Genomic DNA, 104,685 nt, shown 5'->3' with positions numbered 1-104,685 from the left:
GTCTGTTGAATGATTTAGTCATCCATTCAGATCAAGGATTTCATTACCAACACAGAGCATGGGTAAATATCCTCGACACCTATAATGTGACTCAGAGCATGTCTAGAAAAGGGAATTGCTTAGATAATGCACCCATGGAAAACTTTTTTGGCTTATTGAAACAAGAAATGTTTTATGGCGAACAGTTTGACACTTATGAATTGCTTGAATCCGCTATCCGAGAGTATATTGAATTTTATAACACCAAGAGAATTAAGACAAAATTAAAAGGCATGTCTCCTGTTCAATACAGGAAACATACCTTAAAATCAGCATAATACCAAATAGTCTAACTTTTGGGTATCACGTCATGAAGGGCGTTTTTTTTATGCGAAATATCCTTTAATTGATTTCACTTCTAAAAATTCTTCTATACCATAATCGCCCCACTCACGGCCGATACCTGACTGCTTGTATCCGCCGAAAGGCAATGTGCTCGGTCCGCTGCAATCGTTAATACTGATTGTGCCGGCTTCAATAGAACGTGCAACGTACTGAAGTTTTTCTTTATCTTTCCCAACAACATAGCCTGCAAGACCATAAATAGTATCGTTGGCAATACGGATAGCTTCGTCTAAATCATTGTAAGTGATAATGCTCATTACAGGGCCAAAAATTTCTTCTTGTGCAATAGTCATACTGTTATCGATATCTGTAAATACCGTAGGCTTAACAAAGTAGCCTGTTTCCAGACCTTCCGGTTTACCTGTTCCGCCGTAGTAAAGCGTCGCGCCTTCTTCCTGACCTTTTTCTATATAACTTTGAACTCTGTCGAACTGAGTTTTACTAATAAGCGGGCCAACTTCCATGCCATCTTCTCTCGGATCACCGACTTTTACAGCACTGATTTTTTCTGTCAGTTTCTCTAAAAATTGATCTTTTAGTTTTGCGGGAACAAGAGTGCGGGTCCCTGCTGTACATACCTGGCCGGTATTTCTAACGACTCTGTTTACTGCAGAAGATGCTGCTTCATCAAGATCTGCATCATCCAGAACGATTAAAGGAGATTTACCGCCAAGCTCCAGTGCTACTTTTTTGAAATCAGCCGCTGCTTTCTCCATAATGCTCTTACCTGCACGGCCCGAACCTGTAAATGACATCATACGAACATCAGGATGTTCACTGAGCGGTGTACCGACATTTTCACCATCGCCGTTAACGAGGTTAAAGACGCCCTTAGGTACGCCGGCGGCTTCAAAAATCTCTGCTAAAATACAAGCTGTTACCGGTGTTTCCTCACTCGGTTTTAAGACTACCGGAGAACCTGCAGCAAACGCCGCTGAAATTTTTAATGCTGTCTGATTGGTCGGGAAATTCCACGGTGTAATTAAACCGGCGACCCCGATACTTTCTTTAACAATCAGTGCATCATCACGCTGCTCTTCAAATTCAAATGTATCCAGTGTCTCGGCAGCAGTTCTAAAATGATTCAAACCTGCAGTATAGTGAGAATTTTCTGAGACAGAAAGCGGTGAGCCGAGCTCATTAGTAATTGTCTCAATTAAATCATTTTTTCGCTTCTCATATTCATCAGCAATACGTTCAAGCATAGCCTGACGTTCTTTGACTGGGGTATTGCGGAAATCCAAATATACGTTATGTGCTGCAGCAACGGCTTTATCGACATCTTCCGAGTTGCCGCTTGCGACAGTCGCAAATACTTCTTCTGTCGCAGGATTGATGACATCTATTGTTTTACTGCTTGCGCTGTTAACCCATTCTCCATTTATAAACTGTTTATTATAATTAACCAAACTGAGTCCCTCCAAATTTTGCATATATTTTTATTTATCCTGAAAACTGTTTTTCTAAACAAAAAAAGAATCAAAAAACCTGAAGAAAATATCTCCAGGTTCAAAAATTATTTACGGAATGTTTCAAAGAAACTAAGCGTGTTTAAACCGAATAACTGTAATGCATTTTTACTGCCCTCGTATCCATGTCCCGCTCTCAGGTGTTTTAAAATTGCTACACCAAGTACGCCATTAATCATTAATACTCCGAGACGAGTGAAAGTTTTACCGAGAAATGACAGGAACAGGAAAATTGAGCCAATTGCTTCAAAATAGCCTGCGATTTTCATCTGGTCATTATTGACATTGAATTCTGACTCGAATTCTTCACCCATATTTCCGTCTGCTTTAATCTTGTCGAGACCGCCTTCGATTACTTTCGATCCCACATATAAATTAACTAGATATTTTAACATTTACGGTACCTCCTGCTAATAATTTGAGAAACTTCACAATATCACTAATGTATCCCCATTTTAGCATAGAATTAAACATAAAATTCCAACAATTAAAATTGACTAAAAAAAATTCATATGGTAACTTAACTTCATTGTGTTTTTCATGAAAGGCTTTTCATATAACCATTATATATAGATAAACATTTGGGGGTTTTGACAATTGACGAGCTGATAAGTATTGGTCTGCTGCTGGTTATTTTAGTATTTTTCACTTTGTTTACGCACTTTGCACCTTATGGTTCAAAAGTAATGGGGGCATTTGCAGGTGCCGCAATTGCTACATATTTAGTAGAAGCATTAAACACTTTTGTCATTGGAGATTTATTAAATCTGGAGTTCTTCCAGACGGCCGGATCAGTGGCCGGAGGGCTGGATGGAACAATCGTCGTTATGCTTGTATGTCTCGCGATGAAAGTTAACCCTGTAAACGCAGCAATTTTAGCTGCAGGGTTTGGAGATATGGGACTTATTCCGGGACTGTTCTCGGCTTACATCGTATCGTTTGGAGTGTTGTGGCTGCAGCGTGTTATTCCGAAAGGTCTCGACTTTATCATTGTTATCTTAATTGCATTGCCAATTATCAGACTGATGGGTCTGGTTATCACACCAATGATTGATAACTCACTGCTTGAAATTGGAACGATTATTCAAACTGCTACAGACACTAGTCCGCTTCTGATGGGCTTAATGCTTGGGGGAATAGTAACAGTCGTTGGTATTTCGCCGCTGAGCTCAATGGCGTTAACAGCATTGCTAGGTTTAACAGGTGTGCCGATGGCAGTTGCTGCACTATCAGCATTTGCATCTTCGCCTGCCAGTGCGTGGCTGTTTTATAAACTTAAAATCGGAGATTTAAAATCTATTATTTCAGTAGCGATTGAGCCGTTGTCAAAAGCCGATCTGATTACAGCAAATCCGCTGCCGATGTACGTCACCAACTTTATCGGAGGCGGATTATCCGGAATGGTAATCGCTATGTCAGGTATGATAAACGATGCGCCGGGAACAGCAGCACCGGTTCCAGGGCTCTTAGTGATGTTCGGTTACAACCCGGCTGGACAAGTAGTAATGTACGCTGTGATTTGTGCAGCGATTTCATTTGGCGCTGCAATGGTCGGTTCATATGTATTCAGAAATACTAAAATTTATAACAGTGAAGTTCTTAAAGATTAATTATATTAATGAAGCGCCGGACATTTGTCCGGCGCTTCTTCTTTTTTTAAATATAATAGTCTTACGATATTTTAATTTGTATTTACTCATTGCAAAGTTATATACAGAAGAAAATAAAAAACATGCAGAATTTGAAAGTATTGTGACATATTTGGTTTAATAAAGTATTAAAGGGTAAATGGTGTTATATTGAGAATGTATATACAGAGCTTATAAGGGAGTGACTGTCAAAATGGCAAACAAGAAAGAAACAGAGAAAAAAGGGTATAAACCTCTCTGGATTATTGTCGCTTTTCTAGTATTAATTATTATTAACTTCTTACCAGCACCTGATGCGCTTAGTGTAGTTGGTTTAAGAGCATTATCCGTACTGGCTTTTGCAGTAATTATGTGGGTGACGGAAGCTGTTAAGTATCCGGTATCTGCGGTAATGATTGTCGGACTACTTATTATATTACTCGGACTCTCACCAGTTCCTGGAAATGAAATCGGAGCTTCACTTGGTGTTCCGGAAGGTGCTGATCAGTTTGGGACTAAGAATGCTTTATCACTTGCTTTCGCAGGTTTCTCAAGTTCAGCACTGGCATTAGTAGCTGCTGCACTGTTCCTTGCAAGTGCCATGCAGATTACCAATCTGCATAAACGTCTTGCACTTTATGTGCTCCGTATCGTTGGCAACAAAACGAATGCGATAGTAATGGGTACGATTCTAGTATCTATTTTACTGGCGTTCTTCGTGCCATCAGCTACTGCAAGAGCGGGAGCTGTCATCCCGATTTTGATTGGGATGGTCGCGGCATTTGGAATGTCGAAAGACAGCAGACTTGCAACACTGCTGATCATTACAGCAGTTCAGGCAGTTTCCATATGGAACGTCGGAATTAAAACTGCAGCGGCACAAAACCTTGTTGCCGTAGGGTTTATAAACGAAGCAATGGGCGAAGACGTATCATGGATTCAGTGGTTCATCTATGCAGCGCCGTTCTCAATTATTATGAGTATTCTGCTGTATTTCGTTATGACACGCTTCTTTAAATCTGAAACAGATGAAATCAGCGGAGGACGCGAATTGATTGATAAAGAACTCGCGGAGCTTGGGCCGATTAAAGGCGTAGAGTGGCGCTTAATCACTATCGCTTCACTGCTGCTTATATTCTGGGCAACAGAAGGAATTCTGCACCCATTTGACTCATCATCAATTACATTAATTGCCCTTGCACTTATGCTGTCACCTAAGATTGGTGTATTTACATGGAAAGAAGTCGAGGGAACGATTAACTGGGGAACAATTATCGTCTTCGCAATCGGTATCTCCCTTGGTACGGTACTGCTCAGAACAGGTGCCGCACAGTGGTTATCAGATGTAACGTTCGGTGCCATGGGTCTCGACGCATTGCCGCTCGTCGGAGTCATTGCACTGGTGGCAATCTTTAATATTATTATTCACCTTGGATTTGCGAGTGCGACATCGCTTGCATCAGCATTAATACCGGTGTTTATCGCGTTGACAACGACACTGAATATGGGTGATTCATCACTCGGCTTTGTTCTGGTTCAGCAGTTTGTAATCTGTTTTGGATTCCTGCTGCCTGTAAGTGCGCCGCAAAATATGCTCGCATACGGTACAGGAACATTCACAGTAAACGATCTGCTGAAATCAGGTATCTTCCTGACAGTCGGCGGTTATATTCTGATTATTATTATGTCAGCAACATACTGGCAGTGGATTGGTTTACTGTAAAACGCTAATACTTCGGCTGCTCTCTTCGGAGAGCAGCTTTTTTGTGCAATTTCACACAGCAAAGCGATTTGTTTTCATTTAAACAGGTATATAGAATTGAGGAGGGGAAATAATGAAACATGATTTGTTAAATTATTTAAACCACAGGAACGCACCGCTTCCCGCTGGGAAATGGACAATGTATCAAAAGTGGGAAAACCTGCTGTGCATGCATGTACCGTTAGAAGCTGCAGAGTTATTACCGTATGTTCCAAAAGAATTGGAACTTGATATGTATGATGGTAAAGCATGGATTTCAATCTTTCCCTTTAAGGTGAAAAATCTTCAATTTAGAGGTTTACCAAAATGGCCGTATATTCATAAATTTTAGAGCTGAACGTAAGGACATATGTAAAATATAAAAACATCCCGGGTATTTACTTTTTCAGTCTCGATGCTGCTAAAATACTGTCGGTTCTCGGGGCTCGACTCGGTACCTTGCCATATTATAAAGCGAAAATGAAAGAATCAGATATCAATGGATGGACTGAATATTACAGCCGGCGCCAGATAAAAACTGATGAAGAAACTTATTTTAAAGGCCGGTATAAACAGATTTCCAAACCGGAATTTCCAGCATCGGGTACATTGGATTACTGGCTCTTCGAAAGATATTATTTATTTAATACTGTGAACGGAAATATTATCAGAGTTGGAATTCATCATCTTCCATGGAAACCTGCAAAAGCAGCAGTCACCTATGAAAAAGATGCATTAAATTCGCTGCTGCCGGGCACTCTTCAGGGAGAGACTGTGAAAGCTCATTACGTGGAAGTTCTTGATGTAATATTCTGGCTGCCTGAATTAATAAAGGTACACAAAAAAGACAGCTGATTTCAGCTGTTTTTTTGTGTATTAAATTACAGATGCAACGTAAAAAGTAATTATTGATAGTAAAACCGATGTAATAACCAGAGCATACAGCGGTTTTAAAGCTTTTTCCCTAATTGATTTGAGCGGGACACTGAGTCCAAGACCCACCATTGCCATAACCATTAACAGCGTAGTGAGCTGATCGATGGCTGCACTTAGATTGTGAGGTATTGCAATAAATGAATTCACTACCGCAACAAAAACGAAGAAAAACAGAAAATAGGGAATATCCACTTTACCGCCGGTTTTCTGATGCTTTCTACGCGAAATAAAATACATGATGAGAAAGCTGACAGGAATTAAAAGAAACACTCTGCTTAACTTCGACAACAGAGCCATCGCCATGCCCTCATCATTTGCACTGCCGCCTGCGAGTACAACCTGGGCGATTTCATGAAGACTGAGACCGCTCCATATACCGTATGTAATATCATTCATATCGAATAACGGGCCGATAAATGTATAGCTTAATGCGAACACTGTACCGACAACTGAAATTAAACCGATACTGATTGCAGTATCTTCTTCTTTTGCTTTAATAATCGAACTGACTGCAGATATTGCAGCCGCACCGCAAATACCGGTTCCCGCTGCAAGTAAAAACATAATTGATGAGTTTGTTTTAAAATACTTATTTAATAAATGCATCATTGCAAAACTGAACAGGATTACGCCGATGCCGAGCAGAATCATCACCCAGCCGTCGTTTAAAATGAGCTGAAGATTCAGCTTGAAACCATAAAGAACAATAGCAAAACGCAGCAGTTTTTTTGCAGAAAAGGTAATACCCGGACGCAACGGTTCCGGGTAACCGAGAGACTGCCTGTAAATGACTCCGATAAGGAGTGCTACCGCCAGTGCGCCTACACTCGATAAAATCGGAAGCTGTGTGAGCAGTATACTCAGTATTGCAATAACCAGTGTAAATAATATACCGGAAATAAATAATCTGTTGAAATATTTATTGATCATTGTGTGCACCTCGTTAAATTAATATTAGCATTTAATGAGGTTAGTGGGAATCAGAGAAAACAAATTAATATGCATTCATTTAAATATAAGAAGAATTTTCTAATTATTGAAAGCGATATTATGGTAAGATAATTGGTAAGAAAGTAAAAATTTTGAAAGGGGAATAATTTTTATGAAAAAGAATTATTGGTTTTTACTGATGCTTTCTGCAGTTATGCTGGTTTTAGCAGCATGCGGCGGAGACTCTGCGAATGAAGAAGAAAGCGAAGAAGGTTCAGGAGATTCAGCGGGAGGAGACGACTGGATTGAAAATATTACATTGCTTACAGGCGGTGAAGCAGGGGTCTACTTCCCTCTGGGTGTAGCAATGGCTGATATTATCGATACTTCTTTTGATAATGTAAGTGCAACGGGTGTATCTTCCGGTGCCTCTGTATCTAACGCGGAACAGTTAAATAACGGCGAAGCCCAGCTCGCGCTCGTGCAGAATGATATCGCATTCTATGGTGCTGAAGGAAACAACATGTTCAGTGAACCATTAGACAACTACAGTGGTGTATTCACAATCTACCCTGAAACAATTCAGCTGGTTACTTTAGCGGACTCAGGAATTGAATCGGTATCAGATCTTGAAGGGAAACGTGTTGCTATTGGGGACATGGGTTCAGGTACTGAAGCCAATGCTACTCAGATTATTGAAGCACACGGCATGACAGTCGACGATGTTGACGCGCAATACTTAGATTTCTCGGATGCTTCAACTAACCTGCAGGATGGAAACGTTGATGCTGCTTTCGTAACCGCGGGTACTCCAACTGGTGCTATCCAGGAGTTGAGTGCAAGTGCTGACGTTAAAATTGTAAGTTTTGATGAAGATGCAATGAATGACCTGATGGAAGAGTACACTTACTATACTCAGGTTGATATTCCGGAAGATGCTTACGATAACTTTGACAGTACAGCTTCTACAGTTGCCGTACAGGCAATGCTGATTGCTTCAAATGATATCCCGGAAGATCAGATGTATGAAATGACAAAAGCAATTTTTGAAAATCTGGATTCAATGGCAAATGCTCATGTCCGCGGGGAAGAGCTGACACTTGATACTGCAGAAGACGGTATGTCGATTGATCTGCACCCTGGGGTACAGCGCTATTACGATGAGCAGTGATTAAATGAGTAAAGATAATTATAAAAAGGCATTGCTTATACGCAATGCCTTTTTATCCCTTACAAGTCTCTTTATCGTGCTTGAACTGGTTATAATGTTTCAGCTGAATCAGCCGGTAAAGATTATTATTGAGGATATGAGTACTGAAGAAGAGCTGTTTGTACAGGAAGTGGAATATGGCGAACGTTTTGAAGTGAATTACATTCATTCGGTTGAACGCTCTCCGGTTAGTGAAGTTTTTGAAGTGCGCGGTGACGGTATTTATACGATGGAAAGTCATACAGAATCTTTTGGGGCAGGTATGCCTTATGCAGGTGAAGATGTCGAACTGAAAGATGGAAAATTTACCATCAAAAATATTAACCGTAAAGTTCACGGAGGGACGCTGCGTATCAGACCATCATCGGTTTTCCCGCATCATATTATTATCGGGGATACAGATATAGTTATTTCGAATGCGCCATATAAAGGAAAAAATTTAGAAGTAAAATTAATTAAAAGTTATTTTAGAGGTGATTAACCAATGGATGCTAAAGAACAACAGAAAATGATTCAGGAATTAGAGGGCAGCGACAGAGATCTTGGAAAAAAACTCACCATACTGGTCAGTTCTATTTCAATTCTGCTGGCCGTTTTTCACCTTTACGTTGCAGGCTTCGGTTTGCCGGGCATCGGTTCAAGAACATTTCTGATTATTCACCTGACACTTGCAATAGTACTGGTGTTTTTAATATTCCCAATTAGAAAAGGGACGTCACAAAAAACAATTCCCATATACGATTTTATCCTTTCAGGATTATCACTGGGATTAGGGATTTATTTAATACAGAGGCAGGATGCACCTGAAATAATGTCTGCACGCCCGACAGAACTGGATTTAATTATCGGTGCACTGTTTATTGTTATTGTTATAGAAGCAACGAGACGTGTTGTTGGTCTGCCGCTTGTAATCATTGCATTGATTGCTATCGGTTATTTCTTTGCCGGAGAATTTTTGCCCGGTCAGTTTTACCACAATAGAGGCGACTTCTCGAGATTCGTCTATGAGATTACATACAGAAGTAACGGTATTTTCGGAACACCGATCTACGCTTCCGCACAGTTCGTATTTATATTTATACTGTTTGGGGCAATTCTGGAATCGACAGGTGCCGGAAAAATGTTTATCGATCTTGCCATACGCGGATTCGGCAAATATAAAGGCGGTCCGGCCAAAGCAAGTGTAGTTGCAAGTGGAATGATGGGAAGTATTTCAGGGAGTTCAACTGCCAATGCGGTAACGACCGGAACGTTTACAATCCCCTTAATGAAAAAAGTAGGATTCCCGCCTCATGTTGCAGGCGGTGTTGAAGTTGCTGCTTCATCCAGCGGGCAGTTTCTGCCTCCGGTTATGGGTGCAGCTGCGTTTATCATGGTTGAGTTTACAGGGATTCCATATTTTGAAATTATTAAAAGTGCACTGATACCTGCACTGCTTGCTTATGTAGGTATACTGTTTATGGTACATTTCGAAGCCAATAAACATAATATTTCCGGAATGGACAGAAGCGAAATGACGTCGGCAAGAAAACTGCTGCTCAGTCAGGGTTACTTGATAGTGCCAATATTAATATTACTCTACTTCCTAGTAGTGGAAAGAGCGTCAGTTAACGCTTCGGCATTCTATTCGATTATCGCGATGATTGTTATCGCATTCTTTGCATACCGTTTTAAAACGAGTATGGGACGGACGATAATATTTGCTGCAATTCTTCTGGCAATCACTTTCTCGATGCAGTACTTAATCGTATTTGTGAACCAGGGGCTCGTAATATTTAATGATGCGCTCGGCTTAAGTCTATTCAATACAGAAACTATCCGCTGGCGCAGTCCAATATTTACAATGGTGCTTGGCGGAATTATTGTTGCGCTGCTCTTTGCAATGTTTATGAAGATGACAAAAAGAGATGTGACACCACAAAAATACGGATTTACACAGCTTCTTGAAGGTTTTGACAAAGCTTCAAGAAATGCCCTGAGTATTATCGTTGCCTGTGCGACAGCAGGTATCCTGATTGGGGTAATTACAACGAGCGGATTATCGACAAAATTTACAAGAATAGTAATCAGTTTTTCAGATACAATTGAAGGCTGGCTGCCGAACTTTATGATTACCGATAATACCCAGCTGTACATCGCACTGGTACTGACAGTGTTCGCATGTCTGCTCTTAGGTATGGGACTGCCGACTACAGCGACATATGTAGTACTTGCCGCTGTTATTGCACCGGTACTGACAAATATGGGGCTGCCTGTAATTGTAGCGCATCTGTTTGTATTGTATTACGGAGTTCTTGCAGATGATACACCGCCAATCAACCTGCCGGCGTACGCTACCGCAGGTATAGCGAAAGCAGGGCCGATAAGGACCGGCGTACAGGGCTTTAAGTATGACTCAGCTGCCTTGCTGCTGCCGTTCATGTTTGCTATAAACCCTACGATACTGCTGATTACAGATGCCAGTGCACTTGAAATGGCCTGGGCAGTTCTGACAGCGGCGGTCGGTATGGCGACATTCGCATCATTTATACAAAACTTTATGTTTGTGAAGTACAGTATTTTTGAAAGAATAGTTGCTGTCATTACGGCACTGCTGTTTATCCAGAGTGATTTAGTTACAGATGCAATCGGTTTTAGTCTCTTCATTCTGCTGGTTGCTTACCAGCTTTATAAGAAGAAAAAACAGGAACCTGTAACAGCTTAATAGAACAAAGAAAAAAGCGCGAACCGGGATTTTCCGGTTCGCGCTTTTTATCTGCTTACTACTTATCTTCTCTTAAAATTCTTTCAGTTTCTTCGAACTCTGTAGCCATTTCAGGTTTAAGTTCGTTCTGAGTCATCTTACTTACGATAATACCAGCAAGTGTTGCAACAATAACACCAGGAACAATTTCATAGAGTCCCGTACCGAATGTACCCGCTGCGATCCATATAATAACCGTTCCGGCACCACCGATGATAGATGCGATTGCGCCTGAACGTGTCATACCTTTCCAGTGGAGAGCCATGACCATTAGAGGACCAAACGCGGCACCAAAACCTGCCCATGCGTTAGCAACGATGTTAAGGATAACTGATTCATCATCCCATGCAATAAGAATTGCAACTACAGCGACAAGAATTACAGAAATTCTACCTACAAGAACGAACAGTTTGTCCTGTTCTTTTTCTGTTTTAGTTTCTTTACCGCCAATCATTTTAAGACGGATCATCTTGTAGAAATCCTGCACAAGTGAACTTGATGTAACTAAAAGCTGTGAAGAAATTGTACTCATAATTGCTGCTAAAATAGCTGCAAGGAAAAATCCGCCGACTAACGGGTGGAAGAGTACCTGACTCATAAGTACCAGGATTGTTTCCGGATCTCCTACATTATGGCGAGTCGCATCAGTAAATGCGATACCAAGCAAACCAGTCAGACATGCACCGATAAGTGCAATAGCCATCCAGATAATACCGATACGGCGGGCTTTTGGTATCAGCTTATGAGATTTAATAGACATAAAGCGGACGATAATATGAGGCTGTCCAAAATACCCAAAGCCCCATGCGAGGTTACTGATGATAGTAATTATCGAGACACCGCTGATTAGTGACAGATAGTTAATATCAGCTAAAGCACCAAGCTCTTCAATTCTGACAAATGGTTCGATACCGTCTCCTGTCAGTGTCATCCATGTTGCGATTGGAATCATGACAATCGCGATAAACATTATTGTTCCCTGGAAGAAGTCTGTAAGACTTACAGCCAGATAACCGCCGAAGAATGTGTAGATTACAACTACGCCGGCTGTAACAAATAAGCCCCAGTGGTACGGTAAGTTAAACGCACTTTCGAACAATTTACCGCCTGATACCATTCCGCTGGCTGTGTAGACAGCGAAGAATATTACAATAACAAGGCCTGCGATAATACGCAGCATATGCTTGCGGTCTTTAAAGCGATTTTCAAAAAAGTCCGGGAGCGTAATTGAGTCGTTGGAAACTTCCGAGTAAACACGAAGTTTCGGAGCGACAACTATGTAGTTCACGTATGCCCCGATTGTTAAACCGACAGCAATCCAAATACTTGAGAGCCCCACACTGTACATGCTTCCTGGAAGCCCCATCAGCATCCAGCCCGACATATCAGAAGCTCCGGCAGATAAAGCAGTAACCCATGCGCCGATATTACGGCCGCCGAGCATATACTCGTTCAGGTTTGATGTGGATTTATTGTATGCATAAACCCCAATCGCAATTAAGACGATGAAATAAACCGCCATCATTACGTACTGTTCCCACCCAGCTGTGAAGGTGAAAGCAGATCCTGCTGTTGTATTAAGAATCATTCAAAAAACCTCTCCCCTTGAGTAATATAGTAAAACTGTTTATGTAAATTACATAAACCATGAAGTAACCTGTTCTTTCAAAGCAAAAGAATAGAATTACACATGCGCCAATTATAACGATAGTTGTGTGCTATTACAACGTGATTCGGGGAATTGTCTGTTAATTCACGACGAAAACCGCCCGGTAATCCTATTACTGAGCGGTTTTGAATGATTCTATTTTATTTATAAATATATTCTAAAACTTCAATTGCTTGTTCTACTGTGCTTGTAACGACGTTGGCTTTCTCGGAAATTTCTTTTAATGGATGAATTAATTTTTCAGGACGCACTAAAATTAACGGCTTGCCGGTAGTAATTGCTGTTGTTGCATCCATTGCAGTATTCCATTGTTTGTATTCTTCGCCGAAAAGAGCGATTACGACGTCAGCTTTGTTCATTAAAACCTGCGTACGCAGATTGTTAATGCTTGATGCTGCATCGTCGCGGTAATACTTGCCTGGCTGTTCGCCTAAAATATTTTCACCAATGTTATCCGATAAATCATGATTCGTCTGAGGTGAAACAAAAGTTAACGGTAAATCCTTCTCTGTTGCCAGAGACTGAATTTTGTCTCTCCAGTCGCTGTGAATCTCGCCTGCTAAATATACTGTTAAATCCATGAAACAACCTCCTAATAGTCATTGCATATTAGTATATACCCTAATCTATTTATGGTAAAATATTTAAAGTAGATTAATTATCCATGGAGAGGAATAGACCGACATGAAAGTGGCATTATTTGATTTTGACGGCACATTATATCCGCATGAAACGTTTGAAACGCTTCGTGCACATTTAAAAAATCACCCGAAATTTAAAAAGAATTATAAGCATTTTGTCCGTTATTTTGCGCCGACCTATTTTGGATATAAAATGAAAATGGTGCCAAAAATTAAAATGCAGCACAGAGCATTGGAATCTTATATACTTTCATTCAAAGGTTATTCCAAAAATGAAATAGATGGATTTTTTGAAGATGTCGCGAATTCAATGAGCACCGAGCTCAGAGTCTCACTGCTTGAAAAGATTCAGCAGCTGAAACAGGACAACTATTATATAGTGCTGATTTCAGGGGCATTTATTCCTTTATTGGAAGCATTGTTTAAAGGTGTCGGTTTCGATTATATCGTCGGTTCAAAAATTCATTATAATGGTGATGTTCTGGATTATAAAACACGATTTGAACGCGTGTTTGCCGAACGCAAGATTGACATCATTAAAGATCACTTTAAAAACAAAGAAGTTGACTGGCCGAACAGCCAGGCATACAGTGACAGCATAACGGATATAAAAATGCTGGAACTTGTCGGCAAGCCGGTAGCAGTATCACCGGATAATGATTTATTATCAATAGCACAGGATAAAAACTGGAAAATATTAAATGATTTTTAGGAGGATAAACTGTGAACTTAATTAATTTAACTGAAGCGGATCTTTATCCGACAGAGAAGTTTGGGCCATCACTTGAAGGTACATTATTATATAAAGTAAGAGATCAGGCTCATTTCCCGGGAGCATACATGACCACAAATGAACGCCTGTTTATGAATGTCGATATGAACGGCGAAGCATACACGAGAGTGTTTGCTTATGCTGATATCGTCCGTGCTTTCGTAGAGGATAATGTGCTGTTTATCGAATTCCCGGAAGGTATGGGGAAAATTGCAATGGTCGATATAACCGCTGGAAACATTGAAGAATTTGCGGAATATGTTAACGAAAAAAGTGAAAAATAGAACGATTAAGGATGTGCTGAGACAGTGCATCTTTTTTGAGTTTAATTAGTATGACACTGTTGGTGATTAGTATGACACATTTCATGATATAGCTTTCAGAAAACAATAAAAAAGAGTATACTGTTACTGAATATTAATATAATAAACATGGATAAGGGGCATCAATTAAAGTATGACTACTTCTATTAGCAAAACGGATGTGGTTCTGATTGGTGGCGGGATTATGAGTGCCACGCTTGGAACACTATTAAAAGAATTAAAACCCGACTGGAACATTAAAGTTTTTGAAAAACTTGATGATGTTGCAATCGAAAGCTCAAACGCATGGAATAACGCCGGCACGGGGCATTCGGCGCTGTGTGAGCTGAACTATACACCAGAGCTTGCAGACGGCTCAATAGAAACTTCAAAAGCAATTAAAATTAACGAACAGTTCCAGATTTCAAAACAGCTTTGGGCGTATTTGATTGAAAAGGGAGATTTAGATACTCCGGAGGACTTCATTCGAACAGTGCCGCACATGAGTTATGTGGAAGGTGAAAAGAATGTTGAGTTCCTTAAGAAGCGTGTGGAAAAACTGACTGAAAGTCCGCTGTTTGAAGGTATGGAATATACCGACGATCACAGTATTTTAAAAGAATGGCTGCCGCTGATGATGCAGGGGCGTGACCCGAATGAAGAAATCGGTGTAACCCGTATTGATTCAGGAACGGATATTAACTTCGGCAGTCTGACTAAAAAGTTATTTAAGAGACTTGAAGAGCAGGGTGTGGAAGTGCACTTCAAACATGCTGTTCAGGACATTCGCCGCACTCAAAAAGATAAATGGCAGATAAAAGTTAAAAACTTAAACAACAGCAAGTTGGAATATCATACAGCAGACTTTGTCTTTATCGGTGCCGGCGGCGCAAGCCTGCCGCTTCTGCAGAAGACAAACATTCCTGAATCTAAAAATATCGGCGGATTCCCGGTAAGCGGACTATTCCTCGTTTGTGATGATGAAGAAGTCGTGAACCAGCATGAGGCTAAAGTGTATGGTAAAGCTAAAGTCGGTGCACCGCCGATGTCTGTACCGCATCTTGATACACGTTATATTGACGGGAAAAGATCGTTGCTGTTCGGACCATTTGCAGGGTTCTCTCCTAAGTTTCTGAAAACAGGGTCGTATCTGGATTTATTCGGATCGGTTAAACCATACAATGTATTGACTATGCTGTCTGCCGGAGCAAAAGAGCTTGGCCTGACTAAGTACTTAGTACAGCAAGTACTGCTGAAAGAAGAACAGCGTATGGATGAACTTCGTGAATTTGTTCCTGAAGCCCGTTCAGAAGACTGGAAAACAATCACTGCAGGCCAGCGTGTGCAGATGATTAAAGATACGGATAAAGGTAAAGGAACATTAATGTTCGGTACTGAGACGGTTGTATCGGAAGACGGTTCAATGGCCTCACTTTTAGGTGCATCACCAGGTGCTTCTGTAGGTGTGGATGCAATGCTTGAACTTTTAAGCCGTGCATTCCCCGAGGAATTCGGTTCATGGCAGGATAAAATTAAAGAAATGATTCCAACATATGGTGTTTCTTTATCTGATAATCCTGAGATTTTCAAGGAAATGAATGAGCGCACAACTGATACTTTAAGACTGAAAAGTCATGAAGAAGGCGCGTTACTAAGCTAAATAATGAAAGCAGGCATCCGAATCCCGTGAGGGAAGCGATGCCTGCTTTTATTTTAATGACTTGTTCAATGCCTGTTCAATATCTTCGATTATGTCATTCACATTTTCAATGCCGATTGACAGACGGATTAATGAATCATCGATACCGCGTTTCATGCGTTCATCATCCGGCATTTCAGCGTGTGTCTGTGTAAATGGGAATGTGATGAATGTTTCTGTGCCGCCGAGACTCTCGGCGAAAGTACAGACTTCAATATTCTCTAGAAACGTATTCACACTGTGAGTATTTTTAAAGCGTAGGCTCAGCATACCAGTCGTTCCGGCGTAGAGCACTTTATCGACGGCATCATGATTTTCAAAGTGAGCGGACACTTTTTTTGCATTTTCGATTGCACGGTCCATGCGTACGTGCAGTGTTTTTAAACCGCGAAGCAGTAAGAACCCGTCAAAAGGAGACAATGTTGCGCCGATCATGTTGTGATATAAGCTGAGGGATTCAGCGAGTGTCTCATCTTTAACAGTAACGACACCTGCCAGTACATCGTTATGACCGCCGATATATTTAGTAGCAGAATGAAGAACAATATCAGCACCTTCAGTGAGCGGACGTGATAAATACGGTGTTAAAAATGTATTGTCGATAATAGTTAAAATGTTTTTATCCTGCGCGATTTTGAACAACGGAGCTAATTCAGTTGTTTCCATCGAAGGGTTGGTGATAGGTTCTATAAAAAATGCACGGGTATTTTCATTGATTAGAGAAGTTATTTCATCATGATTATTAAAATTTACATAGTGGAACTTCACGTTATACTTCGTTTCATAAAAATCGAAAATACGGAACGTCCCGCCGTATAAATCGAAACTTACAAGTACTTCGTCGCCGCTGTTAAATAAATTACAGCACAGCTGCACAGCTGCCATTCCGCTCGATGTTGCAAATGAATGAGTGCCGCCTTCAAGTTCGGCGAACGCTTCTTCAAAATGAGAACGAGTTGGATTTTTAGTACGGGTGTAATCAAATCCGGTCGATTTCCCGACGCCTTCATGCTCGAATGCAGTTGATAAATATATAGGGCTTGTTGTTGCTCCTGTATGATCAGGATTTAATGAGATTTGAGATAATTTAGTGTCCAATATTTACCGTCCTTTTCATCCATGTATTTTTGAAAGATATGTTAAATATATAAATTAAGCGGGTACAAGTCAATGGTTTAGAAAGAATATTGTGATAACTTAGTGCGGGTAACGGCATTGCGCTGTACTAGAAAGTGGTAGATTAAAGTAACGATAAGCGTTATAATAAGGTTAATTAAATTACAGGAGTGATACGAGTGAGTCAGTCACAGAACGTTATATACTATACAACAGCTCAAGTAACGGACATGGTTGAACTGTCTGATCAGAACGTTAGAAAATACGTTAGATTACTTGAAGACAGAAATTATGAAGTTGCTAAAGATGAACACAATAGAAGATTGTTTTCTAAAAAAGATGTGAGTGCTTTACAGGAAATGATTAAAATTGCCAAGTCCCCAGGGAACACGCTGGACTCTGCGGCAGATGAAATCATTGAAAATCAGGATGACTTTGAAGAAACGCCAAGTGAGAATCAGGTTTCTAAAATGTCGGATAATGACGTTTCAAGATTGCTTGCTTTAGTTCTTGAAAAACTGGATGAAATCCAAAATGAAAACAAAGAATTAAAATCAAATATAAGTACACTCGTACACAGACTTGAAGAATATGATCTTAAAGCACTGGAATATAATCCAGATGAAAAAGTTGAAACTTCTTTAGCTGAGGAAGCATACGAAACTGAAGAATCATTTCAGGTTACAGAAGAAGAGTCACGGGAAGCTGACACTGCTGTATTTGAAACAGGAACAGTGGAAGAAGAAATCACAGAAACTGAAGAAGAAGCTATAACACCAGAAACATCAGTGGAAGAAATTACAGTAGAAGCACCGGCTGAAGAACCTGCAATAGAAGAAACAATTGAAGAAAGTGCTGAGGAAGTTCCTGAAGAGTCAACATTAGAAGAACCTGCAACAGCAGAAACTATTGAAAATCAGGATGAAGCAGTTGAACAAAAAGAGGAAAATACAGGAACAATCGACTTGAGTACACAGGAAGAAACAGTTGAAGAGACTGTATCGGTATCTTCAGAAGAACTAAATAATGACGAAACTGCACAACAGCAGATTGAAGAACCGAAAAAAGGTTTCTTTGGGAAACTGGCAAGCATGTTCAAAGGTTAGAATCGAAATTTATTTCGATTCTTTTTTTATTTTCAACAGATTTATTGACATGTGAAAATAAAACCACTATAATCCCTATTGGCGAACGAGATTGAAACATCAGTTAAATAATATACGGATTAGAGGAGTTTTTATCATGGATAGCGTATTTGATTATGAAGATATACAATTAATTCCGAACAAATGTATTGTGGATAGTCGTTCAGAATGTGATACTTCAATAGAATTTGGTAAGCACACATTCAAACTGCCTGTAGTGCCTGCAAACATGCAGACAATTATTGACGAGAAGATTGCTACGTATTTAGCGGAAAACGGATATTTCTATATAATGCACCGTTTCAACCCTGAAACACGCAGTGAATTTATTAATAAAATGAGAGGCAGAAAACTTATCTCTTCTATAAGTGTTGGAATTAAACAGGAAGAATATGATTTTGTACTCAGCTTAAAAGAACAGAACTTGATACCTGACTATATAACAATCGATATTGCTCACGGTCATTCAGACAGAGTAATGGATATGATTAAACATATTAAAAAGCATATACCTGAAACATTTTTAATTGCAGGTAACGTTGGAACTCCTGAAGCAGTGAGAGAATTAGAACACGCTGGAGCAGATGCAACTAAAGTTGGCATCGGACCTGGTAAAGTTTGTATCACTAAAATTAAAACAGGATTTGGTACAGGCGGGTGGCAGCTTGCTGCACTGCGGTTATGTGCAAAAGCAGCATCTAAGCCAATTATCGCAGACGGCGGAATCCGGACACACGGAGATATCGCTAAATCTGTAAGATTCGGTGCATCCATGGTTATGATTGGATCACTATTTGCAGGCCACGAAGAATCACCTGGTACTGTTTATGAAGAAGACGGCAAGAAGTATAAAGAATACTTCGGTTCAGCTTCTGAATACCAAAAAGGTGAACACAAGAACGTAGAAGGCAAGAAAATGTATGTAGAATACAAAGGACCTTTAGCTGCAACATTAACTGAAATGCAGCAGGACCTGCAGTCATCTATCTCATATGCCGGCGGCAATGAATTAGATGCAATCCGTACAGTAGATTATGTAGTTGTTAAAAACTCAATCTTTAACGGCGATAAAGTATATTAATAGTTTTACTTGAAAGGCCGCAGATGCGGTCTTTTTTATTTAACAGAGTTTATCTCTGACATGAGCGGGTTTCATTGGTGAGGTAATGGTTTATCTCTGACATGAGCGGGTTTCATTGGTGAGGTAATGGTTTATCTCTGACATGAGCGGGTTTCATTGGTGAGAATCTCCCTATCCAATTAACAAAAAACACCGAATCCATTAACAGATCCGGTGTACTATATCAATCTATTCAATATCGTGCAAGTCTTTATAACGTTTCGTACTTTCGAGCATCATTTCTTCCATCGTTTCAACGTCATCGCTTTGTATTGCAGTGTTGAGTTTATCGAGCTGTATCTGGAAGTTTTCAATGTGTTTGACGAGGTGATCTTTGTTCATCATAAACAGTTCCGGCCATAATTTTTCGTTAATATTCGTAATGCGGGTTAAGTCGCGGTAACTGTCACCGGTGAATTTTTTAGTGTTACGCTCGGCATCATCGCTGTTGATTAATGAAATTGCGATGACATGGGCGAGCTGACTCGTGAAGCCGATGACTTCATCGTGAAAGTCCGGAGTAATTACAGAAATACTGCCGAATTCCAATTTCTTAACGAAATTTTTCAGGAACTCAATATTCTCTTTTTTGTTACGCGGTGTGGGTGTAATCAAATAGTTGGCACCGATAAATACTTCTCTGCTGCTGAACTCGAGGCCGCGATTTTCACGCCCTGCCATCGGATGGCCAAAAACGAAATCGGCATGTTCCGGTAGCAGCGGTTCAACTTCATCTATTATAGATGTCTTCACGCCGGTGACATCGGTAATGATGCAGCCTTCTTTTAGATGAGGGACATAATCTCTTAGCAGGTGCACAAGCAGTTTTGGATAAACTGCAAAAATAATTAAATCTGCATGTGGAATGATGTTTTTAAAATCATCTGAACCGTCTTTAATAATATGCTGAGTTTTTGCTTTTTGAATGACCGCAGTATCAATGTCTATTGCATATATATTAGCGTCAGGGATATTCTCTTTAATAGAAAGGGCAAACGATCCCCCAATGTTTCCTAAACCGATAATTGCTATATTCATATATTTAATGCCTCCGTATTTTTACGATTATACTATAAGAATGAATATACATTAATTAATTAAATTATGTAAAGATTTAATTAATTCTAACGAATAGATTGACAAACTAATATGACCCGACATATAATTACAATCAAACACATTATAAAGGAGCGGTTATTTATGTTAACCCATACAACTTCACAACTGAATAACCGACTTTACTTTAGCTATTTTTGATACCGTTTGTACACATCATTCGTACAAACGTAAAACAAACTGTTTGTATCAATGATGGCTGAAGATTTTGTAATGTCTAGCCATTTACTTTAAATAAGTGGCTAGGAGTCGGGACTTCTACATATTTTTCTATACTCACTGCCACTTACTTTTTAAAGTTAAGTGGCAGTTTTATTTTTAAAAATTTTAGGAGGCTGTTAAATATGATTATTCATGTAAAGCGCGACGCAACAGAAGGTAATATTAAGACACTCGTTTCAAACATCGAGGAAGCAGGTTTCAGAGTTCATCGTTCTGATGGTGAAAGACGTACAATAATCGGCCTGATCGGCGATACATCGAAAGTCTCCGAAAATGATTTCAAAAAATACAGTATCGTAGACGGGGTGTACAGAATTCAAAAGCCATATAAGAAAGCGAACAGAAGTTTCCAGGAAGATGACAGTATTATTGACGTTGGCAACGGTGTTAAAGTCGGTGCTGAAAACTTCATGGTCTGCGCAGGACCTTGTTCTGTTGAAGACTTAGACAGCACAGTAGAATTAGCAATTAAATTAAAAGATGCGGGTGCCAACTCATTACGAGGCGGAGCGTTCAAACCGCGTACATCACCGTACAGCTTCCAGGGGCTTGGCGTTGAAGGGCTTAAAATTTTAAATGAAGCTAAAAAAGAAACAGGACTGCCTATCGTTTCCGAACTGATGGGAACAGATCATTTAGATACATTTGTCGACATGGTTGACGTTATTCAAATTGGAGCACGTAATATGCAGAACTTCGATTTGCTTAAAGCTTTAGGCCAGACAAACAAACCAATTTACTTAAAACGCGGAATGTCTGCAACAATTCAGGAATGGTTAATGTCGGCGGAGTACATCATGGCCGGCGGCAACAGCAACGTTGTTCTTGTAGAGCGCGGTATCCGTACTTTCGAAACAGCAACGCGTAATACATTAGATATACAGGCAGTTCCCGTGGCACAAAAAGAATCTCATTTGCCGATCATCGTTGACCCGTCACATGCAGCAGGTGTAAGATACCTGATTCCTTCAATGGCTAAAGCTGCAGTTATGGCAGGAGCAAACGGTTTACAGATTGAAGTTCACGAAGATCCTGAGAACGCATGGAGTGATGGTCAGCAGTGTCTGACACCTGCAGAGTTCAAAGAACTAATGGATACGATTAAAGTACTTCTTGAAATCGAAGGTAAACAAATTAACGATATCGTTATAGCATAAAAAATATAGGAGGCTAACCATGGGGAGACATGAAGAGTTACGTAAAGAAATAGATCAGATAGACCGTCAGCTCGTTCAGCTTTTCGAAAAGAGAATGAAAGTATCGACGGAAATCGCTGAGTATAAACTCAGAAATAATGTTCCGGTTTTAGACGCACAGCGCGAGAAAATGGTTATTAATAAAAATATATCCTATTTAAATGATCGTACGCTGGATACTTACATCTCGGAGTTTAGTAAACACCTCATGGAGCTCTCCAGAAGAAGACAGCAGGAATGTCTTCATACACAGCATACAAAAACATGCTAAATAAAAAGGGCGCCCGGCGGGCGTCCTTTTTATTTCTGTTCATGTAATTTAGTTAAATCGTATAATGTATTCTGGTAAGTTTCATTCAGCCAGTTGTTAAACAGCAGGTGCCCGTGGCTGCGCCATTGAAATTTCGGTTTTTCTGCCGGATTATCGTCTGGATAATAATTGAATGGAACTGTACTATCCATACCGCGTCCTGCATCACGGTCATATTCTGCTTTCAATGTTTCTCTGTCGTATTCGAGGTGGCCGAAAATGAATAAGTCACGCTGATTTTTAGATGTAATGATATCCGGGCCGTATTCTTTATTGGAGGTCAGTACTTCCAAGTCCGGGATATCGTTTAATGCATCGTAATCAATTTTAGTATGTCTGGACTGGGGAACCTGATATATATCATCAAAACCGCGAATATACGGATGTTCGGGTTTTATATTTTGATAATCGAACACACCGAACAATTTTTCTGATAAAGTATACTTTTCGATATTATAATAATGATTTAATGCAAACTGTGCTCCCCAGCAAATATAAAAGCGGGAAAAGACATGTGTCTGTGCCCAATCTGTAACTTTTTTAAGTTCGTCGATATATCCAACCTGTTCAAAATTAAATTTTTCAACCGGAGCACCGGTAACAATCATGCCGTCAAAATAATCATCTTTAACTTCGTCATGTGTTTTATAAAATTTCTGCAAGTGACTGGTCGGCGTATTTTTACTTTGATGGGAAGACATATGTAAGAATTCGACATCGATTTGAAGAGGTGAGTTGCCCAGCAGTCTTAAGAGCTGCAGTTCGGTCGTTTCTTTTAGCGGCATAAGGTTTAAAATAAGAATTTTTAATGGACGAATGTCCTGTGTTATCGCGCGGGAAGCTTCTATGGTATATACTTGTTCTTGCTGCAGTTTCGTTCGAACAGGCAGACCTTCGATGATTTTAATTGGCATGCGTTCACGTCCTTAAATAAAAAATAGTAGTACTATATAATGTAACAGTGAAAACGAATTACAGTCAATATCAAAATTATCTAAAAAGTCGAAAAGATTATAATTACTTAAAATTTTGGAGGAAAGATAATGAATTCAGTTTTAATAGCGATTCTCGTTATGGTCGTTTTAAGTTTGTGCCGGCTTAACGTTATATTAGCATTATTTATCGGAGCGCTGACCGGCGGCCTGATTTCAGGCATGGGCATCGATGAAGTAATCGGTGTATTTACTGGGGGAATCGTCAATGGTGCAGAAATTGCACTCAGCTATGCACTGCTCGGAGGGTTTGCTGCATTAATCGCATACAGCGGTATAACCGACGTTATAGTAGATAAGATTCTGGGCTTGCTGAATGCAAGTAAAACAACGAAAGCACGTGTGATTGCGAAGGTTTCATTAATAGTAACGCTGCTCGTTATTTCTATGATCAGTCAAAATTTAATTCCTGTGCATATTGCATTTATTCCTATACTTATTCCGCCGCTGATCAGTCTGTTTAACGAGCTGCAGCTGGACCGCAGACTCCTTGCGATAGTCATGACTTTTGGTCTTACATTTACTTATGCAATACTGCCGTTCGGCTACGGGCAAATATTCCAAAATACAATCGTGACAAGCTTTGCCAATGCCGGGGCAACGATTGAATTTAATGATGTCGCACCAAGCATGATAATTCCGGCTCTCGGGTTTGTCGCCGGGCTTATAATCGCATTTTTCTACTTCAGAAAACCGAGGAAATACCTTAATAAAGAAAGTGAAATGTCCGCTGAACGGGTAACTGTCAGTGCTAAAACACTAATTACAGCGACGCTTGCGATTATCGTTACTTTCACTGTCCAGTTCTTTACGGACTCGATGATCTTCGGTGCACTCGGCGGGATTATGGTTTTCTTCTTGTCACTGCAGTTTAAATGGGCTGATCTTGACCGTGAACTGGTTAATGGTATTAAAATTATGGCCTATATTGGTATGGTAATGCTGGCAGCGAACGGCTTTGCCGGAGTGATTACAGCGACGGAAGATGTCCTGCCACTCGTAAATAGTATTTCAGATACTCTCGGTAATAATAAAGCATTTATCGTGATGGGAATGCTGGTTGTCGGTTTGGTTGTAACGATGGGAATCGGCTCATCATTCGCGACGCTGCCGATTATCGGGGCAATCTTCGTTCCAATGGGCGCAGAACTCGGTTTATCGATGGCAGCAATTATTGCGATTGTCGGTACTGCAGGCGTGCTTGGTGATGCAGGCTCTCCAGCATCAGATTCCACACTAGGGCCGACAGCGGGACTCAACGTGGACGGGCAGCACGATCATATATGGGATACATGTGTGCCGACATTTATCTTTTTAAATATTCCTGTAATCATTACAGGTTTCATTGCAGGCATGGTATTATAGAAATGTATAATGTAACTAAATGATAAAAACAAAACTGCCAGCTTGAAATTTTCCGGATAATGTAGTTTAATTAATCTACTAAGTAAAAAAATTCACTAATTAAGCAGCGAATTTGTCCTGAGCTTCGTATTTAATCATTTAACGAATTTATCTGCGTAAGATGAATTGTATAAGCTCTCGATAATCTATTACTTTCGAACAGGTGATTTTATGGAGACAGATTTAAACATTTTAAAAGGCAATTTAACTGCATATCAAATCAGTGAAGCGATTGGTATTTCTTTTGAAGAAGCTACGGATTTGCTTGAACAGCGAATAACTGTGGAATCACTGGACGAAAAAAGCCAGGAAATGTTGAAAGAATTAGAAGCAGTTCTATTTGACTAGCGGAGAAACCGCGTTAAATATATTAAACATAAATATGAGACTGACATTGTCAGTCTCATTTATTTTTTCGGAGGATGCCTATGGATAAGATAAAAGAAAATATTCCGTTTATATTGCTGATTGTCGTAATGGCATTATTTATGCTGGCATTCTTTGTTTCAGAAACATCATTTTTTAAGACGGAGGGGATTTCCACGTATACTTTTGAAGAAGCCGTCAGCATGCAGGTTAATAATAATACGGGGGACGTCAAACTGACTGACAGTGCAACAGAATATGCAGACGAAAATGATATTAAAGAAGCAATGACAATTAACAGCAGTAATGATTTTCAATTTCTGCCCCTTGATTCGATGACAGAAGCGAGCGAAGATCAATTGAATGAGCTGCTTGAAGGCAAAGGGATATTGGAAGGTAAGGGTGCTGCTTTTATCGAAGCAGAACAGACACATAACGTAAATGCGCTGTATCTGATTAGCCACGCACTTCTTGAAACGGGACATGGACAATCGGAACTTGCTTCCGGTATCGAAGTTGACGGGACAACATACTATAACTTTTTCGGGATTGGAGCATTTGATCATGCTGCGGTTGCTGAAGGTTCGAGTTATGCACAGAAAGCAGGCTGGTCATCGCCGGAAGCTGCGATTATCGGCGGTGCTGAATTTGTCAGAGCAAACTATCTGGATAATAGCCAGAATACTTTATACCGCATGCGCTGGAATCCGGAGAATCCGGGCACCCATCTCTATGCAACCGATATAGAATGGGCAGAAAAAATTGCGAGCATAATGAGTGGTTATTACAATTCTCTGGGTTTGGAATATGACGAACTGCAGACAGAAAATTATAATGAAGAGTAAAAAAATACAATCAGTTACGGAAATATTTACGAAACTGGTTGTATTTTTCTTATTTACTTTCAAGATCATCTGCGCCGATAATGCGCCACGGATGGCTGTATATATTAAACGAGCTGCCGCGAATAAAACCTGCAGCTGTAATATTTAAATCATGAGCCAGCTTAATCGCAAGGTCGGTTGGGGCAGATTTACTGAGGACGATGCCGACACCGATTTTTGAAGCTTTTGTCAGTACTTCAGACGAGATACGTCCGCTGAACACGATAACTTTATCTTTAACGGAAATATTATTCTGCAAACAGTGTCCGTAAAGTTTGTCGAGTGCGTTATGACGGCCGATGTCACCTTTATGGACAATAGTACCATCGGGTGATGCGATACTCGCATTGTGGATACCGCCTGTATCTTTAAAAATTGTACTTTCTTCCTGCATTTCTTTCATCAGGCTGATGCACTGTTCAGGTGTAAGTTTCGTGTCCGACAGCGAAAATTTCGCTGTATCAACATCTGACTGAAAATAGAACTGACGACTCTTACCGCAGCATGAACCGAGTACGCGTTTTGAAAATGTACCGTAGTCTTTAGGCAGTTCGCGTGAAACGGTAACGTGGCAGAACCCGCCTCTTTCATCGATGTTCATAGATATGATTTCTTTAAATGAACGCAGAGCACCTTCGGATGCTAAAAAGCCGATAACGAGTTCTTCCAAGTCGTCCGGCGAGCAGACTAAAGTTGCAAATTCTACATCATTTAAATATATAGTCAGTGGAAATTCCTCAGCAATTATATCATCAGTTTCAATGAATTTTCCGTCGGTGTACCGGCGAATAGTATTTTTAGTAACAATTTCCATAATTTATACCTCTCCTACTCCGAATCTTATTGTAAAGGTTCTTTTTTCTTTATATAATCACATTTAAGACGAAATTACAATTTTAGGAATTCCGTCAAAACAACTAGGGGGATTTACATGCAAACGAAAAAAAATCGCTGGCTGATTGCTCTTGCAGGGGTTGGTATACATATATCAATCGGTTCAGTATACGCATGGAGTGTATTTACGACACCGCTTCAGGAATCAATTGGATGGTCACTGAGTCAGGTGTCAATTACGTTTAGTATTGCTATTTTATTTTTAGGGTTGTCTGCAGCATTTATGGGGCATTTTGTAGAAGCTAAAGGACCGAGAAAGTCGGGATTGGTTTCAACGATATTTTTTGCAGCGGGTATGATTACCGCAGGATTCGGTATACAGCTTGAAATGCTGTGGTTATTATATGTAGGTTACGGAGTGCTCGGAGGAATCGGTCTTGGAATAGGATATATCACACCGGTTTCTACATTGGTTAAATGGTTCCCGGACAGACGCGGAATGGCGACAGGACTTGCAATTATGGGGTTCGGTTTTGCCGCGATGATCGCGAGTCCGTTAATGCGTACGCTGATTGAGTCAGTAGGAATTCCTAACACATTCTTTATTCTTGGTGCGATTTACTTTACAGTAATGCTCGTATCGAGTTTATATCTTGAAAGACCGCCTGAAGGGTATCATCCAAAAGGTGTGGTTATCGATGAAAGTGCTGCAACTGTGTCGAAAGATCTTGCACAGCTGACAGCTAATGAAGCAATTAAGACGAAACGTTTTTACTTCATGTGGCTGATGCTCTTTATCAATGTAACATGCGGTATTGCGATTCTTGCAGTAGCAAGTCCGATGGGTGTTGAAATTGCAGGATTATCTGCAGGTGCAGCAGCATTTATGGTAGGGATTATGGGAGTATTTAACGGTGCAGGACGATTAATTTGGGCATCTATTTCAGACTACATCGGCAGAACAAATCTTTATACGCTGTTCTTTATATTACAGATAGGGATCTTTGCAGTACTGCCGTTCACGACAAACGCATTGCTGTTCCAATTACTGCTGTTCGTTATGATTTCATGTTACGGCGGCGGATTCTCTGCAATTCCAGCGTACATTGGAGACATCTTTGGAACGAAGCAGCTTGGTGCTATTCATGGCTATATTTTAACAGCATGGGCAGCAGCCGGGCTTGCAGGTCCGTTCATTGTTGCGAGGATTTACGAATCGACTCAAAGTTACGCCTGGTCACTTTATATTTTTGCAGGGCTGTTCTTTGTCGCACTGGTAATCTCGATATTTATCAGAGCAGATATTAAAAAACTTAAAGAAAAAAATGAGCTGGATGCTGTCAGCGCTTCCGCAAAATAGTGTACAATAGAATTATTATAATATAGAGGGAGTGTCTACATGGGTAAAACTCTGCATCCGGGTCCAATTAATAAGACGAAAAAGTGGGATCCGAAATTATGGGTAAGTCCTGTGCCATTCGGTTTAACTAAAGTAAAACCGCATCATATGAGAGATACGGCTAAAATCGTTTGGAAAAACAGAGACAATTTAAATTACGCGAAAAATATTATATTAAAAGGTGTATGTGACGGCTGTGCGCTCGGCGTATCAGGCCTTCAGGATCAGACTTTAAATGGTCCCCACATGTGTACAACACGTTTTAACGTGCTGAGATTAAACACAGCACCACCGATCAAACCTGAGATTTTACATCAGGATATTGATGAATTACGTAAAATGGACAGTACTGAGCTGCGCGAACTTGGACGTATTCCATATCCGATGATCCGTCGCAAAGATGATCGTAAATTCATTAGAGTATCGTGGGATGAAGCGATGAATACTATTGCGGACAAGATGAAAGTTCTCGATCCAAAGCAGTACGCATTTTACTTAACAAGCCGCGGTATTACGAACGAATCGTATTACGTTGCAGCAAAAGTTGCACGCTACTTAGAAACAAACCATATCGATAACGCATCACGTATCTGTCACTCGCCGAGTAAATCAGCGATGAAACGCTCAGTAGGTGTCGGAGCTTCAACTTGTAACTACCAGGACTGGTTAGGCACAGACGTATTAGTATTCTGGGGAAGTGTTGCATCAAACGCATCACCGGTGTCTACTAAATATATGATGGAAGCTAAAAAACGCGGTACGAAAATTATCGTTATTAACCCTTACAGAGAACCTTCAATGGAAAATTACTGGGTACCTTCAGTAGTAGAATCTGCACTATTCGGTACAGAAATTGCAGACGAATTCTATGAAGTAAACATCGGCGGAGACATTGCATTAATGCACGGTGTTATGAAACACTGGTTCGATCTTGAAGAGCAAAATGAAGGATCTGCAGTTAACCACGAGTTCGTCAACGAACACGTTAACAACTACGAAGATCTTAAAGAGAACGTACAGTCACAGACTTGGGACGAAATTGTTCAGTCTTCAGGAGTGGAGAAAGAAAGTATTATCGAACTATCAAACAGCCTTGCTAAAGCGAAAACAGGCGTTATGGTCTGGGCTCTCGGTTTAACAATGCATAAACACGCAACAGATAATATTTCACAAGTATCTAACCTCGCGTTATTACGCGGCTGGTTAGGCGGTAAAAATAAAGGTCTTATGCCATTACGCGGACACTCTTCAGTACAGGGTTCAGGAGAAATGGGAGCAGATCCGTTTTCACTGCCTGGTGGGGATTACAACGATGAAAACCGTCCCCGCGTTGAAGATCTGTGGAACTTTAAACTTCCGCAGTGGCCGGGTGATACAGTTGGTGTAACTATTGAGAACGCAATGCTGCCGGAAGACAATGAAAGAAAGCTTAAGCTTTACTACATGTCGGGCGGTAACTTCCTTGAAACGATGCCGGATCCGAACTTCGTAAGAGATGCACTGCAAAATCTCGATATCCGTGTTCATCAGGATATTATTTTAAATACGTCAACATTGCTTGATGCCAAAGAAACAGTTGTTGTACTTCCTGCGAAAACTCGTTACGAGCAGGACGGCGGCGGACTTTCAACATCTACTGAAAGAATGGTTTACTTCTCACCTGAGATCGAAGGAAACCGTAACCGTATTGCTGAAGCGCGCAGTGAGTGGCAGATTTACGTTGATCTTGCAAAACGCGTAAAACCTGAAGAGTCTCATTTAATAGACTTCCAGTCAGGTCAGGAAATCCGTGACGAAATTGCTAAAGCGAATCCTCAGTATGACGGTGTTCAGCATCTGAAAAAAGCAGGAGACGTTTATCAGTACGGCGGAGCATGGTTATGTGAAGGCGGCGTTTGTCCGACACCGGACGGCCGTGGAAACCTGATTACGATGGATATTCCGGATAACAATAAGAAAGCCGGAGAATTTAAACTTCTGATGAGACGCGGTAAGCAGTTTAACGCGATGATATACGGAGATCGCGATGCGTTTAACAACATGGGCCGTTACGACGTGCTCGTGAGTGAAAATGATGCTAGAAAAGAAGGTCTTGAAGACGGGGAAGCGGTTGTTCTTTATAACAAGAACGGCGTGTTCCAGGGCTTCGTTAAATATGCAGCAATTAAAGACGGCAACATCGGCGTTCAGTTCCCTGAAGGAAACTTCCTTGTAGAGAAAGGTATTTATGAAAACTTCGTAGAAATGCCTGACTATGTTACTGACGTTAAGATGGAAAAAGCTGATCACTTTAATGCGAATAAAGACCGTCAGTATTTAGAAAAATCAATACCTGAATTAGAAGATAACCCTAACTAGTTTGTAGAGGGTAATATAGCAGAAAGCCGGGAGAGATGGTTCTCCCGGCTTTTTGTATATAAAAACTCTCTTTAGTGTGGTAAACTACCAACATTGATAATTGAAAAGAGGTAATATTTTGTCCGAAAATAATTGGAACTCAAAATTAGGTTTTATATTGGCTGCAGCAGGTTCTGCAATTGGCCTCGGTGCAGTATGGCGTTTCCCTTATATGACTGCTGAACATGGCGGCGGTGCGTTTTTATTCGTTTTCCTGCTATTTACTATTCTTATTGGTCTGCCTCTTTTAATTAGTGAATTTGTCATCGGCCGTGCGTCGGGAAGAAATCCGATTGACGGTTTCGAATATTTAAGTGGTAAAAAGAGCTTGAGGATTTTCGGGTGGATCGGGCACTTCGGAACGATGCTGCTCTTGTCGTTCTATAGTGTAATCGGTGGCTGGATATTAATTTATCTGCTGATTGCTCTCTTAGACCTGTTTAATCTTTATACTGTTAACGACTATACGGCAATGCTCGGGGATATTATTACGAACCCGGTATATGTAATTGCCGCTCAGGGTATATTCATTTTTATTACAGCAGTTGTTGTTGCCCAGGGTATTCAAAAAGGATTGGAAAGGGCATCTAAAATTATGATGCCGGTGCTGTTCATTCTGTTTTTAGTTATTATTATCCGTTCACTTACGCTGCCTAATGCATTTGAAGGAGTTAAGTATTTCCTGACACCTGACTTCAGCGAGCTCAGTGCAAATGGGATAATGTTCGCGCTTGGCCAGTCGTTCTTTGCGCTCAGTGTCGGAATTACTCAGATGATGACGTACGCGTCATACTTAAAAGCGGATCAGAATCTGACGAGATCTGCATCGTATATCGTTCTTTTGAATATCGCGGTTTCCGTTATGGTCGGACTTGCGATTTTCCCTGCAATTGCTTCATTCGGCATGCAAAGTGTTGAAGGCCCGGGACTTGTCTTTATCGTTCTGCCTGAAATATTTAATGCGATTCCGTTCGGAATTATTTTTTATCTGATGTTCCTCACTGCATTCTTATTTGCGACATTGACATCCGCGTTCTCGATGATTGAAATTAACGTTGCCAACACTGTTAAAGGCGACCAGTCGAAACGTAAAAAGGTAACTTACATTTATGCAATTATCGTTTTCGCTATCGGTATTCCGTCTGCTTTATCAGAAGGTGTACTGAATGATGTTCAGTTCTTCGCAGGTACGATATTCGATAATGTGGATTTCCTCGTATCAAATATACTTTTACCTGCAGGAGCCTTGTTCTCCTCAATCTTTGTCGGTTATATTTTAGACAAGCGCATTACGATGGAACAACTGAATGTAACGAAAGACAGCAAATCTTTTATTGTATTTAAAGGCTGGTTATTCCTGCTCAGATTTATTTTACCTGCAATAATAATCTTTGTCTTTATTATGAATATAATCAGCTTCATTTAAGTAACTGAAAGGTGCAGATCCAAGTGGGGGATCTGCATTTTTTAAATTTTATAAAAATTCACGATTGCGCATGAAATATGAGTATGGTAATATTTTCTCATGAGTTTTCAGCATGATTGACATCAAAATCAGATTAAGGGCGTGAGGTATGGAAAGTTTAACCAGAGAAAAAATCATCACTATTGCACAAGAAGAAAATGTAAGATTTATCCGTCTGCAATTTTCCGATATTCTCGGAACGATAAAAAATGTGGAAGTGCCGTTCAGCCAGCTGGATAAAGCGCTCGAAGGACAAATGATGTTTGACGGTTCTTCAATTGAAGGGTTTACCCGTATCGAAGAATCGGATATGTATCTGGTTCCGGATTTAAATACGTGGACAGTATTTCCGTGGACAACATCACGCGGTGAAAAAGTTGCGCGTCTGATCTGTGACGTTCATAAGGTTGACGGCACGCCTTTTGAAGGTGACCCCCGTACTAACTTAAAAAATGTTCTGAAGGAAATGGAAGCGCTCGGCTATACATCATTCAACTTAGGACCGGAACCGGAATTTTTCCTCTTTAAACTGGATGATCGCGGTAAACCGACGACCGAGTTAAATGATCATGGCGGGTATTTTGATTTAGCGCCTACGGACTCAGGTGAAAATTGCCGTCGTGATATCGTTATTGAACTTGAGGATATGGGCTTTGATATTGAAGCTTCACACCATGAAGTTGCTGAAGGACAGCATGAAATTGACTTTAAGTATGCAGATGCCGTTACAGCGTGTGACAGTATTCAGACATTTAAACTCGTTGTTAAGACCGTCGCGAGAAAACATAATCTGCATGCGACATTTATGCCGAAACCGCTGATTGGTATTAACGGCAATGGTATGCACTTTAACGTGTCACTCTTTAAAGGAAAAGAAAATGCATTCTTTGATGAGTCTGCAGAAGATGGCTTAAGCGAAGATATGAAATACTTTATGGCAGGTGTACTGAAACACGTACGCGGCTTCACGGCGGTAACGAACCCGCTTGTTAACTCGTACAAACGTCTGGTGCCCGGTTACGAAGCGCCGAGTTACATCGCATGGAGTAAGAAGAATCGCTCGCCATTGATGAGAATCCCTTCTTCACGCGGATTATCTACGCGTGTGGAAGTACGTTCTGTCGATCCATCAGCGAATCCGTATTTGGCACTGGCAGTCATTTTAAAAGCCGGTCTGGATGGCATTAAAAATAAAATGGAACTTCGTGAATCCATAGATTTAAATCTTTACGAGCTGACAAGAGAAGAGCGACGTGAGAAAGGTGTCGAAGATTTACCGTCGACACTGTACAATGCATTAAAAGTGATGCGTGACAGTGAACTTTCAAAAGAAGCGCTCGGCAGTCATATTTACAAGGCGTTTTATGAACACAAGATGCTGGAATGGGAAGATTACCGTGCAACTGTATCGGAATGGGAACTTAAATCTTACCTAGAAAAATACTAAAACAAAAAAAGGAACCGGGAATTAATCTCCGGTTCCTTTTTTAATATCAATCGTAAACAGTAAAGTCATCGTTCATGAATTCTTCTGTTACGTTATTTAAGTTTGTCTCTGTAATGTTTCTTGCGTTATAACCGATACGCTCAAGATTGCTGATTAATTCAACATAAAGTGTACCGCTATCCGTTGAACATTCGCCTCTTGAAAGACGCTTGATATGTTCTTTACGAAGTTTGTTTTCAATTCTGTGTGATTTCTGGCTTAATCTGATAACCTGTTCGAGCGCTTGAGGATTATAAACGTCAAGTGACTCGAGCGACATTGTAAACGATTCGTATACGTGGCTGTACAGATCTTCCAGACCTTCTTTAGCTTCGTCAGACAGATTAATATTATTTTCATACTTATGATGGTACTGATCAGCCATATTTTTAGCCTGTGAGCTTACTTTAAGCAGAATCCGTGATACTTCCAGCAGTGTGCTGACACGTTCAGTATCATCCTGGGAAATTTCGTATTTCGACGCATCAAGCAGGTAACCGCGTATAGCATCCTGCAGCGTTGAGACAACGTTAACTTTATCTTCAATCTGCTTGAAGAGTTTGTCGTCCTGCTTATCGCTGTACTGACGTGCATCCTGTAAAGTACTGAGAACTAATTCACCCAGATTTTTAACTTCACTCTGTGCGCCCTGAATTGCAATACTCGGTGACTGTTTTAATAAGAGCGGGTCTAAATGTTTAGGCGTGAAATCTTCAGAAAAATCACGTCCCGGAACTATTTTAACGACTAGCCACGCAAGAGCACCGACAAATGGCAGATGTATCAATGTATTGATAATATTGTATGAACCATGAGCGAACGCGATAGTCATTGGTTTATTCAGACTGAGAATATCTTCAAGATAGCCGACGTATATTACAAACAGCGGCATCAGTATCATAAATATTGTTGCCCCAATGATGTTAAATGTAACGTGTACCAAGGCTGCACGTTTAGCGGCAATTGAACCGGCAAGCGCTGCTAATATCGCAGTGATCGTTGTACCGATATTGTCGCCGAGCAGAATCGGCAATGCTGCCTGCAGATCAATCATGCCGTTGTCATAGAAATTCTGCAGGATGGCAATGGTCGCACTTGAACTTTGAACAATAACTGTCAGGATTACACCGACAGCAAGACCAAGGAATGAATTATCACTCATTGCCAGCATCAGATTTTGGAAGTATTCGAGATCAGCCAGCGGACCGACACCGTCTCCCATTAATTCGAGACCGTAAAATAATGCCCCGAAACCGAAGAGAACTCTACCTACATTAGTAATCTGATTTGATTTAAAGAAGAATAGCATAAATGAACCTATAGCGAGAATCGGCAAAGAATATGCACCAATATCAAGCCCAATAATAAATGCTGTAACCGTCGTACCAATATTGGCACCTAAAATAACACCAATAGCTTGTCTAAGTGTTAGAAAACCTGCACTCACTAAGCCAATAGTAATTGCCGTGGCACCGGAGCTGCTCTGGATTAAAACTGTAACTAGAATACCGGCAATAACACCTCTGACAGGATTGGATGTCATGCGGTTTAAAATATCTCGCAAACGGTCACCGGCAGCTGCCTGCAGGCCGTCACCCATCTGTTTAATACCGTACAGGAAGATACCAAGTCCTCCGACGAACATGAAGATAACTTCCATTGGACTAAGAGACATAAAGAGTCCTCCATATAATATTTAATTTACAAACTTTACCTATGCTTAAAGAACTATGCGATAAATTTACAATCTACTGTTTATCATATTACAAATCAGCATATTTTAAAACATAAAATTAATTTATGGCGTAAAAGCTCAAGTTGCCTGAAAATTTGTATAAATAGTCGACAAGACTAAAGTGGTGTGAGAAACTGGCAATATATAAAAAATACTGGGGTGTTTTCATGACGACGATACTGTTTGATGTTGACGGTGTGTTTTTAAGCGAAGAAAGATGTTTTGATGTATCTGCGCTGACAGTAGAGGAATTACTGTACAGCCCGCGCTATTTAAACCTGGATGGCAGTAAGTTCAGAACAGATTATACAAATGAAGAAATCAGCGGCATCCGCAGTACAATTTTTGCCGATGACCGTGTACTTAAACGCTTTAAAGAAGCGGGGCTGAATTCAAACTGGGACATGCTGTTTATTACGTTTGCACTGATGTATATAGATATACTAAAACAGGAAAATTTAAATCTGGCTGGTGTCGACGTGACAGATTTAAACGCGGTCGGGGATATGCTTGGTGAAGTGACTGTGGATCCGGAAGCGGTAGTAGAATTTATTTCCCGGGAAAACTTCACTAAAGATGAAATATACAGAGCATTAATCGAATATGCCGGAACACTTCAGAATTTAGAGGATCCGGATGTCTTCAAAATGTACGGACCGATTTGGAATCAGGGTCACTTTAAATATCAGGAATGGTATTTAGGCAGTGAACTTGTTGAAGCAGATACCGGTAAGCCGGCTGAAGAACTTCAGAAGACAGGTTTTATTTACGATGAAGAATGGATTGTAGAACCTGAAGCAATTAAAGAAATGCTTCAGGGACTGAAAGCACAAGGATACATCGTAGGTGTGGCAACAGGAAGGCCGAGACAGGAAACGCTGCTGCCGTTTTACGAAGTTGGACTCATGGATGTATTTGAAGAACGCCGTGTTTCAACTGCGAGCGAGGTAATGGATGCAGAGGATAGAAGTACTGCAGCTTATGCCCTCACTAAGCCGCATCCGTTCAGTTATTTATGGAGCCTGTATGTACAGAATGAAGCATTGTTTGAAGCGGCTGTTGACGGCAGAAACGAAAGTGATGAACAAATCTTTATCGTCGGTGACTCTGTTGCGGACTTTTACTGTGCAGATAAAATCGGCGCAGTATTTATTGCGACGCTGACAGGGCTGACAGGTGATGATATTATCAGCACATTCGATGAGCTGAATGTACCAAAAGAACAGATGCTGAAAAATGTACTTGGAGTACCTGAACTTGTTGAGACGCTTGTTAAATAAAATAGATACTTAAAAGAACACCGCCTTGAATCTTAAGATTCAAGGCGGTGTTCTTTTATATTTAAGGAAGATATATGCGGAAATAATCCTGTGGAATATTTTAATTTTTATCCCAGTTTAATCGTGTGCACTTTATGAATGTTTGAGACATTTTTTATTTTTTCATATGTTTCTTCGTTGACCTGATTATCCAGTGTGAAGAGAACCATTGCGTCACCTTCTTTAGACAGGCGTGCAAGCTGCATTGAAGCGATGTTTACTTCATCTTCACCGAGCAGGACACCGAGCTCGCCAATAATGCCAGGGCGGTCTGTATGCTCGATTATGAGTATATTTTCTTCCGGCTTGAAGTCGATAGGGTACTCGTTAATTTTTACGAGACGCTCTCCATATCCTGGAATAGTTGAAGCACCGAGGGTAACGTGCTCATTATCATTAATCAGTTCAACTTCCAGATAGTTGGTATAGCCGTCAGCTTTAGCTTTCTTTTCAACTTTGTAAGTCACGTCGCGTTCATTTAAGTAGTACAGTGCGTTAATAATATTCACTTCATCACCGAAGTGGGGTTTCAGCATATTACTAACGAACGTGCGCGTTAAAATACTCGTGTCATCGACAGCGATATCTCCGTGATATTTAATTTTCACTTCCTCGGGCGGTTTATCGAGCAGCTGAATGCCGAACTGTCCTAAATGTTTCACGATAGACATATACGGTTTTAATTCTTCTGCGACAGAATGACTGACACGCGGCGCGTTAACCGCATGAGTAATCTGCTTGTCTTCAAAATACTCGATAATTTCTTTAGATACACTCACTGCAACTTTTTCCTGTGCTTCTGCTGTTGAAGCGCCGAGGTGCGGTGTCACAACAGTGCGGCGATGTGTCAGGAGTGCAGTGTTTTCCGGAGGCTCTGTCACGAATACATCGAGTGCGGCACCTTTTACGATACCTGAATCGAGTGCTGTGAGTAACTCGTCTTCGTCGATAATGCCGCCGCGTGCGACGTTGATCAGGTAAACACCCTCTTTTTTACATTTACTAAAGAAGTCAGCACCGATTATTCCTTTTGTCTGGGGAGTCAGAGGAGTATGGACGGTAATAAAATCTGCTGCAGCTGCCACTTCATCAACTTCCATTTTAACAATCTCATTGTCGCGGGCTTTGTCGTCGGATAAGTACGGGTCAAATGCGACAATCTTCATGCCGAAACTTTTAGCGCGTCTGGCTACACCGAAACCGATTTTCCCTGCACCGATAATACCAAGCGTTTTGCCGTAAAGCTCCACACCTTTATGAGCGCCGCGGTTCCATTCGCCTTCAGTAAGTTCCTTATATGCTTCAGGTATATCGCGAGCCATTGACAGCATCATTGCCATTGTATGCTCCGTAGCGGAAATGGTATTTCCTTCAGGAGCGTTGACGACGATAACACCATGTTTTGTTGCTGCATCGATGTCGATGTTGTCGACGCCTACACCGGCACGTGCAATCATCTTAAGTTTTTTAGCGTGCTGAATAATGCGTTCTGTAATTTTCGTCTGGCTGCGGACAATTACAGCATCGAAATCATGAATGATATCGACAATCTGCGATTCCGATAAACCTTCCTGGCGTGTAACGTTAAAATTATCATTATCAATAAGTGCCTGTATACCGTCCTGGCTCACGGGGTCCAATACAATTACGTTATGCTTCGTCATATAAACTCTCCTGAGCGGCAGTTAATGCTTTGCCGTAGTAATTTTTCTTGCGCAGCTTGCTTAAAATATCTTCCAGAGCACTTAATATAGCCAGCATATCTTTCGGGAACATAAAGCCCATGTGGCCGATTCGGATAATTTTTCCAGCGAGATCTTTCTGTCCGCCGGCTACAGAAATATTATAATTTTTATCCAGTTCATCTTTAATGTGTGCAATTTCTTCAGGCGTCGAAGTGACTGCTGTCACTGTAGGTGAAGCGGACGCTTCTTTTACAAAAAGCTCAAGTTCCAGTGCTTCAATACCGCGGCGCAGCATTTTCTGCATTTTTTTATGACGAAGAAATACTTCTTCGATTGTTTCTTCATGGATCATATCTAGCACGTCATCCAGTCCCTGATACAAAGTTACAGCTGGTGTCTGAGGAGTATAATCTACTTCCAGAGACTTAAAGTACATTTTTAAATCGAGATAATAGCGTCCGTGGCGTGAGCTGTTCACTTTGCTGAGCGCTCTATCATTAAGAGCAACGAATGCAAGACCCGGGGGCAGCATCATTGCTTTTTGACTGCCTGAAACTATACAGTCAATGTTATCGCGCTGCATGTGCATATCAGCGCCGCCAAGTGCACTAACTGCATCGACGATAAACAGCGTTTCTTCATTATAATTATGCACGACTGCAGCAAGCTCAGTGAGCGGGTGAAGTACAGATGTTGAGGTCTCGCATGCCTGACTAAATACTGCAGTTACATTATCGAGCCCGTTCAGGTACTCTTCAAAAGCCTGTGGATCAGCAGCTTCTGCCCATGTCACATCGTAAATATGTACATTGAAGTTGTAGCGTCCGGCGATATCTGCGAACTTTCCGCCGAATACGCCGCTGACGATTAAGACAACCGTATCTCCCTCATCAACAAGGTTGACCATTGCTGCTTCAAGAGCGCTGGTGCCTGATGAAGTCAGTACAGCGACTGGATTATCGGTGCCGAATATAGGCTGTAGTCTGGCTTGGATATCAGCAGACATTTCTTTGAATCGGCTAGTTCTGTGACCGAAAATACCTTGGGACATTGCTTGATATGTACGTCGGGCAACGGGTGTTGGTCCAGGTGTAAGCAATAACTCTTCTTGCATAGCGATTCCTCCTGTATAAATAAATTGTAAATTTCATTATAACAGAAATATCATTAAATTCAGTTATTTTTCCGTTCTTCCAGTATTTTATCGATTAAAGCATGGGCGCGCAGATAATTATTCAGATATGTATCATCTAAAATAACTGTATTATTCATTAAATTATAATGGTCCAGCTGTTCTAAAAGCAGTGTATAAAATTTTTGGTCGTAATCAGAAGAATCTTCCGCCGGAGGCATGATTAAAATCAGACTCCATGTCTGAAGCTTAATATAATGGTCGAAAATTTGATTTACGTATTCCTGCTGATCGTGATCAGCGAGCATATTATGCACTTTTGAGTACAGTACATCTGTGTCTGCGAAAAAGATTTTACGTGTTGCATTGGAATGAATATGACGCCTGTTCAGTTCAAACTGGCCGATGCCGATTGCATGAAAATCTTTTGCATCAAGATCAGGCGATTTCAGCTGATGCTCGTCGAAATAACTTGCTGCGTATTCAATGGAATAGCTCGTCGAATATCTTCGTGCCAGATCTTCAATAATCATCGATTTCCCGCTGTTTGGTGCACCGGTGACTAAAACGTTCTGAACAAAGAAGCGTCGAAACGGGCGTGTGACGTAATCCCAGTTTAAAATGGGTGTCTCCCTGATCTCAGTTCCGCTGATACCGAGAATCTTTCTGTCCACCATAGTCATATGAATATCAATGTGCTGCCACTTTTTAGAGAAATAACTTTCAAGTGGTTCTTTATAGTCGCTTTCGCCCATATAAAACGTTGGACTCTGTACATCGAAATCCAGGGCATCTTTGCTCTGGCGGATTAAACTCTCAAGCATCTCGAGCCACGGCTCCCAGCCTGCAGGATAGCGTGGGATTTCTGATTCATCGAGCTGCAGAATGGAAACGTTGCTGTCGTTCTTTAAAAGCTGACGCATCGCCCGGGCGCGGTGTTCAAGATTCATGCCGATATTGTCTCCCCGGTCGCCTGTGTATCCGCTAATAATAACCACAGCATGCCTGTTCTCTCTTTTGGCCCTGACGATTTGTTCAAAATGGCCAACGTGACACGGGGCGAAAGTACCAAAATAAATTCCGAGATCTCTCATGTTTATCTACTCCTAAGACAAATGATTTCAAAAGAACTGTATATTAAAATGTGCTACAATATTGAAGAAATTAAATGTAAGTTAACAGGATAGAAATGAAATGCAGCAATCCTGTCAGAATTGTTACCGCAGTTAAGATTTTAATGCTTTTAGACGCACCGGCGATTAAGAACAAGACCGACAGTATTATGGAAATTGCCATGAGAATAATTCTCGTACTGAGCAGAGCAATAAGCTCGTCATGCTGGTATGATATTGAAATATTAATAAAGCTGTAAATGTTAAATGCGGCTAATAAAATTAAAATAATCTGTTTCATTTTTGCACGCTCCCTTTGGGGGTATATTATATCAGAAATAATAGAGAAATGATTGGTGAGAAATTATGGTTGAACTATTAAATATTACAGATGAAATGCACGATGAATTTGTTATGTCACATCCTGCAGGTGATCTGCTTCAGCTGACATCATGGGCCGGCTCAAAAGAACTGACGGGATGGTACTCGAGACGCATTGCTGTTGGACGTAATGGTGAAGTAGAAGGCGTCGCATTGTTACTGTTTAAAAAAGTGCCGAAAACATTCTTTACGATGTGTTATGCGTCACGCGGTTTTGTCTGTAATTACGAAGACAGGGAAGTCGTGAACACACTGCTCGGAGCAGCGAAGAAAATCGCAGCAGATGAAAAATCTTATACGATTAAAATAGACCCGGACATTCCGGCTTCAGGCAACGAAGATACAATCGAATATTTAAAACAGCTCGGTTTTAAGCATCACGGTCTGACGGACGGCATGAGTAAAGATGTTATTCAGCCGCGTACAACGATGGTGACAAATATTAGCGTTGACGACAAAGCGCTGCTGCAGAGCTTTGAACGGAACAACCGAACAAAAGTAAGAAATTCACTGCGTGCCGGTACAACGGTTTATAAAGCAGACAGGGAAGAACTTTCGGACTTCGTTAAATTGATGAAAGAAACAGGCGAGCGCGACGGCTTCTTAACGAGAGACATTACATATTTTGAGTCGCTGTACGATAACTTGAATCCCGAAGGGCATATGGACCTGTTTATGGTTAAACTATTACCGGATAGCGCTGTGCAGTCGCTTCAGAACGATATCGAAAAAGTAACGAAAGATATCCGTAAAGCAGAGAAAATTAAAGATGAGCTGAAAAAACAAAATCAGCTGAAGAATTTAAATAATCGTATGACGAAAGTTCAGTCGCAGCTAGACGACATGAATGAACTTAAACGGAAACAACCACAAGGAGTACTCTTGTCAGGCGCACTGTACGCGCAGTCAGGACATAAGTCCTATTACCTGTACGGCGCATCTTCAAACGACTTTAGAGAATTCCTCCCGAATCATCACATGCAGTGGCATATGATGCAGTATGCACGTGAACACGGTGCAAAGACATATGACTTCGGTGGTGTATCAGTAGAACCTGATAGGGATGACGAACACTTCGGGCTATGGCAGTTTAAAAAAGTGTGGGGTACAGAGGTATCGGATAAAATCGGAGAATTCGATTATGTAACGAATCGCCCGCTTTATATGGCGGCGGAAGTAATGTTCCCGCTGTTTCAGAAGAGTAAAATGAAGCTGAATAAAATAATTAAAAGAAGATAACTGAGAAAACCTGCCGAATCATTGGCGGGTTTTTGCTGTTTTTTTGGGGGGAGGGTTCACGCCCAGTGCGATGATTACATGTGATTGAATATCGTTTTTCGACCTGATGAGAGTACTGTAATCAACCCTCATGATCACGCAGTCTACTTTTCATAGACATGAATCCGGAACCCGAACGCCAAAACTCAGCATAAAAAAACCATACGTCATTTCACAAGGAATTTGACGTATGGTTTTTATATGTTTTATAAATAATACGGCTGCATAATTGCGATATATAATATAAACAGCACAGATGAACAAGAGACGATAATCAGTGCAAGTGAAAAATAAGAATGCATATGACGGCTCTCATTTAAATGCGGCTCGGAGCGGAATGCCCGGATGCCGGTAATAATAGCGAGCGCTGCGAGAGTGAACCATATATAGATGTTATAAAAAATAATGCCGTCGTTAATCGAGTAATTTATAAAGAACAGTATTTGAATTAACATCAGCAGTATTAAAATGACACGTCTCATATACACATCTCCTTACAGAGTGATCAGAATTATAATAAGTACAAGTGCCATCGTCAGCGTAAACGCGTGCACTAAAAATAAGTTTGCACGGTCGCCTTTGTATTCTTTAAATGATGTAATTTCAACTGACATAACAATGCACAGTGAAAGCAGCAGCACGATAAAAATATCCGTACCGCCGAGCGACAGACTGAAGGTAATCATCATCAGTAAAAATGCAGCGCCGGAAATGTAGCGTGCGATGTCAAAAGCGCGCGACCTGAAATTCAAAATGGTAGCGGCACTAATGACGATATAAATTAAAAGCATGAGGAGTGTTAATAATGTCATGCGACTCTCCCTCGTTTTCTATAGTATTGGAAAATAAAATGTGTCGATAAGATAGTCATCAGTGCGCCAAAATAAAACGGCAGTCCCGCAGTGATCAGGAACAGTGCGTTAAATATGAGCGGTCCGCATATTCTTCCGAGACTGTCGAGTGAATATGTCGTTGCAGTAACACGTCCCATATCTTGAGCGGATGCTTCTTTCGTAATTTGTGATGTCATTAAAGTTTTTGCCAGAGCATTCCCCGTCATCAGGAGAACAATACAGATTCCGGCATAAACGAGACCTGTCATGAACGGCAGCATAATAAATGCAATCACGGCCATAATCTGACCAATGACCATTGCTTTTTTCTCCTGACCGTCTTTCAGCTTCCTTATATATACACCTTGAGTCAGTGCGTTAAATATTCCTCCGATGAAAAACAATACTCCCATTTCAGTCGGGGTAATATTAATACGGTCCTGACCGAGCAGCTGGAAAGTACTTTCCATTCCGCTCATGAAAAACATTACAAAAAATGTACCGACCATCAGAATACCGACGGGCTGAGTAAAGTAATCGACAGCCAGTGTAATTTTCTTTGGTGTCTGCTGTGTTTTTTGACTGTACGTTTCCGGAACTTTCAAGAAGCTGAAGATCAATGCACCGGTAATAACGATTGTCGTCATATAGTAGGCGAAGCTCAATGAGATGCCTGCCAATATACCGCCGACACCCGGTCCAAAAATAAAACCGAGACCGACACACATGCCGACAAGACCCATGTATTTCGTACGTTCTTCCCGCGTTGTAATATCTGCAACCATACTCGTCGTTGCAGTGTAAAGAGCGCCTGAAGCGGCCCCCCCGATAACTCTGCTTAGATAAAGTATAGTCAGGTTATCTATGAACACACCAAATATTAAAAAACTGAATGCAAATGCTGCTAACCCGCCGAGAAGAAGCGGACGTCTGCCGATTTTGTCGGATAACCGTCCGAAGAACGGAGCGGAAAGAAAGCTCGCGAGTGAATAGACCGCGAGCAGTAAGCCCATATGTATCGTATTGACACCGAGCTGATTAATGAGTTCGGGAATGACTGGAATAATCATACTGAACCCGAAATATATTAAAAATTGAATGATCATAATCAGGGTAATCATTCGTTTCATTATATCCACGTCCTGAAATTATTTATTTTTTAGTGCCTGGCGTACTTCTTTAATCTGAGTTTCAAGTTCGTGAAGACGATCCGTCATTTTTGATGTCGGATGACCAGTGGACTCGATTTTTTCCAAATCACCTTGAAGGTGCACATATTCGTATTTTAATTCCTGTAATTGGCTTTCCAAATCCATTTTAACCACCACCTAAACTTAACTAATATCATATCATAAATGAGCAATTTTAAATGTGAAGAGAAAGCAATAATTTTTAGACAAACATTTACGTTAAAAAAAAGAGAAATGTACGGATTTAGCATGTATTTATGTCGAATTAGGTGTATAATATACTTGTATTTGAGATTAAAACCAACTGGTAAAGCTTTATACATATTATATAGGAGTGATAGGGTGCCTAGTAGCTTTGTTAAACGCTGCCTGTTTTACTTTGTAGGTTTAATCATATTATCAATCGGCGTTGCGATGCAGGTTAAAGGCTTTGTTATGGGTCTGTCACCTTGGGATGTACTGCATTTCGGCCTGTGGCAGTCTGTCGGACTGACATTCGGAAGCTGGGCAGTCATTATCGGCATCGGTATTGTAATAGCAACCTCGCTCATCTTAAAAGCTCTGCCTAAAGGCGGAGTGTACGTCAACTTGTTAACGATCGGCGCATTTATCGACTTCTTTGTCTGGGTGCTGCCGGATGTGGAGAGCTGGCCTGCACAAGCGGTCTACTTTACAGCGGGTGTGTTTATCGCAGCATTCGGTTCTGCATTTTATATGACACCGAACCTTGGCGCTGGACCGAGAGACTCTTTAATGATGGTATTGGTAATGAAGTTCAATTTAAGAATGGCGAGAGCTCGGTTTTTAATGGAACTAATTGTTACAGTGTTTGGAATTATACTCGGGGGACCGGTATTTATCGGGACGATATTAATTGTTCTGTTTTACGGCAAGATAATAGAAATGTTCTTTCCTTATACGAGAGAGCTGCTGATTCGCTTTATAGGATACGATGACCCGAGGATTATACAATTTAAATAATCATATAATGATTGGAGTTTACTATGAAAAAGTTTTTTGGTTTTGAGGAACTTGATACTAATTTTAGAAAAGAAATAGTAGGGGGTCTGACAACATTCCTGTCGATGGCTTATATTCTCGCTGTTAACCCTTCGATTTTATCACTGCAGGGAATAGAGGGTGTTCCGGATGAAATGAAGATGGATATTAACGCTGTCTTCGTTGCAACGTGTTTAGCGGCATTTGTCGGCTGTCTGTTTATGGGAATTATTGCGAAATATCCAATCGCACTCGCGCCCGGTATGGGACTGAACGCGTTTTTCGCTTTTACAGTAGTTCTGACGATGGGAATTCCCTGGCAGACTGCACTAACAGGCGTACTGTTCTCCGGTGTGATTTTTGTAATCCTTACATTAACAGGTTTACGTGAATACATAATTAATGCCATACCGATGGAGATGAAAATGGCGGTCAGCGCCGGTATCGGATTCTTCATCACTTTCGTAGGACTTCAGTCTTCGGGAATTATCGCCGGGGATGACGCGACATTAATCAGTCTCGGCGACGTACACAGCGGCGGCGTGCTGCTGACTTTTGCAGGACTTGTGATTACCGTTATATTAATGACTAAAAAAGTTCCGGCAGCAATATTTTTCGGAATGATTATTACTGCACTACTGGGTATAGTCACTGGAATCGTTCCGATGCCGTCGGCAATCGTCGGTTCAGTGCCGAGCGTTGCACCTACATTCGGCGCAGCATTTGAAGGGCTGATGGACTTTGATACAATTTTTAACGTGCAGTTCTTGATTGTTGTGCTGACTTTCCTGTTCGTAGACTTTTTTGATACTGCAGGTACACTCGTAGGCGTAGCGTCACAAGCTAACCTTATTAAAGATAACAAGCTCCCGCGTGCAAGCAAGGCGCTCCTTGCAGATGCATTTGCGACGATTACAGGCGCAATCTTCGGAACATCTACAACAACATCATATGTAGAATCTACAGCCGGTGTCGCAGCCGGGGCACGGAGCGGATTTGCTTCAGTTGTTACCGGTGTGTTATTCTTAGCTGCGATATTCTTCTCGCCGCTGATTGTGACATTTACATCGGAAGTCACAGCACCTGCACTTATTATAGTGGGGATTTTAATGGCATCTAATTTATCGAAGATAAGCTGGGGCAGATTTGAAGTTGCAGTACCTGCATTCCTGACAGTATTTATGATGCCGCTCACGTACAGTATCGCGACCGGTATTGCTATTGGATTTATCTTCTATCCAATTACAATGATCATGGCAGGCAAGAGAAAAGAAATTAATCCAATAATGTATGGACTATTCGTAGTGTTCATTTTATACTTCGTATTCATTAATTAATATTCAAAGTGATGTATATATAATAAAAACCCGAAGAAAATTAAAAAAGAGTGAAGAAATCTCTAGATACCTATTGATTTCCTCACTCTTTTACTGTATCATATCTAACGTTGGACTTAAGCGGACACAGTTGTGTCCTGAATACGTGAAGTGCTGTTCCTATGCACATCACACATCGATGAAGCGAGAGGTTACTGACACACCCGGCCGCATTGCCATGGCAGATGTGACAAGAAAATTTTCGCTGAGATAGTCTACCATTAATAGGATGACGACCATAAGGAGGTATAAATAATGGCAAAGCAAAAAATTCGTATTCGTTTAAAAGCGTACGACCACAGAGTGCTGGATCAATCAGCAGAAAAAATCGTTGAGACGGCAAAACGTTCAGGTGCAGATGTATCAGGACCGATTCCGTTACCGACTGAGAAAACTATTTACACAGTTATTCGTGCGGTGCACAAATACAAAGATTCACGTGAACAGTTTGAACAGCGTACACACAAACGTCTTATCGACATTTTAAACCCTACACCTAAAACAGTTGACGCTCTAATGGGCTTAAACTTACCATCAGGCGTAGACATCGAAATCAAGTTATAAATTATAGGAGGTGCGACTTTCGATGACCAAAGGAATCTTAGGTAGAAAAATTGGGATGACTCAAGTTTTCGGTGAAAACGGAGAATTAATCCCTGTAACAGTAGTTGAAGCTGCAGGAAACGTAGTAGTTCAAAAGAAAACTGACGAAACAGACGGATATAACGCGATTCAAATCGGATTTGATGACAAACGCGATTATAACGCAAAAGGCAGAAGCAACAAATATGCCAACAAAGCAGAGGCAGGCCATGCTAAAGCATCTGGCACTGCTCCTAAGCGCTTCATACGCGAATTCAAGAACTTGAACGCAGAGGAATTTGACGTAGGTCAAGAAGTCCCTGTAGATACATTTGCTGCAGGTGATTTTGTAGACGTAACAGGAACTTCAAAAGGTAAAGGTTTCCAGGGTTCTATCAAACGTCACAATTTCAGCCGCGGACCAATGAGTCACGGTTCACGTTACCACAGAGGATCAGGTGCCATGGCTATGGCTGCCAGCCCGTCAAAAGTTTTTAAAGGTAAAAAATTACCTGGACAAATGGGTGGTAAAACGATTACTATGCAAAACTTAGAAATCGTACGTGTAGATGCAGAGAAAAATGTTGTTCTTATTAAAGGCAACGTGCCAGGACCTAGAAAAGGTTTTGTAAAAATTTCATCATCAATTAAAAAAGGTAACAAGTAATAAGGAAGGGAGGATAAACACATGGCAATCGATGTTTTATCAAAAGAAGGAACTAAAGTAAGTTCTATCGAATTAAACCAGGCTGTATTCGGAATCGAACCAAACCAGCACGTACTATTTGAAGCAGTTCACTTACAACGTGCATCTCTTAGACAAGGGACACACGCAGTGAAAAACCGCTCAGCTGTACGCGGCGGCGGAAGAAAGCCGTTTAAACAAAAAGGAACAGGTAACGCACGTCAAGGTACAATCCGTGCACCGCAATTCCGTGGAGGCGGCGTCGTATTCGGACCGACTCAAAGATCATACAGCTACAGCATGCCGAAGAAAATGAGAAAGCTTGCACTTCGTTCAGCACTTTCAGCGAAAGTAAATGAAGAAGTATTACAAGTGATTGACCACCTTGAAATGGAAGCGCCAAAAACTAAAGAGTTCTTAACAGTACTTGAAAATCTTGGTGCAGCTAAGAAAGTACTTCTCGTACTTGAAAATAAAGACGAAGTTGTTGAGAAATCAGCACGTAACATCCCAGGTGTTACAGTGTTAACTCCAGCTGGTCTTAACGTACTAGATATCCTTTCTGCTAACCATGTGATCTTCACTGAGGGAGCAATCAAAATAGCAGAGGAGGTACTTGTATAATGGATGCACGCGACATTATCAAGCGCCCAGTAGTTACTGAGCGTTCTGCTGACTTAATGTCAGAAGACAAATACACATTTGATGTAGATGTAAGAGCGAACAAAACACAAGTCAAACACGCAGTTGAAGAAATCTTCGACGTTAAAGTTGAAAAAGTAAACATTATGAATGTTAAGCCTAAGAAAAAACGCATGGGTCGTTACGAAGGCTATACAAACAGAAGAAGAAAAGCGATTGTAAAACTTAAAGAAGGTTCAATCGAAATCTTCTAAATTATATAAAGATACCAATAAGGAGGTATAACGAGGATGGCAATTAAGAAATATAAGCCTACCACGAATGGTCGTCGTAATATGACTGGTTCGGATTTTGCTGAAATCACTTCAACAACTCCGGAACGTTCATTACTAGCGCCGCTGCCGAAAAAAGCGGGACGTAATAACCAAGGTAAAATTACTGTACGTCACCAAGCAGGTGGACATAAACGTCAATATAGAATTATTGACTTCAAACGTAATAAAGATGGAATTCCTGCAACAGTTAAAACTATTGAGTACGATCCAAACCGTTCAGCTAACATCGCGTTAGTATCATATGCAGATGGTGAAAAGAAATATATCTTAGCACCTAAAGGCATGACAGTTGGAACAGTAATCATGAGTGGACCTGAAGCAGATATCAAACCAGGTAACGCATTAACATTAGCAGACATCCCGGTTGGTACTACAATCCACAACATCGAATTAAAACCAGGTGCCGGCGGACAGATGTCACGTTCAGCAGGTACAAGCGCACAGCTGTTAGGTAAAGAAGGTAAATACGCACTGGTAAGATTAGCTTCCGGTGAAGTACGTATGGTACTTCTTACATGTAGAGCGACAATCGGACAAGTTGGTAACGAACAGCACGAACTTATCAACATTGGTAAAGCCGGACGTTCTAGATGGAAAGGTAAACGCCCTACAGTACGTGGTTCAGTAATGAACCCTAACGACCACCCGCACGGTGGTGGTGAAGGTAAAGCTCCTATCGGACGTCCATCACCAGTTTCTCCTTGGGGTAAACCAACTCTTGGTAAGAAAACTCGTAGAGGTAAAAACCGTTCAACTAAGTTCATAGTAAGAGGACGTAAGAAATAAGTAATGTGAGTGTGCGGATAAAATCCGCACGCATTATTGGAAGGAGGCGCCTACATGGCACGCAGTCTTAAAAAAGGACCTTTCGTCGACGATCACCTCATGAAAAAAGTAGAGGCTCAGAACGAAGGTAGTAAAAAAAGTGTAATTAAAACATGGTCACGCCGTTCAACGGTTTTCCCGAATTTCATCGGACATACAATCGCTGTATACGACGGACGTAAACATGTACCTGTGTACATCACAGAAGATATGGTTGGACACAAACTAGGTGAATTTGCACCTACAAGAACTTTCAAAGGTCACGGAAACGATCAAAAAACAAAAAGATAAATAACTAACCATATGCGATAAAGGAGGAAAAACTCATGCAATCGAAAGCTATTGCTAAAACTGTGAGAATCGCTCCGCGTAAAGTACGCCTTATTCTTGACCTTGTGAGAGGTAAAGAAGTTGGAGAAGCGATATCAATTCTAAAACTTACAAACAAGAGATCTTCACCAGTAGTGGAGAAACTAGTTAAATCTGCAGTTGCTAACGCAGAACACAACTACGATATGGATATCGATAACCTGTATATTTCTGAAATATTTGCAGATGAAGGTCCTACGATGAAAAGATTCCGTCCACGTGCTCAAGGCCGTGCTACGAAAATCAACAAACGTACTAGCCATATCACTGTAGTTGTTAAAGAGTACGCAAACGAAGCAGAAGTTGAAACTGAAGAAAATAAAGAGACAGAAAACGCTTAATTATATAAGGAGGGAATTAACTTGGGCCAAAAGATAAATCCAATTGGGTTTCGTGTAGGTGTCATTCGTGACTGGGAAGCAAAATGGTATGCAGACAAAAACTTTGCAAGCCTGTTACACGAAGACTTAAAAGTTCGTAAATATATCGAGACTAATCTTAAAGATGCATCAATTTCCAAAGTGGAAATCGAACGTGCAGCAAACCGAGTGAATATTGCTTTGCACACAGGTAAACCAGGTATGGTAATCGGTAAAGGCGGTAGTGAAATTAACAAACTACGTACTGCACTGACTAACTTAACTGGCAAGAAGGTTCATATCAACGTTATTGAAATTAAGAAAGTAGATATGGATGCTAAACTTGTAGCAGAAAATATTGCGCGTCAATTAGAAAACCGTGTATCTTTCCGTAGAGCACAAAAACAAGCGCTTCAAAGAGCTATTAAATCAGGCGCTAAAGGTATTAAAACACAAGTTTCAGGACGTTTAGGCGGCGCCGACATCGCTCGTGCTGAAGGTTACAGTGAAGGAACAGTTCCACTTCATACACTTCGTGCAGACATCGATTATGCTCATGAAGAAGCAGACACAACTTACGGTAAGTTAGGTGTCAAGGTATGGATCTACCGTGGAGAAGTTCTTCCTACAAAGAATAATAAATAAGTAAGGAGGAAATTTGGAATGTTATTACCAAAAAGAGTAAAATACCGTCGTCAGCACCGTCCGAATACAAAAGGACGTTCTAAAGGCGGAAATCAAGTAAGCTTTGGTGAATACGGGCTACAAGCTATGACAACATCTTGGATTACTGCAAGACAAATCGAAGCAGCGCGTATTGCAATGACACGTTACATGAAACGTGGCGGTAAAGTATGGATCAACATCTTCCCGCACACGCCATATACAAAGAAACCATTAGAAGTACGTATGGGTTCTGGTAAAGGTGCAATTGAAGGTTGGATTGCAGTAGTTAAACCAGGCCGCGTTATGTTTGAAGTTGCGGGTGTAGAAGAGGAAGTAGCTAAAGAGGCACTTCGTCTTGCAAGTCATAAACTTCCATTAAAAACGAAAATAGTAAAACGTGAAGAATTAGGTGGTGATACGAATGAAAGCTAAAGAAATCCGTGATTTAACGAATTCCGAAATTGAATCTAATGTTAAAGAATTGAAAGAAGAACTTTTCAATCTGCGCTTTCAGCTAGCTACAGGTCAGCTAGAAAACACTGCTCGTATCAAAGAAGTTAGAAAGACTATCGCTAGAATGAAAACGACGGTTCGCCAAAGAGAGATTGAAGAAGCACAAGCGAATCAATAATTAGAGGAGGTTCAAATCGTGGAAAGAAAAAACGAACGCAAAGTTTACCAGGGCCGCGTCGTATCCGACAAGATGGATAAGACTGTAACGGTACTTGTTGAAACTTACACAAAGCACCCGATCATCGGAAAACGTGTTAAATATTCTAAAAAATATAAAGCACATGATGAAAACAATACTGCGAAAATGGGCGATATCGTTAGAATCCAAGAAACACGTCCATTATCTGCGACTAAACGATTCCGTCTAGTTGAAATCGTTAAAGAATCTGTAATAGTATAAAAATATTTGAAACAGAAGGAGGGAATCGCGCATGATTCAGTCAGAGAGCCGCTTGAAGGTAGCTGACAACTCAGGAGCACGTGAAGTGCTAACTATTAAAGTTTTGGGCGGAACAGGCCGTAAAACTGCAAATATCGGAGATGTAATCGTTGCAAGTGTTAAGAATGCAACACCCGGTGGGGTTGTCAAAAAAGGTGAGGTTGTTAGAGCCGTCATCGTTAGAACAAAAACAGGTGTCCGTCGTGAAGATGGTTCATATATTAAATTCGATGAGAACGCATGCGTAATCATCCGTGATGATAAAGGTCCAAGAGGTACTCGTATTTTCGGACCAGTTGCTCGTGAACTTCGCGAAGGCAACTTCATGAAGATTATCTCATTAGCACCAGAAGTACTATAATCCAAATCCGAAGGAGGTGCGACAACTATGCACGTAAAAACAGGTGACCAGGTCGTTGTAATCAGCGGTAAGGACAAAGGTAAGAAAGGAACTGTACTAAAAGCAATTCCTGCAGACAACCGTGTCGTTATTGAAAATGTCAACGTAATCAAGAAACATCAGAAGCCATCTCAAATGAACCCAGAAGGCGGGATTCTAGAGGTAGAAGCTCCGATTCATGTTTCCAACGTCATGCATGTAGACCCTGAATCAGGTGAACGCACTCGTATCCGTCATGAAATTAAAGATGGTAAAAAAGTGAAAATCGCTGTTAAATCAGGTAAAGAGATCAAATAAGATTCAAACGGAAGGAGGTCCCATTAATGGCTCGCTTAAAAGAAAAATACAATGAAACAATCAAACAAGAACTAGTAAACAAATTTAACTACTCTTCAGTAATGCAGGCACCACAGATTGATAAAATCGTAGTAAACATGGGTATTGGTGACGCTGTACAAAACGCAAAAGTACTCGACACAGCAGTTGAGGAATTAAGTGCAATTACAGGTCAAAAACCAGTTATCACTAAAGCTAAGAAATCAATCGCTACATTCCGTTTACGTGAAGGTATGCCAATTGGTGCTAAAGTTACACTTCGTGGAGAAAGAATGTATGAATTCCTAGACAAACTTATCTCAGTGTCATTACCACGTGTAAGAGACTTCAGAGGTATTTCTAAGAAAGCATTCGATGGACGCGGTAACTACACATTAGGTGTTAAAGAACAATTAATCTTCCCGGAAATTGATTACGATAAAGTATCAAAAGTTCGCGGTATGGATATCGTTATTGTTACAACAGCAAACACGGACGAAGAAGCTCGTGAATTGCTTACACAATTCGGTATGCCGTTCCAAAAGTAAGTAATAAGGAGGCAATATAGTGGCTAAAAAATCAATGATTGCTAAACAGCAAAAAGAACAAAAATTCAAAGTTAGAGAATATACACGCTGCGAAAGATGTGGTAGACCACATTCAGTACTACGTAAATTCAAGCTTTGCCGTATCTGTTTCCGTGAACTTGCTTACAAAGGGCAAATTCCTGGTGTAAGAAAAGCAAGCTGGTAAGATTTATTATTCGAAAGGAGGCAACTTAAATGACAGTGTCAGATCCAATTGCAGATATGCTAACACGCATTAGAAATGCGAACATTGTTAGACATGAAACTTTAGAGATTCCTGGTTCAAACATGAAAAAGGAAATCGCTGCTATTTTGAAAACAGAAGGTTTTGTTAAAAATGTAGAATACATCGAGGACGATAAACAAGGTATGATTCGTGTATTCATGAAATACAGCAACGAAAACGAACGCGTTATTACTGGTTTGAAACGTATTTCTAAACCTGGACTACGTGTTTATGCTAAAAGAGAAGAATTACCAAGAGTACTTAACGGTCTTGGAATTGCTCTTATTTCAACATCAGAAGGCGTGCTTACAGATAAAGAAGCTCGTAAAAGAAATCTTGGCGGGGAAGTTCTCGCATACGTTTGGTAATTTAATAAAACAGGAGGTGCAAAGTAATGAGTCGTGTAGGTAAACGTCTTATTGACATTCCAAGTGACGTAACAATTGACATTAAGGACAATACTATTACAGTAAAAGGTCCTAAAGGTGAATTAGTTAACTCATTTAATGAAGCAATGACATACAATCTTGAAGATACTACTCTAGAAGTAGTTCGCCCAAGTGAATCTAAAGAACACCGTACAGTTCACGGAACAACTCGTGCACTTATCAACAACATGGTTGAAGGTGTATCAAAAGGTTTTGTTAAAGAACTTGAACTTATCGGAGTTGGTTACCGTGCTCAAATGCAAGGTAAAAAATTAGCGCTAAGCGTTGGTTTATCACACCCGGTAGAATTCGAAGCAACTGATGATCTTGCGATTACAGTTGACGGCAATACTAACATTAAAATTGAAGGTATTAATAAAGAGGCTGTTGGTGCTCTTGCATCTAACATCCGTAAAGTACGCCCACCAGAACCATACAAAGGTAAAGGTATTCGCTATAAAGGTGAAAACGTTCGCCGTAAAGAAGGTAAAACTGGTAAATAATAATAAGTGAGGAGTGAACATCAATGATCGCGAAAATTGACAAGAACAAAGTACGTCAAAAAAGACATGGTCGCGTGCGTAACTTACTTTCAGGTACGTCTGAAAGACCACGTTTAAATGTTTACCGTTCAAACAAGCATATCTATGCTCAATTAATTGATGACACTGCGCAAATTACACTTGCAAGCGCGTCTACTAAAGACACTGAATTCAAAGGCGAATCAGGATCTAACGTAGAAGCAGCTAAAGAAGTCGGAGCTCTAATTGCCAACCGTGCAAAAGACAAAGACATCGTTAAAGTAGTATTTGACCGTGGTGGATATTTATATCATGGACGTGTTAAAGCGTTAGCTGATGCAGCACGTGAAAACGGACTGGATTTCTAAAAAAAAGGAGGGACATATTTCATGGCTCAAAGAAGAGAAAGAGAAGTACAAGAATTTGAAGAGCGCGTTGTAACGATCAACCGTATCGCTAAAGTAGTTAAAGGTGGTCGTCGTTTCCGTTTCTCAGCTTTAGTAGTAGTTGGGGATAGAAAAGGACGTGTAGGTTTCGGTACTGGTAAAGCTCAGGAAGTTCCTGAAGCAATTAAAAAAGCAATCGAAGCTGCTAAGAAAAATCTAGTTGAAGTACCTATCGTTAATGGTACTGTACCTCATGAAGTAATCGGACGATTCTCATCAGGTAACGTACTCATGAAACCTGCTGCTCCTGGTACAGGGGTTATCGCGGGCGGACCGGTTCGTGCCGTATTAGAATTAGCTGGTGTTACTGATATCTTAAGTAAGTCACTTGGTGCTAACACACCAATTAACGTAGTTCGCGCTACTGTTAAAGGCTTAACTGAACTTAAAGATGTTAAAGAAGTTGCAAAACTTAGAGATAAAACTGTAGAAGAGATTCTAAACTAAGGAGGGAATAGTCAATGGCAAAAGTGAAAGTTACCCTCACTAAGAGTGTTATCGGTAAACCGCAGACACAAAGAGAAACAGTTACAGCATTAGGACTTAGAAAAATGCACCAGACTGTTGAGCATGAAGATACTCCTCAGTTAAGAGGACAGATTGCTAAAGTCGGTCATTTAGTTACAGTAGAAGAGAAATAATGATAAAATAAAGTAGGAGGTGCGAAGATGAAATTACACGAACTTAAACCAGTTGAAGGCGCGCGTAACAAACGTAACAGAGTTGGACGCGGTATGTCATCAGGTAACGGTAAAACATCCGGTCGCGGTCATAACGGGCAGAAATCTCGTTCTGGCGGTAAAGTTGGTCTTACTTTCGAAGGTGGACAATTACCACTTTTCCGTAGTATTCCAAAACGCGGATTCACAAACATCAACCGTAAAGATTACGCAATTGTAAATATTACTGCGTTAAACCGTTTTGACAATGGTACAGAAGTAACTCCTGAACTTTTAATCGAATCAGGAATTGTTAAAAACGAAAAATCTGGAATTAAGATTTTAGGCAACGGTAACTTAGAGAAGAAGTTGACGATTAAAGCGCACAAATTTTCTAGTTCAGCTGTAGAAGCGATTGAGCAACAGGGCGGAACTCATGAGGTGATCTAATGATCGGAACGATATCGAATTTCTTTAAAATTAAAGAAATACGTAATAAGATACTGTTTACTTTGGTAATGCTAGTTATTTTCAAAATCGGTACTTACATTCCAGTTCCCGGCGTAGATCCAAGTGTTTTTGACACTGGCGCATCCGGGAGCGGAGTTTTAGATTTAATGAATACATTTGGCGGTGGAGCGCTCATGAACTTCTCTATCTTAGCGATGGGGATAATGCCGTACATTACGGCTTCAATCGTGACGCAGCTGCTTCAAATGGACGTAGTTCCAAAGTTTGCTGAATGGGCAAGACAAGGTGAAGTCGGAAGACGGAAACTGGCTCAATTCACTAGGTATTTCACGATCGTTTTAGCCTTTATCCAGGCTATCGGTATGTCATTTGCATTTAACCAAATGTTCGGCGGTAACCTGATTGATGACAATAATGTTGGATCTTATCTGCTTATCGCTTTAATTTTAACTACAGGTACTGCTTTCCTTATGTGGCTTGGTGAGCAAATCACTACACATGGTGTCGGTAATGGTATTTCAATCATTATCTTTGCAGGTATCTTAGGTGCACTTCCAAGTGCATTAATTCAGCTTTATCAGTCAAGATTCACAGGTTCGGCGGATGTAACAATGGCAGTACTGCAAATTGCTGGTATTGTAATATTCCTTATTCTTCTTACTGCGTTTGCAGTGTTTATCTTACAGGCGATTCGTAAGATTCCAGTGCAATATGCAAAAGGACAGAGTACACCCGGGTCACAATTGGCACCGCAATCAACATTCTTACCGTTAAAAGTTAACCCGGCAGGGGTTATCCCGGTAATCTTTGCAATGGCATTTCTGATGATGCCTCAAACACTGACATTATTTTTCCCGGATGCAAACTGGGCACAAACGGTAGCCCGTTTTGCTGACCCGTCTGACTGGATTGGAATGATTGTCTATGTTGTCCTGATTATCGCATTTGCTTACTTCTATTCATTTGTACAGGTGAATCCTGAGAAGATGGCTGACAACCTGAAAAAACAGGGCAGTTATATTCCGGGTATCCGCCCAGGTAAAAACACACAGGATTATATTACTTCTGTTTTATACAGACTAGTATTTGTAGGCTCTGTGTTCCTTGCAGGTATTGCAATTTTACCACTCTTAATTACGAAGTTTATGGACTTGCCGCAGGCAATTCAAATTGGGGGGACGAGCTTGCTGATTGTTATCGGGGTTGCTCTTGAAACGATGAAACAATTGGAAGCTCAGGCTAACCAAAGAGAATACCGCGGATTTAGAAAGCGTAGATAAGTAGGAGGAAACAGAATAATGAACATTATTATTATGGGCTTGCCTGGTGCAGGTAAAGGTACTCAAGCTGCGAAAATAATCAAAAAATACTCGATTCCTCATATCTCTACAGGAGATATGTTCCGTCTCGCGATTAAAAACGAGACGGATTTAGGAAGACAGGCCAAGGCATTTATGGACCAGGGAGAACTTGTTCCTGACGAAGTAACGGTTGGTATCGTGAAAGAGCGTCTTTCTCAAAGTGATGTAAAAAATGGATTTTTACTGGATGGTTTCCCTAGAACTGTCGAACAGGCAGAAGCATTGAATAACATCATGACAGAGCTTGACTCTAAGATCGATCAGACTATATATGTTGAAGTGCCTGAAGAGGAACTGATGAACAGACTGACTGGCCGACGCATGTGTGAAACTTGCGGTGCGACTTATCATCTAGTGTTTAACCCGCCTAAGACAGAGGGTATTTGTGACTTAGACGGCGGTAAATTATACCAGCGCGAAGATGACAATCCGGAAACAGTACAAAACCGTCTGGAAGTCAATATTAAACAGACAGCACCACTTCTAGATTTCTATAAAGGTCTTGGAGTTCTAGCTACAGTAGATGGCTCAAAAGATATAGAAGAAGTTTTCGAAGAAGTCGATGAAATTCTTAATGGCTTATAGAAATGTTCACCTTGCAGCAATTTAGGTGAATGTTGCTATGTCTATATGTATACGAGAGAGTCGTTATTAGACGAAGTGAATCGTCACCTAGAGCAAATTTCTATAATAGGAATTGAAATGCTGTATAAGGAGGAAAAGAAGTGAGTAAACAAGATGTAATTGAACTGGAAGGTACAGTGCTTGATACTTTACCAAATGCAATGTTCAAAGTAGAATTAGAAAATGGTCATGAGATATTAGCTCATGTATCAGGTAAAATTCGTATGAACTATATACGCATACTTCCTGGTGATAAAGTAACAGTTGAGATGTCACCATATGACTTAACACGTGGCAGAATCACTTATCGTTTTAAATAAGAGACTCCATATTCTAAGGAGGTAAAAAACATGAAAGTAAGACCATCAGTAAAACCTATCTGTGAAAAATGTAAAGTTATCCGCAGAAAAGGAAAAGTAATGGTAATTTGTGAAAACCCTAAACACAAACAAAAACAAGGTTAATATTTAATTTGGAGGTGCAAAGATATGGCTCGTATTGCAGGAGTTGACGTACCACGTGACAAACGTGTTGTAATTTCTTTAACATATGTTTTCGGTATTGGACCAACACGCGCTAGCGAAATTTTAGCTAAAGCATCAGTTGATCAAAATACTAGAGTTAAAGATCTTACAGAAGATGAGTTAAACAAAATTCGTGAAGTAGTAGACGCGTATAAAGTCGAAGGTGACTTACGCCGTGAAACTAACTTAAACGTTAAACGTCTTATGGAAATCGGTTCTTACAAGGGAATGCGTCACCGTCGTGGTTTACCAGTTAATGGTCAACACACTAAGAACAACGCAAGAACTCGTAAAGGTCCAATTAAAACAGTAGCGAACAAGAAGAAATAAATAGTTACTAAAGTAAAGGAGGATAAAAAATGGCTCGCAAACAACAATCACGTAAACGTAAAGTGAAAAAGAATATAGAAGCAGGTGTAGCACACATCCGCTCAACTTTTAACAATACAATTGTTACAATTACTGACGAGTTCGGTAATGCTCTTTCATGGTCATCTGCCGGTGCATTAGGGTTTAGAGGTTCTAAGAAATCTACTCCTTTCGCAGCACAAATGGCTTCTGAAACTGCTTCTAAAGCAGCGATGGAACACGGTCTTAAAACTGTAGAAGTTACAGTTAAAGGTCCTGGTGCCGGTCGTGAAGCAGCTATCCGTGCACTTCAGTCAGCCGGACTTGAAATTACAGCTATCAGAGATGTAACTCCAGTTCCACACAATGGCTGTCGTCCACCTAAACGTCGTCGTGTATAAGAAATATAAAATCGCTTAAGTAGTTGGGAACAATATTATTTTCTAATATTTTCGGCGTTTAAAGGGAGGATATGTTACACATGATCGAAATCGAGAAACCTAGAATTGAGACAGTAGAGGTATCGGAAGATTCTAAGTTTGGTAAGTTTGTCGTAGAACCTTTAGAAAGAGGTTATGGGACAACACTTGGGAACTCCTTGCGTCGCATTCTTTTATCATCATTACCAGGTGCGGCAGTTAAGACGATTGAAATAGAAAATGTACTTCATGAGTTTTCGACAATAGACAATGTTGTTGAAGACGTGACTACAATTATTACTAACCTCAAGAGCCTTGCTTTAAAAATCTATTCTGAAGAAGAAAAAACTTTGGAAATTGATTTTAGCGGTGAAGGTGTAGTGACTGCAGCTGATATTACTCACGACAGTGATGTGGAAATTTTAAACAGAGACCTTAAGATTGCAACAGTATCTAAAGGCGGAAGCTTGAAATTACGCATGACAGCAGATCGTGGTCGAGGATATACTCTTGCAGACGGTAATAATAAAGCTGATATGCCAATTGGTGTAATTCCAATCGACTCTATCTATACACCGATAGAACGTGCGAATTATACTGTTGAAAATACACGTGTAGGACAAAGTACAAACTTCGATAAGCTTACTCTTGATGTATGGACTGATGGTTCACTTACTCCTCAGGAAGCAGTATCATTGGGTGCTAAAATTCTCACTGAACACTTAAACATTTTTGTCGGTCTTACTGATGAAGCACAAAATGCGGAAATCATGATCGAGAAAGAAGAAGATCAGAAAGAGAAAGTACTTGAAATGTCTATTGAAGAACTTGACTTATCAGTACGTTCTTATAACTGTCTGAAACGCGCTGGTATTAACTCTGTTCAGGAACTTACTGATAAATCAGAAGCTGATATGATGAAAGTGCGTAATCTGGGACGCAAGTCACTGGAAGAAGTTAAATTTAAACTTGAAGACCTTGATTTAGGTCTACGTAAAGAAGACTAGTCATAAAGGAGGAGAAATAATGGGTTACAGAAAACTTGGACGTACATCAGACCAAAGAAAAGCGATGTTACGCGACTTAGCAACTTCATTAATCGTAAGTGAGCGCATCACTACTACTGAAGACCGTGCTAAAGAATTACGTAAACTTGCAGACCGTTTAGTTACACTAGGTAAACGCGGTGACTTAGCAGCGAAAAGACGTGCTGGTCAAACTGTACGTAACGTAGAAATCATCAATGAAGATGGTTCAACAAGTTATGCACTTCAAAAATTATTTGAAGACATCGCTCCACGTTTCGCAGATCGTCAAGGCGGTTACACAAGCATCAAGAAGCTTGGAACTCGTCGTGGTGACGGAGCTGAACTTGTAATTATCGAATTCGTAGAAGGCGCTTCAGTTACAACTGAAGAAGCGTAAACTTTTAAAAGCAGAGTGAGTGTTATGATGGTGAGCCCGTAAGGGCTCATTCGTCTAGCTCGACGTATCCTGCAATATAACAATCAGTGCGCGACTCTTATTGCAGGGTACGCGCTTTTTTTACATAAAATTTTAAAGGGGTGGAAATATGATTTCATTAAAAGATATTGCATTTAAATACCGGGCGGAAGAATCATATGCCCTGGATCATATCTCCATCCCTTTCAATGCGGGGGAATGGACTTCGATAATCGGGCATAACGGCTCAGGGAAAAGTACATTGGTAAAAATTATCATGGGTATTATTGAAGAATACGAAGGTGAAATTTACGTTGGCGGTGAACTTTTAACCGATGAGAACAAGCAGCTGCTAAGACGTAAGTTTGCGATTGTCTTCCAGAATCCGGATAACCAGTTTGTCGGAGCAACTGTTGAAGATGATGTTGCATTCGGCCTTGAGAATCTGGGTCTCGAACGGGAAGAAATGATCGAACGTACAGAGTATGCTCTCAGTCTCGTTAATATGCTCGAATTCCGTACACATGAACCCCACCGTCTGTCAGGCGGGCAGAAACAGAGAGTCGCAATCGCAGGTGCACTTGCGATGCAGCCGGAAGTACTTATTCTCGATGAAGCGACATCAATGCTGGATCCTAAAGGACGAACAGAAGTGCTGTCTATCTTATGCAGACTGCATGAACAACTGGATACAACGATTCTTTATATTACTCATGACTTAACTGAAATTGAACGGAGCGACAGAGTCATCGTGATGAACGGCGGGGCAATTGTCGGTCAGGGTTCAGTGGAAGAAGTGTACAGGGATAAGAAACTGCTGCAGGAGAGTAATTTAAAAGTACCGTATACGGTAGAAATTTCAGATGCACTGCTCGACGGCTCTTATATGACACATGAAGAACTGGTGGTGCGATTATGACGATAAAGTTTGCGGATGTAAATGTGTTTTATAACCGTAAGTCTCCATTCGAATATCTGGCGTTAAAAAATATAAATACGACATTTGAATCGGGGAAGTTTTATGGATTAATCGGTCATACAGGGAGCGGTAAGTCTACGCTGATTCAGACGATGAACGGCTTGATTCTGCCGAGCTCGGGTACAGTTGAAACAGACGGTGTTGTACTGCAGAAGAAAACAAAGCAAAAGGTTATCCATCAGGCAAAAGCTAAAGTCGGCATGGTGTTTCAGTTTCCGGAGCACCAGCTGTTTGAAAGTACAGTATTGAAAGATGTAATGTTCGGACCGATGAATATGGGAGTCAGTGAAGAAGCTGCCAAAGAAAAAGCGTGCTACTATCTGGACCTTCTTAATGTTCATGAATCACTACTTGAGAAAAGTCCTTTTGAACTTTCGGGCGGGCAGATGAGAAAAGTTGCAATCGCAGGAATTTTAGCGATGGAGCCGAGTATTTTAATACTGGACGAACCGACAGCGGGTCTTGACCCGCTAAGTCATGATGAAACAATGCAGCTGTTTTACGATGTGTATAAAAAAATGGGTATTACAGTAATTTTAATTACACATGATATGAATGATGTTTTAGAGTTTACAGATGAAGTGAAAGTCATGGCTGAAGGACAGCTTGCAGGAGAAGGCGGGACTGCTGATATATTAACCGACAGTCATTTTATGAAACATTATAACCTGGAAGTTCCCCGCGTGATTCAGCTTGTTCAGGATTTATACGAAAAAGGCATAGTATTAAACGGCACTCCAAAAAATACAGCTGAATTTATTGAGCTGTATAAGGAATGGAGGCAGAATAATGCTTAGTTCGATGCTGCTCGGGAGATATATCCCGGGAAATAGTATGATTCACAGCCTGGACCCGAGAGCGAAAATCCTAACTGTTATTCTATTTATGATTATTGTGTTCTTTGCAAATCACTGGCTCGGCTATGGTTTGTTAATACTGTTTGTCCTGGCGATGACTAAACTGGCAGGCTTATCAATCAGATTTCTGTTTAACGGTTTAAAGCTTATTTTTATCCTGTTAATATTTACATTTCTGATGCATCTGTTCTTAACTAAAGGCGGAACGGTACTAATTGACGGCGGGTTCTTCACAATCGAATCAGAAGGACTTGTTACCGGTATTTATATTACAATCCGGCTGATTCTTCTCGTTGTGATTACGACGCTGATGACGCTGACAACAAGTCCGATTGAACTGACGGATGCGATTGAAAAACTGTGCAGACCGCTTAAAGCTTTAAAAGTTCCTGTGCATGAAATTGCGATGATGATGTCGATCTCATTGAGATTTATTCCAACGCTGATGGACGAAACGGAGAAAATAATTAAAGCACAGAGTGCACGCGGCTCGACATTTATGACAGGGAATTTAAAACAGCGCATTAATGCACTGGTGCCGATATTCATTCCGCTCTTTATGTCTGCGTTTAAGCGTGCTGAAGAAATGGCGATTGCTATGGAAGTCAGAGGCTATCAGGGTGAAGAAGGCAGAACGCACTACCGTCTTCTGTCCTGGGAAACACGGGATACAATTGCGCTCCTCGTGCTTGTGTTATTCGGCGCATTATTAATATTTGTAAGGCAGTGAACTAAATGAGAGTGGCAGTAAACATTTCATATAACGGACGGAACTTCAGCGGATTTCAGTATCAGCATGACTTCCGGACTGTGCAGGGCACGATAGAAAAACAGCTGAAACGGATGCACAAAGAATTTACACGTATTATTGCATCATCACGAACAGACGCAGGCGTACATGCTGTGGAGCAATATTTTCATTTCGACACTCCCCTAGACATACCGCCTGAAAAATGGAAATTTATTTTAAACAGAGCGATGCCGGATGATATAATGATTAATGACGTGCAAATTGCCGCTGACGACTTTCATTCCCGGTTTGATGCAGCTGGGAAGACCTACCGCTATAAGGTCTACACGGGTACTAAAAACCCGTTTTACGACGGATTGAAGACGCATTACCCATATGCGCTGGATATCGCAGCGATGAAAGAGGCAATGCACCCGTTTATCGGCACACATGACTTTACGACGTTCTCCAGTGCCAAGGGAGAAATTAAAAATAAAGTGCGGACAATTAAAGAATTTAAAGTGCTTGAAACAAACGACGGCTTTGAATTTGTTATTACCGGTACGGGCTTTCTGTATAACATGGTGCGCGTCATTGCAGCATACGTTCTGGAATGCGGGAGAGGTATCAGAACGCCGGACACGCTGAATATGATTGCAGCTAAAGACAGAACAGTTATTCCTAAAACAGCACCGGCCGAAGGTCTTTATCTGGAAAAAGTATGGTATAAAAAGATGTAAAAGTTGTCATGAAAACATTGACTTTATGACGGTTCGATTATATAATAATTAACGGTACATTTTTATATCCATCCATGATTAATAGGCCCCGGAAACTTATTAGGATAATGAATATAAAAAGACAAAAACGACTAATTTAAAACGACAATATAGAACGAGATTTAGGAGGAAATTACTATGGATCAAACGTTTATGGCTAATGAGTCAACTATCGAACGTAAATGGTTTGTTGTAGATGCAGCGGGTAAAACATTAGGTCGCTTATCTACAGAAGTAGCAACAATATTACGCGGGAAACACAAACCAACTTTTACACCTCACGTAGATTCAGGTGATTACGTTATCGTAATCAACGCTAGTGAGATCGTATTAACAGGTAAAAAAGATTCACAAAAAATCTACTACAGACACACAGGTCATGTTGGTGGAATCAAATCAGTATCAGCTGGTGAATTAAGAGAGAAAAACCCAATGAGATTATTAGAAACTTCTATCAAAGGAATGTTACCTAAGAATCCATTAGGACGTAAACAAGGCAAAAAATTATTTGTATACGGTGGAGAAAATCATCCACACGTTGCACAACAACCTGTAAACTACGAGTTACGTGGTTAAGGACTAGGAGGGAAAACATTTGGCTAAAGTAGAATATCAAGGAACTGGACGTCGTAAGCACTCAGTTGCACGTGTACGTTTAGTACCAGGTGAAGGTAAAGTAACAGTTAACGGACGCGATATGAGAGACTATCTTCCATTTGAAAGCTTAATTTTAGATTTAAACCAGCCATTCTCAGTTACAGAAACAGAAGGTAACTACGATGTATTGGTAAATGTTCACGGTGGTGGCTTCACAGGTCAGGCACAAGCAATCCGTCACGGTATTGCAAGAGCTTTACTTGAAGCAGATCCGGAACACCGCGGCGCGCTGAAAAGAGCTGGACTCTTAACACGTGACCCACGTATGAAAGAACGTTACAAATACGGACTTAAAAAAGCCCGTCGTTCTCCACAATTCTCAAAACGTTAATATATATTTATATATTGAAAAAGCACTCCCCAGCAATGGGGAGTGCTTTTTTTGTCTAGAGCGGTTTCATCCTCTATACTTTAAATGTGTTAAATATTATAGGAAGGATGATGAAATATGACAAAAGTTGGTATTATAGTTGGAAGTCTTAGAAAAGAATCTGTTACTAGAAAGATTGCCGAAAACGTCGCTGAATTATTCCCGTCCGAATATGAAACAGAGTTTATCGATATTGGAAATCTACCTTTATATAACGAAGATATTGATACAGAAGCAGGTGCACCACAAGAATACGATGAGTTCCGCAGTAAATTAAATGAAGTGGATGCGGTATTATTCGCAACACCTGAGTATAACCGATCGATGTCAGGTGCAATGAAGAACGCATTAGATGTAGGTTCCCGCCCATACGGCCAGAGTAAGTGGGATAGCAAACCTGCATTGGTCATGAGTCAGTCCCCATCCAATTTAAGCGGATTTGGTGCGAATCATCACTTACGCCAGTCATTGGTATTTTTAAATATGCACCCGTTGCAGCAGCCAGAGGTGTATATCGCCAATTCCTTTGATTTAATTGATGATGACGGAAAAATTAATAACGAAGGCACTGTAGAGTTCTTACAGTCAGCAGTAGATGCATTTGTTGATTTAATCAAACAGTTAAGTAAATAGATTTAGAGCACTTCCCAGCAATGGGGAGTGCTTTTTGCTTATATACGAATATTTCAAAGTAGAGTTACGTATGATAACATGTATATTAATTGTTCAGATACATATAAAAAACATTGGGGGAGAATTTTATTTTTAAATTTATGAAGAATATATACTTTCGTACAGGGGCAGTAATCGTCGGGGGAGGTGCCATCGGGGTATTGGCATTTGGACTAATTGAGTCATATTTTAATTGGCAGGAAATTGATAATCTGACAACACAGGCGCTGGATAATGGTCATAGTTATTCACTGGTCATTCATAATGACTTTACTAATGCATACACTTTCGAAGTTACAGATGATAAATAATAATGTTGCAAAGCACTTCCCAGCAATGGGGAGTGCTTTTTGTTTTGATCTAAACTTTTATAAGTTAACAAGTTGGGTATTATAAATTATAAGAGGAGGCAGTTATTATGGCGTTTGATTATGATTTGGATTTTGATAATATAAATTTTCGTGAGCAGCCTGAACTGTACAGGGTAGGCAGAGGAGAGCAGGGTGTGCTGCTTGTAGAACCTTATAAAGGTGAAATACTTCAGTACTGGCGCTTTAAAACACCTGATATTGCCAAAGAATCTTCTGATAAAATTTATCAGATGTATTTGGATTATAAAGACAAAAACGATTTTATCGGTATGGATATGGCAAGGAAATTTCTGCAGATGGGTTATACAAGAGCACGGCGTTATGCGAATTATAAAGGCGGCAGGAAATACAACAAAGATGGTGAAGTGAACGAAAGAGATATTGATCCTGAAAAAGCAGAATCAGCTGCTATTTTTGAAAAGAAATGGGTTAAAGTACGTGAAGATGAGGAGTATTTGAAATTGAAGAAAGCACATCAAAAGAAATATGGCTGACTGGAGGAAGTCTTATGGACAGTAATATTGAATTTGAATATATTGAAACGAACGGTATAACGCTTCACGTTGCAGTCACAGGTCCCAAAGACGGTGAACTGGTTATTCTTCTTCACGGTTTTCCGGACTTCTGGTACGGCTGGAGAAAGCAGATTGAGATGCTCACTGAAGCAGGTTACAGAGTCGCTGTGCCCGATCAGCGCGGCTATAATAAGAGTGATAAACCGAAAGGGAAAAAAGCGTATGTCATTAACGAGCTTAAACAGGATGTTATCGGTCTGATTAAACATTTCAAAAGAAAAGATGCAGTAATTATCGGTCACGACTGGGGCGGTGCTGTCGGATGGCATTTGGTGAGTACGCATCCGGAGTTCGTACAGAAGTTTATCGCGATTAATATACCTCATATGGGTGTCTTCCCAAAAGCTTTGCTTAAAACACCATCACAGTTAATTAGAAGTCTGTACATGGTATTTTTTCAAATCCCGATACTGCCTGAAAAAGTACTGAGCGGAAGAGATTTTAAAAATGCAGCACAGGTATTAAAAGGGAGCAGCCGTGATGGTACTTTTACAGAGAATGATATTAAGGAGTATAAGCAGGCATGGAGTAAACTTGGTGCTTTGTCCAGCATGCTGAACTGGTACCGTGCTATCTCTTCCAGCATGAAGCATATCAGTAAAGAGAAAATTGAAGTTCCTGTAAAAATTATATGGGGAGAGCAAGACCGCTTTCTGTCAAAGCGCTTGGCAGAGGAAAGTCTTAAGTTTATAAATGCGGCATCGGTAACCTGGATTAAGGATGCGACTCACTGGGTGAATCAGGAAGAAGTGGATATGGTCAATAAAGAGATTCTAAAGTTTTTAAATAAATCATCTTAGTCTGAAAGTTGAAGAACACCTCCCATAGCGGAAAGTGTTCTTTTTTTACTGTTCTATAAGCTGAATCAAATTACCGCACGTATCGTTAAACACTGCGAGTTTCATATCGCCGGCTGCCGTCGGTTCCATCGTAAATTCAACGCCGAGTGTTTCTAGCCGTTCATATTCTTTGTCTATATCATTAACACCGAACATTGTTGCAGGGATGCCCTGCTGCATCAAGCTGTTCTGATAATCCTGGGCAGCGATATTGTCATTAGGTTCAAGGACAAGTTCCGTACCGTTTTCATCGTCCTTCGAGACAACAGTAATCCATCTGAAATTACCTGCAGGGACGTCATGTTTTTTTACAAAACCGAGAACATCCGTATAGAATTTTAATGCTTTATCCTGATCATCCACGAATAGGCTGGTAACGATAATATTCATCATTGCACCTCATTTATTTAGATTCTGACTTAAGAATATAATAAATCAATGTGAAAATGAAACTGTTGAGTATCATTATTTTTATTGATATAGTCTCATTAAGGTTATAATGACATAAATGTTGGGAGAACAGCTATGTATAAAGTAATTTTTCTGGATATTGATGATACAGTATTTAACTTTAAAAAATGCAGTGAGAGTGCATTGAAAGAAACTTTTTCAACGCTCAATCTCGAATATAACAAAAATGTATTTGAATCGTTTTCTGCGATTGATCAACGTTTATGGAAACAGCAGAAAGAAGAACTGCTGACTGTGGCAGAAGTACTGGATATAAGATTCGCTGAGCTGTCGGAAACACTTGGCTTGAATTATGACAGCAATCTTGCTAAAGAACATTTTGGGAAATTACTCGGCGAACAGTACATTATGGAACCTGGTATTGAAGAAGTGTTAAAAGAGCTCTCAGCAGATTATAAAATATACGCGGCTTCGAACGGTGTTTTAACAATGCAGGAGAATAGACTGCAGCTGTCAGAACTGAAGAAATATTTTACTGACTTATATGTCTCTGATGACATCGGATATGCAAAACCAAATATAAACTTCTTCATAGAGAGTATGGACAGGGCAAAGTTAAAAGCGTCTGAAATACTGATGGTTGGTGACAGTTTAGTTTCTGACATTGCCGGAGCCCGCGCGGCGGGTATCGATGCAGTCTTGTACAATCCTTACAGCTTGGAGAATTTATCTAAAATAAGTGCTGATTATGAGATTAAAGATCTCCATGAATTGCCCGGTATTTTAAACTCATAAGTTATGAAAAAAGTAAGGAACATGCTAAAATTACTAATGAAAGTAAAGAGTTAAAGGAGATTTCAACATGCAAAATATAAGCGGTAAAACAGCACTAATTACAGGTGCAGGACGCGGCATCGGCCGTGCGACAGCACTTGCTCTTGCAGCAGAGGGTGTAAATATCGGACTGGTTGGCCGTTCGATTGAAAACCTGAAACAAGTACAGGAAGAGCTTAAAAACTACGATGTTAAAACAGCAGTAGCAGCAGCCGATGTATCTGATATAGATGCAATTACTTCAGCGGTGGAAGCAATCCGCGGAGAACTTGGTCCAATTGATATTCTGTTAAACAACGCAGGTATTTCGAAATTCGGCAGCTTTATGGAGCTGACTCCAAAAGAATGGACAAACATTCTTAATGTTAACGTGAACGGCGTATACTACACAACTCGTGCTGTACTTCCTGAAATGATTGAACGCAATACAGGGGATATTATTAATATTTCATCAACTGCAGGTCAAAAAGGCGGAGCAATCACAAGTGCATACTCTGCGTCGAAAGCAGCAGTAATCGGCTTAAGTGAATCACTGATGATGGAAGTTCGTAAGCATAACATCCGCGTGACAACATTAACTCCAAGTACAGTCGCAACTGATATGGCTGTTGAACTTAACTTAACTGACGGCAATCCTGAGAAAGTAATGCAGCCGGAAGATCTGGCAGAACTGATTGTCGCACAGCTTAAATTAAACAAACGTGTTGTACTGAAACACGCTGGGCTATGGTCAAATAATCCATAAGTAAATAAATTTCTAAAGCGCTGTCTGATAAAAATCAGGCAGTGTTTTATTATTTTCTAGAAAATATGGGTATAGGTTAGTAATGTTACATACAGTTGTAGTAGATCAAAAGGGGAACACAAACAGGGGGAGAGGCTATGAGGTTGTTAATACTTATGCTGGCAGGGGCATTTATATTGGCGGGGTGCGGAGATACTGACGAAGTGCCGATTGATGAGCCTGAAAGCACTGAGACAGAGACAGAAGCGACAAAAGCAGTAGAGGAAGAGGAAAGTACTGAATCCGAGGAAATATCTAATGATGACGGCGGTGAAAATAGAGAGACCGAATCAGTTGAAGAGCCTGCAGAACCCGTTAATGTAATGGACGGTATTGAAGTTTTAGCAGGCTACTGGATTAATTACAGAGGTGAAGACGATGCACGTGGTCATATGACACGTACAAACCCGATAGAGTATAATTCGGGACAGGATTATACTGTAACAACGGCTTCTTATGTTTCGTATTTTTACGGCGATGAATTTATAAAAACAAATAACTATGGACATGACGGCCCGCACATTATAGAAAGTGTGCCTGAAGCGGATCGTTTAATAGTGAGCTTTAGTGAACCGGAAAAAGATACGGTCCAGCTGATTAATGAAGCATTGGAAGATGCGTCAGCAGGTAATGAAGTAAATACGACACCTGATGAGCTCATTGGACGGGGGCAGCCGGTTGAAGAGGGAATGACAGGCACGATTATGTTCGGTCAGGATTTCCTGACAGGTGATGATGTGTTTACCGGCGAACGGATTGATGATGAAGGTCATTTTGTTGATGATGAAAGCTATTACGTAACAGGTGCTCTGGCATATACACCTTCCGAGGACTATATCATTACAGCACCTGCTTATATTAGTTATTACTCTGGGCGCAGATTTATAGAAACTGTTGAGATTACAGCAGTGCCAGCATATCTCCCTGAAGTTAAAGGTGCGAACTATATTAACATCAGTTTCCATGAGGATCATCTGCTCGATTTAAATATTATTGAGCTCGAATAAAAAATCTCCCTTTGAAATGTTTTCAGAGGGAGATTTTAGTATTTATTTTGATAATGCGATTTTAATATGTGCTAAATGATGTTCTTCATGCCATGATAATTTCGCAACTTTTGTTCCGACAGAGATTTCACCATTAACCTCATGTGTGAACACGCGCTTTAACTGATCTTCAGTTAAGCTGCTGCCAAGCGCGACCACACGCTCATTTATACCTTCAAGCATTTTAATAGAACTCTCTACCGGGAGATTACTGTCCGGTAAGACTGCCCATTCATTCTGAATGAATTCCGGCACTTTAGGATTATTATCAGTTAAGGCGAGTTTCAGACGCTGATACATATTCAGCTGTGAATCAGCGATATGATGTACAAGTTGACGAACGTTCCAGCTGCCTTCGCGGTATGTTTTGTTCAGCTCTTCGTCAGACAAAGAATCAACCTCCACACGTAAGCGCTCTGTGTAAGTAGCGGTGTCTTCCAACCATTTTTCGATATCCGATAAAGCTATGTTTTCAGGTACTTGCAATTGACCAATAGGAAATTTTACGTCCATGTTCAAACCCCTCACTTTATTCATTTTATGATTCTACTTTACCATAATGATAAAAATATACATTGTGACAGGGGCATAAAGAAAAGCCCTGTCCGTTTGGACAGAGCTTTTTTACGTTACTTATAATTTATTAACAGGTTCTTCTTTTTCAATATTCTTACCAATGTTGTTGGAGATTGTCGCACCGACTTTATCCCAGTTCATGAAGTTTTCCATTGCGATGGAAATTATCGTACCCATTAACAGGCCGCTTGATAATAACGGCTGCACGTAGCCTGGCAGGCTTGCGAATGCTGAAGCGGGTACTGCCATAAGGACAAGTCCTAAGAACATAGGAATCGCTGCACGGTAAATATTGAGGCTGTTGAATTCCACAAGTTTGAACCAGTCCCACGCTGAACCGAAAAGTTGTACGTATGATACGAATAAGACCGCACACCCGACACTTAACGGAATCATCGTAAAGAATGAACCGATTTGAGGAATAGCACCCATAACGAAGAACATTGCCGCACCGAAGATAAACGGCATACGTTCGTAAATTTTAGTCTGCTGAATAAAACCGATTGATGATACGAAAGGTGAGTATGGTACCAGTCCTAAGAATCCTGGAATAATTGTCATAACACCAGTAATCGTAAATGAGTTTCTGTAATCTTTGCTCGTTGAAGGTGAATCCGGATAGATTGGATCTGTTCCTTTAATTGAGCCGTACTGTTTAGATAAGTTAAGCATACCTGTAATCACTACTGTAAGTATAATTCCGATATTCCACGCAGGTGAACCCAGCGGGAACCAGAAAATTTCCAGGGAGCTTGCTGCACCGCCTGCAAGCTGAGTGTCCTGACCGAATAGTAATAAGTACGCCGGCCAGCCGATAATAATACCGATAAGCATTGCATACTGCGATAATTTATTTGAACCGCGAATTGTTAAAATCAGTACAAGGGTAACAATTACGAATGACAGAATTGCCGGTCCAACTTGAATTTCAGTCGGGCCTTCTCCGCCGCCAAATGGCAGGCCGACCATGCCTTTAAAGAAACTGATACAAAGAGATACACCGAATAAAAGCATGAATACACCCATAACACTCGGGTTAAATAATTTCTCCAGGTAGTAACCAACACCTGTTAAACCGATAATTACAGTAAGAATTCCTGTAATAATTAATCCTGTTGCGATGCTGCCGCCAACTTCTGCAATGGGCATACCCTGTGCTGCAGCAAGTGAAGATAATGCGAGCAGCACTCCCCACCAAAGGCCGGAAGGTCCGTCCATAATCGGTCTTCTGTGTCCGATAAATACCTGCATCAAACAAGCGATTCCGCCGAGAATAAATGAAAACTGCATTGTACTGACGATTTCTGCCTGTGACAGATTAAAAGCTGCCCCCATCGTAATCGGTACAACGACTGTATTAATAAATATATACATTAACCATTGAAGTCCGCCAAGCCAGTTATCGACATTTTTAAAATGTTTCATCATGTCTTATATCACACCGTTTCCTATTTAATTATAATTTATAATAACCTACCCTATAATATAGAAAGATATGTTAAAAATCATTGTCTATAATAGCTAAAATTAAAATATTTTTTATCATAAGTTATCAAAATATGCCTGTGATTTTTTAATGAATGCCTGTGATATTTTCGTCGGATACATATACTTATGTTTCAGTAAGCCGATAGTGCGTGTGAAATCTTTATTTTCAATCTTTAAATGTTTGACCTGATGATCATAAATATTCATCGATGTCTCGGGTGTGAAGGCGACACCATGACCTTTTTTAACAAGCTGGAGTATAGCTGTTGCTTCTTCAACTTCCACCTGATAATACGGAGAAAACCCAGTGGCTTGTAAAATGTTGTCTGTCAGCTGGCGGAAACTGTATTGATTAGTCAGCCCGATAAAAGGGATGTTTTCATCCAGTTCTGTCAGGTTCACAGAATCCTTTTTGGCTTCGCTAAAATATTTTGGTACGGTTAGATATATATCTTCAGTATAGAGTGGCAGCCACTCTATATTATTATGTTCAATACGTTCTGTCGTAATACATAAATCATACTTTCCATTTTCAATAAACTGATGAAGATTTTCCTGAGACAGGGGCACCTGCTGGAATTTCAAAAGAAGCGGTACCGACACGCAACTTCGTTCAGGTAGATCAGGTTACTGACTTAGCAGTATTCTTAGCATCTGATGAAGCTAAATTTATGAACGGCGCAATTGTACCAATCGACGGTGGATTTACAATCCAATAATAATTATTTTAAAAAAGATTATTAGGGAAGCAAGTTTAATTGCTTCTCTATTTTCATGGGAGGACATATGAAAAAACAAGGTGAATTTCATTACGCATGGTGGATAATGATAGCGAGTGCTGCGATTTACGCAGCAAGTGTTGGTATTATTGTCAGCTGTGCACCGATTTTATATCGCGCTGTCGCACAGGATTTAAATGTTGGGGTATCTGAAATCAGTTTATATACCTCTATTATGTATATAGTCGTTACAATTTTACTGCCTTTTGCAGGAAGAATATTAATCGATTCGATATACGTTATATTTTAACAATCGCAGGGATTATTAATGCGGTGGCATTTGGTTTAATGGGTACTTATAACTCGGTTATACCTTTTTATATTTCAGGTGTGGCTTTAGGGATAGGGAGTACATTTTTAATTTACGGTTCAATTCCTTTAATTATGAACAACTGGTTTAAAGCAAAAGCAGGTACGTCTTTAGGCTTCGCTATGGCATTTATGGGAGTCGGCGGTGCAATTTTCGCTCAGGTGACAGGTATTTTAATCGAATCAATCGGCTGGCGCCAGACATATATGGCACTTGGTGTAATTGTGGCACTGTTAATTCTGCCATTTACTATTTTTGTTATTCGTTCTAAACCGGAACAGCTGAATATGAAAGCTTACGGTGAAGATGAAGTGGATGTTGAAAATACTAAAGTCGATAAAACACCGGCAACAGGTGTTGAGAAACGAACTGCATTAAAATCACCGGCGTTTTATCTGGTGTTATTATTTACCGGTCTGTTTGGACTCGCTTCAACGGTCAGTTTCCATGTGCCGAACTTTGTTGAATCGATCGGCTTTACAGCTGCAATGGCGGCAACAGGTGTGACATGTGTAACAATCGGTCAGACGGGGGGGGGGGGGGAATTTATGCTCGGAGCAATCAATGATAAATTCGGAGTTAAATCTGCGCTGTTTGTCGGTATCGGCGGCGGAATGATTGGTGTTGTTGCATTAATGATTTCTGATTCATTCGGCATAGGTATGCTGTACCTTGGTGCACTGCTGTTCGGCATAGGGTTCTCAGGGTCTACATTATTACCGCCTGTAGTTATTCGTGAAGTATTTGGCGGACGGGATTATGCGTCAATTTATACGACGATTATGTCGGCATCAACACTGGGTGTCGCAGTCGGAACGACATTGTTCAGTTATTTATACGATGCGAGCGGTTCATACTATATAGTGTTTATTATCGTAATTATACTCTTTGTTGGGACGATTTCATCAAGTCTGTTCTCGCTGAATTGGAAACGAAAATTAAATTATTAATATTCAGGCTCATAATATCTTTTAGGAGATATTGTGAGCTTTTTCTATTTATAAAACTGCTATACTGAACTTAAGAGGTGTGGGATATGAAAGTAATTATCGATGCGGACGCCTGTCCGGTGAAGGATATCGTAACGAAAGAAACTAGAGAAAAAAATATAGACGTCGTACTTGTATCAAGCCTGTCGCATTTCAGTTCAAGAGAACTGGATTCGCATGTCAAAGCTGTTTACGTCGACGCAGGACCGGATGCAGCGGATTATAAAATTGTCCAGCTGGCTGAAGCGGGGGACATTATCGTCACGCAGGATTACGGCCTGGCATCACTGCTCTTGCCAAAGGGCTGTACAGTACTGCATCACACAGGATTTGAGTATAATAAAATGAATATGGATCATATGCTTGAAACACGTCATATGAGCAGTGTAATCAGAAGAGGCGGCGGACGGACAAAAGGACCGAAAGCACTGTCTCAGGATGATAAACAAAAGTTTACTGATTTATTTATAGATGCACTTAACAAATAAATTCGTACAGAATGAATATCAATTATAAATATAGGAGGATACTATGGATAAATATATTATTGATACACTGAATTCTCAAGTGAGCTTTGAAGTTACATATATGATGATGACCAAAATTACAGGAACATTTAATGATTTTAAGATTTCGATTGAGGCGAATGATCTGATTAATCTGACCGGTGCAAAAATATACGGAGAAGCGGATGTTATGTCGATTGATACCAACGTAAAGGAAAGAGATGAACATTTACGTTCAGAGGAATTTTTCAATGCCGAAAAATATTCTAAAGTTACATTCGAATCAACAGAAGTGAGAAAAGCCGGGCAGACTGTAAAAGTATTTGGGGATTTAACGATAATGAACCACACTGAAAATATTATGATAATTCTTTATAACAAAGGTGTCCGGACAAATCCGTGGGGAACTGAAGTATATGGATTTGAAGGGGAATTTGAACTGAAACGCAGTGATTATGGATTAACATGGAACAAATCATTAACAAATGGCGGTATGCTAGTCAGTAATAAAGTTAAAGTGATGGCTTCACTTCAGTTCAGCAAATTATAAAAAGGATAATGACAGCTCTTATTTATTAAATATTTTTAAGCTTTTATAATTTTTAGGAAAGAGGCATTATATGACGGAATTCCTTTTTATCTTAAGCAACGTTATGCTGCCTATAGCGATAATCGTCTTTATCGGTTACTTTTCGCAGCTGAAATTAAACTTAGACAGACCGACACTCGGCAAGCTGATGGTGAATTATATTATCCCGGGATTCATATTTATGAACCTGTACAGCTCGGACATAGACTTTAGCCTGCTGTTATACATAATGATGTTTTTATTTATATTTGCGCTTATTTCTTACCTTGTATCGAGAGTTATAGCAGCAATATCAGGAGTGAAAGGGCAGCACACCGTGCTATTTACAAACTCAAGTCTTTTTTATAACGCTGGAAATTATGGTGTGCCGGTCAATGACCTTGTATTTAAAAGTGACCCGTTTGCCATGAGTGTTCAGGTTATGATGGTCGTGTTCCAAAATATTATCGCGTACTCATACGGTATATTTGTGTTGAGTGCAGAAAATGTGGGGAAATTTAAAGCACTTCTCGGTTACTTTAAAATGCCGATTTTTTACGGATTATTTTTAGGGCTGTTATTTAATTACTTTAATATCAGTCTGCCTACACCTGTTCTGTCATCACTAGATTACATAAGAGATGCGATGATTGGTATGGTGCTATTTATACTTGGTACGCAAATTGCGGGAATCAGGTTCAGACATCTGCGATTCAGCGCTTTTATTGCCACAGCGGTAAAATTGTTAATCATCCCGGCGATGGCACTGCCGTTACTGTTCTTATTTAACGTGGACGGCGTCGTTGCGCAGGCGATATTGATTACAACTGCAATGCCCGCTTCAGTAAACAGTTCTGTCATTGCCCAGCAATACAGCGATGATCCGGAATATGCAGCAGAAATCGTGATGATGAGTACATTATTGAGTGCAATTACGCTGCCGCTTGTAATATATACGGCACTGAATATTTTTTAGATAAGAATAACTGTGAGTGCGCCGCCGTGAACTGACGGTGGCACAGAAACAGTAATTGCGCGCCACCGTGAAACGACGGTGGCACGCTTATTTTTTTACTTCGCTGAATAGTGGAGAATCCAAGTCTATATTCTCCTCGCCTGATTTTTTATTGATAATAGAAAGACTGCCATCTGTTTCGATTATGACAGCCTTTACGTCAGACATATCGCCGCTGCCGTTTGAACGAATAGCCTGTTTTATCTCGGTTTCCACAATGCGTTCTTTCTTCATGTTTTTATAATGGAATTCTCCATTGTGAAAGAGCAGGGAAGGAGAAGCTTTTATATATTTACTTACCAGACTGCTGTGAACTGAGAGTTTGGTAATAATATACTGCATAATCATCAGGACTAAAAAAGCTGTAATACCTTGAGTGATAGTTACATTACGGTTGATAAGAATACTTGCGAGTATTGAACCAATCGCTACTGCTACAACAAAATCAAAGGCGTTCAGCTGCGAAAGTGATCTTTTTCCGCTGGCCGGATGATAACGATAACAGAAGTATATGCCATTAAACCAATCAGCACGGTTCTTAATATGACATCCGGTCCATCAAATATTAGTTTGTCGAATTCAAGCAATGATAAAACCTCCTGTAAATTTAAATAGTTAGTATTATTTACCCTGTATACACCGGGATAATTATTGAACCGACTGGTATGTTTTTCTATAAAAAAGAAGCTGCTGCACATCAATGATGTGCAGCAGCTATTTTAAATACATATCAAGAAACTTTTGATTCGGACGTTCACATACATTTTTTACAGGTATATTTTTGCGGTATTTCGCGATGAGTTTATAAATCGTATCTCTTATAAACTTAGGAACAAGTTTAAGCAGTATAACGGGTTTAAATAATCGATTAGCATCTGCAAGCATGTGCAGTACTGCATCCGAGTGTATATAAGTTCTGCCTTCAGCAATATAAATAACGCTGTCTATATCGTTGTCAGGCGTATAGTTTTCTTTTGTCCATTCAGTATTAAAATCGGTAATACGGAGTTCGGGATTTTCGTTAATGTCTACAGTGAAACGCACGAAGAAACTGCAAAAGTTGCATTCGCCGTCAAAAATCAACACTTTCATAGTAACGCCTCCTCAATTGTATTTTATCATATCAGTTCTGGGACTGGCATGACAGAGGCTCATGTGTATCCGGGACTCTCAGAGTTGGCATGATCGGGTCTCATATGTATCCGGAACTCCCGGGACTGGCATGATTAAGACTCATGTGTATCCGGAACTCTCAGGACTGGCATGGTCGAGTCTCATGTGTATCCCAGACTTCCAGGACTGGCATGATCGGGTCTCATATGTATCCGGAACTCCCGGGACTGGCATGATTAAGACTCATGTGTATCCCAGCTATCAGAAAGCACAAATAAAGCAAAAAAGCAGAACCCGGCAATCGGATTCTGCTTTTTTCTCAATTATTATTTCTTAACGATCATTTCAATTTCAACTTCTGCACCAAGCGGAAGTTCCAATACTGCGACACATGTGCGTGACGGGTATGGTGCGCTGAATTTCTCTTTATACACTTCGTTCATCGCATCGAAGTTCTTCATCGTTGTCAGGTATACGTTAACTTTAACAACCTGTTCTTCTGTAACACCCATATCTTCCATTACATCGAATAGATTATTGAATGCAACTTCAGTCTGTTTCGCAATATCTCCAGTTAAATCTTCTGTAACATCCAGTCTGTTTTTTGCTGTCTGTCCCGAGAAGTAGAGAAAGTCTCCGGCGTCTGTAACGTGTGAATACGGTCCGGAGCTGCTCACTGTTTTTGTGTTGAATGCTTTTCTGCTCATAAAACAACCTCCTAATAGTAATAATTTAATCATAGCATTTTAAATTGAATAGAATAGTATTAGTGAGAATCTATTAGTGTAAAAAGGTCTATCCAACATCGATAAGAATAAGTGAGTTTCCGATGAGCAAATTATAGGGTATATAGGGTACAAATGCTGTTATAGTATATGGTAGAAGATATTAAAGTGTTTATCGACTTACGATAAAACGATTTTAAAAATGAGGTTTGGCTTATGCAATATACAGTTAAAGAGTTACTGACGCTTGAAGAATTGCAGGATGCAGAATATATCGGCACAAAACAAAGTCTCTCGAAGAATATAAAAGGCATTACAGTAATAGATTCACCAGATATTTCATTATGGCTAAAGGGAGGAGAGACGATACTCACAAGTTTCTTCCCGGTAAAAGATCTAAACGACGAAGAGATGAAGGATTGGATGCACAAGCTTGCTGATAAAAAAATCAGCGCTCTGATTGTAAAGCTCCGAGAAGAGTTTGACAGCATCCCGGCTCCTGTAATGGAAGTGTGCAAAGAGAGAAATATTCCGATTATATCGCTGCCGACAGCTGTTCCGTTTATCGATATTATTTATAAAGTGACGCGCAAAATTTTTAATCAGGATGTTGAAAAGCTCGAGTACTTCAGAGAGATTCATCTCCGTTTTACCGAGCTGTCGATTCAAAATGTCAGCGATGAAGTGATTATCGAAACGCTGGAGTCGCTGATCGGCAATCCCGTGACCATTTATAACGAGCTTTTTAAAGTAATCGCGACAACGGACAGTGAAGTAGAACTGTTTTACGAATCGGATAAGTTTCAGGTGGAAGAAAACATTAAGAACACGATCTTCCCGATTTACCGCAGATTCGTTATCTATCCGAAACTGCAGGACCGCGAGTGTGAACAGATTATGATTCCGATAACGACAGTGAACCAGACGAAAGTTATGCTCGTTATCAGTGCAATACATTCAGGTTTCAATGATTTTGATTTTATCGCTATTGAAAATGCAGCGACAGCGTTATCTTTAAATCTCGCTAAGAAAATTGCGATTTCTGAAGTGGAAAAGAAATATAAAAATGAAATTATCGATGACCTCCTGTCAGGTGACATTAAGGACGAAGATGATATTGCCGAGCGTGCGGATAATATTAAGTTTGATTTAAACAGCCGGTCTGCAGTGGTTGTATTTACGCTGAAGTTTAACGATAAAAAAGTAACGAGTGTCGCGAGGGAACGGTATTACAATATTTTAATTAGTAATATCGACTATTATTTAAAAAATGCGATTGTGCGTGAACGGTTTAATCAGGTGATTGTTATCTGGCCGATACATTCCGGTCAGAGCAATAAGAAAAAAGAAATGAACAGCATCAAACGGTCCCTCGGCTTTGTAATTAATAAATTTGAAAGTGCCGTCAGCGATGCGAGAGTATATACGGGTATCGGTACGATAGCAGATACCGTACACGACCTCCCAAAAAGTCACAAAGAAGCCCAGGAAGTGCTCGACGTAAATGAAATGTCCTATCAGCATGAACCTGTGCTCAGTTTTGAAGAGCTTGGTATTTATCGTCTCTTGTATCAATTCAGGAACGATAATAACAGATTGAAAGAATTCATTCCTCAAAGTCTGCAGAGGCTGATTGATTACAATAAGTCAAACAGGGAACAATTAATTGAAACATTGGAAATGTTCCTCATGTGCCAGCAAAATGTATCGCGTTCGGCCGACAGATTGTATGTACATTATAAAACTGTCTCATATCGTCTTGATAAGATTAAGGAAATTACGCAGATGGATTACGAAGATGCGAATGAAATGCTGTCAGTCCAGGTCGGTCTGAAGATACTGGAAATAATGAGAAAGGAGTAACTATGTAATATATAGATAATTAAAGAGATAAATCTTAGAAAAATTATCTACATTGGATAAAGACAACGGACGGTTAGGCATATATAATAAATAATGGTGCAAGACACTGATAACAAAGTATATGAAATACAAAATATAATAAGAGGTGTAAATATGTCAGAAGAACACACTAATCTTTCCGGAGAGAACTTAGACGCAGCAGCTCAGACGGATTCTCTTAAGCCAAACGGTCCAAAAGACAGAACGCTCGGTGCAGCCGGATACATGTCCCTGTGGGTCGGTGACGGTGTAAACATGGGTAATATGACACTCGGTGCGAGTGTTGTAGTTGCGGGTATGGCCATCTTAAACATTTGGCAGACAATTGCAGCGGCATTAATCGCAATCGGGATTATTTCTATCCTTTTCGCATTAAACGACAGAGCCGGTTATAAATACGGTATTCCGTATGTGGCACATCTAAAAGCATCGTTTGGTGAGAAAGGGACACTTATTTCTTCACTGCTCCGTGCAGTGCCGGCAGTCATCTGGTACGGTATTCAAAGCTGGATCGGTGGTACCGCGTTAAATGAAGTGTTCAAAATACTATCAGGCGGAGCGCTTGATAATGTATTCCTTGGATTTATTATTCTATTAGTTATACAGATTCTCCTTTCTATGAAAGGTTTCAAGAGTATTAAAGCGGTTGAGTCAGTAGCATCTGTCGTTCTGATGGGTATCGTTATTACAGTTTTTGTAATTCTTATTAAAGACCACAGCGCAGCAATTACTGATACATGGATTAACACAGAAGGTACGTGGGGAGTTCCGTTCTTTGCATACATCATGGTATTCCTTGGCAACTACGCAGCAATTTTCTTAAGTGCAGCAGATTACTCACGTGAACTTAAAACAGGTTACAGCGATGGCAAAAGAGGTATGCTTTACTTCTTGCCGATTATCGTTGCTTACGGTTCGGTAATCGTTGTTGGTGCAATGCTTGCAAGTGCAACAGGCTTCACAAACCCGGCACTTGGACTTCCGGCATTATTCGATAATGTTTACATGCAGTTATTCATCTCTGTATTTATCGTGTTTGGTGCAATCGCAGTAAACATGGTAGCGAATATTGTAACGCCGACTTATGTTATTCAGCTGTTTACTAAACTGAACTACAAAGTTGCAGTAACAATTACAGGACTTCTTGCGATGGGCTCATTCCCATGGTTATTAGTACAGGATGACAATGCAAAAGGACTTGATACTTTTGTTCATGTTTACTCAGCATTCTTAGGACCATTAATTGCGATTCTCATTGTGGAATTCTACATTATGAGAAAACAGAAAATAGATATTAAAGAATTGTATAAAAAAGGCGGTCACTTTGACGGCATGAACTACGCAGCTTTACTGGCACTTGCTATCGGTGCAGCAGCAGCATTCACATTCGTTGATCTGGCATGGATAATCGGATTTATTGTTGCAGGTATTGTGTATCCAATTATCAGTAAGATAATGTTCAAAGGCTCGAGATTCAAGAAAGATACAATTTTTGAAGAAGAGGCAAAATAATATAAGATTAAAAGAGCAGTGAAATCAGAGGATTTCACTGCTCTTTTGCGTTATTCATCAGCCAATCGGGTATTAGAATTTAGGGAGGGTGAGCGCATGAGTCTTGAAATTCAGTACATATCGAAAAATAATAAAATAGAAACAGCAGCGGATGGACGGGATTCAGTGCCGTACGATGTGACTTTTACATGGTACGACTACAATAATTTTGATGACAAAGAGGAACTGCTGTCAGATTTTAATTTCAGCGATGATAATTTTGAAGATGAAAACACAAAAAAATACCGCCCGCAGTATTATAACTTTAATGATTACCAGCTGTTAATCTGCCATGTTATCGACAGAGAAACACTGGAAGCCCATGCAATTAACATTTGCGTAATGAAAGACGTAATTATTACGTATCATAACGGCGTGCTGAATGATTTTATCGATATTGCAGAAATTATTAAAAATAAGCACGAAGATTTAGAAATTGATATCGCACTTCACATTCTGCATGCGACGGTCGATCAGTATTTTGATATTGTGCATGAAATTGAAGATGATGTTATATCGTTTGAAGAAAAACACGGAAATGAGCGCAAAGATGAGAACATCACTGTTAAAATGTTCGATGTCAGAAAAGAAATATTCCGTGTGAAGCGTGTGATTATTCCGATGGAAGAATTAGTCGAGAAGTTTAAAGAACAGGATGATATATTTAACAGCAGCCAGAGCGAGAAAATACTAAGCAAAATTGATTCGAAAATCGACAGACAGAAGCTGATTATTCAATTCTCGGAAGAGATGATTGATGAAATGAAAGAGAACTACATTTCATACAATACGTATCGCATGAATAAAATAATTAATGTCCTCACAATAATTTCAGCCATCTTTTTACCACTGACTTTGATTACCGGTATATATGGCATGAACTTTGAAAATATGCCTGAACTCAGCTGGGGTCCGGCGTACTTTGTAACCTTGGGTGTTATGGTTCTTATCAGCATCGGCATGCTTATGTTTTTCAAATATAAAGGGTGGATGTAAATGAAGACTGACTTATTTCAGCCTTATCTTGAAAAAATTGAAGGCGAAAAAAACAGCACAAAAGTTCGTAGGGTATATGAATGGATTGAAGAGGAATTTCCAAAACTGGAGCCTGAGGTAAAATGGAGCACACCTTTATATTCTCATCACGGGACCTTTATCATCGGTGTCAAACCTGCTAAAAACCATTTTTCAATTAATCCTGAAGCTAAAGGAATTGATGTTTTCAGCGATAAAATTAAAAATGCAGGATATACACATGAAAAGATGACGTATAAGATTGAATACAGCGACGAAGTAGATTACAGTCTGCTGAAAGAAATTATAGAATTTAATATTAAAGATAAAAAAGAGCATACAAAATTTTGGCGCTGAATAAAGATAAGAAGAGGTGTTAAGTTGGCTGACGACCGCGTAATTTATTTAGAAAGAAAAGATGTGCCTAAAAACTATGATCCGAAAGGATTTAATACAAAGCTTTTCGGACTCACAGTGATGGGCGCGTACTTATTATTTATTATTTTTGACATGTCCTATATGACTTTTAATAATACTGAAGAAAGTGCATTTAACCGTGCATATATAGTCGCATTAATAATTATAGTTGGGATTGTACTCGGTTTTATTTTTAAATCCGATAAAGGTGATAAATACTATGAGCTGCATATTGCACCGTCGGGCATGATTATTAAATTTCGCCGCGGGCAGACAGTACTGCCTAAAAAAGATATTACCAATATTACAATTGAACGTGATATTCAGACGGTCATCCGTTTTTATAACGGGGAAGAAATACTAAAAGAACTGAATCATATTTATCTGAACCATGAGCAGTTTGTTAATAGATTAAGAGAGCTCGATTATCCGGTGGAAGACCGGACAGAGGAAGATGAGGACGACAGTCTATTATAAAAAGATGAGAAAAAAGCACTGTACCGCCGGGGTACAGTGCTTTTTAAATTAATACTGAATTCTGCTCAGTTTTCTGATCAGGTTTTCGAATGAAGTAAATTTGAACTTCAGGAAGTTTATCAGCTGCAGTATTATTATGCTGCCGGCCGTAATCGCAATGGTGTAAATAAGTGCATCACCATACGATAAACTGCCTTCAAAACTGAATATCGATTCACGCATTGCCGCGATAACATAACTCATCGGCAGAATAGGGTGAACGGCCTGGTATATCGTCCCGGCAGTTTCAATCGGGAATGTTCCTGCACTCGCCGAGAGCTGAATAATTAAGAAAACTATCGTGATGAATTTACCGATATTTCCTAACAGCGACACCAGCAGCGAGACGAGCAGCAGTGAAGCGAATGCCCACAGAATCATTATGCCGTAAAATTTAAGCGGCTGTTCTATCGGGAAGTCAAACATAAATTGTATAACTGCCGCAACCACAGCAGTTGATATTATTGCCTGTGCTGAGATAATAACCAGTTTGCTTACTGACATTAAAAGTGCGCTCGAATAGTTTTTAGAGCTCCGGTTAATAGGGAATATCACACTGAATGCGACGGCTCCGACAAATAAGCTGACAGCGATAATAAACGGAGCAAAGCTCTGCCCGTAGTTACTCATATTAGTAATTTCACTTTCTGTAACTTCGACAGGGCTGATGATTGATTCAGCATTGTGTTCAGTAAATGAGTAGTCATCCATCGGTGCTGAGCCCTCTGCAACTTCCTGTTCTAGTGCCGCAAGGTTTTCTTCCAGTGACTCTAAACCAGCTGTAATTTCAGCATTGCCCTGTGTCAGCTGGCTGCCTGCCGCACCAAGTGCCGGTGCAGCCTGATCAAGTCCGGCCTGCAGTTCTTCGTTGCTTACACGAAGTTGACCTGCGCCGTCCTCCATATCTGATAAGGCAGTCTCAATATCGTCCGTAGATGCTGCGACTTCAGCGAGGGAGTCCATTAAAGTTGCAGTGTACGTTTCACCAACGGTTTTAGCGATAGCATATGCAACACCTGAACCGCCCTGTGTGCCCATCATACTGCCGACAAAGTTAAAGCCGGGGTTAGTAGTAACGTCGATTGAAATTAACTCAGGGTCTTTATCGAGCAGCGTTGTAGCCTGTTCGGATACATTACCTGCGATATGTATAATTGCGTAAGACGAACCGTTTTCCAAGTTGTCTGTCGCAGTCTCTTGGTCTGTGAACTGCCAGTCAAACTCATTGTTTTCAGCGAGCTCGTTTTCAATTCTTTCACCTACGTTAAGCGGTTCGCCGTTCAGCTCTGAACCTTCGTCTTCATTGACGACGCTTATTTGTATTTCATCGAGCTGATTATAGGGGTCCCACATGGATCCGAGAAAAATTGCAGTGTAGAGTGCCGGAATCGTTGCAATTGCCAGCAGAGAAATAATTAAAAATGGATTTTTGAGTAACTGTTTAATATCACTGAACATTTTTTAAGTCTCCAATCAATTTGTATTTCTATAATGTACGTAATAAAACTGCCCATGTCTAATCATATGTGAAAAAAGCAGCATGTTTAATATTATCGGAAACGCCAAAATCTTTCTCCCCCTAAGGTTACAAAAATTAAAAAAGGGTAATCAAGTTATTAGCAATAGAATATTACGAGTGTTAATATTCTCATTAGCGAATTGAAAGGGATGAAAAGTAATGACGAATGACATTATAGTTTTAGACGATATAACTCTGGATGTAAAAGAGTTAAAAAGAGATGAAGAAGAGGGAACAGTGCGCATTGCATTTGATGTGGCGAGTGAAGATTACCACAACTTATCCGAGCATCTGTACAAGGAAGAATTTCTTGTACGACTCCCCGGTAATAACAATGAAGAATTCAGAGCGAGAATTATAAATTATTCAACATCATTAGATAACTTATATGAAGAAGATAATGTAGGAGAATACCGTATTACTCTGAAAGAGGAAAAATAAGATTATGAAATTAAGCATTCTTGATCAGGCACCTGTTTCTGCAAATATGTCTGTTAGTGAAGCGCTTCATAACAGTGTAAAACTGGCTGTACTTGGTGATGAACTGGGATATACGAGGTTTTGGCTGGCAGAACATCACGGCATGGCCGGCTTATCTTCCAGTGCACCTGAGGTGACACTTGGCGGTATTGGTATGCTGACGGAAAATATCCGCTTAGGCAGCGGTGCGACATTACTGCCGTACTACAAACCATATAAAGTAGCGGAAGTGTTCAATACGCTTGCAACGCTTTACGGCGACCGGATTGATATTGGTATCGGCCGGGCGCCGGGCGGGGATAATAAAGCATCCGAAGCGCTCAGTGATAATTACCTGCAGCATGTTTTTAAAATGCCCGAACTCGTATCGGAGTTAAAAGTTTTTATAAATAACGATGATGAAAGTCTCGAGCCAAAACCTGTACCGGACAGTCCGCCGCAATTATGGATGCTCGGTACCAGCGAGAAAAGTGCGATGTTTGCGCGGGATAATAATATGAATTACTGTTTCGGTAAATTTATGAGCGGCAGTGACCCTCTGAATGTGCTGAGTACATATCGTGAACACAGTGCCGGAGGCGAAGTGATTATTACTGTAAATGTGTTTTGTCACGAAGATGATAAGACAGCCCGCCAGCTGGCATACAGCTACGCGGTCAATCAGGCATTGAAATCAAACGGGCGTGCTTTTAAAGGCGTGCCAAGCGATGAAGAAATGGCAGATATTGAGCTGACGGCAGAAGAGAAAGAGGAAACTGACAATATATTATCGAACTTAATCACCGGTACACCTGACAAGGTTAAGGAAGAACTGACTGAACTTAGTGAAGCGTATCAGGCAGATGAATTTATGATTGTCACAATTACTCATAATATAGAAGATAAATTGAACAGCTACCGTCTGCTTGCAGACTGCATTTTAAAACAGCAATAATATAAAAACCCTCCGGAGAATCTTATTTTAGATTCTCCGGAGGGTTTTTAAACTGCTTATATCAGTCAGCTGTAAAGAGGTTTTTATCTTCAATGAAATGCGTGGCTACCATGCATAATGCACCGAATATCAGCATACCACCTGCAATAAATGTAATCTGCTGATAGCTGAAGTCATTTGACAGAAGGACAGAACCAAGCGATGCACCGACTGCATTCGCAAGGTTGAACACTGAAGCGGCGAGCGTGCCTGCAAGTGCCGGTGCCGTAACTGCAGCAAAGATGATTTTGGCGTTAAGCATCGGTGAAATACCGAAAGTGCCGAGGCCGAACAGACCGGCTGCAATATAAGCGAGATATGGTACCTGCAGCATAAACGTAAAGCCCAAGAGAACAATGGCCACAAATAAAATAACCAGAGTCACAGCACCAGTCAGTTTACCAGGCTGGATACTGCCGGATGAGAAATTGCCGATAACGGCAAAGGTTCCGAACATCAGCATACTGAAGGTGACGCCAAGATCTCCCATATTTGCGATTTCACGCAGCATCGGTTCGAGGAAAGTATAAGCTGTAAAAACTCCTGAATAACCGAAGACTATCGTGATGATAAGCATAATGACGTTTTTATCTTTTAAGGCAGACAGTTCGGAAGAAATTTTTGGAACCTCGCCTGTTCTGTAGTTCGGTGTGACAAAAATCAGACCGATCAGATTAACGACACCAAGTGCCACGATAATCCAGAACACAACACGCCAGTCGAGTACGGCACCAATATAAGAACCGAACGGTACACCAAGCATTACCGCAATAACGAGACCGCCGTTAACGAGTGCAATCGCACTTGTTTTTTTATGAGGTGGTGAAATTGCCATAGCGAGACTCATCATGACACCGAAAAACGGTGCATGCATCGATGCGGATAAGAGACGTGATAAGAGCAGCACTTCAAAATTCGGTGCAGTGGCTGCAATAATATTACTGATGATAAAAATCGATATTAAAATGAGTAGTAATAATTTCGGAGAGAACTTTAAAGTTAACAGCCGGATAACCGGTCCAAACAGAGCGACACTCAGCGCGTATACGCTCAGCAGCAGTCCTGTCGTGGAAACTGCAACATTTAAATCGGCGGCAAATTGAGTGAGCAATCCGGTAACGACATACTCTGTCATCCCGACTGCAAAAGCCCCAATCATAAAGACGGTAATAGTTGTATTTCTTGAAGGATTTTTAAACATACGCGCCTCCCTTTCAAGTTTTCTTTTTATAGCACATAGGAGATGTTAATACACATTAAATTCAATGTCCAGAAGGCTTGCTCAAGAAAGTGTTTTCACATGAAATATCAGTGTATTGAAAATTTTTGGGCTGTATACGGATGGTCAGCTCGTGATACAATTATGAGTGATTTTAAGTGCAGAAATTTACAGGAGGATACATATGGCGAAATTTTATGCGGTAAGAAAAGGCCATCGCCCGGGCATATATAATACATGGGCAGCCTGCGAAAAAGCAGCTAAAGGATTCAGCGGGGCTGAGTTTAAATCATTTAAAACAAAAGCTGAAGCGGAAAACTTTATGAATAATCTTAAAGATGAAAATAAAAAAATACCTGAAGGCGAACTCGTCAGCTACGTGGACGGAAGCTACGATAAAAGGGTGAATAAAGCAGGATTCGGTGCAGTGTTTATCATTAATGATGAAGTGATTCATACAGCAGCTGAAAGTACGCCGGTGGATCCGGATAATAACCTGTGGAATGTATCAGCTGAAATTGGCGGTATTCTGTATGCTGTGAAATGGGCAATTGACAACGGCTATCAGGACATCCATGTGCACTATGATTACGCAGGACTTGAAAAGTGGTACACTAAAGAATGGCAGGCGAAGAATGCTGTGACGCAGCAGTACGTTGCAAAAATGCACGAATATAAAGAACATATTAATATACATTTTTATAAAGTCGCTGCACATACCGGCGTTCGTTTTAATGAGATGGCGGATGAATTGGCGAAACGGGCAGTGAATAACTAGCAGGAAGGATTTCCTATATGTACATATTATTATTTGTCCTGGTGGCGGGACTATTAATTAAATTTGCAATGACCACATTTTTAAATGACGAGAGAATTCACTTTTCATTTGATGAACGCAGATACTTTAGCGATGAGAAAGCAATTGCTAAAATAATGAGACTGAAGCTGGTTAATATTGAACGAGTATTTTTCTTCGTTATGACCGCGGTATTTATCACTGGAGCTCTAATATTTTTCACAGGAAGTATCACGCTCGGCATCTGGCTGTTAATCGGCGTAATTATACTGCAGCTCGTACTCAATATCGTTACAGACTTCAAGCTGTACACTGCCTTTCACGATAAGTCGAATCTGGCAATGACAGTAATCTGGGCCGGCTTAATTATCGGCTTAATTATTTTAACGAATACTTATATACTGTAATTAAAATTAGAAGAGGTGCATTATGTCGAATAGCAAGTTAATATTTTTTGATATCGATGGAACGTTATACAACTCTGATAAACAGGTGCCTGAAAGTGCGAAGAACGCTGTCCGCCAGTTAAAAAATGACGGACATATTGTCGCAATAGCGACAGGTCGCGGACCTTTTATGTATGAAAAACTGAGAGCTGAACTGGGCATTGAAACCTACATCAGCTACAACGGGCAGTACATTGTTTTTGAAGGTGAAGTCATTTACGATAATCCGATCGAGAACAGCACGCTTGAAAAACTCAGTGCCAAGGCGCACAGCAATAATCACCCGGTCGCCTTTTGTGATGAGAAGGATTTAAGAGTCAGTACGAAAGAGCACGAACATGTTAAAGCTGGTATCGGATCTTTGAAACTGGACTTTGAAGTATCAGAAGACAAAGCGTATTTCGAGGGTAATGATATTTATCAGGCGCTCCTGTTTTGTACACAAGAGGAAGAAGCAGAGTATAAATCATCTTATGAAGATGTTTACTTTTTAAGATGGCATGAATTTTGTACGGACGTTATTCCCACTGGCGGTTCGAAAGCTGAGGGTATTAAGACTCTGCTTGATAAAATGAATATTGATATTAAAGATGTGTATGCATTTGGCGACGGGCCGAACGACGTAGAGATGCTCGAGCTAATTGAGAATAGTGTTGCAATGGGCAACGGTGTTTCAGAAGCGAAAGCAGTCAGTAAATACGTAACGGGACACGTTGATGAGGATGGCCTCCATGACGGGCTCAAAAGGACTGGATTATTATAATCCAGTCTTTTTTATGTTTATAAAAAGTATGCCGGGGTATAGCTAAAAGTAGATAAAATTAGATAAACTCTTAATTATAATGATTATAAATAAGAGTTGAAATCTCATTTGATCGTGGTATAATAAAAATACAGATAAGAATTATTCTAAATAATGAGCTTAGACGAAAATTCAATTTATATAAAAGAAAGGTGATTTTAATGGCACAAGTAAAAGAAAAAACACAAGTAATTGAGGTACTTAACAAGCAGTTATCGAACAACACGGTACTATGGACTAAACTTCATAACTTCCATTGGTATGTTAAAGGACCTAACTTCTTCTCATTACACGCTAAATTTGAAGAGTTATACGATGCAACAGCAGTGTACGTTGATGACCTTGCAGAAAGAATTTTAACAATCGGAGGCGAACCGATTGCTAAACTGACAGAAGTACTTGAAGAATCAAGTATTGAAGAAGGCGAATACGGTCTGGATGCTAAACAAATGGTTAAGCAGTTAACTGAAGACTTCGACGTACTGTCAGCAGAACTGAACCAGGGCGTTAAAACAGCAGAAGATGCAGGGGACGACCGCACAGCAGATATGTTCATCGCAATGGCACAGGATATTGAGAAAAATAACTGGATGCTTAAATCTTATTTAGGCGAAGATATTAAATAATATAATATGGTAAGAAAAAATCCGATTCCCCTTTGGGCGTCGGATTTTTTTGTGTATTGCTGGATTTCTATTAAGTGGTGTCATTGGAATCCAGCCTCCACTTAATTTATCAATCACTCAGATTTATCCACCACGAACAAATATTGAGCAATCGTCCGGCTTAATTCAATGTTTTCACCGGTAGTATGGTTAGTAATGTACAGCAGATCGAGAGCTTTATCGCGGTCAGTAATTTGAATGTCGTCTTTGATGTTCAAATTGGCGCGTTTAAAGTGCTGGACTAGTTTTTCTTCATTCAACATTCTCGATACGCTGACAATGTCATCGTTTTTAATATCTGATAAACGGATGGATACTTTTTCCTGCGTATCCATTAATTCTAATGGTATCGCACCGCCGTGAGGGCAGTGCTCGGGATAGCCTAAGTATTTTTCAAGCTGATCGGCTAATATATCACTCGTCGAGTGTTCTAAAACTTCAGCTTCGTTATGGACTTCATCGATATTAAAATCGAGATTTTTAACGAGAAAAACTTCCCACAAACGGTGTTTTCGAATGAGTCTTTTCGCATATTCAGCACCTGCTTCTGACAGCATGCTTCCTTTATATGGTGTGTATTCCACCCAACCTGCTTTAACAAGACTGTTCATCATTTCAGTTACCGTCGGCGGAGATATATTCAGGCGTTCGGCAATTTCTTTATTCGGCACTTGGATTTTCCACGCTCCAAGTTCAAACAGCACCTTTAAATAATCCTCTTTTGTTGGGCTCATTATAACCCTCCATTCACAAAATTCATCTCTAATTATGAAGAACTTTATCGGAACAGGCAAATTAAATTTTTCTGAGCATACGGCGGGTTTTTAAAGTTTTACGAATCCAGCCATTTTTATTGAAAAAGAAGACTGCTAAAAAGGTTACAAGAGATACAGAAGCAACGCTGCCGGATATTGAAATATCGGTAAAGTATCCGAATGAACATCCTAAAAGACTGTTGAAGGCTGCTGTAATTAATGTCAGCCAGATCATATGAGACAGCCGTTTCGTAACCAGATAAGCGGTAATTGCAGGTGTAACGAAAAAGCTGATAACGAGTATCGAGCCGACTGCATCGAATGCTGTCACTGCTGTAACGGAGACAAGCGTCATTAAAATATAGTAGATAAACGTCGTGCTGATACCGGCTGCCGCTGCATAGACCGGATCAAAACTGGTTACTTTTAATTCCTTATAGAATATAAGGACGAATAATATATTGATAATAAAAACAATTGTCAGCTGTACAAGCGCATATGGCAGACTGATGCCGAGCAGTTCAATTCTGTTTAACGGCGCAAACAGCACCTGGCCCATCAGCACAATATCAATATCAAGATGGACGTTATCAGCGTAGCGAGAGACTAAAATAACTGCTGCTGCAAATAAGGCGGTAAAGACGATGCCGATTGCAGCGTCCTGTTTCATCAATCCGGACGCGGTAACCAGTTCTATTAAATAGACAGTAATCAGGCCAATCACTGCAGCTCCGATAATTAGCAGCGGTGAGCGCAGATCATTGGTAATGAAAAATGCGATAACGATACCGAGCAGTATCGTATGGCTGATGGCATCGGTGGTCATAGCCTGGCCTTTTAAGACGAGGAAGACACCGAGCAGACTGGAGGCAAGAGCGGTAACTAAAAGCACTGCAAACACTTCTATCATGCGGCTTCACCCAGCTTTCTTAAACGCTGTCTTTTAACAAGAATTCCTTTAGGCGCAATCAGCATCGAGATTATCACGCATGCACTGAGTGCGAGAATAATTGCCGGGCCCGTCGCAATACCAGTAAATGTTGTTGAGATATACGTACCGATAAAAGCCGATAAACCGCCGGTGGCAGCAGCAACCCTGAGGACAGTAATAAACTTATTCGACCATAGCGTACCGGTAACAGCAGGCGCGATTAAAATATTAACAATCAGTACGGCACCGACTGCTTTCAGACCGACTGCAATAATCATAATTGTCATGGCAAGAACGAGTATATTCATAAATTTAATGCTGATGCCGACAGTACGCGCATAAACAGGATCAAAAGTATAAATTCTAAGCTGCTGATAATATAAAAAGAACAGTATCAGACTAACGGCAGAAGCCGCAATAATTAAATATACATCGCTCTTCAGCATATATGCCGCCTGGCCGAAAATGAAATCATCGATACCCTGTGTGCCGCTGAAATTTGGATTGCCCTGAACGTAACTTTTAAGTGCCATGCCAAGACCGAAAAAACTGGAGAGTACTAAGGCAAGTGCACTGTCGAGTGATATTTTAGATGATCCGGTAATCATATGAATCAGCTGAAAAGCAATGATGCCCAAAATTACAGCACCGACTACAAGAACTGATGTTTCCATAACGTTAAAAAGCATAAATGCGAGCACGACGCCGGGAAATGTCGCATGTCCGATAGCATCACCAATTAAGCTCTGTCCTTTTATCACGCTGATTGAACCGATAACACCTGCGACGGCAGATAAAATAACGGTGCCGAGCGCAACGATAATAAAGGAGTAACTCGTCAGGATGTCCATGGTTCATCACTCTTTTCATAATATGCGGCGTTAATATTCTCTTTTGTCCAAACTTCTTCTACAGGACCCGAAGCGATAATTTCCTTATTTAATATAATGACCCGGTTAAAGTAATCGGGCACTGTATTCAAATTATGATGTACGACTAGAAATGTTTTGCCTTCAGCCTGGAGCTTTTTCATCGTGCTGATAATTAACTTTTCAGTCGTAATATCGATACCCTGAAGCGGTTCATCCATAATATAAATACTGGCATCATGTGCAATTGCACGGGCTAAAAAAACACGCTGACGCTGTCCGCCGGATAACTCAGAGATCTGACGGTTTTTATATTTTGTCATCTTCATTGTTTCGAGTGCTGCCGAAGCAATATCTTTATCTTTTTTATCAGGACGTTTAAATAGTCCTTTATGCACGTAGCGTCCCATTAATACAACATCAAAAACCGTTGCGGGAAAGTCCCAGTTGACCTCGCCTTTTTGCGGTACGTAAGCCACTTGTTTCAGAGCTGATTTATGTGTACTGCCATCAATAAAAGATTTGCCTGAGACGGGTTTGATTAATTTCATAACCGCTTTAATCAAAGTGGATTTGCCGGCGCCGTTTGGGCCGACAATCGCTGTGCGGCTTCCTTTTTCAACATTGATATTTAATTTCCAAATAACGGGCTTATCACTGTAAGCCACACTTAAATTTTTTGTACTGACTGCATATTCACTCATCGCTAATCCCCCTTATTTTAAATGATCCACAATAATATTAATGTTGTGACGGTACATCGTTAAATAGGTATCGCCGGGATTGCCTGCTGCTGCAAGTGAGTCAGATAATAACTCCGTGCCGCTGCCGCTGATGACCTCGACTTCGCCGCCCCCAGCAGCGACGATTTCCTGAAGCCGCGACATGCGGTCGGGATTGGTTGTCGTTTCGACAAATATCGCTTTAATATTATTGTCCGTAATCAAATCAGCTGTTTTTTGTATTTGATTGTTGGATACTTCGCTGTCCGTTGAAAATCCTTGAGGTGCATGAACTTCGATATCGTAACTGCTCTCCAGATAGCCGAAAGCATCGTGCGGTGTAATCAGCATCCGTGAGTCTTCCGGGATTTCATTGATTCGCTCTATTACAAATTGATTCAGCTCATCCAGCTCACGAATATAATTTGCGTAATTCTCTTCATAACGGTTTGCATCATCAGGATTGAATTCAAGCAGCGTATCTTTAACCGCAGTGAACGCCTGTTTGTATAACTCAATATCAAACCAGAAGTGCGGATCGGCAACAATGCCGTCTTCTTCTTTTATTTCTTCCAAGTTTTCATGATTGAAATCTGTTGTAATAGAAATACCGTCGGTCAAAATATCAGCCATGCGTCCTTCAAAATTTAAACCGTGATAAAGCGTAATGTCAGCATTACCGAGAGCGCGTAAATTACTGGCCTTTGGTTCATAAACGTGAGGGTCTTCGCCTGCCGGAATAATCATTTCTGTATTAAAGCCCTGAACATCTTTTTCCAAAACAGCAACCATATCATTGATAAATGTCGTCGTAACAACAAGGTTTGGTTTATCATTTTCAGTTTCAGCACTATCACTGCATGCTGCAAGCGCGGTAAGTAAAAGTATTGTGAAGATGATTGAAAGTGTTTTTTTCATCAGGTGACTCCTTCATATAATCTAATAATATTAGGCTACCCTAAACTTTTATTTTAGTCAAACCGAACTATGTGAGCGGACATAAAAAAGCGTCAGAGAACAAAGGTTCTCTGACGCTTTTAAAAGTATTTAATTATTATTCCGCACTTTGCGGATTAGTTGCCCACATCTCGCTGTTCTTAACGAATGTACGCGGGTGAATTTTCAGCTGATTGACGATAATATCAGCGATATCTTCCGGATGTGTCATCGTTTCCGGATCAAGTGAAGGTTTGCCTATTAAATCAGTCAATACTGCTGACGGTGTTAAATACTGCACGCGTATGCTGTCTTTTCTGACTTCCTGCATTACGCCTTCTGTTAAACCGATAACAGCATGTTTCGACGCGGCGTAAAGTGCACTGCCTGCTGAAGAACGCAGTCCTGATACTGAAGCGATATTAATCACATCGCCTGATTTTTGCTGCTGCATGCCGGGGAGTACTGCTTTCATCATATAGTACATACCGAATACATTGACGTCCATCATCTGGCGGAACATCTCTTCATTGTCTTCGAAAAAGCTGCCGCCGCCCATAACGCCGGCATTGTTAATCAGAATGTCGATTCTGCCGAAATCTTTTAACACTTCATCAACGATATTCTGTACATCTTCTTTAATAGAAACATCACCGCTGATGGCAATAGCTTTTACTTCTTTTTTCTCTAACGTTAACAATGCATCTTTTAAAGTCTCGTTATTACGTCCGACTATTGCAACGTTTACCCCGTTGTCAGCCAGTGCCTGAGCTGTTTTTAAACCGATTCCTTTGGAACCTCCTGTTATCAAAGCAGTTTTTCCGTGTAAATCTTGCATATTAGTCCCTCCACTTTTTAAGTTCATGTTATGAATTGTGTCTTATTTTAAGTATAATGAAGATATTAAAAAGATGAAATGGATATGCCTGTTAACAGAGAGGGGGATTTACTATGGCTGAACGCGGACAGACTAATATTTTTGATGATGTAATTAAAGACGATGAATCTTTTGTCATCGTCGTGCAGGAAGTGCTGGAGAATAAGGGACAGCTGCAAAAGAGAGTTTTACGTGAATACCCGAGCCTTAATCAGACAGCAATGAAGAATTTGTTTGTGCATTTGAAGGATACTTATACTGACGAAAAACACAGTGAAAATGGCACATATTTCGACATAACAGTGTATACTAATGAAGATTATGCGGCTGAGAATATTTATGCGCATACGAAACGCTACAAAAACAAAAAGGAATGGACGGCAACGTCTAAATAAAAGGAGTACTTTACAAATGAGAATGGTAGACATTATCGCTAACAAACGTGACAACAAAGAACTGACTAAAGAGGAAATCGAATTCTTCATTAATGGATATACAAACAAAGAGATTCCTGACTATCAGGCATCAGCTTTATTGATGGCAATTTTCTTCAACGATATGACACCTGAAGAATCGGCTAACCTGACAATGGCTATGGTAAATTCAGGCGATCAAATTGATCTGTCGGCAATTGACGGCATTAAAGTTGATAAACACTCTACAGGCGGTGTTGGCGATACGACAACATTAGTACTTGCACCTTTAGTTGCAGCTCTCGATGTTCCTGTTGCAAAAATGAGCGGACGCGGTCTCGGTCACACGGGCGGAACCATTGATAAGCTTGAAGCATTGAAAGGTTTCCACGTTGAACTGACACAGGATGATTTCGTGAATCTGGTTAACAAAGACAAGGTTGCAGTTATTGGACAATCCGGTAATCTGACACCTGCTGATAAATTAATTTACGCACTGCGCGATGTTACAGGAACGGTAAACTCAATTCCATTAATCGCAAGCTCTATTATGAGTAAAAAAATTGCTGCCGGTGCAGATGCAATTGTCTTAGACGTTAAAGTCGGCGATGGTGCATTTATGAAAACAGAAGAAGATGCTGTGGCGCTAGCTGAAACGATGGTGCGCATCGGTAATAATGTGGGCCGCCGTACGATGGCGATTATCTCGAGTATGGAAGAACCGCTGGGCTACGCTGTAGGTAATGCAAACGAAGTGAAAGAAGCAATCGATACGCTAAAAGGCGAAGGACCGGCTGATTTAACAGAATTATCATTAACGTTAGCTGCACAGATGGCAGTAGTTGGCGGTAAAGCCGATGACCTTGAAGAAGCGCGCCGGATGCTTGAAGCTGTGATTAAAGACGGCAGTGCTTTAGAGAAATTTAAAGTATTCGTTAATAACCAGGGCGGCGACGGGTCACTTGTTGATCATCCTGAAAATCTTCCACAGGCAGAATATCAGTACGATGTTATTTCTGAAGAAGAAGGATACGTTGAAGTGATCGATGCTGAAAACATTGGTGTTGCAGCGTCAATCCTCGGTGCAGGCCGTCAGACTAAAGAAGATGAAATCGATCTTGCTGTAGGCGTTGTACTTGAGATGAAAGTCGGCGATTACGTAAACAAGGGCGATGTACTTGCTAAAATTGCTGCAAACACTGAAGAAGTGGACAGCGTAGTTGAGAAAATAATCTCGAGCTACCATTTAGGTAATAAACAGAAACAGACTAAACTGATCAAACGTATTATTACTGCCTAAGTTAGGAGAGAAAAATGATAAAAAAATGGATTCCTCAATACAGTCAGCTAGAACAAAACGATCAAACAAAAGTAAAAGAACAATTTGAAGCACTCGATATTACAACAATCGAACGTGTTTACTCTGAAACATATATTAATAAAGCAGAAGTGGACTTATCTTCAGTTGAAGAAGCTCCTTATATCCTTAAATCAGAACTTGATATTGAAGCAGTGAGTGAAGCGGCAAACAATGCAGTGCAAAGCGGCGAAGTTGCAGTTGTGCTGATGGCCGGCGGTCAGGGCACGAGGCTTGAACATCCGGGCCCCAAAGGAACATTTTCTTTTGACGGCGTATCATTATTTGAACTGCAGGCAAGACAGATTCTGAGCTTTAAAAATGCACAGGATGAACTGAAAGTTCACTGGTATATTATGACGAGTGATATTAATCATGAAGAAACGCTTGTATTCTTTAAAGAGCACAATTACTTTGCAGTGCCGGTTGAAAACATTCATTTCTTTAAGCAGGAGCACTTCCCGCCGTTAACTAAAGAAGGCAAACTGATGCTGACTGCTAAAAATGATATTATGCTGACGCCTAACGGCAACGGCGGTATTTTCAGTTCATTAAAGAACAGCGGAATGATAGAACAGATGGAAGCTCAGGGTGTGAAACATGTATTTATGAATAACGTCGACAATGTTGTCGTTAAAGTGCTGGACCCGGCATTAGTCGGTCTTCACGTTAGTGAAAACAATGATATTACATCGAAATCAATTACTCCAAAATCGGGTGAGTCAGTAGGCCGTCTTGCGGTAATGAACGGTAACAAAGGTGTCGTCGAATATATGGAACTGCCTGCAGGCAGCGAAGATAAATTTACGAATGCCAATATCGGCATACACATGTACAGCATGGACTTTTTAAATAAAGCAGCTGCCGGCGAAATGCCTTATCACCTGGCATTGAAAAAACTCGAACATCTTGACGACGACTTAAATATTGTTAAGGAAGAAGTATTAAAATTTGAGAAGTTTTACTTCGATGCATTTAAATATGCAGCTAAGCACAATACGCTTCAGGTCGGCAGAACAGGTGAATTTTCACCGCTCAAAAATAAAGCGGGGAATGACAGTATAGAAACTGCATTTAAAGATTTAACTGAAGAAGGACTGATCTAATGACTGAAGAGTCAAAATCAGAGTACAGCAAGTATGGTAAAGAAGAAGTCACTACGAGAATAGAACGCACATTAAAAAATGTTGTTCCGCTGTCATTCGGCGAAGAAGTCGGCAATGCGGTCAGCCACGGTGTTGCTGCGATAATCTTTATTTTTCTGCTCCCGTTTACCGCTGTTTATATGTACGCGGGGGGCGGCTCGATGCACGCATTTGGAGGATCGGTATTTGTTATCAGCATGCTGTTAATGTTTTTGACTTCGACGCTGTATCACTCAATGGAACACAACACGAAACATAAATACGTCATGCGCCTTTTGGATCACAGTTTTATTTACGTAGCGATTGCAGGAACATATACGCCGATTGCACTTTCTGTCGTCGGCGGAACGTTTGGAATCGTCATCCTGATAGTGTTGTGGACTGCGACAATACTGGGGATTCTGTATAAGGTGCTGGCACCTGTCGTCAATGAAAAAGTCAGTTTGGCAATATATTTAATTATGGGATGGTCTGCTGTAGCATTTATTCCTTCTATAGTAAGTGAGACATCGTGGGTATTTATCGGTCTGATTATACTCGGAGGACTTGCCTATACTGGAGGTGCATGGTTTTACGCACAGAAGACACGCAAGTATTTCCATATGATCTGGCATTTCTTCATTATTATTGCAGCGGTTTGCCACTATACAGCGATTGTTTTTTATATCTGATGACAGCTCAAGAGAAGAGTATGGTAATATAAACAACTTACGTATAATAAACTGACCGGGGTGGTAGTTATGAAAATTGTATTTTTTGGCGCCGGCAATATGGCCAGTGCAATATTTACAGGAATGATTGAAAAAGGCATTGTCAAACCAGAGGATATTTATATTACGAGCAAATCAAATCGTGTTGCAGCGATGGAGTTTAAAGAAGAGCTCGGTGTTAATGTGTCGTATGAAGATGAAGAGCTCTGTAAAGACGCAGATTATATTGTGCTCGCAAGCAAGCCGCAGAACTTCAGCGATGTTGCGAAACGTATTCGACCGTATCTGGAAAAGAAAACAAAACTGATTTCAGTAATGGCGGGTATTCATATCTCAACGATTCAAGAAGAAGCAGGTATGGAGAACGCGGTCGCGAGAATTATGCCGAATACGAATGCGATGGTGCAATACTCAGTTAACGGTATTGCATTTTCGGATGACTTCGATAATAGGGACGAGCTGATCGACTTAATGGCGAGTTTTGGTAAAAATGTTGTCGTTGATGAAGATGGTATGGATAATATTACAGCGGCAACGGGTTCCGGTCCGGCATTTCTCTACTATATATACGAACAGTATGCGAAAAGTCTTGAAGAACTCGGTTTCTCAAAAGAGGATGCTGATAAGCTGACAAGAAATCTTGTTATTGGTACAGGAAAAACTTTATCGGAACGTCCTGAATCTTTTGAAAAGCTGCGTAAAGATATTACATCTAAAGCAGGAACGACTGAAGCGGGGCTAGATACGCTCAGCGAATCCAAATTACAGGAAATAATTTTTGAAACTCTAGGCAGTGCGAGAGACCGCAGTATAAAATTAAGTGAACGATAAATGAATCTGAGAATACTTTCATATATAATAATATATGAAAGTATTTTTTTATGAATGAAAGGTATGAGGCTAATGTCGACTTTATATTATAATGGAACAATTTATACGATGGCGGCACCGATGGATACGGTGGAAGCTGTTTTAATACATAACGGAACGGTCGAAAAGACAGGCAGCTATGAAGAATTAAAAGCTGCAGCAGATGAGTTTGTCGATTTAAACGGTAAAACGATGATGCCAGCACTGACAGATGTACACCAGCATCTGGTCATGATCGGCAAAAAACTGGAATTACTGGCGCTGGATGATGTAACAGATATTGGAGAGATGAAGAAACAGGTTAAAGCGTTTAAGACAAACCGGACTTGGAATAACATTCTCGGCTACGATGAAAATAATTTCGAAAATCAATACAAGATTAATATTAAAGAGCTCGATGAGCTGACGGACAAACCGACTTTAATAACACGTATTTGTGCTCATGCCGGTGTCGTAAACTCAGCTGCCTTTGATGCGCTGAATATTACTAAAGATACTGAAAATCCTGAAGGCGGATATTTTGAACGAGATGATCAGGGGGAGCTGACAGGATGGGTTTACGATAAAGCCTTTGAGGAAATGCGTGCAGCAACGGTTGAAGATACGACTGAATCTTTAGGTGAAGATATTGCACGCGGTGTTAAATATTTGCAGTCACTTGGTATTGCGAATGCTCACACGGAAGATCTTGCGTATTACGGAGATTTTAATGTGCCGCTGGATGCGTACTTAAATACACTCGGTAAAGATAAATTGAAATTCAGAGTAAATCTGCTGACACATGAACAGGTTTATGAAGATGTTGTACAGGCGGAAAAAACATACAAAGAAAACTTCGTTGAACGTGACGCAATGAAAATATTTGCAGACGGTGCATTTGGTGCGAAAACTGCACTTGTCAGTGAACCGTATGAAGACTCCGCGGATAAAGGCCTGCAAATCCACACGGTTGAAAAACTGGAGCAGCTGGTTCAGACTGCACGTCGTAACGATGATGCTGTTGCTGTTCATATGATCGGTGACCGCGCGATTGAAATGGTTCTCGATGCTATTGAGAAATATCCTGTTGTAAAAGGTAAGCATGACCGTCTGATTCATATCAGTCTCCTCCGTCCGGATTTAATTGAGCGTATAGCAAAATTACCGGTGATTTGCGATATTCAGCCGACATTCCTGACTTCAGATATGCCGTGGGTAGAAGAATATATAGGCAGTGACCGTGCGCAGTATTTATATCCGTTTAAAACACTTCTAGATAAAGGCGTGATTATGGGCGGTTCATCAGATGCGCCGATTGAGAAAGTAAATCCCTTTCTCGGCATTCATGCACTGATGACGCGTGAAGATAAGGGAGCGGTATATAATCCGGAACAAATTATTTCACGATTTGATGCATTTAAAATGTATACGGTTGAAGCGGCTAAAATTGTCTACAGAGAACAGGTGCAGGGAAAAATAGCAGAAGGCTATTTCGCGGACTTTATCGTGCTGGACAGAGATGTTATGACGGTCAGTCCGGATGAAGTCAAAGAAACAAAAGTATTGAAAACTGTTATCGACGGGGAAATCGTTTTTGAAATGTAACCGGAAATTCACTTTTCGAATATATTAGTGACTATGATGTTGTGTTATTATTAACAGTAATGGAATCAAGTCGAATGAAGGAGCATATACATGATTACTGAAAGCCAGGTAAGAGAACTAGTTGGAAATTTGGAAGACCCGATTTTAAATGTCCCGATCAGTGAGACTGAGGGGATTATAGAAGTCAGTATTAAAGAAGAGAAAAAACACGTCAGTGTTAAAATAGCAATCGGCCGCGAAGGCGGTCAGGAACAGCTCGAACTGCAGATGAAAATTGTTGGACTGTTGAAAGAAGAAGGCGCAGACAGTGTCGGTCTTCGTTTTGAAGAACTGCCGGACGAGACGATTGAAAAATTCAGATCATCACGCGGCAGCGCGATGGAGCGCGGCTTTACACTCGGTAAAACAGAATTTATTTCTGTAGCTTCAGGTAAAGGCGGAGTGGGTAAATCAACAGTCGCAGTTAACCTTGCGGTTGCCCTTGCACGAGAAGGTAAAAAAGTCGGCTTAATTGATGCTGACATATACGGTTTCAGTGTGCCGGACATGATGGGTATTACAGAACGTCCGGAACTCGACGGTGAAACAATTATTCCCGTTAAAAGATTTGGTGTTGAAGTCATTTCAATGGCTTTCTTCGTTGAAGAAAATACACCTGTTATATGGAGAGGACCGATGCTCGGTCAGATGCTGACAAGTTTCTTTGAAGAAGTGAAGTGGGGAGACCTTGATTATCTGCTTCTTGACCTTCCGCCGGGAACTGGTGATGTAGCGCTCGATATTCATCAGATGCTGCCGCACAGTAAAGAAATTATCGTTACAACACCGCACCCGACAGCTGCCTTTGTTGCAGCAAGAGCTGGAGCGATGGCGCAGCATACAGATCACGAGATTATTGGTGTGGTCGAAAACATGAGTTATTTTGAAAGTAAAGAAACAGGCAACAGAGAATATATCTTCGGTAAAGGCGGCGGTCAGAAACTTGCCGAAGAATTAAATGCACCATTACTAGGCCAGCTTCCGCTCGGTCAGCCTAAATGGAACGAAGAAGACTTCGCACCGTCAGTATACGAAAATGATGAAATTAGTGATGTGTATACTGAAATGGCGAAGAAAGTGATCGGAGGCACCGCTGAATGACGTCGAAGTATTTAGTTAAGTTCTATTTTGTTACCTTAATGATTGGTGCGGTTATTACTACCGCAATCAGTCTGGTAACAGAATACGATACTGTTACAAAGTATTTATTCCAGGGACAGTTCGGTGACTTCTTTGCTGGATTTGTATTTCTGGTCGGTTACGGACTATTAATAGCAACCGTCAGCCAGGTCGTTTTCTACATATACTTATTCATCCATCCATTAGGCATGGGGATATTTAGAAAAGCATGGCCGTATGTCCAGCTCCTTCTAATAATGTATGCAGTTTTTGATTTATTCTATCTGCGCTTTAGACAGGTAGGCATTGACCACGGTTCCACATGGTCGTTTATATGGATTCCTATTATAATAGTACTGGCCGGAGTCGGCTTTGCTTATTACAAGAATAAAATTACAGCAGCGAATGTTTTCATATCTTCATTGTTCTTTATGATTTTTATGACTTCACTGACACTGATTCCATTTATATCAGTAGAAGACACTTCGTGGATTTACCGTTCTGTATTTACAGTAATACTGACGAATGCATACCAGCTGATCAGATTGCCGAAGTATATAGAAGACTCTAAAAAAGAAAAAGAACAAAGAGGCCGTGTCACAAGAAGTGATATTAACGATCAGAAACGAGCTGAGTTCAAAAAAGAAGCAGAAGAAAAACGTGCAAAAGAAGAAAGTCAGATTAAAGCGCGTGAGAAAATGGGATACAAAAACAAGACGAGACAAGCAGTGAAGCAGGATAAGAATAAGAAAAACTGAATTAACCTGCAGAAGTGAAAATAATAAAATGAACAGAAAAGGCGCAGGACCAACGTTCTGCGCCTTTTTATATAAAATAATTCTAGATAAATGAATAAAAGCATTGACGTTTAACTATGAGCTTGGTAAGATATAGAAGTTGTCAAAAGACGACGCAACAAAAACTTAACAGACTTTAATAAGATGTTAAAAAATACTAATAATCTGTTGCGTCTGTAAAACAGACGTGTTATGATATGTAAGTCGTCCAAAGGCGACACAACATCACTTAACAAACGCTTGAAATTAAGTGTTGCATCTGATAATCGGATGTGCTAAGATATAAAAGTCGTGTCAAACACGATGTAATCAAAACTTTATAATCTTAACAAAAACTTAATAAAAGCTGTTGCATCTGTAAAACAGACATGTTAAGATAACTAAGCAGTCAACGAGATTGCAAGCACCACACAAAACTTTACAAGAGAACATTGAAAACTGAATGACAATATGTCAACGTTTTAATTCCGAATGAAAAAGTCTTC

At 40.4% G+C, this 104,685-nt stretch carries 126 protein-coding genes and 2 pseudogenes; 93 read left to right on the top strand and 35 right to left on the bottom strand.

Annotated elements, in window-relative coordinates; all coding sequences use genetic code 11:
- The coding region (locus H625_RS0106210; RefSeq protein ID WP_026859147.1) for an IS3 family transposase at positions 1-317 on the top strand (317 nt) is incomplete at its 5' end.
- 48 nt (positions 318-365) lie between these two features.
- Here the strand turns inward: H625_RS0106210 and H625_RS0106205 are convergent.
- Together H625_RS0106205 and H625_RS0106200 are read right to left on the bottom strand one after the other, a co-directional pair.
- Positions 366-1,793 (bottom strand): aldehyde dehydrogenase family protein, encoded by a 1,428-nt coding sequence (locus H625_RS0106205; RefSeq protein ID WP_026859146.1) that lies wholly within the window; start codon positions 1,791-1,793, stop codon positions 366-368.
- 107 nt (positions 1,794-1,900) lie between these two features.
- A complete protein-coding gene (locus H625_RS0106200; RefSeq protein WP_026859145.1) occupies positions 1,901-2,248 on the bottom strand; it encodes a hypothetical protein in 348 nt (115 codons plus the stop codon).
- Positions 2,249-2,434: 186 nt separating this feature from the next.
- On the opposite strand from H625_RS0106200, the gene H625_RS12710 reads away from it, so the two are divergent.
- The 4 genes from H625_RS12710 (at position 2,435) to H625_RS13225 (ending at position 6,077) form a co-directional block, all read left to right on the top strand.
- On the top strand, positions 2,435-3,463 hold the full coding sequence (locus H625_RS12710) for a PTS sugar transporter subunit IIC (RefSeq protein ID WP_245573111.1): 1,029 nt from the start codon (positions 2,435-2,437) through the stop codon (positions 3,461-3,463).
- A 232-nt stretch (positions 3,464-3,695) separates the two neighbouring features.
- A complete protein-coding gene (locus tag H625_RS0106190) occupies positions 3,696-5,204 on the top strand; it encodes an SLC13 family permease (RefSeq protein ID WP_035785302.1) in 1,509 nt (502 codons plus the stop codon).
- Between the two features lie 112 nt (positions 5,205-5,316).
- Positions 5,317-5,574: a DUF2071 domain-containing protein gene (locus tag H625_RS13975; protein ID WP_051239002.1), complete on the top strand. Its 258-nt coding sequence runs from the start codon at positions 5,317-5,319 to the stop codon at positions 5,572-5,574.
- On the top strand, positions 5,568-6,077 hold the full coding sequence (locus H625_RS13225; RefSeq protein ID WP_084135763.1) for a DUF2071 domain-containing protein: 510 nt from the start codon (positions 5,568-5,570) through the stop codon (positions 6,075-6,077). Before H625_RS13975 ends, H625_RS13225 begins: the two co-directional genes overlap by 7 nt.
- Positions 6,078-6,098: 21 nt before the next feature.
- Here the strand turns inward: H625_RS13225 and H625_RS0106180 are convergent, their stop codons facing one another.
- A complete protein-coding gene (locus tag H625_RS0106180) occupies positions 6,099-7,088 on the bottom strand; it encodes a YeiH family protein (RefSeq protein WP_035785299.1) in 990 nt (329 codons plus the stop codon).
- A 172-nt stretch (positions 7,089-7,260) separates the two neighbouring features.
- Between H625_RS0106180 and H625_RS0106175 the strand changes: the two genes are divergently transcribed.
- From H625_RS0106175 to H625_RS0106165, 3 genes are read left to right on the top strand one after another with little or no spacing between them, the layout of a single operon-like run.
- Positions 7,261-8,259, top strand: coding sequence for a TAXI family TRAP transporter solute-binding subunit (locus H625_RS0106175; protein ID WP_026859142.1), 999 nt, complete (start codon positions 7,261-7,263; stop codon positions 8,257-8,259).
- A gap of 4 nt (positions 8,260-8,263) precedes the next feature.
- A complete protein-coding gene (locus H625_RS12700) occupies positions 8,264-8,779 on the top strand; it encodes a DUF1850 domain-containing protein (protein ID WP_156897193.1) in 516 nt (171 codons plus the stop codon).
- A 3-nt stretch (positions 8,780-8,782) separates the two neighbouring features.
- Complete coding sequence (locus tag H625_RS0106165; RefSeq protein WP_026859141.1) at positions 8,783-11,002, top strand: TRAP transporter permease; 2,220 nt, start codon at positions 8,783-8,785, stop codon at positions 11,000-11,002.
- A gap of 58 nt (positions 11,003-11,060) precedes the next feature.
- Here the strand turns inward: H625_RS0106165 and putP are convergent, their stop codons facing one another.
- The gene (putP, locus tag H625_RS0106160) at positions 11,061-12,629 is read right to left on the bottom strand and encodes a sodium/proline symporter PutP (RefSeq protein WP_026859140.1); all 1,569 of its coding nucleotides are present in this window, start codon (positions 12,627-12,629) and stop codon (positions 11,061-11,063) included.
- A gap of 221 nt (positions 12,630-12,850) precedes the next feature.
- Complete coding sequence (locus tag H625_RS0106155; RefSeq protein ID WP_026859139.1) at positions 12,851-13,291, bottom strand: YtoQ family protein; 441 nt, start codon at positions 13,289-13,291, stop codon at positions 12,851-12,853.
- A gap of 103 nt (positions 13,292-13,394) precedes the next feature.
- On the opposite strand from H625_RS0106155, the gene H625_RS0106150 reads away from it, so the two are divergent.
- From H625_RS0106150 to mqo, 3 genes are all read left to right on the top strand, one after another.
- Positions 13,395-14,063: an HAD family hydrolase gene (locus tag H625_RS0106150; RefSeq protein ID WP_026859138.1), complete on the top strand. Its 669-nt coding sequence runs from the start codon at positions 13,395-13,397 to the stop codon at positions 14,061-14,063.
- An 11-nt stretch (positions 14,064-14,074) separates the two neighbouring features.
- A complete protein-coding gene (locus tag H625_RS0106145; protein WP_026859137.1) occupies positions 14,075-14,407 on the top strand; it encodes a hypothetical protein in 333 nt (110 codons plus the stop codon).
- A 172-nt stretch (positions 14,408-14,579) separates the two neighbouring features.
- Complete coding sequence (mqo, locus tag H625_RS0106140) at positions 14,580-16,085, top strand: malate dehydrogenase (quinone) (RefSeq protein ID WP_026859136.1); 1,506 nt, start codon at positions 14,580-14,582, stop codon at positions 16,083-16,085.
- A 48-nt stretch (positions 16,086-16,133) separates the two neighbouring features.
- Here the strand turns inward: mqo and H625_RS0106135 are convergent, their stop codons facing one another.
- A complete protein-coding gene (locus H625_RS0106135) occupies positions 16,134-17,225 on the bottom strand; it encodes a PLP-dependent transferase (protein WP_026859135.1) in 1,092 nt (363 codons plus the stop codon).
- A 194-nt stretch (positions 17,226-17,419) separates the two neighbouring features.
- On the opposite strand from H625_RS0106135, the gene H625_RS12695 reads away from it, so the two are divergent.
- Entirely contained in the window at positions 17,420-18,346 is a 927-nt protein-coding gene (locus tag H625_RS12695; protein WP_051239000.1) for a hypothetical protein, read from the top strand.
- Between the two features lie 136 nt (positions 18,347-18,482).
- Positions 18,483-19,466 (top strand): GMP reductase, encoded by a 984-nt coding sequence (gene guaC, locus H625_RS0106125; RefSeq protein ID WP_035785297.1) that lies wholly within the window; start codon positions 18,483-18,485, stop codon positions 19,464-19,466.
- A gap of 228 nt (positions 19,467-19,694) precedes the next feature.
- Here the strand turns inward: guaC and H625_RS0106120 are convergent, their stop codons facing one another.
- The gene (locus H625_RS0106120; protein ID WP_026859133.1) at positions 19,695-20,543 is read right to left on the bottom strand and encodes a prephenate dehydrogenase; all 849 of its coding nucleotides are present in this window, start codon (positions 20,541-20,543) and stop codon (positions 19,695-19,697) included.
- Positions 20,544-20,965: 422 nt separating this feature from the next.
- Between H625_RS0106120 and aroF the strand changes: the two genes are divergently transcribed.
- Entirely contained in the window at positions 20,966-22,000 is a 1,035-nt protein-coding gene (gene aroF, locus H625_RS0106115; protein ID WP_026859132.1) for a 3-deoxy-7-phosphoheptulonate synthase, read from the top strand.
- A 19-nt stretch (positions 22,001-22,019) separates the two neighbouring features.
- Positions 22,020-22,310, top strand: a complete 291-nt coding sequence (locus H625_RS0106110) for a chorismate mutase (protein WP_026859131.1) — start codon at positions 22,020-22,022, stop codon at positions 22,308-22,310.
- A gap of 29 nt (positions 22,311-22,339) precedes the next feature.
- Here the strand turns inward: H625_RS0106110 and H625_RS0106105 are convergent, their stop codons facing one another.
- The gene (locus H625_RS0106105) at positions 22,340-23,263 is read right to left on the bottom strand and encodes a homoserine O-succinyltransferase (protein WP_026859130.1); all 924 of its coding nucleotides are present in this window, start codon (positions 23,261-23,263) and stop codon (positions 22,340-22,342) included.
- Positions 23,264-23,389: 126 nt separating this feature from the next.
- Between H625_RS0106105 and H625_RS0106100 the strand changes: the two genes are divergently transcribed.
- From H625_RS0106100 to H625_RS0106090, 3 genes are all read left to right on the top strand, one after another.
- Positions 23,390-24,706, top strand: coding sequence for a Na+/H+ antiporter family protein (locus H625_RS0106100; RefSeq protein WP_026859129.1), 1,317 nt, complete (start codon positions 23,390-23,392; stop codon positions 24,704-24,706).
- Positions 24,707-24,916: 210 nt separating this feature from the next.
- The gene (locus tag H625_RS13580) at positions 24,917-25,093 is read left to right on the top strand and encodes a hypothetical protein (RefSeq protein WP_156897191.1); all 177 of its coding nucleotides are present in this window, start codon (positions 24,917-24,919) and stop codon (positions 25,091-25,093) included.
- Positions 25,094-25,173: 80 nt separating this feature from the next.
- Positions 25,174-25,956: an N-acetylglucosaminidase gene (locus tag H625_RS0106090; protein WP_026859128.1), complete on the top strand. Its 783-nt coding sequence runs from the start codon at positions 25,174-25,176 to the stop codon at positions 25,954-25,956.
- Positions 25,957-26,005: 49 nt separating this feature from the next.
- Here the strand turns inward: H625_RS0106090 and fdhD are convergent, their stop codons facing one another.
- Positions 26,006-26,809, bottom strand: a complete 804-nt coding sequence (gene fdhD, locus H625_RS0106085) for a formate dehydrogenase accessory sulfurtransferase FdhD (protein ID WP_035785294.1) — start codon at positions 26,807-26,809, stop codon at positions 26,006-26,008.
- A 117-nt stretch (positions 26,810-26,926) separates the two neighbouring features.
- Between fdhD and H625_RS0106080 the strand changes: the two genes are divergently transcribed.
- From H625_RS0106080 to glnA, 4 genes are all read left to right on the top strand, one after another.
- A complete protein-coding gene (locus tag H625_RS0106080) occupies positions 26,927-28,189 on the top strand; it encodes an L-lactate MFS transporter (protein WP_026859126.1) in 1,263 nt (420 codons plus the stop codon).
- A gap of 39 nt (positions 28,190-28,228) precedes the next feature.
- Positions 28,229-30,586 (top strand): FdhF/YdeP family oxidoreductase, encoded by a 2,358-nt coding sequence (locus H625_RS0106075; protein ID WP_026859125.1) that lies wholly within the window; start codon positions 28,229-28,231, stop codon positions 30,584-30,586.
- A gap of 118 nt (positions 30,587-30,704) precedes the next feature.
- A complete protein-coding gene (locus H625_RS0106070; protein ID WP_026859124.1) occupies positions 30,705-32,051 on the top strand; it encodes a sodium-dependent transporter in 1,347 nt (448 codons plus the stop codon).
- A gap of 148 nt (positions 32,052-32,199) precedes the next feature.
- A complete protein-coding gene (gene glnA, locus H625_RS0106065) occupies positions 32,200-33,537 on the top strand; it encodes a type I glutamate--ammonia ligase (RefSeq protein ID WP_026859123.1) in 1,338 nt (445 codons plus the stop codon).
- A gap of 46 nt (positions 33,538-33,583) precedes the next feature.
- Here the strand turns inward: glnA and H625_RS0106060 are convergent, their stop codons facing one another.
- Positions 33,584-35,251: a Na/Pi cotransporter family protein gene (locus H625_RS0106060; protein ID WP_026859122.1), complete on the bottom strand. Its 1,668-nt coding sequence runs from the start codon at positions 35,249-35,251 to the stop codon at positions 33,584-33,586.
- Between the two features lie 227 nt (positions 35,252-35,478).
- Between H625_RS0106060 and H625_RS0106055 the strand changes: the two genes are divergently transcribed.
- Positions 35,479-36,591 (top strand): HAD family hydrolase, encoded by a 1,113-nt coding sequence (locus H625_RS0106055; protein ID WP_026859121.1) that lies wholly within the window; start codon positions 35,479-35,481, stop codon positions 36,589-36,591.
- 107 nt (positions 36,592-36,698) lie between these two features.
- Here H625_RS0106055 and serA read toward each other — a convergent pair whose 3' ends face one another.
- From serA to H625_RS0106035, 4 genes are all read right to left on the bottom strand, one after another.
- Positions 36,699-38,294 carry a phosphoglycerate dehydrogenase gene (serA, locus tag H625_RS0106050; RefSeq protein WP_026859120.1) on the bottom strand — a complete coding sequence of 532 codons (1,596 nt, stop codon included), beginning with the start codon at positions 38,292-38,294 and terminating at the stop codon, positions 36,699-36,701.
- On the bottom strand, positions 38,281-39,429 hold the full coding sequence (locus H625_RS0106045) for a pyridoxal-phosphate-dependent aminotransferase family protein (RefSeq protein ID WP_026859119.1): 1,149 nt from the start codon (positions 39,427-39,429) through the stop codon (positions 38,281-38,283). The genes serA and H625_RS0106045 overlap by 14 nt, the downstream gene beginning before the upstream one ends.
- A gap of 59 nt (positions 39,430-39,488) precedes the next feature.
- Complete coding sequence (locus H625_RS0106040; protein WP_026859118.1) at positions 39,489-40,541, bottom strand: AAA family ATPase; 1,053 nt, start codon at positions 40,539-40,541, stop codon at positions 39,489-39,491.
- Positions 40,542-40,611: 70 nt separating this feature from the next.
- A complete protein-coding gene (locus H625_RS0106035; protein ID WP_026859117.1) occupies positions 40,612-40,860 on the bottom strand; it encodes a hypothetical protein in 249 nt (82 codons plus the stop codon).
- A gap of 65 nt (positions 40,861-40,925) precedes the next feature.
- On the opposite strand from H625_RS0106035, the gene H625_RS0106030 reads away from it, so the two are divergent.
- Positions 40,926-42,179, top strand: coding sequence for a lipid II:glycine glycyltransferase FemX (locus tag H625_RS0106030; RefSeq protein WP_026859116.1), 1,254 nt, complete (start codon positions 40,926-40,928; stop codon positions 42,177-42,179).
- Between the two features lie 245 nt (positions 42,180-42,424).
- Here H625_RS0106030 and H625_RS0106025 read toward each other — a convergent pair whose 3' ends face one another.
- From H625_RS0106025 to H625_RS13735, 4 genes are read right to left on the bottom strand one after another with little or no spacing between them, the layout of a single operon-like run.
- On the bottom strand, positions 42,425-42,700 hold the full coding sequence (locus H625_RS0106025) for a hypothetical protein (protein ID WP_026859115.1): 276 nt from the start codon (positions 42,698-42,700) through the stop codon (positions 42,425-42,427).
- 12 nt (positions 42,701-42,712) lie between these two features.
- Complete coding sequence (locus H625_RS0106020; RefSeq protein ID WP_026859114.1) at positions 42,713-43,030, bottom strand: hypothetical protein; 318 nt, start codon at positions 43,028-43,030, stop codon at positions 42,713-42,715.
- A complete protein-coding gene (locus tag H625_RS0106015) occupies positions 43,027-44,181 on the bottom strand; it encodes an MFS transporter (RefSeq protein ID WP_026859113.1) in 1,155 nt (384 codons plus the stop codon). The genes H625_RS0106020 and H625_RS0106015 overlap by 4 nt, the downstream gene beginning before the upstream one ends.
- An 18-nt stretch (positions 44,182-44,199) precedes the next feature.
- Positions 44,200-44,367, bottom strand: a complete 168-nt coding sequence (locus H625_RS13735; protein ID WP_169516116.1) for an SE1832 family protein — start codon at positions 44,365-44,367, stop codon at positions 44,200-44,202.
- Between the two features lie 216 nt (positions 44,368-44,583).
- On the opposite strand from H625_RS13735, the gene H625_RS0106005 reads away from it, so the two are divergent.
- The 41 genes from H625_RS0106005 to H625_RS0105805 all read left to right on the top strand — a co-directional run bounded on the left by H625_RS0106005 (position 44,584) and on the right by H625_RS0105805 (position 67,593).
- A complete protein-coding gene (locus H625_RS0106005) occupies positions 44,584-45,222 on the top strand; it encodes a YczE/YyaS/YitT family protein (RefSeq protein WP_026859112.1) in 639 nt (212 codons plus the stop codon).
- 23 nt (positions 45,223-45,245) lie between these two features.
- Positions 45,246-46,577, top strand: coding sequence for an NCS2 family permease (locus H625_RS0106000; RefSeq protein WP_026859111.1), 1,332 nt, complete (start codon positions 45,246-45,248; stop codon positions 46,575-46,577).
- A 294-nt stretch (positions 46,578-46,871) separates the two neighbouring features.
- Positions 46,872-47,180 (top strand): 30S ribosomal protein S10, encoded by a 309-nt coding sequence (gene rpsJ / locus H625_RS0105995; RefSeq protein WP_026859110.1) that lies wholly within the window; start codon positions 46,872-46,874, stop codon positions 47,178-47,180.
- A 22-nt stretch (positions 47,181-47,202) separates the two neighbouring features.
- Positions 47,203-47,865 (top strand): 50S ribosomal protein L3, encoded by a 663-nt coding sequence (gene rplC / locus H625_RS0105990; protein ID WP_026859109.1) that lies wholly within the window; start codon positions 47,203-47,205, stop codon positions 47,863-47,865.
- Positions 47,866-47,886: 21 nt separating this feature from the next.
- Entirely contained in the window at positions 47,887-48,507 is a 621-nt protein-coding gene (gene rplD / locus H625_RS0105985) for a 50S ribosomal protein L4 (protein WP_026859108.1), read from the top strand.
- A complete protein-coding gene (rplW, locus tag H625_RS0105980; RefSeq protein WP_026859107.1) occupies positions 48,507-48,779 on the top strand; it encodes a 50S ribosomal protein L23 in 273 nt (90 codons plus the stop codon). Before rplD ends, rplW begins: the two co-directional genes overlap by 1 nt.
- Positions 48,780-48,815: 36 nt before the next feature.
- Positions 48,816-49,646, top strand: coding sequence for a 50S ribosomal protein L2 (gene rplB / locus H625_RS0105975; protein ID WP_026859106.1), 831 nt, complete (start codon positions 48,816-48,818; stop codon positions 49,644-49,646).
- A gap of 54 nt (positions 49,647-49,700) precedes the next feature.
- On the top strand, positions 49,701-49,976 hold the full coding sequence (rpsS, locus tag H625_RS0105970) for a 30S ribosomal protein S19 (protein ID WP_026859105.1): 276 nt from the start codon (positions 49,701-49,703) through the stop codon (positions 49,974-49,976).
- Positions 49,977-50,011: 35 nt separating this feature from the next.
- The gene (rplV, locus tag H625_RS0105965; protein ID WP_026859104.1) at positions 50,012-50,395 is read left to right on the top strand and encodes a 50S ribosomal protein L22; all 384 of its coding nucleotides are present in this window, start codon (positions 50,012-50,014) and stop codon (positions 50,393-50,395) included.
- Positions 50,396-50,416: 21 nt separating this feature from the next.
- On the top strand, positions 50,417-51,058 hold the full coding sequence (rpsC, locus tag H625_RS0105960) for a 30S ribosomal protein S3 (protein WP_026859103.1): 642 nt from the start codon (positions 50,417-50,419) through the stop codon (positions 51,056-51,058).
- A gap of 18 nt (positions 51,059-51,076) precedes the next feature.
- Positions 51,077-51,511, top strand: a complete 435-nt coding sequence (rplP, locus tag H625_RS0105955) for a 50S ribosomal protein L16 (protein WP_026859102.1) — start codon at positions 51,077-51,079, stop codon at positions 51,509-51,511.
- The gene (gene rpmC, locus H625_RS0105950; protein WP_026859101.1) at positions 51,501-51,710 is read left to right on the top strand and encodes a 50S ribosomal protein L29; all 210 of its coding nucleotides are present in this window, start codon (positions 51,501-51,503) and stop codon (positions 51,708-51,710) included. The genes rplP and rpmC overlap by 11 nt, the downstream gene beginning before the upstream one ends.
- An 18-nt stretch (positions 51,711-51,728) precedes the next feature.
- A complete protein-coding gene (gene rpsQ / locus H625_RS0105945) occupies positions 51,729-51,992 on the top strand; it encodes a 30S ribosomal protein S17 (protein ID WP_156897190.1) in 264 nt (87 codons plus the stop codon).
- 31 nt (positions 51,993-52,023) lie between these two features.
- Entirely contained in the window at positions 52,024-52,392 is a 369-nt protein-coding gene (rplN, locus tag H625_RS0105940) for a 50S ribosomal protein L14 (RefSeq protein ID WP_026859099.1), read from the top strand.
- Between the two features lie 27 nt (positions 52,393-52,419).
- On the top strand, positions 52,420-52,728 hold the full coding sequence (gene rplX / locus H625_RS0105935; RefSeq protein ID WP_026859098.1) for a 50S ribosomal protein L24: 309 nt from the start codon (positions 52,420-52,422) through the stop codon (positions 52,726-52,728).
- 26 nt (positions 52,729-52,754) lie between these two features.
- A complete protein-coding gene (gene rplE, locus H625_RS0105930) occupies positions 52,755-53,294 on the top strand; it encodes a 50S ribosomal protein L5 (RefSeq protein WP_026859097.1) in 540 nt (179 codons plus the stop codon).
- A 19-nt stretch (positions 53,295-53,313) separates the two neighbouring features.
- Positions 53,314-53,499 (top strand): type Z 30S ribosomal protein S14, encoded by a 186-nt coding sequence (locus H625_RS0105925; protein WP_026859096.1) that lies wholly within the window; start codon positions 53,314-53,316, stop codon positions 53,497-53,499.
- Positions 53,500-53,528: 29 nt separating this feature from the next.
- Entirely contained in the window at positions 53,529-53,927 is a 399-nt protein-coding gene (gene rpsH, locus H625_RS0105920; protein WP_026859095.1) for a 30S ribosomal protein S8, read from the top strand.
- Between the two features lie 26 nt (positions 53,928-53,953).
- Positions 53,954-54,490 carry a 50S ribosomal protein L6 gene (gene rplF / locus H625_RS0105915; RefSeq protein ID WP_026859094.1) on the top strand — a complete coding sequence of 179 codons (537 nt, stop codon included), beginning with the start codon at positions 53,954-53,956 and terminating at the stop codon, positions 54,488-54,490.
- A 23-nt stretch (positions 54,491-54,513) separates the two neighbouring features.
- Positions 54,514-54,876, top strand: a complete 363-nt coding sequence (rplR, locus tag H625_RS0105910) for a 50S ribosomal protein L18 (RefSeq protein ID WP_026859093.1) — start codon at positions 54,514-54,516, stop codon at positions 54,874-54,876.
- 21 nt (positions 54,877-54,897) lie between these two features.
- Complete coding sequence (gene rpsE / locus H625_RS0105905) at positions 54,898-55,401, top strand: 30S ribosomal protein S5 (RefSeq protein ID WP_026859092.1); 504 nt, start codon at positions 54,898-54,900, stop codon at positions 55,399-55,401.
- 14 nt (positions 55,402-55,415) lie between these two features.
- Positions 55,416-55,595: a 50S ribosomal protein L30 gene (gene rpmD / locus H625_RS0105900; RefSeq protein ID WP_026859091.1), complete on the top strand. Its 180-nt coding sequence runs from the start codon at positions 55,416-55,418 to the stop codon at positions 55,593-55,595.
- Positions 55,596-55,622: 27 nt separating this feature from the next.
- Positions 55,623-56,063 (top strand): 50S ribosomal protein L15, encoded by a 441-nt coding sequence (gene rplO / locus H625_RS0105895; RefSeq protein ID WP_026859090.1) that lies wholly within the window; start codon positions 55,623-55,625, stop codon positions 56,061-56,063.
- Positions 56,063-57,364 (top strand): preprotein translocase subunit SecY, encoded by a 1,302-nt coding sequence (gene secY / locus H625_RS0105890; RefSeq protein ID WP_026859089.1) that lies wholly within the window; start codon positions 56,063-56,065, stop codon positions 57,362-57,364. Before rplO ends, secY begins: the two co-directional genes overlap by 1 nt.
- 18 nt (positions 57,365-57,382) lie before the next feature.
- The gene (locus tag H625_RS0105885; RefSeq protein ID WP_026859088.1) at positions 57,383-58,030 is read left to right on the top strand and encodes an adenylate kinase; all 648 of its coding nucleotides are present in this window, start codon (positions 57,383-57,385) and stop codon (positions 58,028-58,030) included.
- Between the two features lie 140 nt (positions 58,031-58,170).
- Positions 58,171-58,389: a translation initiation factor IF-1 gene (infA, locus tag H625_RS0105880; RefSeq protein ID WP_017547668.1), complete on the top strand. Its 219-nt coding sequence runs from the start codon at positions 58,171-58,173 to the stop codon at positions 58,387-58,389.
- 30 nt (positions 58,390-58,419) lie between these two features.
- Positions 58,420-58,533, top strand: a complete 114-nt coding sequence (gene rpmJ, locus H625_RS0105875; protein WP_003156543.1) for a 50S ribosomal protein L36 — start codon at positions 58,420-58,422, stop codon at positions 58,531-58,533.
- 24 nt (positions 58,534-58,557) lie between these two features.
- The gene (gene rpsM, locus H625_RS0105870; protein WP_026859087.1) at positions 58,558-58,923 is read left to right on the top strand and encodes a 30S ribosomal protein S13; all 366 of its coding nucleotides are present in this window, start codon (positions 58,558-58,560) and stop codon (positions 58,921-58,923) included.
- Between the two features lie 29 nt (positions 58,924-58,952).
- A complete protein-coding gene (gene rpsK, locus H625_RS0105865; RefSeq protein ID WP_026859086.1) occupies positions 58,953-59,342 on the top strand; it encodes a 30S ribosomal protein S11 in 390 nt (129 codons plus the stop codon).
- An 80-nt stretch (positions 59,343-59,422) separates the two neighbouring features.
- Entirely contained in the window at positions 59,423-60,367 is a 945-nt protein-coding gene (locus H625_RS0105860) for a DNA-directed RNA polymerase subunit alpha (protein ID WP_026859085.1), read from the top strand.
- Between the two features lie 19 nt (positions 60,368-60,386).
- Positions 60,387-60,785, top strand: coding sequence for a 50S ribosomal protein L17 (gene rplQ / locus H625_RS0105855; RefSeq protein WP_026859084.1), 399 nt, complete (start codon positions 60,387-60,389; stop codon positions 60,783-60,785).
- A 148-nt stretch (positions 60,786-60,933) separates the two neighbouring features.
- Positions 60,934-61,722 carry an energy-coupling factor transporter ATPase gene (locus H625_RS0105850; RefSeq protein WP_026859083.1) on the top strand — a complete coding sequence of 263 codons (789 nt, stop codon included), beginning with the start codon at positions 60,934-60,936 and terminating at the stop codon, positions 61,720-61,722.
- Positions 61,719-62,579, top strand: a complete 861-nt coding sequence (locus H625_RS0105845) for an energy-coupling factor transporter ATPase (protein WP_026859082.1) — start codon at positions 61,719-61,721, stop codon at positions 62,577-62,579. Before H625_RS0105850 ends, H625_RS0105845 begins: the two co-directional genes overlap by 4 nt.
- Entirely contained in the window at positions 62,572-63,369 is a 798-nt protein-coding gene (locus H625_RS0105840) for an energy-coupling factor transporter transmembrane component T family protein (RefSeq protein WP_026859081.1), read from the top strand. The genes H625_RS0105845 and H625_RS0105840 overlap by 8 nt, the downstream gene beginning before the upstream one ends.
- Before the next feature lie 5 nt (positions 63,370-63,374).
- On the top strand, positions 63,375-64,109 hold the full coding sequence (truA, locus tag H625_RS12690) for a tRNA pseudouridine(38-40) synthase TruA (protein ID WP_051238999.1): 735 nt from the start codon (positions 63,375-63,377) through the stop codon (positions 64,107-64,109).
- Between the two features lie 177 nt (positions 64,110-64,286).
- Entirely contained in the window at positions 64,287-64,724 is a 438-nt protein-coding gene (gene rplM, locus H625_RS0105830; RefSeq protein ID WP_026859080.1) for a 50S ribosomal protein L13, read from the top strand.
- A 19-nt stretch (positions 64,725-64,743) separates the two neighbouring features.
- Entirely contained in the window at positions 64,744-65,136 is a 393-nt protein-coding gene (gene rpsI / locus H625_RS0105825; RefSeq protein ID WP_026859079.1) for a 30S ribosomal protein S9, read from the top strand.
- A 117-nt stretch (positions 65,137-65,253) separates the two neighbouring features.
- On the top strand, positions 65,254-65,808 hold the full coding sequence (locus H625_RS0105820; protein WP_026859078.1) for an NADPH-dependent FMN reductase: 555 nt from the start codon (positions 65,254-65,256) through the stop codon (positions 65,806-65,808).
- Positions 65,809-65,948: 140 nt separating this feature from the next.
- Entirely contained in the window at positions 65,949-66,158 is a 210-nt protein-coding gene (locus H625_RS0105815) for a hypothetical protein (RefSeq protein ID WP_026859077.1), read from the top strand.
- Positions 66,159-66,265: 107 nt separating this feature from the next.
- Positions 66,266-66,712: a DUF4385 domain-containing protein gene (locus H625_RS0105810; protein WP_026859076.1), complete on the top strand. Its 447-nt coding sequence runs from the start codon at positions 66,266-66,268 to the stop codon at positions 66,710-66,712.
- 14 nt (positions 66,713-66,726) lie between these two features.
- On the top strand, positions 66,727-67,593 hold the full coding sequence (locus H625_RS0105805) for an alpha/beta fold hydrolase (RefSeq protein ID WP_026859075.1): 867 nt from the start codon (positions 66,727-66,729) through the stop codon (positions 67,591-67,593).
- A gap of 45 nt (positions 67,594-67,638) precedes the next feature.
- On the opposite strand, the gene H625_RS0105800 is transcribed toward H625_RS0105805, so the two are convergent.
- A complete protein-coding gene (locus H625_RS0105800) occupies positions 67,639-68,022 on the bottom strand; it encodes a VOC family protein (RefSeq protein WP_026859074.1) in 384 nt (127 codons plus the stop codon).
- Between the two features lie 135 nt (positions 68,023-68,157).
- On the opposite strand from H625_RS0105800, the gene H625_RS0105795 reads away from it, so the two are divergent.
- The 3 genes from H625_RS0105795 (at position 68,158) to H625_RS0105785 (ending at position 70,668) form a co-directional block, all read left to right on the top strand.
- On the top strand, positions 68,158-68,838 hold the full coding sequence (locus H625_RS0105795; protein WP_026859073.1) for a YjjG family noncanonical pyrimidine nucleotidase: 681 nt from the start codon (positions 68,158-68,160) through the stop codon (positions 68,836-68,838).
- 67 nt (positions 68,839-68,905) lie between these two features.
- The gene (locus H625_RS0105790; protein WP_026859072.1) at positions 68,906-69,622 is read left to right on the top strand and encodes a 3-ketoacyl-ACP reductase; all 717 of its coding nucleotides are present in this window, start codon (positions 68,906-68,908) and stop codon (positions 69,620-69,622) included.
- Between the two features lie 137 nt (positions 69,623-69,759).
- Positions 69,760-70,668, top strand: coding sequence for a hypothetical protein (locus H625_RS0105785; protein ID WP_026859071.1), 909 nt, complete (start codon positions 69,760-69,762; stop codon positions 70,666-70,668).
- Between the two features lie 42 nt (positions 70,669-70,710).
- On the opposite strand, the gene H625_RS0105780 is transcribed toward H625_RS0105785, so the two are convergent.
- The 3 genes from H625_RS0105780 to H625_RS12680 form a co-directional block, all read right to left on the bottom strand.
- On the bottom strand, positions 70,711-71,220 hold the full coding sequence (locus H625_RS0105780; RefSeq protein WP_026859070.1) for a YfiT family bacillithiol transferase: 510 nt from the start codon (positions 71,218-71,220) through the stop codon (positions 70,711-70,713).
- A gap of 120 nt (positions 71,221-71,340) precedes the next feature.
- Positions 71,341-72,711 carry a uracil/xanthine transporter gene (locus H625_RS12685; protein WP_245573110.1) on the bottom strand — a complete coding sequence of 457 codons (1,371 nt, stop codon included), beginning with the start codon at positions 72,709-72,711 and terminating at the stop codon, positions 71,341-71,343.
- Between the two features lie 114 nt (positions 72,712-72,825).
- A complete protein-coding gene (locus tag H625_RS12680; RefSeq protein WP_051238998.1) occupies positions 72,826-73,374 on the bottom strand; it encodes a LysR family transcriptional regulator substrate-binding protein in 549 nt (182 codons plus the stop codon).
- Here H625_RS12680 and H625_RS13435 point away from each other — a divergent pair.
- The 6 genes from H625_RS13435 to H625_RS0105750 all read left to right on the top strand — a co-directional run bounded on the left by H625_RS13435 (position 73,350) and on the right by H625_RS0105750 (position 76,899).
- On the top strand, positions 73,350-73,490 hold the full coding sequence (locus tag H625_RS13435; RefSeq protein ID WP_084135768.1) for an SDR family oxidoreductase: 141 nt from the start codon (positions 73,350-73,352) through the stop codon (positions 73,488-73,490). The genes H625_RS12680 and H625_RS13435 overlap by 25 nt on opposite strands.
- 67 nt (positions 73,491-73,557) lie before the next feature.
- Positions 73,558-73,800, top strand: a complete 243-nt coding sequence (locus tag H625_RS13875) for a hypothetical protein (RefSeq protein WP_245573109.1) — start codon at positions 73,558-73,560, stop codon at positions 73,798-73,800.
- A 23-nt stretch (positions 73,801-73,823) separates the two neighbouring features.
- On the top strand, positions 73,824-74,810 hold the full coding sequence (locus H625_RS12675) for an MFS transporter (protein WP_245573108.1): 987 nt from the start codon (positions 73,824-73,826) through the stop codon (positions 74,808-74,810).
- Positions 74,811-74,896: 86 nt separating this feature from the next.
- The gene (locus H625_RS0105760; protein ID WP_026859069.1) at positions 74,897-75,337 is read left to right on the top strand and encodes a YaiI/YqxD family protein; all 441 of its coding nucleotides are present in this window, start codon (positions 74,897-74,899) and stop codon (positions 75,335-75,337) included.
- 43 nt (positions 75,338-75,380) lie between these two features.
- Positions 75,381-75,905 carry a YceI family protein gene (locus H625_RS0105755; RefSeq protein WP_026859068.1) on the top strand — a complete coding sequence of 175 codons (525 nt, stop codon included), beginning with the start codon at positions 75,381-75,383 and terminating at the stop codon, positions 75,903-75,905.
- A 70-nt stretch (positions 75,906-75,975) separates the two neighbouring features.
- Positions 75,976-76,899, top strand: a complete 924-nt coding sequence (locus H625_RS0105750; RefSeq protein WP_026859067.1) for an AEC family transporter — start codon at positions 75,976-75,978, stop codon at positions 76,897-76,899.
- 87 nt (positions 76,900-76,986) lie between these two features.
- On the opposite strand, the gene H625_RS13870 is transcribed toward H625_RS0105750, so the two are convergent.
- The 5 genes and pseudogenes from H625_RS13870 to H625_RS0105735 form a co-directional block, all read right to left on the bottom strand.
- Positions 76,987-77,280 carry a DUF421 domain-containing protein gene (locus H625_RS13870; protein ID WP_245573107.1) on the bottom strand — a complete coding sequence of 98 codons (294 nt, stop codon included), beginning with the start codon at positions 77,278-77,280 and terminating at the stop codon, positions 76,987-76,989.
- A 42-nt stretch (positions 77,281-77,322) separates the two neighbouring features.
- Positions 77,323-77,397 (bottom strand): annotated as a pseudogene (locus H625_RS14000) (DUF421 domain-containing protein); the annotation flags it as partial.
- On the bottom strand, positions 77,394-77,525 hold the full coding sequence (locus tag H625_RS13970) for a hypothetical protein (protein ID WP_281170642.1): 132 nt from the start codon (positions 77,523-77,525) through the stop codon (positions 77,394-77,396). The pseudogene H625_RS14000 and the gene H625_RS13970, both read right to left, overlap by 4 nt.
- Positions 77,526-77,652: 127 nt before the next feature.
- Entirely contained in the window at positions 77,653-78,030 is a 378-nt protein-coding gene (locus tag H625_RS0105740; RefSeq protein ID WP_026859066.1) for a thiol-disulfide oxidoreductase DCC family protein, read from the bottom strand.
- A 347-nt stretch (positions 78,031-78,377) separates the two neighbouring features.
- Positions 78,378-78,758, bottom strand: a complete 381-nt coding sequence (locus H625_RS0105735; protein ID WP_026859065.1) for a RidA family protein — start codon at positions 78,756-78,758, stop codon at positions 78,378-78,380.
- A 234-nt stretch (positions 78,759-78,992) separates the two neighbouring features.
- Here H625_RS0105735 and H625_RS0105730 point away from each other — a divergent pair, with 234 nt between their 5' ends.
- The 5 genes and pseudogenes from H625_RS0105730 to H625_RS0105710 all read left to right on the top strand — a co-directional run bounded on the left by H625_RS0105730 (position 78,993) and on the right by H625_RS0105710 (position 84,137).
- Positions 78,993-80,639 carry a PucR family transcriptional regulator gene (locus H625_RS0105730; RefSeq protein WP_026859064.1) on the top strand — a complete coding sequence of 549 codons (1,647 nt, stop codon included), beginning with the start codon at positions 78,993-78,995 and terminating at the stop codon, positions 80,637-80,639.
- A 93-nt stretch (positions 80,640-80,732) separates the two neighbouring features.
- Positions 80,733-82,097: pseudogene (locus H625_RS0105725) on the top strand (NCS1 family transporter); the annotation flags it as partial.
- 189 nt (positions 82,098-82,286) lie between these two features.
- Positions 82,287-83,225, top strand: coding sequence for a CorA family divalent cation transporter (locus H625_RS0105720; protein ID WP_026859062.1), 939 nt, complete (start codon positions 82,287-82,289; stop codon positions 83,223-83,225).
- A complete protein-coding gene (locus H625_RS0105715; protein WP_026859061.1) occupies positions 83,226-83,600 on the top strand; it encodes an iron chaperone in 375 nt (124 codons plus the stop codon).
- A 24-nt stretch (positions 83,601-83,624) separates the two neighbouring features.
- The gene (locus H625_RS0105710; protein WP_026859060.1) at positions 83,625-84,137 is read left to right on the top strand and encodes a hypothetical protein; all 513 of its coding nucleotides are present in this window, start codon (positions 83,625-83,627) and stop codon (positions 84,135-84,137) included.
- Positions 84,138-84,185: 48 nt separating this feature from the next.
- Here the strand turns inward: H625_RS0105710 and H625_RS12665 are convergent, their stop codons facing one another.
- Positions 84,186-85,634, bottom strand: coding sequence for a YhgE/Pip domain-containing protein (locus tag H625_RS12665; RefSeq protein WP_051238997.1), 1,449 nt, complete (start codon positions 85,632-85,634; stop codon positions 84,186-84,188).
- 220 nt (positions 85,635-85,854) lie between these two features.
- Here H625_RS12665 and H625_RS0105700 point away from each other — a divergent pair, with 220 nt between their 5' ends.
- Positions 85,855-86,136, top strand: coding sequence for a DUF3219 family protein (locus tag H625_RS0105700; protein ID WP_026859059.1), 282 nt, complete (start codon positions 85,855-85,857; stop codon positions 86,134-86,136).
- 4 nt (positions 86,137-86,140) lie between these two features.
- Positions 86,141-87,109: an LLM class flavin-dependent oxidoreductase gene (locus H625_RS0105695; protein WP_026859058.1), complete on the top strand. Its 969-nt coding sequence runs from the start codon at positions 86,141-86,143 to the stop codon at positions 87,107-87,109.
- A 61-nt stretch (positions 87,110-87,170) separates the two neighbouring features.
- Here the strand turns inward: H625_RS0105695 and H625_RS0105690 are convergent, their stop codons facing one another.
- A complete protein-coding gene (locus tag H625_RS0105690; RefSeq protein WP_051238996.1) occupies positions 87,171-88,349 on the bottom strand; it encodes an MFS transporter in 1,179 nt (392 codons plus the stop codon).
- Between the two features lie 202 nt (positions 88,350-88,551).
- On the opposite strand from H625_RS0105690, the gene H625_RS0105685 reads away from it, so the two are divergent.
- From H625_RS0105685 to H625_RS0105670, 4 genes are all read left to right on the top strand, one after another.
- A complete protein-coding gene (locus H625_RS0105685; RefSeq protein ID WP_035785283.1) occupies positions 88,552-89,145 on the top strand; it encodes a ribonuclease H1 domain-containing protein in 594 nt (197 codons plus the stop codon).
- Positions 89,146-89,162: 17 nt separating this feature from the next.
- Positions 89,163-89,570 carry a hypothetical protein gene (locus H625_RS0105680; RefSeq protein ID WP_026859055.1) on the top strand — a complete coding sequence of 136 codons (408 nt, stop codon included), beginning with the start codon at positions 89,163-89,165 and terminating at the stop codon, positions 89,568-89,570.
- Between the two features lie 22 nt (positions 89,571-89,592).
- Entirely contained in the window at positions 89,593-90,372 is a 780-nt protein-coding gene (locus tag H625_RS0105675) for a Cof-type HAD-IIB family hydrolase (protein ID WP_026859054.1), read from the top strand.
- 200 nt (positions 90,373-90,572) lie between these two features.
- Entirely contained in the window at positions 90,573-91,037 is a 465-nt protein-coding gene (locus H625_RS0105670) for a Dps family protein (RefSeq protein WP_026859053.1), read from the top strand.
- 113 nt (positions 91,038-91,150) lie between these two features.
- On the opposite strand, the gene H625_RS0105665 is transcribed toward H625_RS0105670, so the two are convergent.
- The 6 genes from H625_RS0105665 to H625_RS0105640 all read right to left on the bottom strand — a co-directional run bounded on the left by H625_RS0105665 (position 91,151) and on the right by H625_RS0105640 (position 96,127).
- A complete protein-coding gene (locus H625_RS0105665; RefSeq protein WP_026859052.1) occupies positions 91,151-91,810 on the bottom strand; it encodes a metal-dependent transcriptional regulator in 660 nt (219 codons plus the stop codon).
- Between the two features lie 61 nt (positions 91,811-91,871).
- Positions 91,872-92,741, bottom strand: coding sequence for a metal ABC transporter permease (locus tag H625_RS12660; RefSeq protein ID WP_051238995.1), 870 nt, complete (start codon positions 92,739-92,741; stop codon positions 91,872-91,874).
- Positions 92,738-93,613, bottom strand: a complete 876-nt coding sequence (locus H625_RS0105655) for a metal ABC transporter permease (RefSeq protein WP_026859051.1) — start codon at positions 93,611-93,613, stop codon at positions 92,738-92,740. Before H625_RS0105655 ends, H625_RS12660 begins: the two co-directional genes overlap by 4 nt.
- On the bottom strand, positions 93,601-94,335 hold the full coding sequence (locus H625_RS0105650; protein WP_026859050.1) for a metal ABC transporter ATP-binding protein: 735 nt from the start codon (positions 94,333-94,335) through the stop codon (positions 93,601-93,603). Before H625_RS0105650 ends, H625_RS0105655 begins: the two co-directional genes overlap by 13 nt.
- A 12-nt stretch (positions 94,336-94,347) precedes the next feature.
- Positions 94,348-95,271, bottom strand: coding sequence for a metal ABC transporter solute-binding protein, Zn/Mn family (locus tag H625_RS0105645; protein ID WP_026859049.1), 924 nt, complete (start codon positions 95,269-95,271; stop codon positions 94,348-94,350).
- Positions 95,272-95,407: 136 nt separating this feature from the next.
- Positions 95,408-96,127 carry an SDR family NAD(P)-dependent oxidoreductase gene (locus tag H625_RS0105640; protein WP_026859048.1) on the bottom strand — a complete coding sequence of 240 codons (720 nt, stop codon included), beginning with the start codon at positions 96,125-96,127 and terminating at the stop codon, positions 95,408-95,410.
- A gap of 113 nt (positions 96,128-96,240) precedes the next feature.
- Here H625_RS0105640 and H625_RS0105635 point away from each other — a divergent pair, with 113 nt between their 5' ends.
- From H625_RS0105635 to H625_RS0105600, 8 genes are all read left to right on the top strand, one after another.
- Positions 96,241-96,561 carry a hypothetical protein gene (locus tag H625_RS0105635; protein ID WP_026859047.1) on the top strand — a complete coding sequence of 107 codons (321 nt, stop codon included), beginning with the start codon at positions 96,241-96,243 and terminating at the stop codon, positions 96,559-96,561.
- 16 nt (positions 96,562-96,577) lie between these two features.
- Positions 96,578-97,879, top strand: a complete 1,302-nt coding sequence (locus tag H625_RS0105630; protein WP_026859046.1) for a pyrimidine-nucleoside phosphorylase — start codon at positions 96,578-96,580, stop codon at positions 97,877-97,879.
- A 14-nt stretch (positions 97,880-97,893) separates the two neighbouring features.
- Positions 97,894-99,042 (top strand): UTP--glucose-1-phosphate uridylyltransferase, encoded by a 1,149-nt coding sequence (locus tag H625_RS0105625; RefSeq protein WP_026859045.1) that lies wholly within the window; start codon positions 97,894-97,896, stop codon positions 99,040-99,042.
- The gene (gene trhA, locus H625_RS0105620; RefSeq protein WP_051238994.1) at positions 99,042-99,752 is read left to right on the top strand and encodes a PAQR family membrane homeostasis protein TrhA; all 711 of its coding nucleotides are present in this window, start codon (positions 99,042-99,044) and stop codon (positions 99,750-99,752) included. Before H625_RS0105625 ends, trhA begins: the two co-directional genes overlap by 1 nt.
- 69 nt (positions 99,753-99,821) lie before the next feature.
- A complete protein-coding gene (gene proC / locus H625_RS0105615; protein WP_026859043.1) occupies positions 99,822-100,622 on the top strand; it encodes a pyrroline-5-carboxylate reductase in 801 nt (266 codons plus the stop codon).
- A 72-nt stretch (positions 100,623-100,694) separates the two neighbouring features.
- Positions 100,695-102,245, top strand: a complete 1,551-nt coding sequence (locus H625_RS0105610) for an amidohydrolase (protein WP_026859042.1) — start codon at positions 100,695-100,697, stop codon at positions 102,243-102,245.
- A gap of 90 nt (positions 102,246-102,335) precedes the next feature.
- On the top strand, positions 102,336-103,385 hold the full coding sequence (locus H625_RS0105605; RefSeq protein ID WP_026859041.1) for an Mrp/NBP35 family ATP-binding protein: 1,050 nt from the start codon (positions 102,336-102,338) through the stop codon (positions 103,383-103,385).
- Complete coding sequence (locus H625_RS0105600; RefSeq protein WP_026859040.1) at positions 103,382-104,161, top strand: KinB-signaling pathway activation protein; 780 nt, start codon at positions 103,382-103,384, stop codon at positions 104,159-104,161. The genes H625_RS0105605 and H625_RS0105600 overlap by 4 nt, the downstream gene beginning before the upstream one ends.
- The last annotated feature ends 524 nt before the right edge of the window (positions 104,162-104,685 follow it).

Source organism: Jeotgalicoccus psychrophilus DSM 19085, from assembly GCF_000425845.1.
GTDB lineage: Bacteria > Bacillota > Bacilli > Staphylococcales > Salinicoccaceae > Jeotgalicoccus > Jeotgalicoccus psychrophilus.
This window is presented reverse-complemented; position numbering and strand designations above follow the sequence as displayed.

Bases quoted from the DNA above. Each gene is read 5' to 3' on its own strand.
- truA (WP_051238999.1), top strand. From the start codon at position 63,375: ATGAGAGTGGCAGTAAACATTTCATATAACGGACGGAACTTCAGCGGA.
- H625_RS0106150 (WP_026859138.1), top strand. From the start codon at position 13,395: ATGAAAGTGGCATTATTTGATTTTGACGGCACATTATATCCGCATGAA.
- H625_RS0105720 (WP_026859062.1), top strand. From the start codon at position 82,287: ATGAGTCTTGAAATTCAGTACATATCGAAAAATAATAAAATAGAAACA.
- H625_RS0105805 (WP_026859075.1), top strand. From the start codon at position 66,727: ATGGACAGTAATATTGAATTTGAATATATTGAAACGAACGGTATAACG.
- H625_RS12685 (WP_245573110.1), bottom strand. From the start codon at position 72,711: ATGATGAAACATTTTAAAAATGTCGATAACTGGCTTGGCGGACTTCAA.
- rpmJ (WP_003156543.1), top strand. From the start codon at position 58,420: ATGAAAGTAAGACCATCAGTAAAACCTATCTGTGAAAAATGTAAAGTT.
- H625_RS0106020 (WP_026859114.1), bottom strand. From the start codon at position 43,030: ATGACATTATTAACACTCCTCATGCTTTTAATTTATATCGTCATTAGT.
- proC (WP_026859043.1), top strand. From the start codon at position 99,822: ATGAAAATTGTATTTTTTGGCGCCGGCAATATGGCCAGTGCAATATTT.
- H625_RS0106080 (WP_026859126.1), top strand. From the start codon at position 26,927: ATGCAAACGAAAAAAAATCGCTGGCTGATTGCTCTTGCAGGGGTTGGT.
- H625_RS0105840 (WP_026859081.1), top strand. From the start codon at position 62,572: ATGCTTAGTTCGATGCTGCTCGGGAGATATATCCCGGGAAATAGTATG.
- H625_RS0105755 (WP_026859068.1), top strand. From the start codon at position 75,381: ATGGATAAATATATTATTGATACACTGAATTCTCAAGTGAGCTTTGAA.
- H625_RS0105700 (WP_026859059.1), top strand. From the start codon at position 85,855: ATGACGAATGACATTATAGTTTTAGACGATATAACTCTGGATGTAAAA.
- H625_RS0105800 (WP_026859074.1), bottom strand. From the start codon at position 68,022: ATGAATATTATCGTTACCAGCCTATTCGTGGATGATCAGGATAAAGCA.
- H625_RS0105750 (WP_026859067.1), top strand. From the start codon at position 75,976: ATGACGGAATTCCTTTTTATCTTAAGCAACGTTATGCTGCCTATAGCG.
- H625_RS0105685 (WP_035785283.1), top strand. From the start codon at position 88,552: ATGGCGAAATTTTATGCGGTAAGAAAAGGCCATCGCCCGGGCATATAT.
- H625_RS0105665 (WP_026859052.1), bottom strand. From the start codon at position 91,810: ATGAGCCCAACAAAAGAGGATTATTTAAAGGTGCTGTTTGAACTTGGA.
- rpsM (WP_026859087.1), top strand. From the start codon at position 58,558: ATGGCTCGTATTGCAGGAGTTGACGTACCACGTGACAAACGTGTTGTA.
- rplR (WP_026859093.1), top strand. From the start codon at position 54,514: ATGATCGCGAAAATTGACAAGAACAAAGTACGTCAAAAAAGACATGGT.
- H625_RS0105845 (WP_026859082.1), top strand. From the start codon at position 61,719: ATGACGATAAAGTTTGCGGATGTAAATGTGTTTTATAACCGTAAGTCT.
- H625_RS0106040 (WP_026859118.1), bottom strand. From the start codon at position 40,541: ATGAGAGATCTCGGAATTTATTTTGGTACTTTCGCCCCGTGTCACGTT.
- H625_RS12660 (WP_051238995.1), bottom strand. From the start codon at position 92,741: ATGATAGAAGTGTTTGCAGTGCTTTTAGTTACCGCTCTTGCCTCCAGT.
- rplV (WP_026859104.1), top strand. From the start codon at position 50,012: ATGCAATCGAAAGCTATTGCTAAAACTGTGAGAATCGCTCCGCGTAAA.
- H625_RS0106120 (WP_026859133.1), bottom strand. From the start codon at position 20,543: ATGAATATAGCAATTATCGGTTTAGGAAACATTGGGGGATCGTTTGCC.
- H625_RS0105815 (WP_026859077.1), top strand. From the start codon at position 65,949: ATGAAGAATATATACTTTCGTACAGGGGCAGTAATCGTCGGGGGAGGT.
- H625_RS13875 (WP_245573109.1), top strand. From the start codon at position 73,558: ATGAAAAAACAAGGTGAATTTCATTACGCATGGTGGATAATGATAGCG.
- H625_RS0105810 (WP_026859076.1), top strand. From the start codon at position 66,266: ATGGCGTTTGATTATGATTTGGATTTTGATAATATAAATTTTCGTGAG.
- H625_RS0105695 (WP_026859058.1), top strand. From the start codon at position 86,141: ATGAAATTAAGCATTCTTGATCAGGCACCTGTTTCTGCAAATATGTCT.
- H625_RS0106055 (WP_026859121.1), top strand. From the start codon at position 35,479: ATGACGACGATACTGTTTGATGTTGACGGTGTGTTTTTAAGCGAAGAA.
- H625_RS0105735 (WP_026859065.1), bottom strand. From the start codon at position 78,758: ATGAGCAGAAAAGCATTCAACACAAAAACAGTGAGCAGCTCCGGACCG.
- H625_RS0106165 (WP_026859141.1), top strand. From the start codon at position 8,783: ATGGATGCTAAAGAACAACAGAAAATGATTCAGGAATTAGAGGGCAGC.
- rpsE (WP_026859092.1), top strand. From the start codon at position 54,898: ATGGCTCAAAGAAGAGAAAGAGAAGTACAAGAATTTGAAGAGCGCGTT.
- H625_RS0105630 (WP_026859046.1), top strand. From the start codon at position 96,578: ATGAGAATGGTAGACATTATCGCTAACAAACGTGACAACAAAGAACTG.
- H625_RS0105650 (WP_026859050.1), bottom strand. From the start codon at position 94,335: ATGAGTGAATATGCAGTCAGTACAAAAAATTTAAGTGTGGCTTACAGT.
- guaC (WP_035785297.1), top strand. From the start codon at position 18,483: ATGGATAGCGTATTTGATTATGAAGATATACAATTAATTCCGAACAAA.
- H625_RS0105820 (WP_026859078.1), top strand. From the start codon at position 65,254: ATGACAAAAGTTGGTATTATAGTTGGAAGTCTTAGAAAAGAATCTGTT.
- H625_RS0105625 (WP_026859045.1), top strand. From the start codon at position 97,894: ATGATAAAAAAATGGATTCCTCAATACAGTCAGCTAGAACAAAACGAT.
- rplC (WP_026859109.1), top strand. From the start codon at position 47,203: ATGACCAAAGGAATCTTAGGTAGAAAAATTGGGATGACTCAAGTTTTC.
- rpmC (WP_026859101.1), top strand. From the start codon at position 51,501: ATGAAAGCTAAAGAAATCCGTGATTTAACGAATTCCGAAATTGAATCT.
- rplE (WP_026859097.1), top strand. From the start codon at position 52,755: ATGGCTCGCTTAAAAGAAAAATACAATGAAACAATCAAACAAGAACTA.
- H625_RS0106155 (WP_026859139.1), bottom strand. From the start codon at position 13,291: ATGGATTTAACAGTATATTTAGCAGGCGAGATTCACAGCGACTGGAGA.
- H625_RS0106025 (WP_026859115.1), bottom strand. From the start codon at position 42,700: ATGAGACGTGTCATTTTAATACTGCTGATGTTAATTCAAATACTGTTC.
- H625_RS0106035 (WP_026859117.1), bottom strand. From the start codon at position 40,860: ATGAAACAGATTATTTTAATTTTATTAGCCGCATTTAACATTTACAGC.
- rplF (WP_026859094.1), top strand. From the start codon at position 53,954: ATGAGTCGTGTAGGTAAACGTCTTATTGACATTCCAAGTGACGTAACA.
- rpmD (WP_026859091.1), top strand. From the start codon at position 55,416: ATGGCAAAAGTGAAAGTTACCCTCACTAAGAGTGTTATCGGTAAACCG.
- H625_RS0105670 (WP_026859053.1), top strand. From the start codon at position 90,573: ATGGCACAAGTAAAAGAAAAAACACAAGTAATTGAGGTACTTAACAAG.
- H625_RS0106075 (WP_026859125.1), top strand. From the start codon at position 28,229: ATGGGTAAAACTCTGCATCCGGGTCCAATTAATAAGACGAAAAAGTGG.
- fdhD (WP_035785294.1), bottom strand. From the start codon at position 26,809: ATGGAAATTGTTACTAAAAATACTATTCGCCGGTACACCGACGGAAAA.
- rpsK (WP_026859086.1), top strand. From the start codon at position 58,953: ATGGCTCGCAAACAACAATCACGTAAACGTAAAGTGAAAAAGAATATA.
- H625_RS0106200 (WP_026859145.1), bottom strand. From the start codon at position 2,248: ATGTTAAAATATCTAGTTAATTTATATGTGGGATCGAAAGTAATCGAA.
- secY (WP_026859089.1), top strand. From the start codon at position 56,063: ATGATCGGAACGATATCGAATTTCTTTAAAATTAAAGAAATACGTAAT.
- glnA (WP_026859123.1), top strand. From the start codon at position 32,200: ATGGAAAGTTTAACCAGAGAAAAAATCATCACTATTGCACAAGAAGAA.
- H625_RS0105760 (WP_026859069.1), top strand. From the start codon at position 74,897: ATGAAAGTAATTATCGATGCGGACGCCTGTCCGGTGAAGGATATCGTA.
- H625_RS0105605 (WP_026859041.1), top strand. From the start codon at position 102,336: ATGATTACTGAAAGCCAGGTAAGAGAACTAGTTGGAAATTTGGAAGAC.
- H625_RS0105795 (WP_026859073.1), top strand. From the start codon at position 68,158: ATGTATAAAGTAATTTTTCTGGATATTGATGATACAGTATTTAACTTT.
- H625_RS0105690 (WP_051238996.1), bottom strand. From the start codon at position 88,349: ATGTTTAAAAATCCTTCAAGAAATACAACTATTACCGTCTTTATGATT.
- H625_RS13975 (WP_051239002.1), top strand. From the start codon at position 5,317: ATGAAACATGATTTGTTAAATTATTTAAACCACAGGAACGCACCGCTT.
- H625_RS0105680 (WP_026859055.1), top strand. From the start codon at position 89,163: ATGTACATATTATTATTTGTCCTGGTGGCGGGACTATTAATTAAATTT.
- H625_RS12665 (WP_051238997.1), bottom strand. From the start codon at position 85,634: ATGTTCAGTGATATTAAACAGTTACTCAAAAATCCATTTTTAATTATT.
- rpsS (WP_026859105.1), top strand. From the start codon at position 49,701: ATGGCACGCAGTCTTAAAAAAGGACCTTTCGTCGACGATCACCTCATG.
- putP (WP_026859140.1), bottom strand. From the start codon at position 12,629: ATGATTCTTAATACAACAGCAGGATCTGCTTTCACCTTCACAGCTGGG.
- mqo (WP_026859136.1), top strand. From the start codon at position 14,580: ATGACTACTTCTATTAGCAAAACGGATGTGGTTCTGATTGGTGGCGGG.
- rplD (WP_026859108.1), top strand. From the start codon at position 47,887: ATGGCAATCGATGTTTTATCAAAAGAAGGAACTAAAGTAAGTTCTATC.
- H625_RS0106110 (WP_026859131.1), top strand. From the start codon at position 22,020: ATGGGGAGACATGAAGAGTTACGTAAAGAAATAGATCAGATAGACCGT.
- trhA (WP_051238994.1), top strand. From the start codon at position 99,042: ATGACTGAAGAGTCAAAATCAGAGTACAGCAAGTATGGTAAAGAAGAA.
- H625_RS0105730 (WP_026859064.1), top strand. From the start codon at position 78,993: ATGCAATATACAGTTAAAGAGTTACTGACGCTTGAAGAATTGCAGGAT.
- aroF (WP_026859132.1), top strand. From the start codon at position 20,966: ATGATTATTCATGTAAAGCGCGACGCAACAGAAGGTAATATTAAGACA.
- H625_RS0106015 (WP_026859113.1), bottom strand. From the start codon at position 44,181: ATGAAACGAATGATTACCCTGATTATGATCATTCAATTTTTAATATAT.
- H625_RS0106190 (WP_035785302.1), top strand. From the start codon at position 3,696: ATGGCAAACAAGAAAGAAACAGAGAAAAAAGGGTATAAACCTCTCTGG.
- rplM (WP_026859080.1), top strand. From the start codon at position 64,287: ATGGATCAAACGTTTATGGCTAATGAGTCAACTATCGAACGTAAATGG.
- rplN (WP_026859099.1), top strand. From the start codon at position 52,024: ATGATTCAGTCAGAGAGCCGCTTGAAGGTAGCTGACAACTCAGGAGCA.
- H625_RS0105790 (WP_026859072.1), top strand. From the start codon at position 68,906: ATGCAAAATATAAGCGGTAAAACAGCACTAATTACAGGTGCAGGACGC.
- serA (WP_026859120.1), bottom strand. From the start codon at position 38,294: ATGACGAAGCATAACGTAATTGTATTGGACCCCGTGAGCCAGGACGGT.
- H625_RS0105675 (WP_026859054.1), top strand. From the start codon at position 89,593: ATGTCGAATAGCAAGTTAATATTTTTTGATATCGATGGAACGTTATAC.
- rpsJ (WP_026859110.1), top strand. From the start codon at position 46,872: ATGGCAAAGCAAAAAATTCGTATTCGTTTAAAAGCGTACGACCACAGA.
- H625_RS0105715 (WP_026859061.1), top strand. From the start codon at position 83,226: ATGAAGACTGACTTATTTCAGCCTTATCTTGAAAAAATTGAAGGCGAA.
- rplO (WP_026859090.1), top strand. From the start codon at position 55,623: ATGAAATTACACGAACTTAAACCAGTTGAAGGCGCGCGTAACAAACGT.
- H625_RS0105610 (WP_026859042.1), top strand. From the start codon at position 100,695: ATGTCGACTTTATATTATAATGGAACAATTTATACGATGGCGGCACCG.
- H625_RS0105850 (WP_026859083.1), top strand. From the start codon at position 60,934: ATGATTTCATTAAAAGATATTGCATTTAAATACCGGGCGGAAGAATCA.
- H625_RS0106030 (WP_026859116.1), top strand. From the start codon at position 40,926: ATGGTTGAACTATTAAATATTACAGATGAAATGCACGATGAATTTGTT.
- H625_RS12700 (WP_156897193.1), top strand. From the start codon at position 8,264: ATGAGTAAAGATAATTATAAAAAGGCATTGCTTATACGCAATGCCTTT.
- rplP (WP_026859102.1), top strand. From the start codon at position 51,077: ATGTTATTACCAAAAAGAGTAAAATACCGTCGTCAGCACCGTCCGAAT.
- H625_RS0105785 (WP_026859071.1), top strand. From the start codon at position 69,760: ATGAGGTTGTTAATACTTATGCTGGCAGGGGCATTTATATTGGCGGGG.
- H625_RS0105780 (WP_026859070.1), bottom strand. From the start codon at position 71,220: ATGGACGTAAAATTTCCTATTGGTCAATTGCAAGTACCTGAAAACATA.
- H625_RS0105600 (WP_026859040.1), top strand. From the start codon at position 103,382: ATGACGTCGAAGTATTTAGTTAAGTTCTATTTTGTTACCTTAATGATT.
- H625_RS13735 (WP_169516116.1), bottom strand. From the start codon at position 44,367: ATGGATTTGGAAAGCCAATTACAGGAATTAAAATACGAATATGTGCAC.
- rpsH (WP_026859095.1), top strand. From the start codon at position 53,529: ATGACAGTGTCAGATCCAATTGCAGATATGCTAACACGCATTAGAAAT.
- H625_RS0105645 (WP_026859049.1), bottom strand. From the start codon at position 95,271: ATGAAAAAAACACTTTCAATCATCTTCACAATACTTTTACTTACCGCG.
- H625_RS0105860 (WP_026859085.1), top strand. From the start codon at position 59,423: ATGATCGAAATCGAGAAACCTAGAATTGAGACAGTAGAGGTATCGGAA.
- H625_RS0105640 (WP_026859048.1), bottom strand. From the start codon at position 96,127: ATGCAAGATTTACACGGAAAAACTGCTTTGATAACAGGAGGTTCCAAA.
- rplQ (WP_026859084.1), top strand. From the start codon at position 60,387: ATGGGTTACAGAAAACTTGGACGTACATCAGACCAAAGAAAAGCGATG.
- rplW (WP_026859107.1), top strand. From the start codon at position 48,507: ATGGATGCACGCGACATTATCAAGCGCCCAGTAGTTACTGAGCGTTCT.
- H625_RS0105885 (WP_026859088.1), top strand. From the start codon at position 57,383: ATGAACATTATTATTATGGGCTTGCCTGGTGCAGGTAAAGGTACTCAA.
- H625_RS0106090 (WP_026859128.1), top strand. From the start codon at position 25,174: ATGGATAAGATAAAAGAAAATATTCCGTTTATATTGCTGATTGTCGTA.
- H625_RS0106000 (WP_026859111.1), top strand. From the start codon at position 45,246: ATGAAAAAGTTTTTTGGTTTTGAGGAACTTGATACTAATTTTAGAAAA.
- H625_RS13580 (WP_156897191.1), top strand. From the start codon at position 24,917: ATGGAGACAGATTTAAACATTTTAAAAGGCAATTTAACTGCATATCAA.
- H625_RS0105635 (WP_026859047.1), top strand. From the start codon at position 96,241: ATGGCTGAACGCGGACAGACTAATATTTTTGATGATGTAATTAAAGAC.
- H625_RS0105740 (WP_026859066.1), bottom strand. From the start codon at position 78,030: ATGAAAGTGTTGATTTTTGACGGCGAATGCAACTTTTGCAGTTTCTTC.
- H625_RS0106045 (WP_026859119.1), bottom strand. From the start codon at position 39,429: ATGCAAGAAGAGTTATTGCTTACACCTGGACCAACACCCGTTGCCCGA.
- H625_RS13870 (WP_245573107.1), bottom strand. From the start codon at position 77,280: ATGCAGTATATTATTACCAAACTCTCAGTTCACAGCAGTCTGGTAAGT.
- rplB (WP_026859106.1), top strand. From the start codon at position 48,816: ATGGCAATTAAGAAATATAAGCCTACCACGAATGGTCGTCGTAATATG.
- H625_RS0106060 (WP_026859122.1), bottom strand. From the start codon at position 35,251: ATGTCTCTTAGTCCAATGGAAGTTATCTTCATGTTCGTCGGAGGACTT.
- H625_RS0105655 (WP_026859051.1), bottom strand. From the start codon at position 93,613: ATGGACATCCTGACGAGTTACTCCTTTATTATCGTTGCGCTCGGCACC.
- H625_RS0106175 (WP_026859142.1), top strand. From the start codon at position 7,261: ATGAAAAAGAATTATTGGTTTTTACTGATGCTTTCTGCAGTTATGCTG.
- H625_RS0106105 (WP_026859130.1), bottom strand. From the start codon at position 23,263: ATGCCAATTAAAATCATCGAAGGTCTGCCTGTTCGAACGAAACTGCAG.
- H625_RS0106180 (WP_035785299.1), bottom strand. From the start codon at position 7,088: ATGATCAATAAATATTTCAACAGATTATTTATTTCCGGTATATTATTT.
- rplX (WP_026859098.1), top strand. From the start codon at position 52,420: ATGCACGTAAAAACAGGTGACCAGGTCGTTGTAATCAGCGGTAAGGAC.